This is a genomic window from Mesorhizobium sp. C089B, assembly GCF_030323125.1.
GTDB lineage: Bacteria > Pseudomonadota > Alphaproteobacteria > Rhizobiales > Rhizobiaceae > Mesorhizobium.
This window is the reverse complement of sequence record NZ_CP100469.1, coordinates 446,450-558,830: the sequence shown is the minus strand read 5'-3', so window position 1 is coordinate 558,830 and position 112,381 is coordinate 446,450. Positions and strand designations below refer to the sequence as shown.

Below are 112,381 nucleotides of genomic sequence, written 5' to 3'. Positions count from 1 at the left end.
CTGGAGGACGATCATGGTGGCCGGAGAGCCCAATGACGTTCGCGTGGAACGTGTCGACCGCCGCCAATGGGCGGTGCTGGTTGCCGAGAATGGCACGGTGACCCAGCATCTGTTCATGGCCCAGGAAGCGGCCGAGGAGTTTGCCGACGGCGAGCGGACAAGGCTCGGCCTTCCCGCCAGGCCGCCGGCGGCGGATCCGCTGGCCTGAACAGTCCTTCAACCGGCTGCAGGATACAAAACGCAGCCTTCGACAGGCCGTCTAGCGACTGGTCATTAGCTGGCTCTTATGGAATCATTCCAATCCAACTCGGGGGAGAGCGGGATGGACAAACCAGCCATGGCATCACTGTTCAGGATGCGGCATGCGCCAGCCACTGTTTCGGGCGTTCGCAGCGTCGGCCAGGGCCAGGCCGATCCGGTCGTCGGCAGAAGGCCGCTCGGCGACGCGATCCGCTTCGTCATCGACGCCCACCCCCATTACGACATCAGCGGCGTTTCGATCGCCTATGGCGACGGCGCCGCCCCGCGCCTCGGCAGCCGGGAGGTCAAGGCGCTGTGGGCCGAATATGGCCGCCGCTGGATGGAAGAGTAGCGCAGGCCATCGGCCGACGCCTATCGCTTGCATCCGCGTCCGGATCGTAACAGCGGCTCATGCGTTGAGCGTGAGCCAAATGGGAGCAACAGCAATGAACGTCGCCAATCTGCAACTCGAAGGCCTGCTGATGGCCGTCGCTTCGATCAATCAGGTGCTGGTGCGCAAGGGCCTGCTCACGGTCGAGGATATCGACATCGCGCTGCGCAAGGCCGAGGCCATCGAAACCGGCGAGGAGCGGTCCGACGGCATGTCGGAGTCCAACCGCGACGCCGTCAACTTTCCGATCCGACTGCTTGAACTGGCCAATCAATGCCAACCGGAGGCGGACATGCCGTCCTTCTCGAAACTGGCCCGCATGGTCGGCCAGATGAAGGAACCCTACAACGACCAGATGTGAGGCGGTCTGCCGACGCGGGGCCTCACCCTCGGCCGAGCTTCGAAGCCAGCACGCTGCCCGGTCCATGGACGGCGGCGAACAACAAGCCGGCGGCGAACGGGAAATGGGATATGAAGGCGCCGACCTCGGCCTGGTTGCCGGTCCAGTGCGACGGACCGTGGAAGGCAAAGCCGAGGAAGACCACATAGACGGCGGCGACCAGGGCAGCCGGCGTGAAGAATGCTCCGGTCAGCAAGGCGATCACCAGCAGCGTTTCGAGGATCGCGGCGCACCAGGCCAGAAACAGCGGGAACGGAAAGCCGGCGGCGGCGATGTAGCCGGCGGTCAAGCCCATATCCATGAACTTGAGGCCGGCGCCCATCGCGAACAGGGCGGCCAGGGTCAGGCGGGCGATGAGAATGGCCGCGGTCTGCCATGGCGATTGAACGGCTTCCATGATGTCCTCCAAGGGTTGCAACGGGTTTCGCCCCAAGGACGGGCGCCACGCCGCCGATCCTACACCAGCCCGCGAAATTCTTTCGCGGCAAAGCCGAACCTCGCAAAGGAGGCGCTTGCAATCCTCTTGCCGCGAGTGGCCGCTCAGAGCTTCGCCATCAGCTCCCGCCCCAGCCGCTTCGGCGGCTCGGCCCGAAGCACCACATTGGTCGTCACCGCGCCGTAGCGGCCGATGGCGTCGACGATGCTTTCGAGGTCGGGCGGCGACGGCACGACCACCTTGACCAGAAAACAATCCTCGCCGGTCACCCGCAGCACCTCGACCACTTCCGGCATGGCCGCGAATTTCTTCAGGCAGGTCTGGATGTGCTCATGCGTGGTGCGCAGGCGGATCATGGCCATGGTGCCGAGACCGAGGGCGGTGGGATCGATCGCGGCCCGGTAGCCGGCGATGATGCCGCGCTCCTCCAGCCGCTTCACCCGCTCCGACGTCGCCGGCTGGGACAGGCCGACGCGGCGGCCGAGTTCGGAAATGCCGATGCGGCCATCCTCCTGCATGATCTCGATGATTGCCATGTCGGTGGGGTCGAGCCGTGGCCGGTAATCGCCGTTTGCCATGAACACCTTCAATCCATCGGAATTCTTCGTCGCTTTCCGATGATCTCTCATTCCGCGAACAAGGAGAAGCCCTAGGATTGGGACATCATCTGCGGCGAAGAAACAGGATTTTCCATGACCGACTTCATCATTCTGCCGGGCAGCGGCGGATCGGGCGAGGCCCACTGGCAGACACGCTGGCAACAGGCCGACCCGGCGATGCGCCGCTTCAGCCCGGCAAGCTGGGAGCTGCCGGATTTCGACGACTGGGTGGCGGCGCTGGAAGTCGCGGTGTCACAGGCAAAGACCCCGCCGGTGCTCGTCGCCCACAGTCTCAGCTGCCTGCTGGTCGCGCATTGGCAGGCGGTGTCGAGCCGTCGGATCGGCGGGGCGTTTCTGGTTGCGGTTCCCGACCCGGCCTCGCCGGTCTATCCCGCTTACGGAATTCCCTTCGTCGATACGCCGCGCGGGCCGCTTCGCTTCCCCTCGCTGATCGTGGCCAGCACCGACGATCCCTATGATCCGAACGGTTATGCCCGTGAGAAAGCCGCACAATGGGGCAGCGAACTGCACATCGCCGGGCCGCTTGGTCACATCAACAGCAATAGCGGGCTGGGCGACTGGCCGGCGGGAATGGAGTTGCTGACGGCCTTCGTGAGAGAGAGACAGGCCGACCACGCAATCGCACCATAGACGCCCGAACCGTGCGCCGCGGGCTTGCCCCAGCTTGTCCCGCCAGCTATCTCTCGGGAGGGGCCTTTGTGAGGGAGCCTGCGAATGGTGTCCGTCCGATATCTGGTCCGCGATGTCGATCTGTCCATCGCGTTTTATACAAGCCATCTGGGCTTCGCGCTGAAGCAGCAATTCGGTCCGGCGATGGCCATCCTGACGCGCGGCGACCTCTCGCTCTGGCTCGCCGGCCCCATGGCGTCGGCAGCCAGGCCGATGCCGGACGGCCGGACACCCGAGCCGGGCGGATGGAACCGGTTCGTGCTCGAAGTCGAGCAATTGCCGTCAATCGTGACTGAGATGCGCGAGGCCGGCGTGCGGTTCCGCAACCAGATCGTCGAAGGTCCGGGCGGGCGACAGATTCTTTGTGAAGACCCGTCCGGCAACGTGATCGAGCTGTTCGAGCCCAGCTAGGCTTCGGCCGTCGCCTGGGCTTCGGCGCCGAGCTTTGCCGGGTCTTCCCAAGGCCGCTCGGCGTCTGCTTTGCGCTTCGGACAATCCTCGTAGTCATGCTCTCGCGAACCGCAATAGGAGCAGCATTTTGCCGGCGTGTCGGTTCGAAGCATTGTGGCCATGCACAAGAATGCACGAAAATTCATCCGGTTGCAGCAGCGTCTGCGACGCCGCTGCTGGGATGCGTGACCGCCAGCCTGGCGCCGCCCTCAATAGCCGCCGCCGAGGATCGGCAGAATCTCGGCGGCAGACATTGCGCGCGGCGCGTATTCGTCCGGCCTATATCAAAGTTAAATGCGGATGCTGGGCGTGAGGTGGTAGGTGATCGCGATGGGGGGACTCTCAACGCGCTCGAGGTGTCCCATGGACGTTCGAAATCTGATTGCCAAATTGTCAGCCGCGGTATTGCACCGCCGCGCCGCGTCTTCGCCGATACTGTTCAGGCCGATCCGCAACTCGCTCGCCGACATCCCGTTGAAGCCGGCGCCGCGGCCGCCTTATCGTCCGCATCGGCCGATCTGGCCGGCAAGCAACATGTAGCTCGCCGGGCTGCAACCAGTTTGTGATTTCCTCGTTTATGGCGATCCCGTTTTCAAGGAGGCAAGTGATGAGATCGATCCGGGCGAGACGCGAATGGTTTGGATGGTGAGCGCATGAGCCGTTTTCTGCCCCTGACGATCAGATTCGTGGACGGAAGCGCGATGACGGTGTCGTCGATCGCCGACGCCAGGAGGGCGCTAGGCGGAACATGGAAGAACAAGCAGACGGCGGCCTACAAGGCGGCCGACAGGCTGGTGGACGACGCGTTGAACGGCATTTGCCGCCCGGACATCGCCTTTGCCGCTTTCCAGAATGCCGCCGCCCAACAGGGCTTGCTGAAGCCGGCCAAGCCAAGTGCCGCCCTTGCCATGCTCGACGAATTGGCGTCGCTGGATGGGCATCGTTGAAAGACCGGCTGACGGATTGCCTGCGATGTCATGGCGAACGCCGGATAGCCTATCTCGGCTCGCGGTTCATGCTGAGATAAGTCGGGTCGAACTCGGCGATTTCCACCAGCTGCTGCCAGTCCAGAATGGTCACCATGTAATTTGCCCAGCCGATCACACCGATCTTGCGCAGCGCGCCGATGACCCGGTTCATGTGGACGACCGAAAGCCCAAGCACATCGGCCAGTTCCGCCTGCGACAGGGGAAGCCGGAAACTCATGCCGTTGGTCTGCTTGACGACCTGGAGCCGCACGAACAGCTCGCACACAAGATGCGCCAGGTGCGAAGTCTTGGACCGCCGGCCCATGGCCACGATCCATTCCCGATGGATGGCGCCATCGACGAGCGTGTCCAGCCAAAGCAAGCGGCTGAGATGAGGCGCCTGTTCGGTGATCGTCCTTAGCCGACTGTGGTCGGCGGCGATCACCCGGCATGGCGACAAAGCGATAATGCCATGGTCCATTGTCTTGAGCAGGAAGGCGTGCAAATCGACAAAATCGCCTGGCACCTGCAACGAGGTGAACTGGCGGCCGCCATCCTCCAGCACTTTGTAGCGCGCCGCCAGACCCTCGATGATGAGCGTGCTGTAGCCTGGCCTCGATCCCTCGGAAACGATGTCCTGACCGGTGGCAAAATCCATCTCGATGGTCATGGCGGCGGCCAGCAGCCCCTTTTCCTGCTCGGACAAAGCGTCATGCTGGCCAAGGTTGAGATAAAGCGGTTCTAGCATCGAGGATCCAGTTCGAGATTTCGTGGACATTGGTGGCCTAGCCAAACGCCGGAGATCGGGTGCGGTTGCAATCGGCCGGCACGGCGACGGCTCCTGGCAGTAAATCTGCTCAGGACACAGTCGCATGGAACCATGGGTGCGGGTTGGGATTTAATCCATGTCGCTCAAAAATGGCCCCGATTTTGAGACAACGACATGCATAAAAACACAGACCTGAAGCGCGTCGCCTGCGCCCTTTCAACCGCGACGCGCTTTAGCGTTCTCCAGCAGGGATGCTTGCACACATGGAACGGTTCTACTTCGACTTGTACAACGCCGAGACCCAGATTGACGAAGAGGGGCAGTTTTTTCCCAGCCGGGAGCGTGCGGGAGCCGAAGCGCTGCGCATATTGCACGATGTGGCGCGCGACGAGATTCCGGAGGGCGACCACCGGCGGATCACCGTCAAGATGCTGAACGAGAACAGGGAGCAGATATTCGAAGCGTCGCTGACCATGGCGTCGCTGTGGAGTTGAACTCGTCGACCCTGTCGAGGACTGTATGGAACCTCTTGCCCTCCCCTCTGTTTCCTAAGGAGGGGCCAGCGGCAGAAGCTGCCCGGCTGATTGACTGGAGGCATCTATGTCCTTGCAAAAGCTTCATCCCGAGCAGGTCGACGACACACGCAGGCTTGCCTATTCGACCTTTGCCCCGGCGCTGCTCGGTTCGCTCACCAAGCGTCTGGCGCGGTGTCAGGGCGTCAAGGAACTGGGCGCCCTCGAAAAGTCGCTCATCCGCCTGATCGAAGACTCTGATGTCGATGGGCCGCAAGCCGAGGCGATGAAAGAGTTCGCCATCGAGCTGGTGGTGTCGACGATATCGGAAGCCCGCGCTCACCCCGACACCAAGAGCGATGTGGAAGCCGTTGGCGAGCGCCGCGCCGAAGGCCGCTCCGAGAACCCGCAGACGCTCGAGGAGCAGTTGCAATCAGGGCTCGAAGATAGTTTTCCGGCCAGCGATCCGCCCGCCGTCGTCTCGACCGCCATTTCCGGCGCCTCGAAGGACCTTGTCGGCACCGACGAGGTGTTGCGCCGCAAGAAGGAGGCGGCGCAGCGAAAGCAGGAAAAGGCCGACGCCGGTTAGCCGGACAAGTCGCGCGAGCCCGAGGCGATGAGAAGCCGTCAGCCGAAGCGCTTTTCCGGCGACTGTCCGCTGGCCGGTGACTGTTCGCCGGCCCGCGCGACGATCGCCTCTAGCGGCTCCGGCCGGTGAAGCAGAAAACCCTGGCCATAGGCCACGCCCATGCCGCGCAAAATGTCGAGCGCTTCCTGCTGTTCGATCTTTTCGGCCACCACCGCGCAGCCGAGACTTTTGGCGATGCCCGCTATGGCCGAGACGATCTCGCGGTCGAAACGGCTTTCCGCGATATTCTCGATGAACGAGCCGTCGATCTTGATCTGATCGACCGGAAAGCGCCGCAAATATTCGAACGAGCTCATGCCGGCGCCGAAATCGTCGAGGCTGACGCGGCATTGCCGCTCGCGCGCCTTGCGCACGAACTGCTCGGCGGCGTCGAAATTGGTGACGGCCGCGGTCTCGGTGATCTCGAAGCCGATGCCGGAATGCGGCGCCCCGGTCTCGGCGATGACGGCGTCGACGAAATCCCACAGCAGCGGATCGCTCAGCGTCTGCGCCGACAGATTGAAGCCGAGCATGATGGCGCCTGACCGCATCGCCTTGCCATGCTGCGAAAGCGCTGTCCTGATGATCCAGCGGTCCAGCCGCGAGGCAATGCCGAAGCGCTCGGCGACCGGAATGAATTCGTTGGGCGGGATCAGCTTGCCATTGCGCCCGGCAAGCCGCGCCAGCACCTCGACATGGCGGCTCTCCTGCCAGGGCTGGCCGAGCAGATGGATTTCCTGGCCGAACAGTTTCAGCCGCCCGTCATCCATGGCGTCGACAGTGTCGGCGGCGACACGCGCAGCGTTGAGGCCGCCGGAGCCCGACGCCGCATCGGCCGAAAACACCGCGAAGCGATTGCGCCCGGCCGCCTTGGCCGCATAGCAGGCGTCGTCGGCGCAGGCCAACGCATCGGCAACCGTGGTGGTGGTGTCCTCGACGAAGGCGATGCCGATGCTGGCCGCGAGTTTTCGCGAGGTCACCGGCAGTCCGAGGTCGGCGTCACGGACCGCCGCAAGGATGGCGCCGGCCAGCGCCTCGGCCTTGGCCGGTTGGCAATTGGGCACCAGCAGCGCGAACTCGTCGCCACCGAGGCGCGCGGCACGCGCCGATGCCGGCAGGCAGCCCAGAATACCGGCGGCGACACCCTTCAGCGCCAGGTCGCCGGCGGCGTGGCCGGCGAAGTCGTTGAGCGCCTTGAAGTAGTCGAGATCGACGTAAAACACCGCCAGCGGCAAAGCCCGCTCGGTGGCGATGTGCACGGCCAGCAGCCGGTCGAAGGCGGCACGGTTCAAGAGGCCGGTCAGCGCATCGTGGTGAGCGGCGTAGGCGAGTTCCCGCTCGCGTTTCTTGTCCTCGGTGATATCGCGCACGGTGCCGAGAATCTGGCCCGCTGTCTCAGGCGCCGCGATGAAGCGCACCAGCGATTCGACATGGCGGATTTCGCCGTCGCGCCTGACGATGCGGTATTGCGCGGCGACGACGCCGTCGGTCGAAAGCGGCGCCAGATGGGCGCGCTCTGCGGCATCCTTGTCGTCGGGGTGCAGATAGGAATGCCAGAGGTCGGCGGCCACCTCGTCGGTGTCGGCGACCAGGCCGAATATCTCCCTGGTGCGGGCGTCCCAATAGCTCTTGTTGGCGTCGATATCGTGATGCCAGATGCCGGTGCCGCTGGCCGCCAGCGCCAGGCGAAAGCGCACATTGACCCGCTCCAGTTCGGCTTCCGCCTCTTTCTGCCGGCTGATGTCGGTCTGCACGCCCATCAGCCTGACCGGCTTGCCCGTCTCGTCACGCTCGACAATGCCGCCGCGGTCCAGCACCCAGATCCAGTGGCCGTCCTTGTGCTTGAGGCGCAGCTCGGTCTCGATCGAGGCGGTCAGGCCGGAAATGTGCCGCTCGCCGCTGGCCAGCGCCCGCTGGCGGTCGTCGGGATGCGTCAGCTTCAGCCAGAGGTCGTCGCTGTTGGCAAGCTCGCCATCCTCATAACCCAGCATGTGCGACCAGGTCGGCGAATAGAAACAGTCGCCGCTCAAAATATTCCAGTCCCATACGCCGAGATGAGCGCGTTCGAGCGCAAGCGCCCAGAATTCGCCGTTGCGTATTTTCTCTTCAGCCATGCCCTGGTTTCGCTCACTCCGTCGCCGCCACTATGCACGCAAGCAGAGAAGAAACCGTTACCGGGTGCGCCGCGCCCACAGTGCGGACAAGGCCTGCAATCGTGCCGGACCATGCCGTAAGGCGTCATCATGCGATTGGGGCTCGTCATGCCATTGGCGCCCTGATTGGAACCGCCCTGCCCGGGCCTGGCTCGACGATCCTTATCGCGCGGCGGCGCGCATTGTCCTCAAGGAGGCCGCGCAGTTCCTCGCGGCCGCGCGCGATGCGCGACATCAGCGTGCCGGCCGGCACGCCGAGCATCTCGGCGGCCTCGGCATAGGAGAAGCCCTCGATGGCGACCAAGGTCAGCGCAGCACGGCGGTCCGGGCTGATCGCCTGCAGCGCGTCGATGATCTCGCGCGCGGCGACGTTCTCCAGCTGGTCGGCGGGCGAGGCCTGCACCTCGCCGGCCTCCAGCGGCAGCATCGAGGCCTCGCCTCGCCGGTTCACCTTGCGCATCTGGTCAATGAACAGATGATGCATGATCGTGAACAGCCATTTTCGCGGGCTCTCTCCCGTCTGCCAGTTGTCCAGCCGCAGCAGCGCCCGCTCCAGGCAGTCCTGGACGAGATCGTCGGCGGAATCGCGGTCGCGCAGCAGCGAGCGCGCATAGCGGCGCAGGCGCGGGATTTCGTCGAGAATTGCTCTCTGCTTTTCGTCCATGACCTTTTGTCTTCGTTTCGGCATGCCGTTGCCGCAAAACCGCTGCGCCCCCGGGTGAGGACAGATTTGGCTGATCTGAAAAATTCCTCTGTTCATGCCTGTCGTCGGCTCCAAAAACGCTGGGCACTTTTGGGCGACAGGCATGACGCGCTCAGCGCGGCGCGGCGTCGATGGTGACCCGGTGTGGGTAGAAGGCGCCGTGGGCGCGAATCTCGGCCATCTCGTCGAAGGGCTGCTCATAGGCCCACATCGCGTCGTTGCCGGTTTCACCCGCCGGCAGCACGTTCCAGTAGCTGGAGTCGCCCTTGTAGGGGCACAGCGTCGACCGCTCCGTCTTCCTGAGCTTCCGGAAGTCGATGTCCTCGAACGGGATGTAGAAGGAGAAGGGATGGGGCGGCTCGGTCACCATTTTGGCTTTTGCCGAGGAAGCGATGATGGTGCCGTTTGCAAACACGACGACACGCCCGTTGAAGGGCTCGACGGTGATCACCTTGCCCGGATTGCGCCTGAAGCCGGGTGACGGGTTCGCATGCTGATCCATGACTGCTCTCCTTGTCCGCTGGTGGTTCGATGCCGGTCGACGGCGTCAGCTCTCACTGGTCACTGATGGGCCGGCGACAGCGGTCACACGCGACAGCTTCTGGCGCTTTTCGAGCTGTGGCTTTTCATAGGTCTACTTCATCGTTCTTCCTTTTCTGACGTCTGGCAGCCGGTCCGCGCGGCTGCCGGCCGTGGATCATGGCTCCAAGGGACAACAGGCGCATCTCCCGTCCGGCCGATGCGCCGCCGAAGAAATCCGGGCCAGCGTGGCAAGAACGATTCGCATGTGTTTCGCCGCGATCCGACGGCGGTGGATTTATCTCAGCCGGGACGGCCATGCTTGGGCCGGGCGGAACACGGTTTTGGCGAATGCGGCCCTGTCAGCACGACCGCAAGGCTTGGACAGGCGCGAACAGCTACCGGCGCGGCTATGGCGATGGCTGCTTGGCGCCGGTGCACGCCGCGAAATATCGATAATAAAGGACGACAGGTGAGACTCTACAAAATCAAGATGATTTGCCAGATATCTTCGCCTTTTCGGCACGAGAAGCAAAATAAATTTTCGACAGACGAACTTCCACTTCGGAAAAATGTCCATTTCATCTCTATTAACCAAATATTAACCAAAATTATCCGATACATACCGAAGTTATTCGCTGTCGTAATCCGAATCTAAGTTGTAATAATCATTGCACAGTTCGCTTCTGACATTACTGTATCGTTGATGTCTTGCGAAGCATGCAACGGAGGAGCTGTAGGAGTGAAATCCGGGTCAAGACTGTGTTGCGAGGAACGGTCTGCCCGACGGAGGAAACACGCATGAGATTGCTGAAATATGCGCTGCTGGCGGGAGCGTCGCTGCTTCCCATCCTGCCCGCGATCGCCGCGACCGCGACGGGCAGCATGAATGTCCGCATCACGATTACCGACGAATGCAAGGTGCAGACGGCGAGCGATCTCGATTTCGGCTCGCACGGTGTCATTGATGCGAATGTCGACCAGACCAGCACCATCAACGTGCAATGCACGACCGGCAAGTCCTACAATGTTGGTCTGAGCGCCGGAGCGGGCGCGGGCGCAACGGTTGCTGTTCGCAAGATGACCGGGCCGGCGTCGGCGACGATCGACTACACCATCTACAGGGAAAGCACCCGGACGCAGCTTTGGGGCACCACGATCCCCACCGACACGGTCGGCGGAACCGGCAACGGCGCCAATCAGCCGCTGACGGTCTACGGGCGTGTTCCACCGCAGACGACACCGGCGGCGGGCCTCTACACCGACACCGTTGCGATCACCATAACGTACTGACAATCGATACCAACACGAGGACGATCATGCGATCCATGCTTTCATGCATCGGAGCCACGGCTGTTCTGTTGCTGTGCACCGGTCTCTCACAAGCCGCTTCGCTCAGGGTGGCGCCGACAGGTCTCGAGCTGATCTCGCCCGACGCCTCGGCGGTTCTCAACCTCAGCAACGATGACCCCAAGCGGCCGATCAATGTGCAGATACGCGTCTTCGCCTGGAGCCAGGCTGGCGGGATCGAGACGCTGACGCCGACTACGGACGTCGTCGCCAGCCCGCCATCCACCAAACTCGGACCCAATGCCCAATACGTGGTTCGCGTCGTGCGCGTCAGCAAGGCGCCGGTGCGGGCCGAGGAAAGCTACCGCGTCATCGTCGACGAGTTACCCGACCCGTCGCGCAAGAAGGCCGGTACGGTGGCGCTCGCGCTGCGCTATTCGGTGCCGGTGTTTTTCCGCGACGCCGATGCGGCCGCGCCGGCAGTCGCCTGGAGTGTTTCGCGCAAGGGCGGCAGTCTTGTGCTGACAGCCAGCAATACCGGTGAAAGTCGTCTCCGCTTGTCCAACCTATCCCTGACCCAGAACGGCAAAAAGCTCGGCAACCGAAACGGGCTCGTCGGTTATGTCCTGGGCGGCGCGACCATGCAGTGGCCGATCGGCAGCGGCAAATCACTGTCAGCGGGCTCCGTGCTTTTGAAGGCACAGAGCGATCTTGGACCCTTCGATGCCAACGTTGCCGTCAAGGGCAAGTAGCGTCGCTGTCATCGTCGCGGTTGCGACTTTCACACCTTGCTTGGCGGTGCGTTCGCAGGAATTTCCGGCCGTGACGAACCTCGAACAGCCGGCTTCCGTTTTGCCAGCGGGCCGCAGCCTCTATCTCGAGGTGTTCATCAACGACGTTTCGACCAAGCTGGTCGGCAATTTTATCGAGATGCCGGATGGTGGGCTGGCGGCGGCGCCCCAAGAGCTGAAGGAGGTCGGCCTGAAACCGCCGGAGGACATAGCCGACGCCGGCGGCCTGGTCAGGCTCGACCAGTTGGCCGACGTTTCGTTTCGGATCGATGAGGTAGCCCAGCGCCTCTACGTCACCGCCGCCAATGACAGCCGCGAGGCGCGCATGGTGGATCTCGGCTTGCGCTTGCAGGACCGGCCGGCGCCGCAATCGGGCTTGGGCGCGGTTCTCAACTATTCGCTGTTTGCCAGCTCCAACACATTGTTCGACAAGGACGTCGAGCTGTTCCAAGGCGTTTCCGGCGGCTTCGATGCGCGCGTGTTCAGTCCCTATGGAACGCTCAGCCAATCCTTCATCGCCGGCTATTCCGACGGAAGGCTGGATGGCTTCACGCGGCTCAACACGACATGGAGCTATTCCGACCCCGACCGGCTGATGACCTACCGCGCCGGCGACTTCATCTCCGGTGGATTGTCGTGGACGCGTCCGGTCTATCTCGGCGGCATCCAGGCGCAACGCAACTTCCACCTGCGATCGGACCTGGTGACTCTACCCCTGCCCTCCTTCGGCGGCACGGCGGCGGTGCCGTCGACGCTCGAGGTCTATACGCAGAACGTGCGCACCTATTCCGGCGACATCCAGCCCGGGCCGTTCCAGGTCACCAATCTGCCGGTGTTCACGGGCGCCGGACAGGCGCAGGTGGTGCTGCGCGACAGCCTCGGCCGCGAGACCACGGCCACCTTGCCGTTCTATGCCTCCAGCATGCTGCTGCGCCAGGGACTGCTCGACTTTTCCGTGGAGGCAGGGATGGCGCGGCGCAATTTCGGCATCTCCTCCGACGATTATGACGGCCGCGTCATGGGGGTCGCCAGCGCGCGTTACGGCGTGACCGACCGGCTGACATTGGAAGCCCATGCCGAGGGCGGCGCCGATCTGATCAATGGCGGCATAGGTGCTGCCTTCCCGCTCGGGGCATATGGCGCGGCTTCGCTGGCGGTCGCCGGCAGCCATCATGACCGGCGCACCGGCTCGCTGGTCGATGCCAGTGTCGAATTCGGCTATGACGGCTGGGCGATCAACGCCCACATGCAGCGGGCCTTTGGCGGCTTTGAAGATATCGCTTCGGTGACGGCACAGCCGGTCATACTCGATCCCGATGATTTCACCCGTTTCAGCGCCGGCGTGCCGCGGGCGGTCGACCAGGTGACGCTCAGCGTGCCGATGCCGATCGACTTCTCCAGCCTCAACTTCTCCTATACCCACCTCAAGGATGCCGAAGGCGAGACCAGCCAGATCGTCGGCCTCTCCTATAGTCAGGCGATCTTCAAGCGCAGCACGCTCTATGCCACGGCCTTCGCCGATCTCGACGACGGCGACAGTTATGGCATCTTTGCGGGGATTTCGATCCCGTTCAATGACGACGTCATGGCGTCGACGGGTGTCGAGCATGGGCCTGACGGCCTCAATGTCGTGGCCGACCTCGCCAAATCGGAGCGGGCCGAGGACGGCAGCATCGGCTGGCGGCTGCGCACCTCCGAAGGCGAGGTTCCCAACCGTTCGGCAGCGGTGAGCTACCGCGCGTCGTTTGCGCGTTTCGAGGCCGGCGCCCAGCAATTCGACAAGGACTTTCGCGTGACCGGCCAGATGGACGGCGCCATTGCGGTCGCAGGCGGCGGGGTGTTCGCCACCAACCGCATCGACGATGCCTTTGCCGTCGTCGATGTCGGCACGCCTGATGTCGAGGTCTTGCATCAGAACCGGCCGGTAGGCAGGACCGACAGCAAAGGCCGCATCCTAGTCACCGGGCTCAACTCCTATGAGCTGAACACGGTCTCCATCGACCCGAAGAATCTACCAGTCGACGCGGATGTCCCGGCTACCAAGGAGACCGTCGTCCCAGCCGACCGCAACGGCGTCGTGCTGAAGTTCGGCGTGTCCGAGGCGGCGCAGGCCGCGCTGGTGACGCTGGTCGACTCGAGCGGAACGCCGCTCGAAGCCGGACTGTCGGGACGCGTCGATGGCGGCACCGAAGACTTCGTCGTCGGCTATGACGGGCAGGCCTACATCAAAGGTCTCGGCCGGCAGAATTCCGTGCAGGTCGAGCGCGCGGACGGCGGTTCATGCCGGGCAGAATTTCCCTTCGAGGCGGCGCGCGGCCGGCAGGTGGTGATCGGGGACGTGGTGTGCCAATGAGAGCTGAGGAAAAATGCTGCGCGCCGTAATCATCGCCCTGCTGCTTATGCTGCTGCCGTCGCTCGCCCGCGCGCAAAGCTGCAGTTACACCGTCACCAGTTTGAATTTCGGCCTCATCGACACGCTGTCGGGCACCGCGGCGACATCGACAGCCACCTTCACCGCGACTTGCAGCGGCAGTTTGCCATTGCTGCTGCCCGTCCTGGTGTGTCCGCATATTGCCGCCGGCACCGGCGGTGCAACCTCGGCGGCGGCCCGGCAGATGGCGAGCGGCGTCAACAGCCTCAACTATCAACTCTATTCGGACCCCGCAATGAGCGTTGTCTGGGGCACCCATAACTGGGCCTATGCCTCGCGCCCGCCACCGCTGCTGCTGAGCCCCAATCTCTTCGGCAACTCAACCGACACCCTGACGCTCTATGGGCGGGTTCCCGGCGGCCAGGCGACCGTCCCGCCGGGCACCTATCTGTCGACATTTTCGGGCGGGCAACTCGAGTTCCGCTCCCGGACAACCCTGTTGAGCAGCAGCTGCGACACCGGCGCGGGCAACTTGGGCACCAGTCCGACCTTCACCATCAACGCCACGGTCGCGGCAAACTGCCTGGTCGCCACCCAGAACATCGATTTCGGCTCCAAGGGCGTGCTCGACGCCAATGCCGATGCCACCGGCCAGGTTACGGTCACCTGCACCCCGTCGACCGCGTACACGGTTTCCCTCAATGGCGGCACGACAGGGGGCACACCGACCAATCGCAAGATGTCGAAGGGCGCCGAGAGGATCACCTACGGCCTCTACAAGGATCTGGCGCGCTCGCAGCCTTGGGGTGACGCCGGAACGCCGGGAAGCACGGTGGCCGGCACCGGAACCGGTACGGCCCAGGCGCTCACCGTCTATGGCCGCGTGCCGCCGCAGACGACGCCCTCGGCCGGCGTCTACACCGACACGGTGGTGGTGACCATCACCTATTGATCGCGGCCCGCCTCGCCGTTGGCCGGCGCCAACCAGCGCGCGTAAATCTCGCCGACGATGCCGCGGCGAAAGACCAGCACGCAGATCATGAAGATCAGGCCGGTGGCGATGGTCACCGGGAAGCCGGAGGTGGCGAGGGTGTTTTCCAGCCCGACTACCAGGCCGGCGCCGACTACAGGACCGACCATGGTGCCGATGCCGCCGAGCAGTGTCATCAGGATCACCTCGCCCGACATCTGCCAGGTGACGTCGGTCAGCGTCGCGAACTGGAAGACGATCGCCTTGGTGGCGCCGGCAAGCCCAGCAAGGGCTGCCGACATGACGAAGGCGGCGAGCTTGTAGCGGCCGACCGAATAGCCCAGCGAGATGGCGCGGTTCTCGTTCTCGCGGATCGAACGCAGGATCATGCCGAAGGGCGAGTTGACGATGCGCCAGACGGCGAAGACGCCGATGAGGAAGACGGCAAGCACGACGAAATACATGTTGAGCGTGACGTTGAGATCGACGATGCCGAACAGATGCCCGCGCGGCACGCCCTGTATGCCGTCCTCGCCTTCGGTGAACGGCGCCTGGACGCAGAAGAAATAAAACATCTGCGCCAGCGCCAGCGTGATCATCGAGAAATAGATGCCTTGCCGGCGGATGGCGAGGAAGCCCATGACCAGGCCGAGCACGGCCGCTCCGGCGGTGCCGAGCAGGATGCCGGCCTCGGGCGGCCAGCCCCATGCCTTGACGGCGTAGGCGCAGAAATAGGCGGCGGCGCCGTAGAAGGTGGCGTGGCCGAACGACAACAGCCCGGTGTAGCCGAGCAGCAGGTTGAAGGCGCAGGCAAACAGCGCGAAGCACAGCATCTTCATCAGGAAGATCGGATAGACGAAGAAGGGCGCGGCTATCAGCGCCAGTATGGCCAATGCCAGCAATACCCGCTCCAGCCGCACGGAGGCGGCGGTGCGCTGTTGGTGAAGGGTTGCCTCGCTCATCTCAGGCGTCCCTTCCGAACAGGCCGGCGGGGCGCAGGAGCAGCACGACCGCCATGATGACGAAGACGACGAGGTTCGACGCCTCGGGATAGAACACCTTGGTCAGGCCCTCGGCGAGGCCGAGCATGTAGCCGGTGACGATGGCCCCGAGGATCGAACCCATGCCGCCGACCACGACGACGGCAAAGACGACGATGATGATATCGGAGCCCATCAGCGGACTGACCTGGTAGACGGGCGCGGCGAGAATACCGGCAAGGCCGGCGAGCGCCGCGCCGAGCCCATAGGTGAGCGTCAGCAGCAGCGGCACGTTGACGCCGAAGGCCTGCACCAGCTCGGGATTTTCGGTCGCGGCGCGCAGATAGGAGCCGAGCCTGGTCTTTTCGATCAGGAGCCAGGTGCCGATGCAGATAATGAGCGAGGCCACCACCACCCAGCCGCGATAGTTGGGCAGGAACATGAAGCCGAGATTGGTGCCGCCGGCAAGCTGCGCCGGAACGGCATAAGGGTTGCCCGACACGCCGTAGTAGAAACGGAACACGCCTTCGATGACCAGCGCCAGTCCGAAGGTGAACAGCAGCCCGTAGAGCGGATCCAGGCGGTAGAGCCGCGACAGCGCCACGCGCTCGACCGCCATGCCGAAGACGCCGACGATGAGCGGAACCAGGAGCAGCGCCGGCCAGTAGCCGATGCCGAGATGGACGAGCAGCAGGTAACCGATGAAGGCGCCGAGCATATAGAGTGCGCCATGGGCGAAATTGATGATCCGCAGCAGGCCGAAGATGACGGCCAGGCCGAGGCTCAGCATGGCGTAGAAGGAGCCGTTGATCAGCCCGACCAGCATCTGGCCGAGCAAGGCCTGGACGGGGATGCCGAAGATCATGGTCATGGCGTCACCGATGGTGTTGCAAGGGGGATGCGTCTGTGCGCACGTACCCCACCCGGACCTTCGGTCCGACCTCCCCACAAGGGGGAGGTAGGGCGGTGGCCCTCCACCCTCCCCCTTATGGGGAGGGTCGCTGCGCAGCAGCGGGGTGGGGGTACTGCCGTGGGCTGTCGTCATCATACCCCCAACACCTCGTGCAGCTGTTGCGTGTGAGCGGCAAGCTCGCTTACGGCAAAACCCTCCACCACCTTGCCGTGCTCCATCAGGTAGAAGCGGTCGGCGATGCGGGCGGCGAAGCGGAAATTCTGCTCGACGAGCAGGATGGTCATGCCGCGCTTTTTCAAGGTCGCCAGCAGTTCGCCGATGCGCTGGACGATGACCGGCGCCAGGCCCTCGGTCGGCTCGTCGAGCAGCAGCATCTGCACGCCCGTCCGCAGGATGCGGGCGATGGCCAGCATCTGCTGTTCGCCGCCGGAGAGTTTGGTGCCGGGGCTGTTGCGGCGCTCCTTGAGGTTGGGAAAGAGATCGAAGATCTCGTCGACGCTCATGCCGCCCTTGGCCACCACCGGCGGCAGGATCAGGTTCTCGTCGACGGTGAGCGTGGCGAAGATGCCGCGTTCCTCCGGCACGAAGCCGATGCCGCGATGGGCAACACGATGCAGCGGCAGGCGCATCAGGTCGCTGCCGTCGAAGGCGACGCTGCCGCTGCGCTTGCGGACCAGCCCCATGATGGCGCGCAGCGTTGTGGTCTTGCCGACGCCGTTGCGGCCGAGCAGCGTCACGGTCTCACCGCGAAAAACGTCGAGGTTGACGCCATGCAGCGCATGGCCCTCGCCATACCAGGCATGGAGATCGCGCACGGCAAGCAGCGGCTCACTCATGCTCGGTCCCCCTGCTCGGTCCCCATGTAAGCGATCCTGACGCGCTCGTCCTTGCTCACCGTCGCGTAGTCGCCGGCGGCGAGCACCTGGCCGCGCTGCATGACGGTGATCCAGTCGCAGAGGTCGGCGACGACGGTGAGATTGTGCTCGACCATCAGCACGGCGCGGTCCGTTGCCAGCGAGCGGATGATGCCGGAAATGACGCCGACATCCTCGTGCCCCATGCCGGCCATCGGCTCGTCGAGCAGCAGCACTTTCGGGTCGAGCGCCAGCGTGGTGGCGATCTCGAGCACGCGCTTTCGGCCATAGGAGAGATCGCCGGCCGGACGATGCGCGACATCGTCGAGACCGACGACGGCAAGCAGTTCGCGCGCCCGTGGAGTCAGTTGGTCAAGCGCGGCCAGCGAGCGCCAGAACTGGAAGCCGAGCCCGCTCGGCCGCTGCAAGGCGACGCGGACATTGTCGAGCACGCTCAGATGCGGAAAGATCGCCGATATCTGGAACGAGCGGACGAGACCCATGCGCGCCACCCTGGCCGGCGCGGTGCGGGTGATGTCGTTGCCCAACAGTTCGATCCTGCCGCTGCTCGGCTGCAGGAACTTGGTCAAGAGGTTGAAGATCGTCGTCTTGCCGGCGCCGTTCGGCCCGATCAGTGCATGGATCTGGCCGTGATGGACGTCGAGGTCGACATTGTTGACGGCGACGAAACCGGCAAAATCGCGCCGCAGGCCGCGGGCGGAGAGCACCACCCGCGGCTTGATTTCGGCACCGTCCGGCTGGACGGCCACGGCTTGCGCCAGCGTCACTTGGTGACGAGCGGGCAGCCGCTGTCTTCAGCCTTGATGAAGGCCTTGTCGCCCGGAATGGTCGCAAGGTAGGTGTAGTAGTCCCAGTCCTTCTTCGACTCCTCGGGCTTTTTGACCTGATAGAGATACATGTCGTGCACCATCGAGCCGTCGGCCTGTACCTTGCCGTTGGCGTTGATGATGTCGTCGACGGGCATTTCATGGAGTTGCTTGGCGACCGCCTCGGTTTCGTCGGTGCCGGCCTTGTCGATGGCCTTGAGATATTGCAGCACCGCCGAATAGGTGCCGGCCTGGATCATGTTGGGCATGCGGTTGGTGCGCTTGAAGAAGCGCCCGGCGAAGTCGCGGCTCTTGTCGTCGCGGTCCCAGTAAAACCCTTCGGTGAGCACCACGCCCTGCGCCGCCTGCAGGCCGAGGCCGTGCACCTCGGCAAGCGTGAACAGAAGTGCTGCCAGCCGCTGGCCGCCGGCGACGATGCCGAACTCGGCCGCCTGCTTGATGGTATTGGAGGTGTCGAGGCCGGCATTGGCAAGGCCGATAACCTTGGCGCCGGAGGACTGCGCCTGCAGCAGGAAGGAGGAATAATCCGTCGATCCCAAGGGGTAACGCACCTCGCCCAGCACTTTGCCGCCGCTTGCCTCAACAACCTTTGAGGTCTGCTCCTTCAGCGAATAGCCGAAGGCATAGTCGACGGTGATGAAATACCAGCTGTCGCCGCCCTGCTGCACCAGCGCGCCGCCGGTGCCGACCGCCTGCGAGTGGGTATCGTAAGCCCAGTGGAAACCGTAGGGCGAGCATTGCTTGCCGGTCAGGTCGGCCGATGCCGCTCCGGTGACGATGTCGATCTTCTTCTTTTCCTTGGACAACCCCTGGACGGCGAGCGCCACCGAGGATGTCGTCAGTTCCATGATCGCGTCGACCTGCTCGGTGTCGTACCACTGGCGCGCAATGTTGGAGGCAATGTCGGGCTTGTTCTGGTGATCGGCGTTGACGATCTCGATTGGCGCGCCCTGCACCTTGCCGCCAAAATCCTCGACCGCCATCCTGGCGGCCTCGACCGACCATTTGCCGCCGAAATCGGCATAGACGCCCGACTGGTCGTTGAGGATGCCGATCTTGACCTTGCCGTCGGAAATTTCGCCGGCCGCCGCCGGCATCGCAGTCGCCGCAAGCAGCGCGGCTGAGACGAGATAGGATGCTTTCACAGGTGGTTCCTCCCTTGTGGCCGACGCTGGAAAACGCGGCGGCCTTGCAATGGTTCAACAGCTCCGTCCGGTACTCGCTGAAATCCGGGCCAGCGCCCGCCACTTCTCCTCTTGGCAACCCCTCCGCCCTGGGTGCGCCGGGAACCGTAGCATCACATTTCGCAAGGGGAGAATGCTATTTTCGTAGCATGGCGTGTGGGCGCTACCAGTCCGGCTCAATTGGAAGGTCTTCGGAAAAGCCGCTCGGGCCAGGAAGGGACAGCGTTGCGGCCGCGGCGTCTCGCAATGCCGCCGGAGGCCTTTTGAGATGTTCGCTGTCCAGCGGAAGGGCAAGATAGGCGGTGGCAATGCGTGCAGCCGCTTCCGCCTGTTCACGATCTCTCATTGCCTTGACCGCAGACCGATCAGGCAGCGTGGCCAGCCAAGCCTTGTGCAGAGCGAACATTCGAGGGTCGACCGTCGGCATGCTTACGGGATAGCCACGCTCATCGATCGCCACAGCCTCCACCTTCGGGGCGTTGATGAGCCATTGCAGCCCCTCCATGGGTGCGCTGTCGAGATCGTCGGCATGCTGTGTAATCGAGGTAGTGGCGTTGTCCTTGAGGACATGTCTTGCCTGCGGACGGATCAGGTCGACCAGATAGCCATCACGGTTCGCTGCCCTGAAGGCCCGGGGCTGGAGCGGCTTGAAGGACCTGTCCACTTTACGCAACACGCCTATCAGGCCGGACTGGCTTACCCTCTCGCCGGTCACGAAGCTGATGCGACGTCGCGAATCGAAGAGCAGGTCGATGTCGCCGGTTGCCGTGAGACCGCTGGTGATCTGGACGCCCGCCAGAGCCTCGTAAGCGAACAGCGCATTCGTGCCGACAACCAGCAACTGCTTGCCCAGCAGGTCTGTTTCGGCGCACCGCCGCAATATCCGTGCGGCGATGGCCGGTACCCTGCCCAACCCCATTGCCACATTGACTTTCGCCAGGCCGTTCAGGCGATCGGCCAGACCTGCCAGCAGATCCTTGTTCTGCACCCTGCCCTCGGAAAACGCAGCGAACGCCTTCTCCGTCTGGCTGCTTTTCGGCCCGAGTGAATTCTCGACCTGCCGGACCTTCCGCAGCAGGTATTCAGCACCGCTGCGCTCAACCCAGCGCATGCTGCCTGCAAAGCGCCTTTGGCGCTGGTCATCAGCACGCTGCCAGGCCTCGTAGACCTGTTGCGTATCTATGAGTTGGCGCCGCTGCTCGCCGGTCAACTCTCTCAGCATCGTTTTCCACTCTTAAGCCAAGATCAAGTTAACATAGTGGAAAACTCTTAATTAACAATATGTTGCTATGTTTTTTCCACTATCGCAGCTATCACCCACACGTCAAGTGGAAAATACCCTAAAAACAATAGGTTATGTCCAAGAAAGGGAGGCCAGAACCTCACACGCGGGTTTTTAGCTGCGCGCACCATGGCAGCCGCTTGCCGTCGCCTCACCGCTTCTGCGGATAGATCGTCTCGCCGCGCTTCAGCATCTCGACAAAAGCCTCGATCTTCTTCCTGCGCCCCGCCTCCGTCTTCATGTTGTGCGTTCGAAACGCCAGCGCGAACCGGTTCTGGGCGGAAAGCTTTGCCAGCATCTCCTTCGCCTTCGGCTCGGCATCGATGGCGGCCTGCAGATCGTCAGGGATCTTCATGTCCTTGCCTGAGGCATAGGCGCGGTCCCAGCGGCCGTCGGCCTTGGCCGCCTCGACCTGTTTCAGCCCGTGTTCGGTCATGCGGCCCTCCTCGACCAGGCGGGCGACATTGTCGATGTTGATCTTGCTCCAGATGCTCTTCTTGCCGCGCGGCGTGTAGCGCTGCAGAAAGCTCTTGTCGTCGAGCGGCTTGCGTATGGCGTCGATCCAGCCGAAGCACAGCGCCACGTCGATGGCCTGCTTCGGCGTGATCGAGGCGAGGCCCGAGCCGACCTTGTGGACCTTGATCCAGACCTCGCTCTCGCCGGCATGATTTTCGCGCAGCCAGGCGTAAAAACTGTCGGGATCGGGGAATTCATGAACCTTGTCGGGATCGACCTTGAACGGCGCCATCATCACCTCGTTGTTGCCGGGCCGGCTGTATCGGCTGTCGATGCCAGTTTCCGTCAGCGGCGTCGATACCCCCTAGCCTATTGCGAGCCGGCTTGCGCCGCAGCCGACGCCCGTGGCAGTTTCCTGCTGGTCAGCCGGGCAAGGCAGACTGCAATTCGGGGGAAATGCCATGCGAGCGATGTTACTCGGCCTCATCCTTCTGCTGCCGACCTCGGCACTGGCCGAACCGATCGAAACCCAGAAAATCATCACCGCGCTGACCGGCGACTTCAATGGCGACGGCGCCGCCGATCTGGCGATGATCGTCGAGACCGAGCCCGAAGACGATACCATGGACATGCATTTCTTCCTGAGGGACAAAAAGTACAATTTTCTGAAACCCGCCGGCGTCGTGCATGAGCAGGTCTACGGCGAATGGAACGACTACGACCAGCCGCATTATGAGGGCTCCGGCATCGAACCGGAGTTGACCTTGCTGCCCAACGGCTCGATCAAGATCTATCTGCCGGGGCTGATCGGCCCCGGCGAGCGGACCGACATGACGCTGACCATCGCCTGGCGCAACGAGGCCTTCGTCGTCGCCGGCGTTGCCTATGACCATTACAAATACCAGTCCGTTGTCGTCTACAGCAGCTGCGACTACGACGTGCTGACCGGCAAGGGCAAAAGTATGCAGACGCAGGATGATGATAGCAAGGTGAACAGTATCGTGTCTGTCGAAGGCCAGGTCGTGCCCTTCGCGGAGTGGGACACGGGGACGCCTTTTAGGGTGTGCGGGGATTGAGGGGGCAGCCAATCTCCCCCCTTGTGGGGGAGATGGCCGGCAGGGGGGCCGCTGTCCCGCCAACGCACCGGCTAGTGTCAGCCACGTTTATCCCGCGATTCTTGTCAGAAAATAGATCGAGAGGTCGCGATCCTTCGCGCCCCCCTCTGCCCTGCCGGGCATCTCCCCCACTTGGGGGGAGATTGGCTTCACTGCAGATGCGGTTTCTTCAAAAAGCTGTTTCGGTCGGCGGATTTCACTCGCAGCCAAGTCTCACGACCGTCACGCACGACCCTGAGAGGAATCTCCGAACCCGCCGGATTCTGCCATAGCTTGCGGTAGAAATCGGCGAGACCGTCGACCTCGCCATCGCGCACGTCGGAGATGATGTCGCCCTGGCGCAGGCCGGCCTTGGCGGCGGGGCCGCCTTCGGCGACGCTCATCACCACGACCGCACCGTTCGACTCGGCCGAGAAGGCGCCGAGCCATGGGCGCGGCGGCTTCGCCACCTGGCCGCGCGTCAGGAGATCGTCGAGGATCGGGGTCAGAAGGTTGATCGGCACGACCATGTTGATGTCGGCGACCTCGCCGTTGCGGCTCATCTGCAAAAGCAGCGAACCGATGCCGAGCAGGCTGCCATCCTGGCCGATGAGCGCCGCGCCGCCCCAGGACGGATGCGCCGGGGCAATGAAGATCGCCTCGTCGAGCAGATATTCCCAATAGCCGGCGAATTCCTGCTTGGTGACGATGTGTGCCTTGACCGAGCGGCCGGTGCCGTCGGCAAACACCACGGGGTCGCCGATCTTCGCCTTCGAGGCGTCACCCAGCGCCACCGCCGGCAGGCCGAGCGGCGCCAGCGCCTGCACCAGGCCGAAGCCTGTCTCCTGGTCATAGGCCAGCGCATGCGCCGGCACGACGCGGCCGTCCTGGTCGGTCAGCCAGACCTCCTCGGCCTCGGTGATGAGATAGCCGATGGTGAGCACCAGCCCGTCGCCGCGGATGACGACGCCGCTGCCTTCCCGGCGCGTGCCCAGGGCATTGGCCGTGAAGGCATCGTCGGGAACCATGGCGCGCACGCCAACGACGGAGCGCAAGAGCGGGGAAACGGGATCGATCGGCATGCGGTCATCCTGGCAGATATGCGTGGGCAGTATCCTCTATAGGTATGCCGCGCTGCACAGGGCGCAAGGGCTTAGGCAACAAGGCAATCATTTCAGAGGCTGGCGCTGCCCCTCATCCGCCTGCCGGTGTCCAGCCGATAGATGGGTAACACTTTGAACCGGATACATAGGTGACACTTCTCTCCCCCTATGCGTCCGCCGCAGCGCCAAGCGGATTGGTTGGCGCGGCGCTGCGGCGGACAAGCTTCATGTGCCGTGTGTCGATGATGCCGAGCGGGTGGGCATGGAATGAGAGTGTCCATTGTCCGTCTTCGGTCTCCAACGCAGCGACCGGTTCGCCCGCCAGCGCTTGCGAGACATATATGAAGCCGCCATTCCATCGGATCTCGCCATTGTGGCGCACGCGGCGGACCGAGGCCTCGGCCGGATAGACGGGCTCGGGTGGTGTCCTGGGCATGGCGCGCTGTGAGGACCGGTAGTGCTGGGCGGGCGTATCCATGCCCAGCGCCTCATGGGGACGTTCCTCATTGTAGCTGTGGCGGAAGGTCTCGAAGGCCTGGCCCTGTGCCGTTCGGTCGGCTTCCGGTGCCTCGGCCATCGGCAGCATGGTCAGGTGAAAGCGCTCGTGACGTCCGTTCTGCTGTGGCCTGCCGGGTGCGATCCGCTCCAAGGTGATGCCGAGCTTGATGAAGCGCACGACAAGCGGCGTCAGCCCGGTGACGCCGGCCGATGCGAAGGGCGGGCCATTGTCGCTTCTGAAGCGATCCGGCAGGCCATGCTCTTCAAACAGCCGTTCGAACACCGGCCAGGCTTCGCTATCGGCCGTCGACCCCGTCGCTTCGAGCGCCAGGAGGTAGCGGCTCGACGCATCCATCACCGTCAAGGGTTCGCAACGCCACCCGTCACGGGTCCGAAACCAGCCCTTGTGATCGCCAGTCCACACCGCGTTCGGTTCTTGCGGCTGTGGCCAGGGTCCATTGCCGCAGGCCCGCAGGCGGGGTCGCTTGCGGGCGCGGACAAGCCCATGCCGCGCAAGGATCGCGCCGACCGTCGAGGCTGAAGGCCACATGAACTCGGGAGCCGTGCGCCTGAGCCGTGCCACGATCTTCTTTGGACCCCAGAGCGGATGCAGCTCCTTGGCCGCCACAATCCGCTCAACCAGATCCTGAGCTGTCGCCCGGCCATGATTGAGCGGGGCTCGCGGCAGGTCGTGCAAACCCTCAGGCCCAAACGTCCGATAGCGTCCTAGCCATTGTAGCCGTTCTTGCGTGAGATCCCGTAGGCCGCACAAAGCGCAACCATCGTCTCATCCCCAGAAAGACACTCCACAACAAACCGTAGCCGCTCGTCCATGATGCCAGTCTCTCGCCAAACCATCGCCGGTCCTCCGGCGGACAAGAAAACTGTCACCCATGCTATCGGTCCATTCTGTTACCTATCTATCCGGTTCGGACAGGGGCGCCACCTCTCCCCGTATAGTGACGGGGAGAAGGGAGATGGCCGCAACATCGGCGCTCTTGGCAACGCTGGCAATTGGGGAAATCAGTAGGCGACAGCGTCCTTCTCCCCGTCACTATACGGGGAGAAGTGCCCGGCAGGGCGATGAGGGGCGGCGCCGACATCGATAATAGTTCAACACAAGTTGAACCTTTCTGAATTGCACCTATGTGTTCCCGTATCTAGGTTCCGCCGACTTTTCCGCCATCAGTCTCGCGCCGTCGCGCAAGTCGTTTCGCCCGCCAAACCAAGGAATTTCCCGCATGACCGAATACACCCCACCGAAAGTCTGGAGCTGGAAGAAAGCCAATGGCGGTACGTTCGCCAGCATCAACCGGCCTATTGCCGGTCCGACGCATGACAAGGTGCTGCCGGTCGGCAAGCATCCGCTGCAGCTCTATTCGCTGGCGACGCCGAATGGGGTCAAAGTGACTGTCATGCTGGAGGAGCTTCTGGCGCTCGGCCACAAGGGCGCCGAATACGACGCCTGGCTGATCCGCATCAACGATGGCGACCAGTTCGGCTCGGGCTTTGTCGAGGTCAACCCCAACTCCAAGATCCCGGCGCTGCTCGACCGCAGCGGCAAGACGCCTGTCCGCGTCTTCGAGTCCGGCTCGATCCTGCTTTATCTCGCGGAAAAGTTCGGCGAGTTCCTGCCGACCGAACAGCCGGCGCGCGCGGAAACCTTGTCCTGGCTGTTCTGGCAGATGGGCTCGGCGCCCTATCTCGGCGGCGGCTTCGGCCATTTCTACGCCTATGCGCCGGAAAAGTTCGAATACGCCATCGACCGCTTCGCCATGGAGACCAAGCGCCAGCTCGACGTGCTCGACCGGCGGCTGGCGGAGACCGAATATCTCGGCGGCGCCTTCTATTCGATCGCCGACATGGCGGTATGGCCCTGGTATGGCGGCCTGGCGCTCGGCCGCATGTACAATGATTCCGCCGAGTTCCTGTCGGTGCAGGACTACGAGCACGTACAACGCTGGGCCAGGGCGATCGACGCCCGCCCGACCGTGCAACGCGGCCGCATGGTCAACCGCGCCTTCGGCGACCCCGCCATGCAACTGCACGAGCGCCACGACGCCAGCGATTTCGAGACGAAGACGCAGGATAAATTGGTGGTGGCGGAGTGAGCTAATCTCCCCCCTTGAGGGGGAGATGGCCGGCAGGCCAGAGGGGGTCGGCTCGACTGGGCGCGACCTCCTGCGACTGATGAAGGTTAGCGCTCCACGCGCGGCGACCCCCTCCGCCTTCGGCGACATCTCCCCCTCGAGGGGGAGATTAGCCCATCAATTTCGCCAGCCTCGGCACGCCTTCACCCACGGCGCGTTCATCTGCGAGCGTAAAGCTCATCCGCATCGTGTTGCGGCCCGAACCGTCGGCGTAGAATGCGTTGCCCGGCACGAAGGCGACGCGGGCTTCCTTGACCGAGCGGGCGAGCAGCGCGGTGGCATCCGAACCTTCAGGCAATGTCAGCCAGACGAACATGCCGCCTTCCGGTCGGCTCCAGCTGACGCCATCCGGCATTTCCGCTTCGAGTGCCGCAAGCAAGCCGTCGCGGCGCTGGCGATAGGCGCCGATCAGCTTTTCCACCTGGCCGTCGTACACGGCCTCGGAGACGCGGTGCATGACCAGCTGGTTGATCGACGGGCTGTGCAGGTCCGACGCCTGCTTCATCAGCACCAGCCGCTCGACGACGCGGCGCGGCGCGCAGACCCAGCCGACGCGCATGCCCGGTGACAGGATTTTCGAGAACGAGCCGCAATAGAGCGTGCGGGCATTGTCGATGCCGCCTGAGCGTTCGCAGTCGAGCGCCAGCATCGGCGGCTGGCCCTCGCCGTCATAGCGCAGCGCGCGATAGGCGGCGTCCTCGATGATGGCAATGTCGAGCTCGCCGGCGAGGTCGAGCACCGCCTCGCGCTGCTGGCGATTCAGCGTCTCGCCGGTCGGGTTGGCGAAATCCGGAACGAGATAAGCGAATTTCACCTTGCCGCCTGCAGCGGCAGCAGCGGCCTGGTAGGCGGCAGGCGTCATGTTGCCGCCGTCCGGCGTCAGCCGGTCGTAGCGCGGTTCGTAGGCGTTGAAGGCCTGCAGCGCGCCGAGATAGGTCGGCCATGTTACCAGTGCTGTGTCGCCCGGCGACAGGAAAAGCTTGCCGAGATAGTCCAGCGCCTGCTGCGAGCCGGAGGTGATGAAGATGTTGTGCTCGTCGCAGGCGATGCCAAGCTTGCCCATCTGGCCGGCCAGCCATTTTCTGAGCGGCAGATAGCCTTCGGAGACCTGATACTGAAGTGCTGCGCTCGCCTCCGCACCGCCCAGCACCGAGGCATAGGCATCGGCGATCGCCTGGGCCGGAAACAAGGCCGGATCGGGGATGCCGCCGGCAAAGGAGATGATGTCGGGCTGGTCGAGCAGTTTGAGCAGCTCGCGGATTTCCGACGCCTTCATGCGCGAGGCGCGCGACGCCAACAGGTCCATCAAACTCACGAGCCCACCTCCCGGGATACGGCATCTGGTCCAGCATGACCGTTCCGGCCCATGCGATTAGGTCAATCTGACTGACCTATTATCAGGCTCCCTCACCCGCTGGAATAGCCAGACCCTCATTCCGCGTGGCCCAGACGAAAAAGCAAACACATTTCTGCCCTGGACAGGGAAAATTGTTGCGCGCCGAGGGGCGCGGATGCAACCTCATTCCGAGCGGACCGACATAAAAAGAAAAGCGGCCTCAACAAGGGAGGTTAAAATGACGCTTGAGCTCATCGGGGCCGGATTCGGCCGCACCGGCACATGGTCGACCTTTGCCGCGCTGAACAGGCTGGGCCTTCCCAGCTACCATATGCAGGAAGTCATCCTCAACAAGGCCAACAAGGGCCATCTCGACTTCTGGCGCAAGGTGGCCAACAGCCCGCCCGGCAGCCAGCACGACTGGACCAGAGTCTTTGCCAATTACAAGGCGACGGTCGACAATCCGGGATGCTGCGTGTGGCGCGAATTGATGGCCGCCTATCCCGACGCCAAGGTGCTGCTCACCCTGCATCCGCGCGGCGCCGAGGCCTGGTACGACAGCACCATCGACACCATCCACTTCACCGAGACATTGTGGCAGTTCAAGGTGCTGGAATGGCTGACGCCGTTCGGCCGCAAATTCGGCGACATGTCGCACAGACTGATCTGGGGCCGCACGCTTGCCGGCGTGATGGACGACCGCGCCAAGGCGGTGGCGCGCTACAACGCCTATACCGAGGAGGTGATAGCGGCCGTGCCGCCGGAGAAGCTTCTGGTGTTCAAGGTCAGCGACGGCTGGGCGCCGCTCTGCGGCTTCCTCGGCGTGGCGCTGCCCAACGAGCCCTTCCCCAACCTCAACGACCGCGAAAGCGTGAAGAAGATCATCCGCGACATCATCAAGGGCAGCTACATCATGCTGGGGCTGTCGGTGGCGGCGGTGCTTGCGGCGATCGCGGCGCTGTGGTGGTGGCTGGGGTAGCCGCCGGACCGTCAGGATATTGCTACTTGCGCGTGATCCAGCCGAGCAGATCCGGCTCGACGTCTTCGTGGTCGGTCAGGTCGCGAACCAGGGAAGCGGCGAGCGCGCGCCAGCGCTTTTCCGGGACATTGTCTTCCATCACCGATTTGATGAAGGCGGCGCGCAGGATGGCGCAATCGAAGGCGGATACATCGAAAAGCAGTTCTGCCATTTCGGTTTTCCCCGTTCACATCGGGCGCGCGAGCCTGTCGAAGCCTCAGGCGCCAGCGCCCCATATACATGGTCGACGACAGCAGATTCATACTCTTGCCGAACCAAGGTTCAACACAATTCGATTGTACGGTTTTTACCAAGCCATTGCGGTTCGTTGCCCGCTTTTGCGCCGATGATAGATTTGCCGGGCGGCCTCTCCCCAGATGGCCGCAAATGGCCGGCGCGGCTCTGGCAACATGCTTTCACCGGCATTCGCGTCGGCCATTTCCAGCCCGTGCCAGGCTCAGCCCAGCAGGCGTTCGTATTCGGCCTCGGCCTGGCCGTAGAAGCCGTCGGCAACGGCGATCAGGCCATCCCGGTCGCGAATGACGATCTCGCCGCGCCTGGACCGGATCAGGCCGCGCCCTTCCAGGATCTGCAGGCCGATGGTGACGCCTGGACGCCTGACGCCGAGCATGACGGACAGGAACTCATGCGTGATCTGGATCTGATGGCCGACCACCCTGTCGTCACACATCAGGAGCCATCGGGCCAGCCGATCCTCGAGCTTGGCGCGGGCATTGCTCAGCGCCGTGGATTTGGTCTGGCCGTGCAGATAATGGGCATAGCGCAGCAGGAAGGCGCGAAGCGTCGGGCTTTTCTGCAGCGCTGCCTTGAACGGCTCGGAATCGATGCACACCGCCTCGCCCGGCATCTGCATGTAGCAATCATGGGGCGCCCAGTCGGCGCCCATCACCAAAGCGGAGCCCGACATGCCTTCGTGGCCGATGATGCCGACCTCGGTGTCGAGCCCCGGCCGGTTCCTCGCCACCACCGAGGCCAGGCCGCTTTCCAGGAAGCAGACCGAGGCGACCGGCTCGCCCGCCATTTCGAGCGGGGCTTTGAGATCGAGCACACGATGGTGCAAATGCGGCGCAAGCAGTGCGAAGTCGGCCGGGTTCATGCGGCGCAAGAGGCCGCTTTTCTCCTTGCTGACCGACTGGTCCATCGCTCTCTCCCGTCAAGGGCAAGAGCACATGTCATCTCCCAGCCGTCGGCGCCCTGCCCAAATGCAAACGGTCATTGGACGATAGCTGACTCGGATTCAGCCATCGTACTTCGTACAAAACCGACAAATCAGGGGCGACGCCCCATGGATCAATCCAGCAGCTTTTTCCTGGATCAGCGCTTCGGGCGGTCAGCCGCAACCATGCGCGCTTCGCGCACGATGGACGAGCGATCGTTGCCGATCAGCGATGCGATCTCTTGTATCTGCTGCTCGGAGGCCCCGGTTTCCCGCGCCAGGGCCGCGAGCGTCTCGGCGCTCAGACCGGACTGTCTCGGTTGCTCCGCCATGGCTCCAATGCCTCCTGTCGGGGCAGGAGTGCGATGGTCGCTCCCAAGCGTCAGCGCCCATTGATGTGGCCGACGATGCTGCACTGTACGCTTCCGAACAATCGATGGCGAGCGATATATTAGCGACGCTGGATGCGGCCCTAGAACGGCAGCCTTATCTCATCGATCGACCTCGACTCCGTCCAGCCAATGTCCTTCTGGATCTCCGTCGGCAGCGCATTCAGTGCGCGCACGGTCTTCCTGTGCTTGCTGGCGCGCGCCAGGGCAGCGCGAATTCTGCTGAGACTTTCAAACATCGGTTACCTCCATGCAGCAGCAGAGCGCTGCCTTAGGCCCGCTCTTGCGCCGCCTCTGTAACCTATCGATTGCGCGGCAACGGTGAAGCGGTTCACAAACCGATGCCGCCCAGAAACATTTGTATACAAATCAATTCAGGGAACGGGAGAGTCGCTAAGGAGGCCGCGCCAGACTGCCCGCGTCCAAAAGGCCGATATCCGCGTCGAGCTTGCGGGACGCTGGACCAAGGGCATGACGGTCTGCAATTTCGAGAAAATGGGCGCGATGCACCATTTCGGCGGCACGGCCAGCGAGCAGACCGACTTCCGCCACAGCGTGGCGATGAAGCTCGACCACCCGAAGTTCTGTGATCTGATCGTGGATGCGCTGGAGCGGCTGGTGAAGGCCAAAGGGTGAGTCCCTCTTCCCGGGCAATCGCATGGGATTGCGCCAGCTCCATATGCGATTGCCCTGCCCTCCTCCGCACCATTGCCCGCATCCTCGTCCGCCCGCTCGGCTATGGACGAATCCCATCATGCGCAATAAGGATGGGGTCTGCCGTGGCGCTTTCGCGCCGGGGCAGGCGACGTTCGATCAATTACGCTGCGCCGGGCGCCTTTGACGCCGCCCCGCAAACGTGTCGATACCGGGGGATCTGGTCATGACCGACAACAAGCCGACCGTAGACGTTACAAAGGACTGGCAGGCAACGCAGGGCCAGAAGTCCGGCGCCACGCGGCTGCGCCTGTTCGCCGTGCTGTCGTGGGTCATCGCCATTGGCGGCGAGATCGCCGGGATCGTCTTGCTCTACAAGCACAAGTTCGACCAGGGCAACCTGCCGCTGCTGATCGGCATCCTGGTCGGGATCGCGATTTTCGCCATCGCCGGCAGCCTGCTCTGGAAGGCGGCCAACAGGAAGGACCCGGCCCGCGAATCCGACACGTTCCGGTTCTTCGTCCAGAACCAGCTCGGCGCGATCATCACGCTGATTGCCTTCCTGCCGCTGGTTATCCTGATCCTCAACGACAAGAACATGGACCCGAAGAGCAAGAAGGTGGCCGGCGGCATCGGCGCCGTGCTGGCCGTGCTGGCGACGCTGATCGGCGTCAGCTACCAGCCGCCATCGGTCGAGCAGTACACGCAGGACATGAACACCTGCGCGGAACAGATCAAGGCGGGGCAGCCGACCACGGCCTGTTCGCCCGAGGTCGCCGCCCAGGCGCAGGCGATCGCCACCGACTCCACCACGGTGGCCGCGGCGACGAAGGACGCGGCACACCCCAATGGCCAGGATATCGTCTACTGGATCGCGCCGGAAAACGGCGCCGCCAAGTCCGACACCGAGCATGTCTTCCACCTCTGCGCAGCGGTCAGCCCCCTGAAGGACAAGACCGTCAACAGCGGCTCGGTAACGGAAGCCTACGCCCAGAACGCCATCCGCATCACGAAGCAGATCGAGATGGAACAGAAGCAGTGCGGGTTTACGGCTGCGGCGGCAGCGCCCGTGGCACCCGCGCCGGCGCCCGCTCCGGCGCAATAAATCCGACGGCGTTTAGGCGCGCCCGGCCGGGTTCGGCGCCAATCCGGTCCAACTCGTGGTTGTCGTAGCATTGTCGTAGGGCGCCCCAAATGCGAAGACCTACTTGGCGGAGCTGAACGCAAGGTAAGTGGCTATCGGCTGGCTAGACTCTGGCAGGAGCGCGATCATGTGGCTCCGATTCTGCACCGCCTCAATATCCGGCCGACTGCACGAGAGTGGTAAGAGTTCACGAGCGATGCTGGCCAGAACACCGGAAAGCTCAGCCTCACTCTTGTCAGGCCGCCCACATTCTCACTTATTCCTCGCTGTCAGGTCGATCCCAATGACGGTCACATCCTCAACGTTAGGGAACGATGCCGATATTTCCACCCACCGCTGTGCCAGGGCTTTCACCAGACCATCAAAATCCACACGGTTTCCTGTGCCCGGAATATCCCAGCCCTGTCGGTGACCCCGATATATGAGTACAAACAAGCCCCGGTTAGAAAGGTTATCGCGTAGATAGTCTCCGCAAAGCTGGTTCTCCAGCCGCTCCAGTAATTCTGGCCCGGTCCACTTATCGGCGAGTTTTAGCTCGCCCGGTACAGGTCCATCGAATCCTATGCCATGAAAGCGGATATCCATCCTCTTGTCGTCAGCAAGTTGTTCCTCTTGAGTCACCGTGTATCTGCTCAGCGCCTTGCTTCTTAGATCGTTGCCCAGAAATTTCCGCATGTCCGTTTCCAGGGAGACTGGGCGCAAAATACTCGCAACACTGCTGTCGCCGTTTTCAAGATCGTCCTTAAGATCGAGCAAGCGGAGGATGGCGAGCTCAGCCAATTCGCGGTGATTGCGGGGAGTCCTTTCCAGTTTGTCGCCAAAATCCCGAACCTGCTGCGCCGTCCACGGGAGCATGTCTCCATCCTGCTCAGCCTTGACCTTGGCAAGATGCGCCATCCACGGCCGCGATGACTCCTCAGGATGAGCTTGCGAGAGTTCAAGGAGGGCAAGATAGGCCTCTTTGCCAGGTATCTTATTCAACGCCTCGAAGATGCCATTGCGGGAATCTTGCGCATCGTCCCGAAGGCCCGGTGAGTAGACACCCTTTCCTGCCCGCTCGATGTCTTCCATCCGCCTGATATGCTCATGTAAGAGTAAATATAGCGTCTTGAGATATGCTGGTGTTTTGAACGCCTGTCGCACACCAGTGCCATCCGTTCGCCGACCGCCCCAAAGATGCGACGCATAAAGCATCGCGAAGTCAGTTCTTTTCTTCTTAAGTTTCATTTTGGCAAAATGTGCAGTCAGCGCAGCGATGGCGTGGGCAGGCGCGACCCCGGTCCACACGGCAAACCAACGCGCCAGATGCTTTGGATTGCGCAAACTACTGCATTTGCGCTTTGCCAAAGCAACGAGATATTCACCGTCAAGATTTGAGCCCTGAAGTATCTTCAAAAGCCGATCAAGATTTGACAGGTTTTTTGGTTCCGACTTCGAGAGCATCATGCTGAGTTTGGGCGCCAGAGCATCCCATGCCCAGCTTCCACTCCAACCAAGATCACTGAGAATGTAGTTTGTGTCTGTGACTTCTTCGTCCCTCGATAAGTCGAAACGAATCTCCTGCAAGAGGAAGTTGGAGACTGTCTCAGGGTGCGCTTGAAAAAGGTGCGGGAACCAGACAGGAAACCCGTTCAGCTCGAAAGACGCATATCGGCAGGCATTCTCGACTTCGGTATTAGACAGATGCGTCGCCCACCCTTCCATCTCGGTCGCCTCGATCTCAAGCCCAGTAAGCCCGATAATCACGGCGTGCGGCGTCGAATTGTCGGGCGCACCTTCGGAGCGGATCTTCGGCACATAGTGGCGCCAAAAGTTCACTGTGCCGTCGCGGAAAAACTGGGCGACCTCCTGCCCGTAGTTGAGGATAAGGTCTTTCCAATTGTAGTTTGTCCACCTGCCTGATCGCGCCTCGTTTTTTCTCGTTTGATCGAGGAGGTAAAGCAGTGCGTTTGTTAGCTGGCCGGGTTTTGTATCAAGCGCCGTCTGCTCCTCAGCCAGCTTTCCTACGAGATGCGACTTCCAGTCTGCGTGATAGGTATCATTCTTCAATTTTTGCTTCGCATCTCGCTTCTTCCAGTGGCCATTTGTCCGTTTCCAGCGGCGCGTCTCCGCCTTTTGCGCCGGCGGCTTGAGATAGGTTCTGAGTTTTGCTGTGAGTACAGCGTCCGCGGCTGCGGCACCCTTAAGTGCAGCACGCCACGCAGCGGGGCGGCCCGCCTTAACATAGATGGAGAATGCCAGGGACAGGACCAGCAGCCTGTCGTCGACCAGGGCGCGCTTATTGATCTGTTCAACCACGTAGCCAAAGTCGGCATCGCCAAAAGATGTGAAAGTTCCGAAAATCGAAACACGCCAGTGGTCAGTAAGTGTCTCACCGGCCTGTAGCCGTTCACGGTGGCCAAGGACTTCGCGCCAGAATAGCGCGCGATTGAGTTCGGGCCAGCCGGATACGAGTTGTGCGAAGTCCTCCTTTATCTCGCGAATATCGTCGAAACCGTATCCTCGCGCCGTCGCGATCTTGTGGAGAAGGTCCAACGTGTCGTCGGCCAACGCAGCGGAATCCCTATTTTCGATCAGCCGCTCTGCGCCCTTGGCGGCTGGCACCATCAACCATTTATGTACTTCGGATATTTCGCAATGGCGGCGCTCCACGAATGGGGCGCGGCCCAAAAGCTCGTTCAGTGCGGAGATCAGTCGGCTCAGTTGGGGGATGGATGCATCGGTCACAAATTCAGTGACGCGTTCCGTAAGATGATCGACCGAGTAACGCTCTTTTGTCTCAACTTTGCCGAGCGCGGCGATAAGCCAACTGGTCGCCTCGGCAGTTGGCTCTACTCCCTCAAGCAACTCGGCGAACCATTCTCGGTTGAGCACCGCGCCCTCGGCGAGAAAACTATCCCTCACCTGGCGTCTATCATCATCAGACCCTGACACTCTCAGAGCACGAAACGCGTTGGTTCTCACATAGTGATCCCCTCCAGGGGTCAGGGCGATCTGAAGCACCTCGGGCAATGCTTCTTTCAATTGCCCTAGCCAGACCATGCGAAGCAAGAATGCGGTCAGATCAGCATTGTCTGCGTACTTACCTAAAAGGTCGCGAACCTCTTGCGTGAGATCAACGTTGGCAAAGCGCTCAACGGCGGAATAGTCCCGTATTGATCGGCCAATATCGCCGGCGGCCATCTGCTCGCATACTTCCTGCAAGATGTAGCGGCGGAGTTCCAGCGGCAAATGGCTTGGGTCGCCACCTTCAAAGATGATCTCAGGGGCGACCTTGCGAACGCGTGCTCGGACTCTCTCATCGAGAAGAGTTAACCAAGGCAGAATCGGTCGGAGCGCTGGCACGACGATATCAAGGCCGTACTGGCTTCTAAAAAACAGGCCCTCAATATTTCTCCTGGATGTCTCGCGTCCAAGTAGGCCTGCGAACCATTCAGCCGTCAGGTACTCTCGCACCGAGCGATGATGAAAGCGTACCGTTCCGTAGATTGCTTCATCAAATATTGGGCGAGACAGCAGGATCGTGTGCTCCTTCTCGTCCCAGCCAGGCAGCACTGACTGGATTGGAATACCAGCCGCGCTGGGGACCGCGTCGGGGACGCGGATGACCTGATTTTGCAAAAGGGTCGCCGCGACGGCGAGCAGGCGCGCTCCTTCAAGCGCACGATTCAGCGTCATCGGACGTTGTTCTGCACGGTTTGGGTCGCGCTCGACCAATCGACGATCAATGCTGCTGCGGATCACCTCAAGTCGGCTGCCGATGCGCTGGTTCTCGACCCAAAACCCTGTCAGTTCCTCCAGGTCCTGCGGACGCGCCGTAAACGACCACGCATCGGCACGCGCTACGGCGTCCAGGAACGCTTTGCTGTCTGCGATGCCGCGGGCTTGCGCGAAGGCTTCGATCTGCCCCGAACTCAGATCGGCAAGGGCGAAAGCCTTGAAGACCGGCGGTGGCTTCTTCTGTGTTTTGGTGCTGGCTGCTGTCGCCGCGTCGCTTGCACCGAGAAAGCTTTCCTCTTCACTTTGAACGGAGACTTCACTGGTCGTCGGAGGAGTATATGAGAGGTGCGTTGAACAGATTGCCAGATCGGTTTTGGGTCGCCATGCCGCAATTCTACCGGTGATTAAAACGTGTGTCCGCGCCTTTGCTGCGTCGAGCACTCGGCCCAGCTTGCGGATGGCCAGATCAAAATCGTTCGGGCTGCGAAGCCGTGCTTCATCAACCGAGTCCAAAAACAACCAGCCTTCGGTATTCGACCCGCGCCAGGTCTCAAACTCGGCATAAGTGCCTACTTCGAACGCATCTTCAAAGTTTGTGACGACATGCTCGAGACGAAGGAAGAATCCCGGCTTTCCGCTCGTTCGAATTTTCTTGGCAGCACTGCGGATTTCAGCGGTTTTGCCCGAGCCGGCTTCGGACAAAAGCACGACGCGGTATTCTCTAAGCAAGTCCGTCCATGTCAGCTCTCGAGCCACATGAAATACGCTGGAGACGTCCAAATCGTCGCTCTCGGCAACGTAGTCCGAGAACGCATTGAACGTGCGTCCGAGCTCGATAAAATCGTAGCCGGCCTCAGCGTCTGCTTCCGGCATTGGGGCTGTTTCCATGGCTGCAACGCTAGCACATGGCAAGTGTAGAACAAGTGGGGAACACACCTTAGCCAATAGCTTGGCAGATGGTTTAGGAAAAATTGCTCCAGTTGCCCTTGCTGGGTTCGCTCAAGGCAGGCAAGAAGCGATCCACATAGCGTGCTCTGACCCAATGAAGAGCTCCTATACGTTCGCTTCTGGGATGCGAGTGAGCGGCTATCCGTATTGGACAAGTCGTGAAGCGGCCATTCAACGTCACCGGAGAATGCAACCATGTGCCTTGCGCTAAACAAACAAGGCCCCTCCCGGGGCCTTGCTTTCAACCTCAGTGCTGAGCGTCGCCCCCTCACTTCCCCATCAGCTGCTTGGCATTCTCGGCCGTGATCGCGGTGGTTTCCACCGTCACCGTCTTGTCCACCTCGGTGGCGCAATCGAGCAGGATCTTTTTCGACATTTCGATCGCTTCCTTGGCGCCCGTCGGGTAGGTGAAGGTTGCGACCCAGTCGCCCTTGGCGACGGCCTCAATGCCGCCGGCCGGGCCCGGCAGGCCATCGGTGCCGATGATCTTGACGTCCTTGCCCGCGCCCTTGGCGGCGAGCAGCGCGCCGGCGGCCATCATGTCGTTGGAGGCGTAGAGCACCTTGATGTCGGGGTGCGCCTGCAGCATGGCGGCGAAGGCGACCTGCGCTTTGTCCGGCACCCAGTCGGCGGCCTGCTCGGCGACGATCTGGACCTTCGGGTTGCCCTTCACGCCTTCCTTGAAGCCGTTGAGGCGCTCGACGGCCGGCGTCGAGCTCGGCAGGCCTTGCAGCACCGCCGCCTCGCCGCCATCGGGCAGCAGCGTCTTGGCGGTGTATTTGCCGGCTTCCTCGGCGATCTTGAAATTGTCGCCGCCGATGAAGGCGGTGTAGTCCTTGCCGGGGTCGCCGACCGTCTTGCGGTCGAGCTCGATGACCGGGATGCCGGCATCCATGGCGCGCTTCACCGCCGGCGTCAGCGGTGCGGCCTCGAAGGGCGAGATCAGGAGGATGTCGACCTTCTGGGTGATGAAATTGTCGACCTGCGAGGTCTGCGTGTTGACGTTGCCGGCGCCGTCGGCGATCTGCAGCGTGAAACCAGGCACTTCCTTGGCGGCCGCCTCCAGCTCGTCATTGACGTGCTGGCGGTAGGGCTCGGCATTGTTGGCCTGCGAAAAACCGATGACGAACTGGCCGTCCTTGGCGCAGGCTTTCACCAGCGGCTCGGCGGCGTAAGCGGAGCCTGCAATGCACAGGCCGGCGCCGGCCAGCAGCACGGCCTTGAGGGTCGATCCTCTTAGTGTCGTTTTCATAACTCACTCTCCTCCTCGTCCGGCCGGGGGCCAGACCTTGGTTTGACGTTCACGTGTTGCCGTCTCCTCCTTGTTTGTTTGTGCATGTCGTCATCGCAAAACCGATGTCACTTTTGCGCGACATGCACTAACGACCCAACCCCTCGCGGCGGCGAACGAGGGATTGAAGCACTGCCGCCAAAACGATGATCGCGGCGGTCGCGAGCAGCTGCATGGCGGGGGTGATGTTGTTGAGCTGCAGGATGTTGGCGAGTGCGCCCAGCATGATGGTTCCGGCAACGGTGCCGACCATCGAGCCGGCGCCGCCGAACAGGCTGGTACCGCCGATGACCACGGCGGCGATGGCCGTCAGCTCATAGCCCATGCCGTCATTGGCGCTGCCGAAATTGAACTGGCCGGCATGGACGATGCCTGCGAGTGCAGCGGCAAAGCCGGTGATGGCATAGACCGATATCTTCACCATCGAGACCGGCACGCCGGATATGCGCGCGGCGCGCTCATTGCCGCCGACGGCAAAAACATAGCGGCCGAAGCGCGTGGTGTTGAGCACGATGGTGGCGATCGCGGCAAAGACGACGAACACAAGCGTTGCCACCGGCACGGTGTTGTTGAACAGCCGCTCGCCCAGCACGGCGAACACCGGCGGCGCCAGGCCCGGCCCTTCGCCGTAGGAAATGTTGATGTACTGGTTGCCGGAGACGACCAGCGCCAGCCCGCGCGCGGCCTGCAGGCCAGCCAGCGTGACGATGAACGGCTCCAGCCGGAAGCGCGTCGAGATGGTGCCCTGGATGGCGCCGAAGACGATGCCCAAAGCGAGCACGGCGAGGATGGTGGGGATCAGGCCGAAGCCGCCGGAGATCATCATCGATGCGGTGACGACGCTGGACAGGCCAAGCACCGCGCCGACCGACAGGTCGATGCCGGCGGTGATGATGACGAAGGTCATGCCGATGGCGATGATGCCGGTCTCCGACACGGCGCGCACGATGTTGGCGATGTTGTCGGGGTTGAGGAACAGGATCTCGCCATGGCGGCGCGGCGAGAAGATGATGCCGCCGATCGCCACCAGCACCAGGCCGATCAGGCTCTGGAAGCGCACGATGAGCGCCAGCGGGTCGCGATGCTTTTGAGGCGCCGCCATCACCGGGCTCGCTGCCACTGGGTTGTTGTCCTGAGACATCAGGCCTCCCTGCCGTTAGCCGCGGCCAGCACCGTGTGCTCGTCGACGCCGCCCATGAATTCCGCCACATTGCGCCCCTGGCGCAGCACCACGATGCGGTCGCACAGACCGATCAGTTCAGGCATCTCGCTTGACGCCACCAGAATGCCCAGCCCTTGCGCGGCGAGTGCCCTGAGCCGCTGGTAGATCTCGCCCTTGGCACCGACATCGACGCCGCGTGTCGGCTCGTCGAGCAGCAACAGGCGCGGATTGCCGAGGATCTCCTTGGCCAGCACCACCTTCTGCTGGTTGCCGCCAGACAGCGCGCCGACGGCGATATTGGGGTTCTTCGGCCGGATATCGAACTGACCGAAGGATTCCTTCACCGCCTCGGCCTGGCGGCGCGGCGAGACCAGCCAGTTCGGCGATATCCTTGAGATGACCGACATCACCAGGTTGAGGCCGACGGCCATGCGCAGCATCAGGCCCGAGCCCCTGCGGTCGTCGGTCACGAAGGCGATGCCGGCGTGGCGGGCAGCGCTGATCGAATCCAGTTTTACCGGCTTGCCCGATATGGCGACCTCGCCCTCCCAGCGGCCGGACAGGCCGGTGCCGTAGAGCGCGGACAGCAGCTCGGTGCGCCCTGCCCCCATGATGCCGGCAAGACCGACGATCTCGCCTTCATGGACATCGAGCGAAACGCCTTGCGGCGCCTGCCAGCCGGCGCTGTCGCGGGCGAGCTTGAAGCTGGCGTTCCTCAGGCTGAGCAGCGGCTTGCCCGCCGCTTTGGCGCGTTGCGGATAAAGCTCATCCAGCGGACGTCCGACCAGCAGGCGCACCAGCTCGGCCTGCGGCGCGTGCGGCTCGGTGATGCCGGCGACGCGACCGTCGCGCATCACCGTCACCCGGTCGGCAATGCCGGGCACTTCCTCCAGCCGATGCGAGATATAGACGATGCCGACGCCGGTGGCTGCGAGTTTTCTCATGATGTCGAACAGCCGCTCGACTTCGCCCACGGTAAGTGCGGCCGTCGGCTCGTCCATGATCAGCACGCGCGAGGCGTAAGACAGCGCCTTGACGATCGCGACCACCTGGCGCTGGCCGATCGACAGGTCGGCGACCATGGCAGCCGGATCGATGGCGATCTCGATCGCCTCCAGCCGCTTCTTCGCCTCGCGGCGCATTGCCGGCACGTCGAGGAAGCCGCCCGGACGCATCAATTCGCGGCCGAGGAACAGGTTGGCCGCGACATCCAGCGACGGCACCAGGTCGAGCTCCTGGAAGATGGTGGCGATGCCTGCCGCTTGCGCCTCGCGCGGGTTGTTGAAGCGCACCGGTTTGCCGTCGATCTCGATCGTGCCTTCGTCCGGCGTGTAGACGCCCGACAGAAGGTTCATCAGCGTCGACTTGCCGGCGCCGTTTTCGCCGAGCAGCGCGTGGATTTCGCCCGCCTTGAGGTCGAAGTCGACGCCGCGCAGCGCCTGCACGCCGCCGAAGCGTTTGACGGCGCCGGTCATTATCAGCAGCGGCGCGCTCATGTTAGCCTCGTGTGGGCCGGCCTTCCGCAGGAGGCGCGCGCCCGCAGCGTCGCCTGCAGCCGCACCGAACGCGGCGCTGAAGCGGTCGCGGCTATACGGGCACTGAGCAGCGCTGCCGCCTGGCGGCCGATCTCGGTGCAGGGCTGCGCCACCAGCGTCAGGCGCGGCTCGAAACAATCGGCCCATTCGAAATCGTCGAAGCCGGCCAGCGACAGATCGCCCGGAATGGTGAGGCCTTTTTCGCGGATGGCGCGGACGGCTCCGATCGTCGTCATGTTGTTGCCGGTGACCAATGCGGTTGGTGGCGACGGCAGCGACAGGATGGCGTGGGTGGATGCGGTCGCCGCCGCCGTGTCGACATTCTCGGCCGAGAGATAGCGCGTCATGCACTCAAGTCCATTGGCGGCGAGCGAAGCCTGGAACGCCTCGATGCGCTCGCGCGTCGTCGTCAGGCCGGGCTGTCCGGCGATATAGCCGATGCGCTTGTGGCCGAAGGAGGCGACATGGTCGATCAGCGCGCGCATCGACGTTTCGTTCTCGACGCCGATCTGGTCGAAGCGCTCGTCGGCGAAACGGTCGATCAGAACGCATGGCATCTTCTTGTCGGCGAGGTAATCGATGGCGCGCTGCGGCGAGCCCGACGGGGCCAGGATGACGCCGTCGACGCGGCGCTGATGGAAAGCGCGCACCACCTGCAGTTCGCGGTCGGGATCCTCCTGGGTATCCGACAGAAACACCATCAGCCCAAGCCGTGCGCATTCGGCCTCGACCGCGCAGATGATGTCGGTGAAATAAGGGTTGGAGATTGCCGAGATCGCCAGGCCGACGCTGTTGGTGGTTGAGGCCTTCAGCGAGCGCGCCAGCTCGTTGGGCTGGTAGCCCATGGCGGCAATGGCGTCGTTGATCAGCCTCGCCTTTTCCAGCGAAACGAAGCGCGTGTTGTTGACGACATGCGAGACGGTCGACACCGACACGCCGGCGCGCCGCGCCACTTCAGCCATTGTCGGCAAGACATATCAGCGCCTGCAAGCGCTCCTCCCTTATGCGTTTCCCGTCCGCTCTGATGGCGGATTTCAAGGGAGCTTAGGCTGATCGAAACGTTTGCGCAATCGATTCGATGGATATTTTAAGCGGGGCTTATCTCCCCCCTCGAGGGGGAGATGTCGCCGAAGGCGGCAGAGGGGGTCGCCGCGCGTGGAGCGCCAACCTTCCATCTGCAGCAAGGACGTCGAGCCCAGTCGCACCGACCCCCTCTGGCCTGCTGGCCATCTCCCCCTCAAGGGGGGAGATTCGCGGTTTCCCCGAACTCCGCCACCAGCCCCTCATACGCCTCAAAGGCCGGCAGCGCCTCGTAACTGTGCACCGCAGGCGTCGTCGCCCAGGGCAGTTTCTCGCTGGTCCATGTCTCGATGAACGGCGTGAACCAGCCGGGCTCGTCAAGCATGGTGGGGCGCAGATTGACGAACCAGTCGAGCCCTTCGGGGCGCGTGAACATCCAGCTCATGCAATAAGGGCAGAAGTAATGACGCGAGGCGCCGTGCAGCCCGCCGATCACCGGCTCGCCTTGCATGATTTCGAAGCCGTCCGAGGGAATGGCGGCGCTCAGTGAATAGGCGCTGGCCGACATGCGCTGGCAGCCGGTGCAATGGCAAGCCATGGTCAAAAGCGGTTTTGCGGAAATCTTGAGCCGCACACGTCCGCAGCGACACCCGCCTTCGGCCGGCAATTTCAGGGTTGGCACGGAAGTCTCCCAGTATTCGAAGCGCCGGCGCTTCAGTCGCCGGTCAGCGCGTTCGTCGTCACCAGCGTGACGCCGGCATCGGTGAAATCAGCATTGTACCGGGCGATGATCTCGGTCGCGGTTTCGCCTTCAGTGTCCAGCGTGGAATGGGCATCGGAAACGACGGTAACGCCGAGGCCCTCGGCCAGGGCGCCCTTGACGGTGCCGGCGATGCAGAAATCGGTCTGCGCTCCGGCGAGCACGACTTCGCCGGCCCCCTGCCCGGCCACCCAGGCGCCAAGCTCGGCATTCGAGAAGGCGTTACGGACGGTCTTGGAGAATGTCGGCTCGTCCTTGGCCTGGCCGAGTTCCGGCCATACCGGCCAACCCGGCTCGCCCGGCGCCAGCGGATCGCCGGCCGGCCCGTCATGCCGCACGAACGCTATCCGGCGCCCCTCGCGCCGCGCCCAGCCGATCAGCGAGCGGGTACGCTCGGCTATGCCCGGCGCATCATGGATCGGCGGCTCGACGCGGCCGTCGAACATGTTGGTCTGGAGGTCGATGACGATGAGGGGAGCGAGGTTTGGCATGGCGCGAAGATAGCGCGGGCGATGGGAGGGTCAAGACGGCGAAGCTGCTGATCTCCCCCTTGGGGAGATTACCTGTACCCTCACCCGATTCCACCCGCGACCACGTAAGCACCAGCCGTGCGTCCATCCTCCAGCCGCATGACGGCCGTAACGATCGAGCCGTAAGCGCCTCGCCGCACACTGTGCATTCTTTCATGCTCGCCGGCCGGCACCAGGATGCGACCGTGAAAGCTTGTGCCGCTGCGCCGCAGAGCGACCGGTTCGCCATTGACGTGAACCTTGAGGTCAGCGGTCTCGGCATCGAGTTCAACCGTCACGGCGATCTCGGCCTGGTCTCCTCGCCGCATCGTTTCAGCGGCAAGCCTGAGTGCCGGCGGCAGCGCATCGCCGACCCGCAAATCACCGCGTTCCGCAAAGACATCGTCCGGCAATTCCGGCGTGCGCGGCGGGCTGGTGCGGCGCTGGGTGGCGCGCTCGTAGTCGCCGGCGAGGCGCAGCAACTCCGCATCATCATAGGCCTTGCCCGCAAAGGTCAGCCCGACCGGCATGCCGATATCGGCCATCGTTCCCATCGGCACGGTGACGGTCGGGATGCCAAGATGACGCCACACCAGATTGCCATTGGCAACCCAGGTGCCGTTGCGCCAGGCGATTGCTGCAGAGGTCTCGTTGACGTCGGCATCGGCCGGGCCGACATCGGCGACCGCCGGCAGCACGACGGCGTCGAGCCTGTGCTCGTCCAGCCAGTCCTCGAAGTCGATGCGCCGCGTCGCCTCCAATCCCCTCAGACCTTCCGCCAGCGCTGGAATGTCCAGCAATGGCATCACGCCCTGCTTGGCGCTCGTGACGTAGTCGGCCAGATCGAAACCGTCGTCGCCATAGCGGTCCGGCAGCGCGCCCGGCGGCTGCGGGAAAATCTTTGGGCCGTCGACCGCAGCCAGATCGGGGATCGCCGGATCGGCATTGGCGCGCAGGAAATCGTCCCAGCCCCACATGCAGAGATCCCAGATTTCGCGCTCGGCGAAGGCTTCCGGCACCAGCCCGCGTTCGACCATGGTTTTTGTGCCCGGACGGTCGCGCTCATAGTTCGAGACGACGGGGAAATCGACCTCGACCACCTCCGCGCCGAGCTTTTCCAGGTCACGCGCCGCCTGCCGCCAGAGGTCGAGCACCGAGGCGCGGGTCTCGATGGGTTTGGGCGCGCCGCCGTCGCGGCCGATATACATTTTCGGCACGCCGAGGCGTTTGCCTTTCAACGAGCCCTCCAAGGCGAGTGTAGTGTAGCTTGGCGGCCTGAGAGCAGCGCTTTTCGCGATCGACACCCAGGGCTGCGCGCGCCAGAAATCGCCGCGCGTCTCGGTATCGTCGGCGACGATCACGTCGAGCAGCTCCAGCATGTCGGCAATGCCGCGCGTGTGCGGCACCACCACATCCATGGTCGGCACCAGCGGCCAGTTGCCCCTGACCGAAATGACGCCGCGCGACGGCGTGTAGGCGACAAGTGCATTGTTGGACGCCGGCGCGCGGCCGGAAGACCATGTTTCCTCGCCCAGCCCGAAGGCGGCGAAGCTGGCGGCGGTGGCCGTGCCCGAGCCGTTGGACGAGCCGGAAGCGAAGGCGGCGGTCAAATAGTCGGCATTGTAGGGGCTCTCGGCGCGGCCATAGACGCCACGCTGCATGCCGCCATTGGCCATTGGCGGCATGTTGGTCAGCCCGATCAGCACAGCACCACCGGCCCTCAGCCTGGCAATGGTGAAAGCGTCCTCGTTGGCGACGAGATGCTCGAAGGCGGGCGAGCCGGCGGCCACCGTCAGGCCCTTCACCTTATAGCTGTCCTTGGCGGTGTAGGGGATGCCGTCGAGCGGCCCGAGCGCAGCACCATTGCGGCGGCGCAGGTCGGACGCCGCCGCCTCCTCGAACATTGCCGGGTTAAGCACCGGCACGGCATTGAGCGCAATGCCATGGCGGTCGTAGTGCGCGATGCGCCTGAAATACGCGCCGGCCAGCTCGACGCTGGTGACGGTACCGTCTTCCAACGCGCGCCGCAGATCGGCAATCGAGGCTTCGACGATGTGGAGGGGCATGGGATTCTCGAGATGCAGCGGCAAATGAGTCTTCGCATCGTGCGATACGAGTGTCACGCCTCAAACGGAAGGCGTGACGGCGACGCTTATGCACTCGGCTCACAGCATCTTGCTGTCGAGCTGGCCGTTTTCCTTCATCAGGTCGAGATAGGTCTTGGCGCCGGAACTGCCGTGGCCTGCCGCCTTGAAGAACCATTTGGCGGCTTCCTTGTAGTTTGGTTTCCCATCGACGCCGCGGTAGTAGAGCGAGCCCAGACTGAACTCGGCATCGACGCTGCCGGCCTTTGCGGCTTCCAGCCACCAGGACTCGGCAGCCTTGTCGTCTCTGGCAATGCCCACGCCGTTGGCCGAGGCATACGCTAAGGCTAGCTGGGCATCGACATTTCCCTGCCGCGCCGCCTTGAGCCACCAGCCCGCCGCATCCGCACTGCTTTGCGCAACGCCAACACCCTCGGAATAGGCTGTGCCGAGCGCTTTCTGCGCGAATGCATTGCTCTGGTCGGCGGCTTTGCGCCAGAGCCTTGCCGCCTGAACGGGGTCCTTCGTTACTCCTAGACCATCCCAATACAGTCCACCGAGAGCGAACTGCGCAAGGTCATTGTCCTTGTCGGCAGCCTTGCTCAGCCACTCGAATGCCTGCCTTTCATCCTTCCCGACGCCCTGCCCGTCCCGATACACGACCCCGACATTATACTGCGCTACCACATGGCCTTGGACAGCAGCCTTCATCCACCATCGGAAGGCCAGATCATTGTCTTGCGCAACGCCGCGGCCCTGGCTGTAGAGGATACCAAGCATATATTGAGCGTCGGCGTTTCGCCCGTCGGACGCCTTTTGCGCCCAAGTCGCGGCCAACGCATCGTCCCGTCCCACGCCTTCGCCCAGCGAATACGCCCGGGCCAGATTGGCACCGGCTTCGGCATTCCCCGCTTCCGCGGCCTTGCGCCACCAATAGACCGCCTGCCCGGCGCTCTTCTCGACGCCTTGGCCCATCGAATAATATCCGCCCAGATTCGACTGGGCGAACACAAAGCCCTGATTGGCGGCTTTGCTCATCCACGCAAACGCCTGGCCGTCGTCCCTAGGGGTACCTTTTCCCTGGCCATAAGCGGCCGCCACCGCGTATTGCGCTTCTGTCAGACCGGTGGTTGCGGCCTTCATCCACCACCCGAACGCAAGGCGGTCATCCTGCTCAACGCCGTGGCCCCGCGAGTACAAAGTGCCCAGCAAAGCCTGGGCATTCGGCTCACCCAGATCGGCTGCCTTTTTCACCCACACTATGGCGGCCTGATCATCCTTCTTGACGCCTTGGTTAAGATAGTAGGCGCGTCCGAGACAGAAAGCGGCCTCCAGGCTTCCTTGGTCAGCCGCCTTGCGCCACCATGAGGCAGCCTGCTCGAAGCTTTGCGCAACACCCCGACCCTGCGCATACAGGACGCCGAGGGCGTACTGAGCGTTCGCATTGCCCTTGTCGGCTGACTGCCTGGAAAACTTCAACGCCAGTTGATCGTTTCTTTCGACCCCTTGGCCATTTAAATAGACTTGGCCGAGAGAATATTCAGCCTCCCCGCTCCCCTGATCGGCCGCCTTGCGCCACCAATAGAGCGCCTGCTCATAACTTTGCGCGACCCCTTGGCCCTGCCAGTACAACACGCCGAGCTGGTACTGCCCATTCATGTTGTCTTTATCGGCGGCCTTTCGTGAGAAACTCTCGGCAAGCCGACTGTCCTTTTCAACGCCCCTGCCCATAAGGTAGGCCTGACCCAGTGCTGCTATGGCTTCCGCATTGCCGCCATCGGCGGATTTCTTCCACCAATACACCGCCTGGCTGTCGTTCTGAGCCACGCCCTCCCCGCGCCAGTACAGCGCACCAACCTGGCCTTTTGCGTCAACATTGCCAGCGTCCGCCATGATCTTCATTTGACGGAATACCTCGGCATAATCCTTTGCCTGGAGAGCCGCTGCACCCTTTTGTGCCGCTGACCACTGCACATAGTAATTTCGGCCAGGACCGAGCAGCACAAAAGCCGCCAGCAACACCAGAACGACGGTAAGGACCCCTCGGCGACGCGACGTGGGCGGGCTGTAGACAGGTGTATCCACTTTGGGCGCCCAGTCGTTGTTGCTCACCGTCCCCAATCCATTTGCAGCCACCAGTAATCCATAGCGCAAGCCAGGCTGTTCTGGAATATCCAAAGCATTTGATGTCGCTACTGCGGTGCGCCGGCGAACAGGATTTCGCCATCGCCGCCAGCCGCCGGCCAATCCCTGATGGTCCGATCGTCGCCGCCGGTGAGCAGCGTGCCGTCGGTGGCGAAGACAACGGCGTAGATAGGGCCGGTGCGGCTGTCGAACATGGCGATCTGGCCGCCGGTGCCGACATCCCACAGCCGCGCCGTGCCGTCGAGCGAGCCGGAGGCCAGGCGCTTGCCGTCGGCCGACAGCGCCAGCGTATAGACGGTGCCTTCGTGACCCTCGAAGCGGCGCAATTCCCTAAACGTGTCGAGGTCCCAGAGCTTGATCGTGTAGTCGCCGCTGCCGGTGACGACATGATGGCCGTCGGCGGTGAAGACAGCGCCGTAAGTGCCCTGCTCGTGGCCGTGCCAGCTTCGCAATTGCTTGCCGCTTTCGACGTCCCAGAATTTCAGCGTGCCGTCGATGGAGCCGCTGAGCGCGCGCGTGCCGTCGGGCGAGATTGCGACCGTGCTGATCGGCCAGTCATGTCCGGTCATCACATGCAGCGCCGATTTGTTGACGAGATCCCAGACGATGACGTTGCCGGTGTCGTGGCCACTGACGGCGCGCTTGCCGTCCGGGCTGATCGCCAGCTTGCGCACGCCGCCATTCGCGCCCGACGAGAAGACATGCAGCACCGCGCCGTCGGCAAGCTTTCGCAGCACGATCTCGCCATCGTCGCCGGCGGTCAGCGCGGTTGCGCCGTCGGGCATGAACAGCGCCGTGCGCGCCATGTCCTTGTGTTCACCAAGGTTGCGGATCAGCCGCTGCCGGCGATGTCCCAGAGCTTGATCATATGGTCGGTGCTGGCGCTCATGATTTCGCGGCCATCGGCCGAGACGGCGAGCCAGACGACGGCGTCGCGATGGCCGTCGGGCTCGGTCGGCAGCGCCGGCGGAGGCGGCGGCAACGGCGCGACGGTTTGCGGTGGCGGTGTCGCCGGAGCGAGTGCGACTTGTGGCGGCCGAGGGGGAGCAGTTGGAGGCGTAGGCTGCGCCGGTTCCGGCGGTTTGGCAGCCTGCTCAGGCGGGGTTGGCTCGGGAGGCGTGGCGAGCGGCGGCGAACTCGGTGGAACCGCCGGCGTCGCCAGGTCCGGTGGGACGCCGGCGATATCCTGGCCCTTCGGCTCGGCTTTGGGCTCTCTCGGGGCGACGACCTCAGCGCCCGGGCCGGCGTCACGCGCCCAAGGGAAGTGGTCGGCCAGCAGCGCCAACACGGCGAGCACCGGCAACATGAGGAAGGCGCGCCGCCAGCCCGGGCGACCCTTGGATTCCATCTCAGCGTCGCGGCCAAAAAGCGGCGTTCCAGCAGGCTGGCTTCGCCGACCCGGCAGCAGTCCGGCCCAGAACAACAGGGCGCCAAGCAGGCAAAGCCCGCCGACGGTCAGGAACACCACCGGTCGCAGCGTGGCTGGGCCGTGCAGCATGTGGTCGATCCCGCTCCAGCTGAAATCTCTGTCGCCGAGCAGCAGATACGCCCGCACCAGACAAGCCAAAGCGGCCGCCAGCAGCGGAAGCGCAAACAGCCTTTCGGCCAACCTGTCCATCGGACTCCCCCTCCGGTGCCGCACCTTGCTCATCATGCGGCCGCCGCAGCGAAACAAATAGCGCAAAACTGCGCCCACGAAAGTGGGCGCGATCACGCAGCCAAATTCACTTCAATTCGACCCATACCGGCGCGTGGTCGCTGGCGCCGTCCTCACCTCTGACATCGCGGTCGATGCCGGCAGCGGTGAGGCGGCGCGCCAGTTTCTTCGACAGCAAGATGTGGTCGAGCCGCAGCCCGGCATCGCGCGGCCAGCGGTTGCGGCGATAATCCCAGAATGTGTAGAGCGTTTCCTTCGGATGCTTCTTGCGGAGCGCATCGGTCCAGCCCTGCTCGAGCAGACGCTGGAACGACGCCCGGCTTTCCGGCTGCACCAGCGCGTTGTCGTCATAGGAGCGGGTGGCGTAGATGTCGCGCGGCTCGGGCACGATGTTGTAGTCGCCGACCAGCGCCACCGGCAGGCCAGTGTCGAACAGTTCTGCGGCATGCGCCTCCAGCCTTTCATGCCAGGCCAGCTTGTACTGGAATTTCGGCCCCGGCTGCGGGTTGCCGTTGGGCGCGTAGACACAGGCGATGACGATGCCGTTCACGGCCGCCTCGATGTAGCGGCTCTGCTTGTCGGCGGTATCGCCGGGCAGGACGTCACAGGTCAGCACCGGCTCGGACCCGCGCGCGAGTATCGCGACGCCATTCCAGGTCGGTTCGCCCTTCCACACCGCGCCATAGCCGGCCGCCGCAAGCGCCGTGCGCGGAAACTGCAGGTCGCGCGCCTTCAGCTCCTGCAGGCAGACGACATCGGGCTTGGCTGCCGCCAGCCACGCCAGCAGGTTTTGCAGCCGGCTGTTGACGTTGTTGATATTGAAGGTGGCGATTTTCATTTGGCGATCAGGAAACGATCCGCCCTGTCCACGCCTTCACCGTCCCGGCCAGCGTCTTCAAATGATCGGCGGTCGAAAACCCCGACACGCTCTTGCGCGGCTTCAGGTCGTGGTCGCCATCCTCCAGCCAGATCACCTCGATGGCTTTGGAAAGGCCGTAGGTCGCGACCTCTTCTTTCGTGCCGAATTCGTCGCGCGTGCCCTGGAAGATCAGTGTCGGTGTCTTGAGGTCGGCGAGGTGTTTTGTCCTGAGCTGCTCTGGCTTGGCCGGCGGATGAAAGGGATAGCCGAGGCAAACGAGGCCGGAAATCTCGCCCTTGGCGAGCATTTCGTCCGCAATCATCGAGGCGACGCGCCCGCCCATCGACTTGCCGCCGATGATGAGCGGCCCGGTGACGCCCATGGCTCTCAGATCGGCGATGGCCTTGATGTATTCCGGGTTGACCGTCTCGGCGCGCGGCGGCGGCTTGCGCTGGCCGTAGCGGCGCGCCGCCATATAGTGAAATTCGAAGCGCGCGACCTGGAAGCCGGCGGTGGCGAGCGCCTTGGCGGTGTCGGTCATCGAGGGGGAATCCATAGACGCGCCGGCGCCGTGGGCCAACACGATGGTGACCGGGGCTGTGTCAAAGCCGTCGAAGAGGAAGCTAGTGGGCATCAGGCTGCGGGACCCCGATATAGTGGTAGGTGGTTTTGGAACCGTGAACTTCCTTACGCCACTGCTCCGGATGCAGGGTAACATGGGTGAAAATGGCTGCAAAAAACCCCACGAGCACGATGAAGAATGGCCGGCCGAAGCAAACGCGCTGCTTGTTCGACATACGGTCCTCGGGGCGCTGGGGAAATGGCCAAGTTCTGCGGTTGTAATATGTGGCCCAATTGATTTTGCTGTCTTCGAAAAAATTCCAGCCATTGCTCCAGTAGAAGAGCAGCTCGCGGGCCTCCTGCACCGCCAAAACGATGAAGCACGCGGTTAATCCCATACTCGAAATCTGAACAAGATTATCCACGGCAGCCTCACCCCGCCGTCCGCGCCAGCTGCAGATCGACGAACTGTATCCCCTTTTGCGCAGTGCGCGCCCATTCGCTGTCAGCATCGAGTTCGAGATAGCGCACCCAGTGGCGGCGGGCTTCGGTCAGATTGCCGGCGTCGAACTCCAGCCGGGCAAGGTTGAACACCGGATCGGCGTAGCTCTTGTCGAGCGCGATGGCCTTGACCAGATGCCGGCGCGCCGAGGCGATCTTGCCTTCGTCGCTCATCAGCCCGGCGAGGTTGAACCAGGCCTCGACGAACGCCGGATCGAGCTTGATCGCTCTTGCATAGTCATGCGCCGCGTCGGCCACGCGACCGGCGCCACGCAAGCAGTTGGCGCGGTTGAACGCGGCGATGGCGTCGCTCGGATCGATGCTGAGGCAGCGTTGGTAGAGCGCCGCCGCCTGCTCGTGGTCGCCCTGCTCCTCCGCGCTTTCAGCCTCGGCGAACAAATCTTCCAGCGTATCGTCGCCGTCTGCACTCGCGCTGCCGAGATCGAACAGCAGCTGGCCGTCAAGTTCGCTCTGGCCATCCTCGAGATAGATCTGATCGGGCCGGCCATGCTGCGAGCCGACATTGAGCGATTTGGCGGTGAGCGAAGCGACCGGACCGGAGCGATGCACGGAGCGCGCGATCGCGCCCCAGGATGCACCGCCGGCGACCAGCCCGGCATATTTGCGGGCAAGGATCAGATCGCGGAACGAGTAGGGTTCACAATCGTGCTCGAAGGCGTCGAACAGGCTGAGCAGGTCGAGGTCGGCACCGGACAGTCTGGACTGGTCGACGAGAGACTGCCTGGACAGCGAAGACGCCTCCGGCGCCTTCATCAGACCAAGCAGGCGCAGGAAGCCATTTTCGCTAAGGAGTGTTCGGCCAGCGGAGCCCTCGGCTGCAACTCGGCGCTCGATCTCGGCATCGCCGCCCTTCGCCGTGCCGGCCTTGGCGATCAGCGTTCGGCCGAACACAACATGGCTGGTGCGCCTGGTGACGCCGCGCCGCAACTGGCCGTGCTGACGCTCCACCTCACGGGCCGCGAGCCGCAGCGGAAATGCCGCCAGCGCGCCGATGGCGCCGAAGACGGCGCCCGGGATTATACCGGTCGGCGCCGTCACCCCTTGCTCTTGCCGACGGCCTTGAGCAGATTGGCCTTCAACGGGTTTTCCTTGGCCGCACCCGCCTTACCCTTGGCGGCAGGTTTTTCAGCGTCGTCGGCCTTGCTCTTCGACTTGGCCGGCGGCTTGGCTGATTGCGACAGGCTCGCCTTCAACGCGTCCATGAGGTTGATGACATTGCCACGCTCGGGCGCCGCCGCAATGATGGGCTTATGGCCCTTCAGTTTCTCGCGGATCATCGTCATCAGCGCGATCTCGTAGCGGTCCTCATAATTCTTCGGATCGAAGGTGGTTTCCTTCTGCTTGATCAGCGCTTCGGCCAATTGAAGCATTTCGGGATCCGGCTTGCCAGCCGGGATGTTGCCGAAATATTCAGCCGTGCCGCGCACTTCGTTCGGGTTCCTCAACGTACACACGAACATGCCGTTCTCGCGCGCGCCGATCGTCACCACGCGCTCGCGGCTGGACAGGACAAGGCGGGCAATGGCCAGCTTGCCGGATTTGCGCATTGCCTCGCGCAGCACGGCGAAGGTTTCTTCCGCCATGGCGCCATCCGGCGCCATATAGTACGGCGCATCTTGATAGATGACGTCAACCTCGTCTTCGTCGACGAAGGCCTCGATGTTCATCGTGTGATTGGATTCGATGCGCACTGCTTCGAGGTCGGCCTCATCGATGATGATGTACTGCTTGTCCTCGTATTCGTAACCCTTGACCAGGTCCGCGCGCTCGACGAGGCCGAGTTCAGGGTCGACCGGCTTCATGTTGATGCGGTTGTGGGTCTTCTTGTGCAATTGGTTGAACGATATGCGCTCGCTGGTCGTCGTTGCCGGATAGAGCCGGACCGGACAGCTGACGAGGCTGAGCTTGAGGTAACCTTTCCAACTTGCCCTGGGCGCCATGATACTCTCCTACGCGGCCACACACTGACATTTCAGACTGAGCATGATCTTACCGACAACCGGTTGCCACTTTTCGGGATCATGCTTACTGCAGCGCTTCGTCCAAAGGACGAATGGTGCTGCGGAAATCCTACACCGACCGGGCACGATACAGGCAAATCCCTAGCGAAATCTTCCAGTCGCCCTGAAGGTCCAAGGCCGAGAATAATTCAAATTGTCCGAAGCGTCGATGGACTTGGGTTCCTCGCCCCCATGAAATGGGGAGAAAAACCTTATTTGAAGGCCGGCAAATCCCTCGCGAAATCCTCCATGTCCGCCCAGGGGTCGCCCGAGGTCGCCAACAACCCCGGCAGCGAGGAATAGTTCAGATCCTGCGGCGCATCGATCGTCTCAAGGTCGCTCCAGCTCACCGGCGTCGACGCCGGCAGGTTGGTGCGGGCGCGCAGCGAATAAGGCGCCGCGGAGGTGTGGCCGCGCGCGTTGCGGTGATAGTCGATGAAGATGCGGCGCTTGCGGTTTTCCTTGCCCATTGTGGTGGTGAAAGTGTCGGGCGCGGTGGCCGCTAGGTGCGTGGAGATGGCGCTGGTCGCCTGGTGCAGCTTCTTCCAGTTCTGCTTTTGCGTCACCGGCACGGTTATGTGGATGCCGCTGCCGCCGGATGTCTTGGCGAACGGCACCAGGCCGAGCCGTTCCAATTCGCCCTTGATGTGGACGGCGGCCTCGACCACCTCGCGCCAGGCGATGCCCTCACCCGGATCGAGATCGAAAACGATCTGGTCGGGCTTGTCGAGGCTCAAGCGATGCGTGCCCCAGGTGTGGAACTCGACGACGCCGAACTGCGCCAGCGCCAGATAGCCTTTTGCTCCCTCGACCGACAGATAGGATTTGGTTTCACCTTCGGAGTTGGTGGCGTCAAAAGTGACCACCGACGGCGGCATGCCGGTGAAGGCGTGGCGCTGGAAGAAACAGTCCTTCGGCAGGCCCGTCGGGCAGCGCACCAGCGACACCGGGCGGCCCATAATGTGCGGCAGCATGAAATCGCCGACCAGCGCGTAATAGACGGCGATGTCGAGTTTGGTCGGTCCGGTCTTGCCGAACAGCCGCCGCTCCGGATTGGTCACCCAGATGGTTGCGAGATCGGCTTCGGCGATCAGCCGCTTGCGCTTCGGCGACACCGGCGTCGACAGGCCGACATCCCTGAGGCCGCGAAACACACCGTGGCGCAGCGAATTGTCGGCCGTGCGGTTGGCGTAGTGGATGCGGGCCGACAGCATCGGCCGCACCCATTTCATCTCGCGCATGATCTCGCGCGGCACACCCTCGGGTGCTGTCGCGCCGTCGCGCAGCGGCTGCAGCCGGGCCAGCAAGTCGCCCGCCGTCGCGGCATCGAAGCCGGTGCCAACCTTGCCGCGATAGTGCAGTTCACCATCCGCGAATTCAGCCATGCCGATTGCCGCCAGTCCTTCGGCCGCGTCGGAAACGGTGTAGCCGGCGATGATGAAATCGCCGGTCTCAAGCGCTTTGACCTTGGTCCAGCTCTTCGTGCGGCCGCTCTGGTAGATGGCGTTGGCGCGCTTGGAGACGACGCCTTCCAGCCCAAGGATCGAGGCCTGATCGTAAAGCCCCTGTCCGTCGCCTTCGACATGGTCGCTCAGTTGGATGGCGGAGTTAGCGCCCTGCCCGGCTAGCAGTTCGGCGAGCAGGGCCTTGCGCTTTGCGAGCGGCGCCTTGCGGAGGTCCCAGCCGTCGAGATGCAGCAGGTCGAAGGCATAGAAATGGAGCTTGCTGCCCGCACCCGCCGACAGCGCATCCTGCAGCAGCGCGAAACGCGAGATGCCCTTCTCGTCCAGCACCATGATCTCGCCGTCGATGATCGCCTGGCTGAGGGGCAGCCGGGCGAATGCCTGCGGCAGGTCGCCGTAACGCCTCGTCCAGTCGATGCCGCCGCGGGTGATCAGCCTGACCTCGCCATCGGCGATATGCGCCATGGTACGGTAGCCGTCGAATTTTATTTCGTGCAACCAGAGTTCACCTGTGTCTTCCACTGGCCCACCCGGTGGCTTCGGCACCTGCGTGGCGAGCTGCGGCTCGATGCGCGACGGCGGATCGCCCCTGACAGCGCCGGGCAGCGCGCCGGGTTTCAGCGCGCCGGGTTTGGGCGGCAGGCGGGCCGGCTTCTTCGGCGGCGCCACCAGCTCCTCGATCCGCTTGCCGGACTTCACGCTTTCCGGCCGCGCTTCCAGGATGTCGAGGCCGGCATCGGCGGCGAGATCGCGCTCCTTGAACAGCAGCCAGTTTTTCTTCTCGCTGTCTTCGCCGGGCTTGGGCTTCAGACGGGTCAGCATCCAGCCGCCATTCAACTTGGCGCCGGCCAGCCGGAACTTGAAGGCGCCGGTGCGCAGGCTCTTGTCGACATCGTCCATCGGTGCCCAGGTGCCGGTGTCCCAGACGATCATCGGCCCGCCGCCATATTCGCCTTCGGGAATGACGCCCTCGAAGTCGATATATTCGAGCGGATGGTCCTCGGTCTCGACTGCGAGCCGCTTGTCGGCCGGGTTGAGCGAGGGCCCGCGCGGCACCGCCCAGCTTTTCAGCACGCCGCCGACCTGCAGGCGCAAATCGTAATGGTCGGCGGTGGCGTGATGCTTGTGGACGACGAAGCGGTTGCCGTCGCCTGAAATGACCCCGCCCGCCGGTTCCGGCGTCTTCGTAAATTCGCGCTTGGCGCGATAGGCCTTGAGTGTTGGCGGGGTTGGCATGGGTCAGGCGGGAGCGGCGGCGGCGGACGAACCTTCCCTGCGCAGCGTTCCTGCACAGTGCTGTCCCGCCAACATTTCAAATTTCCCAGCGCGGTGCGAAGGAACGGCGTTCACACTCAATCGTCGGTGGCCGGCGTCAGGTCTAGCTCGGCCGGGGACAGCCCTTGCTGGAGCTGGCTCAGCCGGAACTCGTCGACCCAGTAGGCCTCGCCGTCGACCAGCACGCGGGCCGAGTAGACGCCGCCGGAAAAGCTTTGCGCGGTGACGTAGACCTTGTGGCGGTCGAGCGCCTTGCGCACCGCGGCGCGCTTGGAATTCTGGCTGGTGACGGAACTGGCCATGGCTCACTCATACACACGACCGCAAGACATGGCGGCGGCATAAGGATGCTGGAGATCGGCTGCTCTGTCAATTTTGACCGCCTGCTTCTGGCAGCGCTACGATCCGGCGGCAGCAAAAAACCGCTGCGCCTCGGCAGTGGGCTTTGCAATGACGACGACAATATTCGGTTAGTGGTCCGAAGGAATTATGAGCGCGGTGACGCGCGAGAGCTGCTGACGCCGGTTCCGCGTCGGCTTCTCGTAGATCTTCTTCATTGGTATCCCCATGGCCCCCAATGGCCGCCAGCAAAGGCGCTTGCGGCTGGGTTTTGTCAAGGGAAGCGCTGTTCTTCCGCCGAACAGCTATGGAAACTGGAGGAGCGGCCGCTATAGTTTTCTCAGCCCCAAGGAGAACGGCAATGACCCTCAGCACCCGCAAACTCGGCAGCCAGGGGCTGCAGGTCTCGGTGATCGGCCTCGGCTGCATGGGCATGAGCCAGTCCTACGGCCCTGCCGACGAGGCGGAATCGATCGCCACCCTGCACCGAGCCATCGAACTCGGCTGTACCTTCCTCGACACGGCGGAAGTCTACGGCGCCTATGCCAATGAAGAACTGCTCGGGCGGGCGCTGAAGGGCCGGCGCGATGAGGTGACCCTTGCCACCAAATTCGGCTTCCGCATCGAAAACGGCAGACAGGTCGGCACGGAGCGTGACAGCCGGCCCGACCATATCCGCGAGGCGCTGGAGGGCTCGCTGAAGCGGCTCGGCACCGACCATATCGACCTTTACTACCAGCATCGCGTCGATCCGGCGGTGCCGATGGAAGACGTCGCCGGCACGGTCGGCCGGCTGGTTGCCGATGGCAAGGTGCGCTTCTTCGGCCTGTCGGAAGCGGGCGCGGCGAATATCGGCCGTGCGCATGCCGTGCACCCTGTCTCGGCGCTGCAGAGCGAGTATTCGCTTTGGGAGCGCAATCTGGAGCCGGAGATCATCCCGCTGCTCAAAAAGCTCGGCATCGGCCTGGTGCCGTTCGCGCCGCTCGGCCGCGGTTTCCTCGCCGGCGACGTCAAGCGCGCCGAGGATTATCCGGAAGGCGATTTCCGCCGCGGCGACCCCCGCTACCAGGGCGCCAACTACGACGCTAATGTCGCGGCTGCGGCTGCGGTGCAGGAGGTGGCCGCGGCCAAAGGGGCAAAGCCCGCACAGATCGCGCTGGCCTGGGTGCTCGGCAAGGGCGACGGTTTCGGCATTGACATCGTGCCGATCCCGGGGACAAAGCGGCGCAAGTATCTCGAAGAAAATGTTGCTGCGGCCGCGATCCAGCTCGACCCGGCCGAGACTGCTGCGCTCGACGCAGCCCTTGCGCCCGGCAAGGTCTCAGGGCCGCGCTACAATGAGCGGGTGATGACGACGATCGATCGGTAGAGGCGTCTAAGCTGCCAATCTCCCCCCTCGTGGGGGAGATGCCTGGCAAGGCAGAGGGGGGCGCGAAGGATCGCCCGCATCAAGTATTCTGCGTAGAGGTTAGCTCAAAGATGTAAGTGAAATTGGCCAATGTCGGCAGGACAGCGCCCCCCTCTGTCCTGCCGGACATCTCCCCCACAAGGGGGAGATTAGCAGTTTCAGCCCCTCGCCTCACCTTGCGTAATCGATTTTCCTTGGCTAGCATCCTCCGGTCGGCGCCGTGCGGAGGAGAACGTTGCGGCGGACCGGCTGGAGCGCCTCGCGTCCCCTCGGGGCGTTCACAGGACACTCCATTTTTGAATTGACGCAAGGACCGTCCCGAGCCGCTCCCGGTTTCGGGCTCCTGCGTTCATGTGGAGGATATCTGATGAACAGACGCGAATTCCTGTTGTCGACCGTGGCGACCGGCGCCATGGCGCTGGCCGCGCCCATGGCCTTTGCCGCCGACAAATTGACCATATTGGGCTCGGTGCCCAATCTCGGCTTTCCGTTCTTTGTGCACATGCTGAACGAGATCAAGGCGGAGGCGCAGGCGCAAGGCGTCAATCTGACCGAGAGCGACGGCCAGAACTCGGCGCCGAAGCAGACCGCCGACATCGAGGCCGCACTTGTGCAGAAGGTCAACGCCATCGTGATTTCGCCGCTTGACGTCAACGCGCTGGCGCCGGCGATCGAGGAAGCGGTCAAGGCCGGCGTTCCGGTGGTGACGATCGACCGCCGCGTCGACGGCGTCGAGGGCATTCTCGCCCATGTCGGCGCTGACAATGTCAAGGGTGGCGAAGCCGAGGCGCAGGCCATGGTGGCGGCGTTCCCGAACGGCGCCAAGCTGTTCCATTTGCAGGGCCAGCCGGGTGCCGGGCCCGCGATCGACCGCAACAAAGGCGTCCACAATGTGCTCGATCCGCTCAAGGACAAGTACCAGATCATCTTCGAGCAGACCGCCAACTTCGCCCGCGCCGAAGCGCTGTCGGTGACCGAGGCCGGGCTTGCCGCCAACGGCAAGCCGGACGCCATCATCTGCGCCAATGACGACATGGCGCTCGGCGCGCTCGAAGCCTGTGCCGCGCGCAACTTCACCGACGTCAAGATCTACGGCTTCGACGCGCTGCCGGAAGCGCTGGTCGCCGTGCGCGACGGCAAGCTCGCCGGCACGGTCGAGCAGTTCCCCGGCGAACAGTCGCGCAAGGCGGTGCAGATAGCGGTCGCCTTCGCCAGGGACAAGACCCAGCCGAAGGAGAAGCTGGTGCTGTTGACGCCGATCGTCATCGGCAAGGACAATCTCGACAAGGCGGAGAGGTTGAACGAGACGAAGTGAGAGTAGGGCCCATGACGGGTGGAGGTCGCGCTCTGTCGCGCCCCCCTCTGTCCTGCCGGACACCGCCCCCACTTGGGGGGAGATTGGCCGTCACGTCTGCTTTCGCCAATCGCCAACGTTATAGAAATAGTGCTGCCGGCAAAACTGCTGATCTCCCCCCGTGTGGGGGAGATGTCCGGCAGGACAGAGGGGGGCGCTGTCCCGCTGCCTATCGCAATCCGGGAGCAATGCTTGTCCGCCGTTGAACCCACCGCATCATCGCCACCGCTCCTTTCCGTCGAAGGCGTGACCAAGCATTTTTCCGGCGTCACCGCGCTCATCGACGTTTCGCTCGAGGTGCGGCCCAGTGAGATCCTTGGCCTGCTCGGCGAGAACGGCGCCGGCAAGTCGACGCTGTTGAAAATCCTGTCCGGCGTGATGCCGCCGTCAAGCGGCCGCATCGTCTTCGACGGCGCCGACTACGCGCCGTCCAGTCCGCAGGATGCGAAGCGGCATGGCATCGTCACCATCTATCAGGAACTGAGCCTGATCCCGACGCTGACGGTTGCGGAAAACATTTTCATCGGCCGCGCGCCGCTCGGGCCGCTCGGGCTGGTCAGCTGGCGCAGGATGGAGGACGCCTCGCGCGCGATCATCGCCCGCGTCGGTCTCGACATCGATCCGGCGACGCCGGTGTCCTCGCTGTCGGTAGCCGAACAGCAGCTGGTCGAAATCGCCCGCGCTCTGTCGCTGGAAAGCCGCCTGATCATCATGGACGAGCCGACCTCGGCGCTGACCGAGACCGAGGTGCAGAAACTGATGTCGATCATGGACAGGCTGCGCAAGGACGGTGTCGCCATCATGTTCGTCACCCACCGGCTGGAGGAAGCGTCCGCCATTTGCGACCGCATGACCGTGCTGCGGGATGGCAGGCTGGCCGGTCATCTCGACCGTGACGGCCAGCCGATCCAGATCCCGAAGATCATCGAGAAGATGGTCGGCCGCGCCGCCTCCGAGCTCTACGCGCGGCCGACGCAGCGCGATGTCGCCGGCGAGGTCAGGCTCTCGGTGCGCGGGCTGCGGACGGTACGCGACCCGTTGGCGCCGCATGCCATCGTACTCGAAGGCGTCAACCTCGATCTGAAGGCCGGCGAAATCCTCGGCGTTGCCGGCCTCGTCGGTTCCGGCCGCACCGAGCTTGCCCGCGCCATTTTCGGCGCCGACCGCATCGCCGCCGGCACGATTGCGCTCGACGGTAAGCCGATCGCCCCGGCCTCCCCCGCAGACGCCATCAAACTCGGCATCGGGCTGGTGCCGGAAGACCGCAAGCACCAGGCGATCTTTGCAGCACTGGGCATTCTCAACAATTTCTCGATCGCCTCGCTCGGCCGCTACAGCAATGGGGCCGGCTTCATGGCCGAACGGCGCGAGCGCGAGGCGCTGGCCGGCTATCGCAAGGCACTGTCGATCCGCATGGCCTCGCCCGAGCAGGCGATCGAGGGCCTGTCCGGCGGCAATCAGCAAAAGGTGATCCTGGCCCGCTGGCTGGCGCGCGACCCGAAAGTACTGATCGTCGACGAGCCGACGCGCGGCGTCGATGTCGGCGCCAAGGCCGAAGTGCACCAGATCCTGGTCCAGTTGGCTGCGCGCGGCATCGCCATCATGATGATCTCGTCGGAACTGCCGGAGGTGCTGGCAGTGTCGGATCGCATCGTTACGATGCGGCGCGGCCGTATCACTGGCGAAATGCCGGGCATCGAAGCGACCGAGGAAAAACTGATGGAACTGATGGCGCTCGACCGCAAGCAGGACGCAACGCAATGACCAGCACCACCGAACAGACCCAGCGCAGCGGCATCAACATCGCGCGGCTTCTGATGAGTTTTGGGCCGCTGATGTTCCTGGCGGTGTTGATCGTCATCTTCACCGTGCTGAAGCCGAGCTTCATCGATCCAATCAACCTGTTCAACATTTTGAGGCAGATCTCGATCACCGGGCTGATCGCGCTCGGCATGACCTTCGTCATCCTCACTGCCGGCATCGACCTGTCGGTCGGCTCACTGCTCGCCTTCTGCGGCATGGTGGCCGCGGTGGTGGCCAAGGGCGGCACCGCCAACACGCTGTCGCTGTCGACCACGGGCACGCAAGGCTATGGCTGGTTCGCCGCCTTGCTTGCCGCCGTCACTGTCGGGGCGCTGGCCGGCGGCGTCCAGGGCTTTGCCATCACCCGGCTGAAAGTGCCGCCCTTCGTCGTCACGCTGGGTGGGCTCACCGTGTTTCGCGGCCTGACGCTGACCATCTCCAATGGCGGACCGATCTCCGGTTTCGACGCCTCGATGCGCTGGTTCGGCACCGGGCTCATCGGACCGGTGCCGGTGCCGGCGATCATCTTCGCGGCGGCGGCCATCCTGTGCCACATCGTGCTGCGCTATACGCGCTATGGCCGCGCCGTCTATGCCGTCGGCGGCAATGCCGAGGCCGCACGCCTGTCGGGCCTGCGCGTCGACCGCATTCTGATCTCGGTCTATGTCATCGTCGGCTTCTTCGCCGGGCTGGCGGCCTTCGTTTTGTCAGCACGGCTCAACTCCTCCGAAGCCGTAGCCGGGATCGGTTACGAACTTACGGTGATTTCCGCCGTCGTCATCGGCGGCACCTCGCTATTCGGTGGCATCGGCTCGGTCGGCGGCACGGTGGTGGGCGCTGCACTGATCGGCGTGCTGCAGAACGGGCTGCAGTTCAACAATGTCTCGTCCTACACGCAAAGCATCGTCATTGGCCTGATCCTGATCCTGGCCGTGGCCTTCGATCGTTGGCTGAAGTCGCGGGTGAGGCGGTAAGGATTTCGGCACACCGAGATAATGTCGTCCATGACATTCACTTGACATTATATAAGGTGAAAGCTATCTTTAATGACATGGATTGTGGAATTCGATGATGACTTCAGAACGGAATTCTCCAAGCTGAAGGACGACGTAAAGGTCGAAATCCGTGCTTTGGCAAATGTTCTGAAGCAGCTGGGTCCGTCTTATGGCAGGCCGAGGGTCGATACGCTGAACGACTCAAGGCACGCGAACATGAAGGAATTGCGGTTCGATGCTGCTGATGGCGTGTGGAGAGTGGCGTTCGCGTTCGATCCTGAGAGAAAGGCCATTTTCCTTGTTGCGGGAGATAAATCGGGCGTCAACGAGAAGCGCTTCTACAAGAAGCTGATCGAGATCGCCGATAAGAGGTTCGACGTCCATTTAAAGCGCGTGAAAGAGGGGCAGAAAACTGCCAAGGAAGGGCACAAGAAGGAGAAGAAGTGATGGCCATTTCCGCCGATGACGTATTTGCCGAAACGATGTCTCCCGAACTGATCAAGGCGTCCGACCTCCGTACCAGGGAGCTGCTTGAGGAGTTTGAAACCCTTCAGCAGCTTCGCAAGGCTCGGGCACTCACACAGGAGCATGTCGGCCGCAAGTTGGGCAAGAAACAGGTCTCCGTTGCCCAGCTCGAAAAGCGGTCGGATTTTCTTCTGTCGACCTTGCGCGGCTACGTTAAGGCTCTCGGGGGCGAACTCGACCTTGTCGTCAGATTCAAGGACCATGCTCCGGTGGTGTTGGCAGGATTGGGTGATGTACGTCTCGCAGAAACGTCGCGCAGCCCAGATCGCACCAAGACGACGAAGAAGCAGATCGCGCGTCGTGTAGCTTGATTGCCGGCGCGAGCTTGGCATGATGGCACAGCCATGACCGAGATCAGAACCATGACCGCAAAGGACGTGCCGTCGGTGTCGCGGCTGCTGGGAGACTCCTGGCGGCGCACCTATTCGCCGATCCTGGGACCCGAGACCACGGCACGCCTCTCGGACGACAAGCATGCGCCCGAGCGGCTGGCAGCCGAACTTCTGGACGACAACAAGATGTCGTTCGTGGCCGAACGGCCGGACGGTTCGATCGCCGGCTACGCGATGGCGGCGATGGACGATCGTGGCGATGTCCTGCTCGACCGGCTGCACATCGACAAGTCAGAGTTCGGCAGCGGGCTCGCCACCGACCTGCTGCACGCGGTGCTTGTCGCGCATGCCGGCATCCCCAGCATTGCGCTGGAAGTGATCGAGGGCAACGACCGGGCGATCGCCTTCTATCGCAAGCACGGTTTCGAGGTGGTCGAACACCGCCCGGCCGCGCACGGCGTCGCCGGCCATGCCTCGCTGATCATGCGCCGGCTGCTGTCGAGGGCGTGAAGTGAATGGGAAACCGCAGTAGTCAGGGCCCTACTGCCCTAACCCCTGCGCCGCCACCGCCTGTGGACCGTCCTCGTCGTCCGGCATATCGAGGAGTTCGATCAGCCGCGCCACCTTCGTTCCCGGCAAGGGGCGGCCCTCGTTGACCAGCGCCTCGTCGGCACCGAGCCAGGCGAACGCCTCGCGCAGTTCTTGAAGGGTGGCGCCGGTCAGCGCGATGTCGGCTATGACCGCCTCGTCTACCGGCCCCAACACCGAAATGATGTCGTCGCGTGTCATGGTCACCTCCATGCTAAGTGCCGGCCGGTCGTCGAGTTGACGCCGGGATCCGGCCATCCAGTCAACGGATTGCAAGCGAAAGCCGCCGACAAAGCAGAATCTGGGTCTTCTTTTCGACTAAGCAAGGTGAACGCGCCTTTTGCCTTCAAGCAGCCGAATGCCGATCGATGCTGTAGAGATGCACGGGATAGCCGGGACCGATGGCGTCGCGTACCCGGCCCGTCCAGGCACGAACCGCCGGATAAGCCGCCAGCGCAAAGCCGCAATCTTCGGCACGGTGGCCGTAGGCATAGACAGCAATGTCGGCGATGGTGAGCATGTCGCCGACAAGGAACGGCGTGTCGTTCAGGCTCCGCTCCAGCGCTGCCAGCGTGCGGGCGCCGGCTTCGCGCTTGGCCGGAAGCGTCGCCTGGTTGCGCTCCAGCCTTCCGGCCAGCGTCCAGAAGCGCAGGGAGCCGATGACCGGCTCGACATGGTACTGTTCGAAGAACAGCCATTGCATAACTTTCGCGCTGACATAGCGATCCGCCGGCAGCAAGGGCGTGCCTTCGGCGAGATAAATGAGGATCGCATTCGATTCGGCGATCGCACGGCCATCCTCGAGTTCGAGCACAGGAACGGCGCCGGCCGGGTTGAGCTTCAGGAAGGCGTCGGTGTGGCTCTCGCCCTCGAAAATCGACACCAGGCGGCTTTCATAGGGAATGTTGAGCAGGCCGAGCACGACCCTCGCCTTCCAACCGTTTTGCGACGGCAAATAATCATGAAGCGTGAGCATGGCTGTCCTTTCGCTGCGGTCGACGCCTGATTTGCACGGTGCCACGATCCCAGCCACCCGAATCCTGCAATGTGTACGCGCGGAAACAGATAAACTATACGCATGTAGAGTTTTATTGACTTCGCTGTATGTGCGATTTACCCGATAAACATTTGCGTCGGATAACTGCGCGGGCAAGCAATCAGTTTGCGTGTGAGAGGAATCGCAAGCATGAGCCTTTCGCGCCGAAGCGAGATCGCCGCCGAGGCCGTGGGGCCAACGATTGTCGCCGGCGAAATCCTGGTCGAGATCATGGCGACGGAACTGGGTTTCGGCTTCCTCGAGCCGCAATCGCTTGTCGGGCCATTCCCCAGCGGTGCGCCGGCGATCTTCATCGATCAGGTCGCCCGGCTGGGAGGCGGCGCCGGCATTATCGGCTGCGTCGGCCGCGACGATTTCGGCACGCTCAACCTGGACAGGCTGGAGCTCGACGGCGTCGACGTCTCAGCCGTCGATATTAGCGACCGCTTCCCGACGGGATGCGCCTTCGTGCGCTACCGGCCCGATGGTATCAGGGACTTCGTCTACAACATCGCCGAATCCGCCGCCGGGCAGATCCACCTGACCACTGCTGCGCGCCTGCTGGCGGACAGGGCCGGCCATCTGCATATCATGGGATCGACGCTGTCGGTGGCAGGGCTGAAGGAGATCGTCAGCTACGCAGTGCAGGCGGTTCGTGCCCGCGGCGGCTCGACCTCATTCGACCCGAATGTGCGCAAGGAGCTGATCGACGGCTCCGACGGCGCACTGTTTTCCGCCCTCATCGACGATGCCGACCTGCTGCTGCCGTCCGGCGACGAATTGCTCGCTACGGCGGGCGTCGATGACGAGCATCAGGCGGTGGCGGCGCTGTTTGCCAGGGGCGTCGGCGAGATCGTGCTGAAGCGCGGTGCTGACGGCTCTTCCTGGTTCGGCGCCGACGGCGCCAGGATCGACTGCGCCGGTTTCCAAGTCGAGGAAGTCGACCCGACGGGCGCCGGCGACTGCTTTGGCGCCACCTACCTGACTTGCCGCCGCCAGGGGATGGAGCCCGGCAAGGCGCTGCTTTATGCCAATGCCGCCGGCGCCCGCAACATCACCCGGCGCGGCCCGATGGAAGGCACCGCCGGCTTCGATGCGCTTGACCAATTCATCAAGGGAACAGCGAGACGGACATGAGCGCCAACCCGCTTGCAGGCCTCGCCAGCGCGCGCAAAAACGGCTCGCCCTACGGCATCACCTCGATCTGCTCCGCGCATCCGCTGGTGATCCAGACGGCGATCAGGCGCGCCGTTGCCGACAGGGAGAAAAACCTGCTGATTGAGGCAACCTGCAATCAGGTCAACCAGTTCGGCGGCTATACCGGAATGACCCCGGCGCTGTTCGTCGCCTTCGTGCTGGAGATCGCCTGTCGCGAGGGGCTGGAAGCCTCGCGCATCATCTTCGGCGGCGACCATCTGGGACCGAACCCGTGGCGCGCAGAGCCGGCGGCGCAGGCGATGGACAAGGCCGAGGCCATGGTCGGCGCCTATATCGCGGCCGGCTTCACCAAGATCCATCTCGACGCATCGATGGGCTGCGCCGGCGAGCCGGCGGCGCTTGACGACGAGACCATCGCCACCCGGGCCGCGCGACTGGCAAAGGCGGCCGAAACGGGCGCGCACGCCGCAGGCAGCACCTTGCCGGTCTACATCATCGGCACCGAAGTCCCCGCCCCGGCGGCGTCGACCACGCGATCAGCGAGTTGAAGCCGACCGAGGCGGCGGCGGCGCGGCGCACGATCGAGGTTCACCGGGAGATCTTTGCCCGTGAGGGGCTGACGGAGGCCTTCGGCCGCGTCATGGCCGTGGTGGTGCAGCCGGGCGTGGAATTCGGCAGCCAGAACGTCGTCGCCTACGCGCCCGAGAAATCCAAGGGCCTGACCGGCTTGCTCGATGAGCAGCCGTCGCTCGTCTACGAGGCGCATTCGACCGACTACCAGAGCCGTGCGGCTTTGACCGAGCTGGTCGCAAACGGCTTTCCCATCCTCAAGGTCGGCCCCAGCCTGACCTTCGCCTTGCGCGAGGCGCTTTACGGGCTCGACCTGATCGCCTCCGAAATGGCCAGGGACTATGGCGACCGGTCGCTCGCCCGGACCATGGAAAGCGCGATGCTGGCAGCCCCCGGCCATTGGCACAGCCACTATCATGGCAATGAAGCAGAGCTCTATGTGCAGCGGCATTACAGCTACAGCGACCGCATCCGCTATTATTGGAGCAACCCCACCGCTGTCGCGGCCGTCGAGCGCCTGCGCAAGGCGCTGGACGACGTTGCCATTCCCGAAACGCTGATGCGGCAATTCCTGCCGGCGCTGCCGGCCGAACTCGGGCCGGTGGGCAATCCCGAGGCTATCCTTCTCGAAGCTGTCGATCAGGTGCTGGCCGACTATGACGCGGCCTGCCGTGGGACCTGAGTGCATTGCGCCGGGTTGATCTTTGCCTCAGCCCAGTGTCTCTGACGTCTCCATGAAACCAGCCATGTTCTTTCTCCTGTTCGCGGCCTCTCTGCTGGCGTCGCCGGCACGCGCCGACTGGAAGCCGGTCGAAAAGGTCGAGACCTACGCCATCGCAGGGCGGACCGGCCCGGAACTCTATGCCGCGATCGGTGAAGCCGGCCCCTTGCTCGGCAAGGGCCGGGTCATCGCGCACACCAATTTCAAGCTGACCTGGACCAGGGACTACAGGCCGCAAGGCGACGCCTGCGTGCTCAAATCGGCGCGCCCGAAACTGATCATCACCTACACCTTGCCGAAGCCGGCCGAACCGTTGCCGGCTTCCGTCCAGAAGAACTGGACGGTGTTCATCGCCGGGCTCGCCTCCCACGAGAGAGTGCATGGCGCAGCCATCGCCGAGATGGTGCGCAAGATCGAGGCGGTGAGCGTCGGCCTGACCGTTACTGATGACCCCGCCTGCAGCAAGATCAGAACCGAGCTGACGAGGCAACTCGCCCAGATCTCGCTGGCTCAGCGGCAGGCGAGCCGCGACTTCGACCGGGTCGAATTCGGCCCCGGCGGAAACCTGCAGAAGCTGGTGCTGGCTTTTGTGAATGGGGGGTAGTTTGCCGGCGAACCGGTCATTGCGCCGGTGTTCCGAACGACAAGAGCACCGGCCGCATGGCCGCTTTACAGGCAGGCTTGGTAGCGCTACCGTCTGATCGTCACGCGACCTGTTGGGGAATGGGAGACGGTCGCGAGGCGGGAGAGGAGCGGTTTCCTTCGGGGCGTCGCAAGAAGCATTCGGGAGGAGATCGATGGCGTCTGTCGCGATCGGCGATGTTTACAAATCGTTCGGGACCGTCGAGGTCCTGCATGGCGTCAGTGTGGATATCGACGACGGCGAATTCGTCACGCTGGTCGGCCCGTCGGGTTGCGGAAAATCGACCCTTCTCAGGATGATCGCCGGCCTGGAAAAGATTTCTCGGGGCGAGATCGCGATCGGGGATCGGGTCGTCAACAACGTTGCGCCGAAAGAGCGCGACGTTGCCATGGTGTTCCAGAACTACGCGCTCTACCCGCACATGACGGTCGCCGAGAACATGGCGTTCTCGCTCATGCTCAAAGGTGTTTCGAAGGCCGATTGCGCTACCAGCATTCAGCGCGCCGCCGAAATCCTCGGGCTGGTGCCATTGCTGACGCGATATCCGCGCCAGCTTTCCGGCGGCCAGCGCCAGCGCGTCGCCATGGGCCGGGCGATCGTGCGCGATCCACAGGTTTTCCTGTTCGACGAACCGCTCTCCAATCTCGACGCCAAGCTCAGGGTGCAGATGCGCGCCGAGATCAAGGAACTGCACCAGCGGCTCAAGACGACCACAGTCTATGTCACCCACGACCAGATCGAGGCCATGACCATGGCCGACAAGATCGTCGTCATGCATGACGGCATCGTCGAACAGATCGGACCGCCGCTGGAGCTCTACGACAGGCCAAACAATCTCTTCGTCGCCAGTTTCATCGGCTCGCCCGCCATGAACCTGATCAAGGGCGAGATCGTCACCGACGGGTCTCCGTCCTTTCGCGGCGCCGGGGGAATTTCCGTGCCGCTGGCCGGCGCGCCGGCCGTTGGCAACGGTCATCCGGTGGTGCTGGGAATACGGCCCGAGCATTTGCGGCTATCGTCAGACCAAGGCATTCCAGTCACCGTCGCGGTGGTCGAGCCGACCGGGTCGGAAGTGCAGATCATTGGCCGCACCGCCGGCGGCGACGAGATCGTCGCCAATTTCCGCGAACGCCATGCCTTCACACCGGGCGAATCCATACGGCTCTCTGCCGCGCCTGGCCTGATTCATCTCTTTGACGGCAAGACCGGAACACGATTTGAAACGCGTAACGGATGGTAAGGACCGCATAGCAAGGAAGATAAACCGGAGGAGACGACCATGAAATTCACGAGACGCGATGTAATCCGCACGACCGCAGGTGCCGCGGCGGGAGCTCTGGGAAGCCGGTTCGTCGGCTCGCCGGCTTTTGCCCAGGAGGGCTTGAAATACAAGCCCGAGGAAGGCGCAAAGCTGCGGCTGCTGCGCTGGTCGCCCTTCGTCAAGGGCGATGAGGATCAATGGCTGTCCAACACCAAGCGCTTCACCGAGGCGACAGGTGTCGAGGTTCGTGTCGACAAGGAAAGCTGGGAGGACATTCGCCCCAAGGCAGCGGTCGCCGCCAATGTCGGTTCCGGCCCGGACCTCATGTTCGTCTGGTTCGACGACCCGCATCAATATCCCGACAAGCTGCACGACGTGACCGAGCTCGGCGAGTATCTGGGCTCGAAATATGGCGGATGGCACGACGGACCGAAGCAATATGCGACGCGGGACGGCAAGTTCGTCGGCCTGCCGCTGGCCACGATCGGCAATGCCATCGTCTATCGCGAAAGCTGGGTGAAGGAGGCCGGCTTCTCCGAATTTCCGAAGGACACGGCAGGCTTCCTCGAGCTTTGCAAGGCGTTGCAGGCGAAGGGACATCCGGCCGGCTTCACGCACGGCCACGGCGTCGGCGACGGCAACAATTACGCGCACTGGCTGCTGTGGAGCCATGGCGGCCAGATGGTCGACGAGAGCGGCAAGGTGGCGATCAACAGCCCCGAGACGCTAAAGGCGATCGGATACGCGCAGGAACTCTACAAGACCTTCATTCCCGGGACCGAAAGCTGGCTCGACGTCAATAACAACCGCGCCTTCCTGGCCGGCGAACTCGGCGTCATCGCCAACGGCATTTCCGCCTACAATACGGCCAAGATCAACAAGGACAACGATCCGAAGCTGGCTGAGATCGCCAAGGACATCCGCACCACCAACCTGCCGATCGGTCCCGTCGGGAAATCGGTCGAACTGTTCCAGGTGACCACCGCCGTCATCTTCAACTACACGCCCTACCCCAATGCGGCCAAGGCCTATCTGCAGTTCATGTTCGAGGATCCGCAGATGACCGACTGGATCACCTCCTCGGCGGGCTATTGCTGCCAGACGCTGAAGGCCTTCGACAACAATCCAGTGTGGACGGCCGACCCGAACAATGCCGCCTATGCCAAGGCCTCGGCGACGCTGCGCCCCAACGGCTATGCCGGGCCGCTCGGCTATGCCTCGGCGGCGACCATGGCCGACTATGTCCTGGTCGACATGTTCGCCAAGGCGGTGACCGGCCAGGCGACGCCGCAGGAGGCGATGGAGGAGGCGGAGAAGCGCGCCAACCGCTACTACCGCGTTTGATCACGGCACCGCCGGGCAGCGTCTAGTGCGCTGCCCGGCCCGTCGCACAATCCCATGGCGGCCGTTGACGCCGTGACCTGATTCCCCGATGAGGAGCCCTTCATGGCCGTGCCGTCCGTTGCCGCCCAGCCGCGTCCGTCGATGCTTTCGCGGATCTCCGAAAGCCGCAACGCGCTGGGCTTCGGCTTCATGCTGCCGGCGGCGGCGCTGCTGCTGGTCTTCCTGACCTATCCGCTCGGGCTGGGCGTCTGGCTCGGCTTCACCGATGCCCGTATCGGCCGCCCCGGCATCTTCATTGGCACCGAGAACTATCAGTATCTGTGGAGTGACGCCGTCTTCTGGCTGTCCGTCTTCAACACCTTGCTCTACACGGTCAGCGCCTCGATCCTGAAGTTCGTGCTCGGCCTGTGGCTGGCGCTCATTCTCAATGAAAACCTGCCGTTCAAATCGTTCTTCCGCGCGATAGTCCTGCTGCCTTGGGTGGTGCCCACCGTACTGTCAGCCATCGCCTTCTGGTGGATCTACGATTCGCAGTTCTCCATCCTGTCCTGGGCGCTGCAGCAAATGGGCCTGATCGACCACCGCATCAATTTCCTCGGCGATCCGGAGAATGCGCGCGCTTCGGTTATCGCCGCCAACGTCTGGCGCGGCATTCCTTTCGTCGCCATCACGCTGCTCGCCGGCCTGCAGACCATTCCGCAGTCGCTCTACGAGGCGGCCACGCTCGACGGCGCCAGTCGCTGGCAGTTGTTTCGTTATGTGACTCTGCCGCTGCTGACGCCGATCATCGCCATCACCATGACCTTCTCGGTGCTGTTCACTTTCACCGATTTCCAGCTGATCTACGTGCTGACCCGGGGCGGACCGGTGAATGCCACGCATCTGATGGCGACATTGTCTTTCCAGCGCGGCATTTCCGGCGGCCAGCTTGGCGAGGGCGCGGCCATCGCGGTGGCCATGATCCCGTTCCTGCTGGCGGCGATCCTGTTCAGCTATTTCGGCCTGCAACGCCGCAAATGGCAACAAGGCGGCGGAGACTGACATGGTCAAGACGGCCGCGACAAGGAAGGCGAAACGTGGGGATATCGACGAAGGCGGCATGGGCTACCTGCAGAGCCTGCCGCGCCGCGTGGTGACGGTCTATCTGCCGCTGCTGGTGTTCGTCTTCGTGCTGTTGTTTCCGTTTTACTGGATGACGATCACGGCGGTTAAGCCCAATCTCGAGATGACCGACTATGCGCAGTTCAATCCGTTCTGGGTGGTGCATCCGACATTGGAGCATATCCGCTATCTCCTGTTCGAGACCTCCTATCCGGGCTGGCTGCTCAACACGATCATCATCTCGACCGCCGCTACTTTCCTGTCGCTGCTGGCGTCGGTGTTCGCCGCCTATGCGATCGAGCGGCTGCGGTTTTCCGGGGCGCGGCAGGTCGGCCTCGGCATCTTCCTCGCCTATCTGGTGCCGCCCTCGATCCTGTTCATTCCGCTGTCGGTAATGGTTTTCAACCTCGGGCTCTACGACACGCCCTTCGCGCTCATCCTTACCTATCCAACCTTCCTGGTGCCGTTCTGCACGTGGCTGTTGATGGGTTACTTCCGCTCCATCCCGTTCGAACTGGAAGAATGCGCGCTGATAGACGGAGCGAGCCGGTGGCAGATCCTCACCAAAATCGTGCTGCCGCTCTCGGTGCCGGGCCTGATCTCCGCCGGCATATTCGCCTTCACCCTGTCATGGAACGAGTTCATCTACGCGCTGACATTCATCCAGTCCTCGGAAAACAAGACCGTGCCGGTGGGTGTGCTGACCGAGTTGGTGCGCTCCGACGTCTACGAATGGGGGGCGCTGATGGCGGGAGCGCTGATCGGCTCGCTGCCGGTGGTGGTGCTCTATTCGTTCTTCGTCGAGCACTATGTCTCGTCGATGACCGGCGCGGTGAAGGAGTGACGCGCCGGCTCACGCAAGGCGACCGGCGCGGTCAGATCGCGCCGATGATGCCGCCGTCGACGCGGATGTTCTGGCCGGTGATGTAGCCCGCACCTTCGGAAGCGAGGAAGGCGATGGTCGCGGCGATCTCCTCCGACGTACCGTAGCGCTGCATCGGCACGCTGTCGCGGCGCTCCTCGGTGGCCGGCAGGCTGTCGATCCAGCCGGGCAGCACATTGTTCATGCGCACATTGTCGGCGGCGTAGGTGTTGGCGAAGATCTTGGTGTAGGCGGCAAGCCCGGCGCGGAACACGGCGGATGTCGGGAACATCGGGCTCGGCTCGACCACCCAGGCGGTCGAGATGTTGATGATGGCGCCAGCCCTCTGCTTGACCATCTGCGGCGCCACGATGCGCACCGGCCGGATGACGTTCATCAGATAGACGTCGAGACCGGTGTGCCACTGCTCGTCCGAGATCTCGAGGATCGGCGCGCGTGGCCCGTGGCCGCCGCTGTTGACCAGCACGTCGATGCGGCCGTAGCGCTCGAGCGTCAGATCGGCGAGCCGCTGCAGATCGTCATTCGACTGGTTGGAGCCGGTGACGCCGAGGCCACCAAGCTCTTTCGCCAAGGCCTCGCCCTTACCGGAGGACGACAGGATCGCGACCTTGAACCCGTCCGCCGCCAGCCGCTTGGCCGCCGCCGCGCCCATACCGCTGCCACCGGCGACGACGACTGCTACTTTTTCTACACTCATCTCGATTTTCCTTCGCACGGGTTGGCGGGACTCTGAAGCCCATGTTTCCGACCTTCGAGCAATGCTATAAACGGTTTTGCCATCTGGTTCGAACCAGAAAGCCTGAAATCAAGCTGTAGAAAAACTCCTGCATGCCTGAAGCCTTCCTGAGCCTGCCACCATTGAATGCGCTGCGTGCCTTCGAAGCCGCCGCGCGTCATCTCAACTTCCGCATCGCCGCCGAAGAGCTGAACGTGACGCAAGGGGCGGTGGCGCAGCATATACGCGGGCTGGAGGCCGATCTCGGCACAAAACTCTTCGACCGGCTGCCGCGCGGCCTGGCGCTGACCGATGAGGGCCGCGCCTATATGCCCAACATCCGCCGCGCCTTCGAGCTGATCTCGGAGGCCACCTTGCTGCTGCGGCCCGAACCGGCGCGGCTGACGATCAGCGTCACGCCGAGCTTTGCCACCAAATGGCTGATCCCCAAACTGCCGGAGTTCGTCGCGCACAACCCGCTGGTCGATTTGCGAATCCTGGCCAGCGAAAGCCTGTCGAGTTTTCAGGCCGATGGCGTCGACATTGCGGTCAGGCAAGGCCGCCTGCCCTCCGGCGCCGGCCTGATGGTGGATCTTTTGTTTCCACAGCAGATCATCGCCATCTGCAGCCCTGCCCTGCTGCCGACCGGCGCGAACGAGATCGCGGCGGCCGATATCCAGCATCACGTCCTGTTGCACGACGCGCACAATCTGTGGCCGGAATTCATGGAGAGAGCGCTCGGGCTGAAGATGGCCACCGAGGCCAAACGCATGCGCTTCAACCAGACAGGCCTCGCGATCGACGCCGCCATTGCCGGCCAGGGCATCGCGCTGGCCAGCCGGTTTCTCGTCGCTGCCGACATTGCCGCCGGCCGGCTGGTGCAGCCGATCAACGCAGAGATGCGTGGGACGCACGATTTCTATGTCGTGATGCCGCGCAAGCAACGGCACCCAGAACCGACGCAAGCCGTGCGGCAATGGCTGCTGGATGAGGGCGATGCGGCGCGGCTGTGATGGATAGCCGATCTCCCCGCAAGGCGGGAGATCCGCAGCTTGGCCGACGCCGCCCCTTTCAGCCTCGCCGAGCAATGTCGGCCGCCACTGCCTTCGCCTCGCGTCCAATTTCCCTGAGCAGACCGGTGACCGGATTGTAGAAGCCGACGAGGTAGAGGCCGAGTTGCGAGGCGCGGGCGTTGACGCCACTGCGCTCCGGCTGCAATTCCACGGGCAGAAACTTTTCGTAGCCCGGGCGATAGCCGGTGGCGAGGATGACGGCGTCGAACGCTTGCTGCTTGCCGTCGATGAACGTAGCGCCGCGCTCGGTGAAGCCCACTATGTCGGGCGCGATCTTGATGGCGCCTTTGGTGATGGCGTCGACCGTGCCGACGTCGATGACCGGGATGCGGCCGACTTCGTCGATCTGTTGCAGGATGCCCTGCTTCGGCCTGACGATGCCGTATTTCTCGAGCTTGCCCAGCGCGAAATCGAGGATGATCGGAAACATCCAGTCGTTCAGCGCCTGCGGCATTGGCCGGCTGGCGATGCCGACCATCTGGATCGGCAGGCCAAACAGCTGGCGCGGCACGATGTGGACGCCCTTGCGCACCGAAATGGTCGGACGCGCGCCACTTTCCGCCAAGTCGAGCGCGATCTCGGCGCCGGTGTTGCCCATGCCGACGATCAGCACCGAGCGGCCGGCAAAGGGCGCCGCTTGCGTATAGTCGGCGCTGTGCAGCACCTCGCCCTTGAAAGCCTCGATGGCAGGGAGCCGGGGGATGATCGGCTCGGCATTGTTACCGCTGGCGATAACGACATGGCGCGCCTTGAGGTTGTCCGATCCTGTCTCGACCAGAAAACCGCCGTCCCCGAGGCGAATGGCTTTCACCGTCACACCGAAGCGCGGGCGCAGATCGAATTTTTCCGCGTAGTCGTCGAGATAGCGGACCACCATTTCGCGCGGCACGTAGCGCGGATAATTTTTGGGAAAGGGCAGGAACGGCAGCGACGAGAACGACTTGACCGTATGCAGATGCAGCCGCCGATAGTGCCGCCGCCAGGCGGGCGCGATCTCCTGCGATTTTTCGAGCAGGATGAAATCCACTCCTGCCCGCTTCAGGCAGGCACCGACCGCAAGGCCGGCGGGCCCGGCGCCGACAATAACGACAGTGGTGTCCAAGCGATTCTCCTCCCGCTAGCTCCTTAGGCTACGTGTAGAAGCGCAGGCGGGACAAGGCGCGCCTCACCTTCTCCCCTTGTTGGAGAAGGTGGATCGGCGCGCTAGCGCCGAGACGCCTTCGCATCGCGGCGCGCACGCTGCGCATCCTGTCCGGTCTCGGCTCACCCCCGGTGACGAATGTCTATCCCGGCAATCGCCCATGCTGTCGGACGGGCTGCCTGTCGCCGGCCGCACCGCGGTCGAAGAGCTCTACGTGCATGGCGGCATGGGGCCCAATCGGCATGCATGCCGCCCCCCCCACCGCGCTGGCTGGAAGAGGCCGTGGTTCGGGCGATGGCAATCCGAAGCAGACATGGCTCCGGCCACAGCGATTTGCGGGATGGGAAGGGTGAGGCTGCGCGACGTCGTGTCGATCTAGCCCGCCATCGGCCCCAAGGGAGGGCTGGCCTTGCTCGCTAGCCGATATGCTCGGCGCGCAGCTTCTTCTTTATCTGCTCCATGCCCGCCTCGCCGCCCGCGGCCAGTTCGTCGGCGATCCTTGCCAGCTCGTCATCGGCGTTGCGGTACTTGCTGCCCCAGGCGCCGAGCGTCGCCAGCACCGGCAACAGGTCGATGCCCGCCTCGGTCAGCTTATAGATCGCCTTGAGCTTGTGCGTGGGGTCGTCGCTTCTTGTGACGATGCCCTCATCCTGCAAGGTCTGCAGCCGCTCGGCCAGGGTGCGCGACGAGATGCCTTCGCCTGATAGCAGGAACTCCCGGAAGTGCCTTTTTTCCGCGAAAATCATGTCGCGGATGATCAGCAGCGTCCAGCGGTCACCGAGCAATTCGAGCGACAGGCTGATGGGACAGCCGGATCTTTCCCTGGTCGACATTTAAATGCTTCCATTTTTAAATCACTTTACAATGACATCATTTTTCACTCATGTCAATGGTTCCGAAAGTAAAGCAATAACCAACGCCGCCTGACCTGGCGCTGGTGACACCAGAGCTCAATCAGGAGAACGACGATGAGAAAACTGATCCTGCAGATGCAGATATCGGTCGACGGTTTTGTCGGCGCGGCCGGCGATGAGCACTGGCAGCTCTGGGAATGGGGCGCCAACTGCCCGTGGGACGACGACTTGAAGCAGGATTTCAACGCGGTGTTCGCCGGCATCGACACCATTCTGCTCAGCCGCAAGATGGCCGAAGAAGGCTATCTAACCCATTGGGGCAATGCGGCAAAAAACTATCCGCGCGATCCCTTCTACGCCTTTGCGCAGCGCATCGTCGAGGCGCGCAAGGTGGTGCTGAGCGACAAGCTCGCGGCATCGCGGTGGGAGCGCACGACGCTTGCCAGCGGCGACCTGCCGCGCGAGGTCAAGGCGCTGAAAGCTGAAGGTGAAGGCGACATGGCGGTGTTCGGCGGCGCCGGCTTTGCCTCGGCGCTGATTGCAGCGGGACTGGTCGATGAGTTCCAGCTGTTCATCAATCCGGCCGCGCTGGGCGACGGCGAGCGGATTTTCGACCGTGGCGGCTTCCGGAAATTGCGCCTGCTCGGCTCTAAAGCCTATGCCTGCGGAATGGTGGTGAACCGCTACGCGCCGCCAATGTGAAGCAGTTCAGCGATTGAATCCGTGGACCGCTTCAACTCTTTGTTTTTACGAGAACTCCGGACGGATCACCGCAACCCACTCCTCGTGAACCTGCGCTAGAAATTGATCTCGACCGAAGCGGCACTTCGCTTTGCCGGCCCGTGAAACACCGCCTCGATGTTGTTGCCGTCGGGGTCGAGCAGGAAGGCGGCGTAATAGCCGGGGTGGTAGGGCCGCTCACCCGGCGCGCCATTGTCGGCCCCGCCGGCATCGAGGCCGGCCCTGTAGAAGGCATCGACCATGGCGTTATCCCTGGCCTGGAAGGCCAGATGATGGCGCCCGGTCAGTTGTCCCCTCGCCGCCCGGCTGTCGAGGCTTGAGATGAACAGCTCGTCGGCCCAGAAATAGTCCTCGGCCTCGCCGCCGATCGGAATGCCGAGCATCTTGAAGACGGCTTCATAGAAGCGCCGGCTCGCCGCGAGGTCCCTGACCACCAGCTGGACGTGGTCGATGAGGCGGCCGCGATGCAGTTCCATGAGCGATATCTCCCGTCGCGAGACCACAAAGCTAGTGCCGCGGAGCGGCTCGTCAATTCGGCAGTCTATCTTGTCGGCGCGCTTGGCAGCCTTACACCCCTGCTTTTGTCATATCCGGATGGACTTCCACGCAGACCGGATAAAAAATGCAACCGGATTGTCGGATTCGAAATCCCGCCAACGTCCTTCGGACGCAAGCGGCGCAACGGAGCTGGAGCGAGTGGCGCTGCATCGAAACCGATCTCGGGAGAAGAGCATGAACAGTTCCTACCGTTGGGTGATCGTCGCGTGCGGCGCGCTGATGACCTGTGTGGCGCTCGGCGCGATGTTTTCGCTGGCGATCTTTCTCGAGCCGATGGCGCTCGAAACCAACTGGTCGCGAACCGGCATTTCCAGCGCCATGACGCTGAATTTCTTGGTGATGGGGGCCGGCGGTTTTGCCTGGGGCGCCATCTATGACCGTGTCGGCGCCCGCCCGGTGGTTTTTGCCGGCGCGGTGCTGCTCGGCCTGTCGCTGGTGGTGGCGAGCCGAGCCCAATCGCTGCTGGTCTTCCAGCTGAGCTATGGCGTCATCGTCGGGATGGCGGCCAGCGCCTTCTTCGCGCCGATGATCGCGCTGACCACCGCCTGGTTCGAGACCCATCGCAGCCTGGCCGTGTCGCTGGTCTCGGCCGGCATGGGCGTGGCGCCGATGACCATTTCGCCCTTCGCGCGCTGGCTGATCACGGCCTATGACTGGCGTACCGCCATGTTCGACATCGGGATCATGGCTTGGGTGCTGTTGCTGCCTGCCGTCTTCCTGGTGCGCCAGCCGTCGGCGGCGGTCGCGGCAGCGGATGGCAGCGCGCCCGCACCTGCCGCGGCCCCCGGCATGTCAGTCGGCCAGGCGTTGCGCTCGCCGCAATTCCTGGTGCTGGGCATGACCTTCTTCGCCTGTTGCGCGGCGCATTCGGGGCCGATCTTCCACATGGTGAGCTATGCCATGTCGTGCGGCGTGGCGCCGATGGCAGCCGTGTCGATCTACAGCGTCGAGGGCCTTGCCGGCCTTGGCGGGCGCGTGCTCTACGGCGTGCTCGGCGACAGGCTGGGCGCCAAGCCGGTGCTGATCGTGGGCCTCGCCATCCAGGCGGTGGTGATCGCCGCCTATCTCGCCGTCGGCAATCTCGAGCAGTTCTATCTCCTGGCGATCATCTTCGGCGCCACCTATGGCGGCGTCATGCCGCTCTATGCGGTTCTGGCGCGCGACTATTTCGGGCCGCGCATCATCGGCACGATACTTGGCGCCGCGACCCTGTTGTCCAGCCTCGGCATGTCGTTCGGCCCGCTCGCCGGCGGCATGATCTTCGACGCCTATGCCAGCTATTCCTGGCTGTTCATCGGCTCGGCGCTGATCGGCCTCGGTGCTGCCGGCATCGCCATCGCCTTCCCGCCGCAGCCCGGCCGAGAGAGGCTGCAGGCGGCATGAGCGAAATTTCCCCTCGAGGGGAAATACTCATCACCCTGTCCCCGTTCCCGAGCGCAGCTCTTCCCTGCCCTCGTCGTCGCGGCTGAGCCTGGCGTCCGAGATCAGCACCACCGGGCATTGGCAGCGCTGCAGCACGCCGGTGGTCGTCTCGCCGAAGAAGAGTTCCTCGCCAGGGCGCCGCGCCACGCCCATGACGATCAGCGCCGCCCCCTGCCGGCCTGGCGGGCAATGGCATCGGCGGCGGCGGCCCGGCTGCGGATGGCCGTCTCGATCTCGACGCCATAGCGGTCGGCTAGTGCGACGGTATCCTTCAGCACCGCCTCCCTGCGGCGATGCGAGACAGTGTCGCGCGGTTCGTCGCGGCCGACGCGCGCGACATAAAGTATCTTGACCCGCGCACCCGTGACCGCTGCAATCGCCAGTGCCATTTCGGCACCCCGGCGGGCGATCGCGGTGCCGTTGACCGGAACCAGAATCTTCCCGCCTTCAGGTCCTAGCCTTGGCATCTGGCGGCCGGCGCCGGTCGCCTTCAGCACCAGGCATAGCGGGCCCTCGAAGGCGCCGGCGATCTCGTTGATGCGGCGGGCAAACCCACCTTTAGACGTGACCGCGCGGCCGAGCCCGATCAGCAGCAGCCCATAGCCTTTGCGCGCCTCCTTGGCAACCGTTTCGGCCGAAAGCTCGGCCTCGTGGCGCCGCGTGACAGGCGCCGCGCGGGCCAGCTCCTCGTCCGAACTCCTGGCGGCCTCGCGGCTGTCCTCGGCACCCTTTTCGATCGGCTCGAGCTTCGCATCCGTGCCGGGCTCGGCCTCCTCCCCCTCGCCTCGGGCATGCAGCACCGTCGTCGGCCTGCCGGCGCCCACGACTCCGGCGAGGTAAGCAGCAAAGCGGCCGACAACGCCCTCATCGGTCACCACCAGCAGTCGTTCCAGATTGGCGATGAAGCCGCGTTGGTCGATCTCCTCGCGCTCCAGACGCTTCTTCTCGTTCTCGCCCATCGGCAAGCGGCCGAGTGCCCAACGCAAGGTCGGCGGCATGGCGAGCGTGGTGATGACGGCCATGGTCACGATCATGGTGAAAAGATTGTGCGACAGAACGCCGATCGACAGGCCAATCGAGGCGACGATGACTTCGGTCGAGCCGCGCGCGTTCATGCCGCAACCGACGGCGATGCCTTCCTTGCGGCTCATGCCGGCAAGCTCGGCGCCGATGAAGGCGCCGGCGAATTTGCCGAAGCTGGCGATCAGCACCAAAGCGGCCGTGAGTAGCGCAAGCTCGTGGTCGACAAGCACGGTGAGATCCGCCGAAAGGCCGGCGACGCCGAAGAAAACCGGCATGAACAGCGCCATGATGACGCCGCGCAATTGCCCTTCGATATGACGCGACAGGATCGGCGATTCCCCAACCAGTATGCCCGCGACGAAGGCGCCGAGCACGGTGTGGACGCCGATCAGATCGGTGATCAGCGCCATTGCGCCCATGATGGCGAGAATGACGGTGACGACGGCGTATTCGCTGCGGAACGTATCGTTGGTCCAGCGGATGGCGTCGAAGACGATGCGGCGGCCAATCGTGAAGGAAAACCCCATGAAGGCGGCGACGCCGACAATGGTGAAGGCAAGGCTGCCGAGCTCGATGCGCCCCTTGGTGGCGATGCCGATGGTGATGGCGATGATCACCCAGCCGATCGTGTCCTCGATGATGGCCGACGAGACGATGGTCTGACCGAGATCGCGGCGCATGAAGTTCATCTCGCGCACCACCATGGCGACGATCTTGACCGAGGAGATCGACAGCGCCGTGCCGAGGAAGAGACCGGCGACAATGCGCTCGGTTCCGTCGGCCAGCAGCGAGGCCGGCATGAACTGCGCGGCGGTGAAGCCGAGCGCGAAAGGCACGGCGACGCCCGCGGCGGAGATGGAAAAGCACGCACGGCCGACCCTGCGCACCAGCCGCAGATCCGTCTCCATCCCGGTGAGCAACAGAAGCATCAACACGCCGAGCTGGGCGATGGCGCTGATCATGCTCTTTTGGGTGGCGTCGCCTGAAAAGATCACGCGTTCTGCTTCCGGCAATAGCCAGCCGAGCAGCGATGGCCCGAGCAGGATGCCGCCGATGAGCTGACCCATCACCGCCGGCTGGCCGAGACGCTCCAGCAACTCGCCGATGCCGCGGCCGACGAGAAGCAAAAGGAGGATTTCGAGAACGAAAATGCCCTCGCTGGACATGCCGGTCTTTTCGGCTGCCAACGATGCGGCCGGCATGAATGCGAAAGCTGCCGCGGCAAGCGCGACCGACCGGCGCCGGTTGACCACGAAGGACATGCACCCCCTCATTGTGTGCCCGGTATAACGTTTTGAGGGCGAGATCGGTTGCACGCCACGCTCCCTTGGCGCGCCGCAGGTTCCTCCTTACCTGAATCGCATAACGGGCCTATCTGACTGCGGATAAACCGCCGAGACCCGGGCCGGCGACGGAACATTTTCAACCGATTGCGCGTTGCGCGGATGGGGATGACCGGCGTCGTTTCGGCCGGCCATGGCGTTGGGAGGCGCGTGGCAAGGGATGTCCCAGGTCAAGACCGTGAAAACCGACGAAGCGGCTGCAGCGCCGCGGGCCTCTGATGCGTTCGCGCTGAAGCTCACCTCATCGGAATTCGTGGCCACCATGTCGCATTTCCACCGCGCCGAAATCGCCCGCATGGCCGGCTGGCGCGACCGGCTGGACCGTACCAGCAACTGGGCGATTACTGTCGTCGCCGCCATGCTCTCAGTCTCACTCTCGACGCCCAGCGCCCATCACGGGGTGCTGCTCTTTGCCATGCTGCTGACCACGCTGCTGCTATGGATCGAGGCGCGGCGCTATCGTTTCTTCGACGTCTACCGGGCCAGGGTGCGCCAGTTCGAGCGCTATTATTTCGCGCAGATCTTCTCGCCGCAGCCCGACTACGCCTCCAACTGGCTGGCCATCGTCGGCGAAGGCCTGCGTTCGCCGCGCTTCCTGATCTCGCAACGCGCGGCGTTGGTGCGCCGGCTGCGCCGCAACTACATTTTCATGTACACGATCCTGATGCTGGCGTGGGTGCTGAAGATCACGACGCCCAGTCTGCAGCGCGAAAGGTCGCCGATAGGCTTGGGCGCGTCATTTCTCGACGCCGCGCGCGTGGCGCAGCTCGGCCCGGTTCCAGGCATCTATGTCGTGTGCATGGTCGGGCTGTTCTATGTCGGCCTACTCGCAGCCGCTTTCCTCATCTCAAGCGACGAGGGCGAGCTTTCGCATGGCACCGTGCATGTCTGAGAGCGGCCTCGAAAAGCGCAATCTGCCGCGGTGATCTTCAGCAGACATTGTCGACCATCAGAGCGGTCGCTTCCGACCGGCTTGCGGCTTCCTCAACCGGAAGCCGTGCGCGATGGCGCTTGTAGGCGGTGAGCGCGATGACCAGCACGCAGCATACGGCGTTCAGCCAGTTGATCGCCGCCAGAGCGGGATCGTTCAGATTGATGTGGGCGTAGAGTCCCGTCGTGGCGTTGGCGCCTGTCCACAACAGCCAGGTCGCGTAGGAAATCGCCGACGCCCCGTGCCTGTCCCGGGCCACCCGCACGATCTGCGGCAGGTAGGACACCACGCGCAAGCCATTGAAAATAGTGAAGAGATAAAAAGACAGATCTGCAAGTGTCATCCGAAACCCCTGTCATGGCCGGACGTCCCATAGCGTTCCTTGCAGTGGCGGCATGTGAGCCCGTTCACATGCCGGCTTCGATTTTCCTGTTGCGGCCCGGCACCCGGATTCTTTCGCCATGTGGGCGTTCGCCGTGAGCCAGCCCGACGAGGTCGACATGAACCAGATCCTGTTTCGGCCGACGGCGCGGGAGTACTAAACAGATCTCGTGCTTGGGCAAAGTTCGGGTTGACCGCTGCCAAGAGCGCGGCGACTATCCCTGCAACGTGCAGGAGGACATGAGAATGGACGAACCCGATCGCTGGCGGCACATGGCGAGCGCGCCCAAGGACGGCAGCCGCATCCTGGTCACGGTCAGGCCATCGGAACAGGGGCCGGCCGAGGTCGACCTCGCTTACTGGTCGCGCGCCGACCAGTTCGGCACGGAGGGCTGGCGCTCTTCCGATTCGTCGCCAGGACGGGTGATCGAATACCCCGAACCGGAGTTGAAATGCTGGATGCCGCTGCCGACGGCCAATCTGAGCCGGGCTTCAATGCCAAGTCCGTGGCAAGGCGAAGACGTCCCGCTGCTCGACGGCTCCGGGATATGATCTCGGCGGGACGTTTCGCACCATAAAGCGAACGCCGCCGGCCGCGGCCTTATACGCTGCCGGCCGATCTGGGCCGGCGCACCGATCGCACCACGCCGCCGGGGCCGCTGCCGCAGAAGAAGCGGTCGCCGCCGTCGGATTCGAGCCCGGAAACGCCCACCCCTGCCGGCATGTCGAGCCGTTCCAGCACCTTTCCGCTTTGCGGATCGACGCGCCGGACATCGCTCTGGTCGCCTTCCCAGGTGCCGTGCCAGAGCTCGCCATCGACCCAGGTCACTCCGGTGACGAAGCGGTTCGAGTCGATGGTCCGCAGGATTTTCCCGGTCTCGGGATCGATCTGGTGGATCTTGCGCTCCCGGTTCTGCCCCACCCAGAGCGTGCCCTCGGCCCAGGTCATGCCGGAATCGCGGCCGCCGCCGGGCGCCGGGATGGTGGAGAGCACCTTGCCGGTATCCGGGTCGATCTTCTGGATGCGGTCACCGGCGAGCTGAAACAGATGCCGGCCGTCATAGGCGGTGCCGGCATGGGCGGCGACATCGATCGAGCGCAGCGTCTCACCGCTTGCCGGATCGAAGGCGGTCAGCCGCTCGCCCGTCGCAAACCAGACATTCTGTCCGTCGAAGCTCACGCCGTGCACGGTGTCGACATCAGGAAAGGGCCCGTATTCGCGCAGGATTTCCGCTGCTGAATGTTTCATGTCCTGGTCCTCGATCATGGTCACCTTTCCTAGCCGTTCGGCAGCGGCGACGGGAGTAACAAGGTGGTCGTGAAACCAGCGACCGGTGGCGTCATCCAGCGCCGCGCCCGGCCGTGGCCGAAGGACTGCACTTTGCCGGTCTCGGCCAACTGCTCGAGCGCCCGCTGTACGCTGCGCTGTCCGGCGCCCAGCGCCAGCGCCAACGCCGAGCTGGCCCAGGATTCACCATCGGCCAGGAAGGCCAGCACCGCGGCGTGCCGCTCCTCGATCGGCCGCGCCAGCACCGCCACGGAGCCTGCTTCGCGCGGCTTTAGCGCAAAGCCCTGGCTGGTCGCGCCGATGCCCGCCAGCGGCCGCAATTCGGCGCGCAGCCGGCCGATCTCGACCCGCAGCCTGGCGCGATGCGATTCATCGGCATGCCGGCCGCCAAAGGCGCGGGCAATCAGCGTCGCCCTCGGCACATCCGCCGGCCAGGCTACGGCAAGCGCGCGCGCCAGCGCAAACAGCACCGGCCGCGTTGCTAGCGAGATCGTTGTTTCCTGCTTGTGCACGATATAGCGGAACGTATCGACGACCAGCGCGCGCGACGCCTGCAGCGCCTCGACCTCTTCGAGCAACAGCGGATGCTCCTCGCCGCCTGCGATCAGCCGCGCCGCCGGCGTCTCCAGCGCCAGGAAGGCGCTGTCGACCTCCGCCATGAGACCCGGAATGCCGGCCCGGCGGGCGGCATGGCGCGCCCACTCAAGGGCTGCGCGCGCGGCCTTCGTCTTCAGGCGCCGCATGGCGATGCCGGCAACCGCGAGTTCATGCGCGGCGCGTGAGGCCGGCGGAAGCGGCGACGGATCGAGCCCAGCCAGCACGTCTTCAGCCTCGTCGAGGCGGCCGATCAGCAGCAGGCGGCGCACTTTGAGATGCCCGGCATGCGCCGCGTTCAGCCGGTCGCCATGCTTTTCCAATGTCGACCGCGCCGCGTCGAGCGCCTTGGACGGCCAGCCGAGATCACGCGAAACAAGCGCGATCTCGGCTTCGGCGACAACGCACCTGGCGCGCGCCACCGCCTCCTTTGGACCGAAGGCACGGCCGGCCCTACGCAACAGTACTTTGGCGCGATCGAAATCGCCGAGCTGCGCCATGGCAATGCCGCGCAACGCCAGCGCCGGGGCATCCTCGCGCAAGGCGACGCGGTCGAGTGCCGCCAGCGGATTGCCCGCCGCCAGCGCCAGCCCTGCCGCGGTGATCAGCGAGTCCATGCAAATCCCGTCACATTTGTAACTCCCACCGCTCCCCTTACCGGCCCTAACTTAAGTCACCACCGCCAAGCAGCAAGCCGCGGACGGCGACCTAGCCATCTGGACTGGTTGAAGACGCCTAGGCCTGCGTTGACGGCAATATTCGCATTCGCTAGCCTGAGCATCTCAGACAGTCGTATTAAGCTTCTCAATAGGGAAAATCCGACCATGCCTGCTTCCGAGGACTTCGAGCCCACCGTGCGGCCTCGCCACCCCTGCTGCGGTGGCCCGCCTGCAAATGCCGTCACATTTGTAACTCCGCCCTCGCCGCCTCGCGGCCCTAGCCTGCCTCACGATCAACAGTCAACGACAAGCCACAACGGCTCAACAACTGGCAAAGGAAACAAAGCAATGACCAAGCACGTGGCAATGAAGACCCCACCGGTCGTTTCAAGGCAGGAATGGGAAGCCGAGCGCGAAAAGATGCTGGTGAAGGAAAAGGCAACGATGCGCGCCAGGGACGCGCTGTCGGCCGAGCGCCGGCGCATGCCATGGATGGAAGTAGACAAGGCCTATGTGTTTGAAGGTCCCAACGGCAAAGCGAGCCTGCTCGATTTGTTCGAGGGCCGGCGGCAGTTGATCGTCTACCGCGCCTTCTACGAACCCGGCGTCCACGGCTGGCCCGAGCATGCCTGCCGCGGCTGTTCGCTCGGCGCCGACCAGGTCGGCCATCTCGCCCATCTCAACGCCCGCAACACCACGCTTGCCTATGCCTCCCGCGCGCCGCAGGCCGACATTGCCAGCTTGAAGCAGCGGATGGGTTGGGAGATGCCCTGGTACACAATCACCGACAGTTTCGACAAGGATTTCGGCGTCGACGAATGGCACGGCCACAACGTGTTCATCCAGGACGGCAAGAAAGTGTATCGCACGTACTTCATCAACAACCGCGGCGACGAGCAGATGGGCACGGTCTGGAGCTACCTCGACGCAACGCCGCTCGGCCGCCAGGAAATCTGGGAGGATTCGCCCGAAGGCTATCCGCAGACCGAGCTCTACAGCTGGTGGAACTGGCACGACAATTACGACGCCGCACCCGACAAGACGTGGGAGGAAGTGTCGGCGGCCGGCGAAGCCGCGTTCCGCAACAAGGACGGCAAGTAAGGACCTGGAGCGGCGCCCATCCAGCTTGGTTTCCTGTCCCTCACGGGACAGGAAACCCGGGCATTGATCATCAAGGGATTACGACCATGAGCGATATCGGCACAGGCACCGGCAGTGAGGTCCCTCAACGCTCCGATGCAGTTTCTCTCCGCACCGCCGACTGGCTGTGCCTCGCCGCGGCCCCTGTTTTCGCCGTGATGGCGCTGCTTACCTGCATTCACGCTGGCGACGGCGTCATGTCGTGCCTGGGGGCCGATGCCTCCCCGCTCACCGGCATGCCGCTGATGTATCTCTTGATGAGCGCCGTCCATCTGGCGCCTTGGCTGCGCGTGATTTCCGGCCGGCCGGTCCGGCGATAGGCTGGACCGCCGCCGCCATTCTACCGCTCTTTACGTCGGAGAGAGACAATGAAGCTGGTCAGGCTGAGAGCGCCGGGCGGGTTGGACAAGCTCGACCTGGTCGAGGAGGATCAGCCCCGGCCTGGGCCGGGCGAAATGCTGGTCAGGATTCGCGCCTGCGCGCTGAACATGCGCGACGATTTCGCCGTACAAGGCAAGGTGCCGCTCGCTGACGGCCGCGTGCCGCTGTCGGATGGTGCCGGCGAGGTGATCGCCATCGGCGATGGCGTCGACACGTTCAAGCCAGGCGACAGCGTCGTCAGTGTTTTCTACCCCTGGTGGCTGGCCGGCGACATGAGATCCGATATAAGCCGCGACATTCCCGGAGACAGTTTCGACGGCTTCGCCAGCGAGTATGTGTGCATGCCGGCGCAGGCCTTCACCAGGGCGCCGGCGGGCTATACGCATCTCGAGGCGGCAACGCTGACCTGCACGGGCGTCACGGCCTGGCGCGGCCTGGTGACATGCGGCAAGGTAAAGCCCGGCGACACCGTGCTGATCCTTGGCACCGGCAGCGTGTCATTGTTTGCGCTGCAATTTGCCAAGGCCGCCGGCGCAAGGGTCATCGCCACGTCGTCCGATGAAGAGAAGCTGGAGAAGCTCAGACGGCTCGGGGCCGACAGCGTCATCAACTACAAGGCGGTGCCGGAGTGGGGCGGCAAGGCCAGGGAACTGACGGACGGACTCGGCGTCGACCATGTGATCGAGGTCGGTGGACCGGCGACGCTGGCGCAGTCGATAGCGGCCTGCCGGACAGGTGGGCATATCGCACTCATCGGCGTCCTGACCGGCTTTGCAGCAGAAGTGTCAGTCCCGGCGCTGTTTTCAAACCAGATCCGCATCAGCGGGATTTCCATCGGCAGCAAAGCCGACCAGCAGGACATGATCCGTGCCATAGAGGTCAACCGCCTGAAGCCCGTCATCGACAGCAGCTTTCCACTGCAGGACATCGCCGCCGCCTTCAGGCATTACGAAGCGCAAAGGCATTTCGGCAAGATCTGCCTCGAGCTTTAGACCCTGCGATCGGCATTCCTACCCAGCGGCCGGCGCGAGCGTGCCGCTTGCCATCAGGCCCCACAGCTGATCGGCCGTCAGCTGTCTGGCCGAGCCGTCGTAGGCCACCCGGCCGAGGCTGAGCACCACGATCCTGTCGGCCAGCGCCCGCACTGTGGACAGGTCGTGCGTGACCAGGATGACGCCGGTGCCGCTGACGGCGATCGAACGGATCAGCTTGACGACCTGCGCGGTCTGCTTGACGCCGAGCGCGGCGGTAGGCTCGTCGAGGCAGATCAGCTTGACGTGATCGGCAAGCGCGCGGGCAATGGCGATGGACTGCCGCTGGCCGCCCGACAGCGAGCGCACCAGAACGTTTTCGTCGCGAAGCGTGACGCCCAGCGCGGCAAGCCGGGCACGACACTGCTCGGCGGCCTTTCGGTCGTCGCGAACCGGGAAGACACCGAGCCAACGCCGCGTTTCCTCACGCCCCAGGATCATGTTGTGGGCGACGCTGAGGTTCGGGCAGAGCGCCAAATCCTGATAGACGGTCTCCAGGCCGGCGCCGCGTGCATCCTGCGGGCTCCTGAAGGAAATCGGCTGGCCCTCGAGGGTCATCGCGCCGGCATCGGGCCGGATGGCGCCCGAAATAATCTTCACCAGCGTCGACTTGCCGGCGCCATTGTCGCCGAGCAGACAGACGATCTCGCCTTTGCCGACCGTGAAACTCGCCTCTTCCAATGCCGTCAGCGCGCCGTAGGATTTGCGGGCGCCGGCAATCGAGAATGCCGGACCTTGCGGGGCTTCTGCATTGCCCGCCGTCACGGCAGGGCCGGCTGAGGCGACGGCACCATTGTCCGCCACCGTGAAGTTGGTCGCGGCCGCCCGAGCTCGCCGGCCGCGAAAACCGATCGCAGCCTGATCGGCCACCAACGCCAGCAACAGCATGCTTCCCACCGAAATGGATTGCCACCATGATTGCAGGCCGACGAAGATCAATCCTGCATTGAGGATGCCGATGGTGGCAACACCGATGGCGATGCCGAGCGGCCTGCCGGAGCCGCCGGAAAACGCAACGCCGCCGAGAATTGCAGCGGTGAGCACGTCGAGCTCGAAGCGAACGCCGATGGTCGGCGTGATGCTGCCGAGACGGCCGGCGATCAGCACCGAGACCAGGCCGATCAGCAAGCCATTGGCGGCGTAGAGGCCAACCACCGTGCGCCCCACCGGAATGCCGCAGAGTTCGGCCGCGCGCGGGTCGCCGCCTATGGCGTAGAGCCTCAAGCCGGTGACCGTGCTGGTCAAAACAAAGGCTCCGATCACAAAGACCAGCGCGGCGATGATCACGGTGTACTGGATGCCGAAGATCTTGCCCCGCCCCAATTCGAGCAGAGCCTCGGGAAAACCATAGACCGCGGTGCTGGAGACAACGAAGGCAAGGCCGCCATAGAGCGCCAGCATCGCCAGCGTGACGATCAACGGCGAGATGCTCAGCCTGCGCACCAGCAGACCGTTGAGCAGACCGAGTAAAAGGCCCAGACCCAGGCCGACGCAGATTGCCAGCAGCGCGCTCTGCGTCGCCACCGCAACCTTGGCAGTGATGATGCCGATCAAGGCGACCATGCTGCCGATGGAGAGGTCGACATAGCCGGCGATCAGCAGCGCGGAGGTGCCGAGCACGGCGATCAGGATCGAGGTCGAGTTGACGCCGATGACGACGAAATTGTCGAGGCTGAAGAACGATTTGTTCAACAGCGAGAAGGCGATGATCAAGCCCAGCGCGACCAGCGCCAGCCCGATGCGGCCAGACGCTTCGCCCGGCGCCTTGACGCCCGGCAGCAAGGATGAAAACCGGCCCGTTTGCAGCGGTGTCGTCCCCGTTCGAAGGCTGTCTGTGCTCATGCTTGCCTCTGACTGAAGCGGGCGGTTTCAGGTCAGGCTGACCCGCCCGTATCGCGCGGGAAAAACAGGCGCTACTTTGCCTCGGATGACCAGGGGAAATTCACATACTGGTCGCGCGTATCGTAGCAAATGTTGCCGTACATCCTGAGATAGATGTCGCGGCGCTTCGGGTCCTTGTAGACCGCGGCCGGATCGGCCACGTCGGCCTCGTATTGGGCCATGTAGTCGCTGGTCAGCGCCACGGGGAGGATATCCATCGCCTGCGGGATGCTCTTGCCCTCCAGCCAGTCGGCGGCGTGCTGCCCCATGGCATAAGCGAAGACCGGCGACGCCAGGCTGATGCTTGCCTTGTAGGGACCGCCGCCTTTCTTGATCGCGGCGACCGCCTCCGGCTCGCCGTCGATGCCGCCAAGGAACTGGTCCGGCCGCGCCTTGCCCGCCGCTTCCAGCGCAGCCAGCGCGCCGAGCACGACGGTGTCGGCGCCGAGCACGACATCGACGTCGGGATGGGCCTGGAGAATAGTGCTCATCGTGGCAAAGCCGCCTTCCTTGTTGACGGGATTGGGCGAGATGTCGGCGACGATGGTGACGCCTGGCATAGCCTTGAAGATCTCGCGCATGGCGGCAAAGCGCGGCGCCAGGAATTCCATGCTGTCATGCGACAGGATGACGACATTGGCCTTGCCGCCGAGCTTGTCCTTTATGTAGGCCGCGGCCGCTTCGGCCAGCACCTTGCCGGTCTCGTATTGCGGCGCGTTGAGCAGCGACGTCGCCGGCGGCGGCACGATGGTGCCGACATAGGCGCCCGACCAGATAAGCTCCTGCAGGCTGCGGCTCATCGAGGCCGGGTCCACGGGGGCTGCGACCAGACCGCCGATCTTGGAGGCGAGAAACAATTGCACCTGCTCGACCCCCTTGGCGGCGTCATTGTTGGCAAGCGCGCGGCGATATTCCAGGCCGCGATCCTTGGCGGCGGCGGCCAGGCCGCGGTCGACGCCCTGCATGAATTCACGCTCGTTGTCCTGCGCGAAGGCCAGCACCTTGCTCAGGCCGGGCGGTGGGCTGCAGGCCGGCGCCTTCGGGTCGAACGGCGCAAATACCGCCGGCTTGGTGAGCCCGGCCGGGCCGTCCTGCGCGCTTGCCAGGACGGTACCGCCCGCGAGCACAGCGGCAACGCCGAGCAGCGTCGCCAGCATCATGTTCCTGTCAGATCGCATTTTACTTCCTCCCTGTCGTTGATTGTTGCCGCGCTTCGTAAGCCTCGCGGTCGCTACTCTTCCCAGTCTCCCCAGATACCCACCTTCCCGCTTGCAAGTCAAAAGTTTTTCCAGTGGAATTAATTAATCAGAGATAGTCGGGTGGCTCGCCCACGCGATCACGCCTTGGCGATCAGCGGCTGGACGGCTTTGGCCAATTCCGTGCCGAGCACGCGATGCGCGTCGCTGTCGAGGTGAATGCCGTCTACCGCGCTCGATTCGACGACGTCGCCGGCGTTGAAGAACGCGGCGCCGGCGCGCCGGGCCGCATCGCGGAACAGGCCGGCAAAGTGCATCGACTTTGCGGCGCCGCCCAGGAACATCTGGCCGAACCAGTCGACCTCCAGCATCGGCGGCGGCGCTACTATCAGGACCGCGGGCGCCACGCCCGCGGGGCCAGCTTCGCTGCGCAGGACAATTCTGGCCAAGATCTCAATAGACCCAGCGACGTCGTTCGGCGTTACCGAGAACCTATGCTTGAGATCGTTGGTGCCGAGCATCAGGATGACGAGGTCGAGCGGCATATGCGTTTCCAGGCACACCGGGAGCGATTTGAGCCCGTTCTTGTGGAGACCTTCGATCGGATCGTCGTGCACGGTGGTGCGCCCGCCCTGCCCTTCTTCGATCACATCCCATCCGCTGCCGAGCTGGCGGCGCATGATGCCCGGCCAGCGCCGGTCGGGCGTGAAGCGGTGCCGTCCGACCCGGGCCAGGGTGGGAATGGCGCCATAGGTATTGGAATCGCCAAAGCACATGATGGTCCGGGTCTGCGTCACGGCATTGCTCCTCCAGGCCTGCATACTTTGAACGACAGCAGGCCGGCCGGCGTCAACTACATTTTTCCATCGGGTGGATTTAAGTGTTGCCTTGCCATGCCCGCATTGCTACGTCAGCGCTTTGATCGGCTCGCCTTGCGGCCAAACTCCTTGCGCAGGGGAAAGCGTGACCGGAACCAGCTTCTTCAGTCTCGAAAAGATCGCCGAGGGCCGCAGCGGCGGAACCACGCAGGCCGAGAGCCGCATCTACAACGAACGCCTGATCGTCTCGCTCATCCGCCGGCACGGGCAGCTGGCCAAGACCGATTTGACGCGGCTGACCGGGCTGGCCGCGCAAACCATCACCACCATCGTCAACCGCGCCGCCGACAACAAGCTGCTGCTGCGCCTGGAGCCTTTGCGCGGACGGCTGGGGCAACCCTCGGTTCCCTATGCGTTGAACCCGAAAGCCGCGTACGCCTTCGGCCTCAAGGTCGACCATCGCAGCGCCGATGTCGCCCTGGTCAATTTCGTCGGCGACGTGATGGCGTTCGAACGCACACTGTTCGACTACCCGACGCCCGTCGAGGTGATGAAATTCGCCAAGGGCGCCATCGCGCGCATGTGCCGCAAGCACAGATCGATAGAGCAAGACCGCATCGCGGGTCTTGGCATCGCCTCGCCATTCCATCAGTGGAACCTGAGCGAAGAGGGCGCGGTGCCGGCGAGCAGGCTGGATGCCTGGAGGGAAATCGACATTCGCGCCGAACTGGACCGGGCGTTCGACTGGCCGGTGTTCCTCTACAACGACGCCACGGTGTCGGCCGCGGCCGAACTGATGTTTGGCGCCGGCGGATCGCGCGCCGACTTTCTCTATGCCTATGTCGGGCACTTCATCGGCGGCGGCCTGGTGCTCGATCATCACTTGTTCCCCGGCCGCAACAAGCTGGCCGGGGCGCTGGGCGACATGCCGGTGCCCGCGCCGGGGCGCAAGGGCGACCGGATGACCCCGTTGCTGCGCGTCGCTTCGCTGCATTCGCTGGCCGGCAAGCTCAACGACCAGGACAATGGGGACGAGGGCGCCGGCCGCATCTGGTCGTCGCCCGACGATTGGGGCGACCTTGGAGAGCCGCTCACCGCGTGGATCGATGAGGTTTCGGACGGGCTTGCCTATGCCGCCCGCAGTGCCGTTGCCTTGCTCGACATCGACAATGTGGTGATCGATGGCGCCATACCGAATGGCGTGCGCAAGGAGATCGCCAAGGCCATGCGCAGAAAGCTGGCACGGATCCTTGCCGATCGTCCCGAGCCGTTCTCGGTCATCGAAGGGACGTTTGGCCATCTCGGTCCCGTCATCGGCGGCGCCAGCATTCCGCTGCTGGTCAAATATTCGAACGACAAGGACCTGCTCTTCAAGGAGTAGGGTTGCGGCTGGCCGCCCGGGCGGATCACCAAAACAGCGATCTGTGAGACTTGTCACATACCCGATCTCGAAGCGCGTGCTACTGCCACCCTACGGTCAACCAGCGCTGAAAGAAATCGGCTGCCATGGTCTGGCGGTGACGGGGCTTTCACTTTATCCTGTGGCAGGTTGCATACTCTTAACGGACCTCATGCCGCAGAATGCCTTCGTCGGCGTCAGGCGGCAGTTGCCAGGAGTTTTGCCATGCTCCGACTTTGTGGATTCATCGCGGTCTTCATCCTCGCCGGCCTCACGACGTTCGAAGCCTGCGCCGATCGAAGGGTCGCGCTTGTTATCGGCAATTCCGAATACCGCAACATTCCGGCGCTGAAGAACCCGGCCAAGGATGCCCAGGATGTATCGGCCACATTCCGGCTGGCGGGGTTCGAGGTTTTCGTCGCCGAGAATCTCACCAAGCAGCAGTTCGAAGGCCAGTTCCGGGACTATCTGGCCGCCGCCGACGGCGCCGATCTCGCCGTCGTCTACTATTCCGGGCACGGCTTTCAGATCGGCGGCGAGAATTTCCTGATACCCGTCGACGCCTCGTTGAAGAAGGCGGCCGATATCGAGGTCCAGGCCATCAAGCTCAACGACGTGCTGGAGCAGTTGCGCTCGAAGTCGAAGATCCAGGTGATCATCCTCGATGCCTGCCGCAACAACCCCTTCCCGCGCAACAATTACTGGCTGCGCGACCAGCTTGTCACCGCCGGCAATACCGGGCTGGCGCAGGTGCGAAGCTCGCTCAACACGCTGATTGCCTTCGCCACCGAACCAGGTGCGGTCGCCTATGACGGCAGCGGCGACCTCAGCCCGTTTTCGTCGGCGTTTTCGCGGCGCGCGCTGGCGCCGAACCAGGAGATCCGCACGGTCATGTCGGCGGTGCGCCGCGATGTCGTGCAGGCCACCAACGGCATGCAGGTGCCCTGGGAAAATTCCTCGCTGATCGATGACGTGGTGCTGGTGCGCCGCAACAACCGGCCTTCGCTGCCGCCAGTGCTGGAGAAGGTAGTGCTCTCGGGGATCGGTCCTGTCGCTCTCGGCCTGCCGGAGCCGGTCGATGTCGATGGCGGCGCTATCAGCGTCAGCATCGAACGTCCGCCAGCAATGGGCCGTCTGGTGCTGGACGGCAAAGACGTCGCGGTGGGCGAACCGATCGCCGGCAAGGACCTGCCGCGCCTGCAGATGGATATCCCCAAAGGAGCCGCCACGCAGGACGAGGTGGATATGCTGGCCTACGCCACGCATGACAATTGGGGCGGCGGAAGCCAGGGCATATTGGTGTTCCGCGTCAAGAGCGGCGAAGGTGCGGCGGGTCAGCAGATCATGGCTTCGCTCGAGGCCGAGCAGAAGCAGCAGGTGCTGGAGCGCGGCATTCACATCACCGGCGCCGCCGAAGCGATCGAGAACCGCAAGCTTGATATTCCCGTCGGCGTCGGCCCGGTCGCGCTCAATCTGGATTTCCCGACCGACGATCCGGCGGTCAGCCTGAAGGTCTCGGGGTATCCGGCAACGGGAACGCTGTCATTGCCTGATCGAACCTTGTCGCCGCAATCCAGCCTTCTGGCCGGTGAAGTCGACCATCTCCGTTACGAGCCGCAGATCGGCGCCGGCGCGCCGGTCGAGGTCGGCTTCGAAATCCGCGCCGACAGCAGCTCGGCCAAGCCCGCGACTATGAAGCTGTCGCCGACGGTCGATGCCTGCGATACCGCCGCCGGCGAGCCTCTCGACCTGCAAGGTGTGGTGCCCGGCCTGCTGCCGAACGAGATCGGCGCCGGTGCGGTGGCGGCCTGCGAGGCCGCGGTGAAAACCTATCCCGATGTCGCCCGCTTCCGCTACGAGCTCGGCCGCGCCCTGCTTGCGGCAGGCCAGGTTAGAGAGGCCAGGACAGCCATCGAGGACGCCGCCAAGAAAGGCCATGTGCGCGCCGTCTTCGAACTCGGCTATCTCAACGCAACCGGAACCGGGACGGCCATCGACCGCACCCAGGCCAACGCTCTCTACAAGGCTGCCGCCGACAAGGGCGATCCTTACGGCATGACCTCGTGGGGACGCGCGCTGTTCAATGGCTATGGCGTCAACCGCGATACGGCCAAGGGCCTCGACCTGCTGCTCAAGGCGGCGGCCATGGGGCACACCTATGCCATGAACGATCTTGCCGCCATCTTCACCGAGGGCCGCAATGGCGTGCCTGCCGATCCGGCCCGCGCCGTCGCCTTCCTGCAAGCGGGGGTGCAGCGCCAGGACATGTATTCGATGAACCTGCTCGGCCGCAATTACCTCGCCGGCCAGGGCATCGACAAGAATCCGAAGACGGCGCAGGCGCTGTTCCAGCAGGCCACCGATCTTGGCCAGCCCTACGCTCCGGGCAGCCTCGCCCGCATGTACAGGGACGGCGTCGGCGTGCGCCAGGACCCGGCGGAAGCGCAAAGGCTGTTCGAACTGGCGACCACGCGCGGCGATCCGTCGAGCGCCTATGATCGCGCGGCGCTCGAAATGGCGAAAGGCGACAAGGCCGATCAGGCTGTCGCGGTGCGCTTCCTGGCATTCGCCGTCGCGCTCGATCTGCGCAAGGAGCTGCCGGACGCCAAAAAGGGCCTGGCGCAGTTCGGCACCAAGCCGAAAACGGCAGCTTTGGACGCCCTGCGTCGAGAGCTCAAGTCGAAGATCCCCCGTCCGGTTCGCTGGACACGCAACTGGTCAATGCGGCCCGGGGGTCTGGGAAGAAGCCAATCCGCGTCGGGATTTGTTCTGAACAATAAGGAGGCCATGGTGGGCAAGGCATTCAAGCAGACATTCATCGGGCAGGCATTCATCGGGATAATTCTATCCGGCGTTCTGGCCGGGCTCATGGGCTGCACCTCGGTGTCGCCGATGTTTGAGCCGGCACCGCCGGTGAAACATCGCAAGGTGGTTCGCGTAGCACCTCAGCCAAAGGTGGTCAGATACAAGAAGGCGACCACCGGCAAAGTGGTCAAGCCGGCCGAGGAGATCCCGCAAAAACCGCCCGTGATTCCTTCTCTCGGCGGCAGCGGAGGCGGCGGTGGGGCTGGCGGCGGCGGCTGGGGATGAGATCGTCGACCAAGGGCGCTGCACTCAGCGGCCCCAAAGGGTCTTGCTAAGATCCGCATGAGCCTTGGACAACGTCAAGCCGAAATCGTCCATCCCTGTCGCGGCATCGGTTGGCCAGCGGACAATTCGGCGCAGCGCTGCACGGAAAAGGCAGCGGACGAACGCTGCCAGTGCAGAGGCCACGACCGCCGCCGGATCGAGTCTGCGAGCCGCCAATGCCCGATGGGCCTGTTGTGTTTCGAGATAGCGGGCCAGCGCAATATCGTGACGCGATGGTGCGCCAAGCTCCTGCCGGTCGCGCCCGGGGTCGTCATGCCAGATGGGCCACTCGGTCGGGCCAGGGTGATCCACGGTATCCTCCTGCGAAAAGAGATCCAGTGCGAACAATCTCCTCAAGCGCCGTGAGCAACGCGTGGGAACCTGCGTGATGGAATCGTGAAAAGCGCCTCGGCGGCGGAATAAGTGTTGAAATGGAGTGAGCTTGAGCGGATCGTCGTCGCGCTGTGACCGTGGCGGATCCGATGACCGGACCTTATCTTCACCTGCTGGGTGGTTTCGACTTTGCCGGCGTCGGGGCCACGGTTCCAGCCATCAGCCGCAAGGCGCGTGCGATGGTCGCCTATCTCGCGCTGCAGTCGGGGCATTCGCAGTCGCGCGAGAAGCTGGCGACCCTGCTCTGGGGCATCAACAGCGAGGCGCAGGCGCGAATGAGCCTGCGGCAAGCGGTATCGTCTGTCAGGAAGGCCATGCAGACGTGCGGCGGCGGCCGCTTCCTCACCGATGGCAACAGCGTCGCTCTGCATCTCGACGGCCTTGATTTCGACGTCGCGCGGTTCGAGGCGCTGGTCGCCAGCCCGGCACCCGAAGACCTCGAACTGGCGCTCAATGTCTACCGCGGCGACCTGCTCGACGGCTTCGGCCTGAAGGAGGAGCCATTCGAGGACTGGCTGAGGATCGAACGCGAGCGGCTGCGGGCACTGGCCGTCGCGGCGCTCGACAGGCTCGTCGCGCATTATGCAGCGACGAACGATCCTGCCGCATGCGTGCGCGCGGCGGCGCGCCTGCTGGCCATGGACCCGTTGAGGGAGGATGTCCACCGTGCCCTGATGCGCGCCTATGCGGCGCAAGGCAGGACCAATCTCGCGCTGAAGCAATATGAGCACTGCCGCACCGCGCTTCTACGCGATCTCAACCTGCAGCCGGAGCCGGAGACGCGGCAATTGTTCGAGACGCTGCGCACACGCCGCACAATGGCGCCGGCACGGCCACCCACGACTGATGCGGATGACGCTACCGGCTTCAGCCACGAACTCGCAGCCCCCCCGACCCACTATGTCAAATCGGCCGGGATCAACATCGCGTATCAGGTGACCGGCGACGGTCCGGTCGACCTGATCCATGTGCCGGGATGGGTCTCCAACCTCGACCACGCCTGGGGCTCGCCGCGGCTTTCGCATGTGCACCGGCGGCTCGGCACTTTCTCGCGCCTAATCCGCATGGACAAGCGCGGCACCGGGCTCTCGGACCGCAATGTCGGTCTGCCGACCCTGGAAGAGCGGATGGAAGATGTGCGGGCAGTGCTGGATGCGGTTGGCTCGAAGCGCACGGTGCTTTTCGGCAGCTCCGAGGGCGGCCCGATGTGCATGCTGTTCGCGGCGACCTATCCCGAGCGCACAGCGGCACTCGTGCTCAATGGGGCCTACGCCCGCGGCAGGTGGTCACAAGACTATCCGTGGGCGAAGACAAGCGAGCAGGTGGAAGAGGATCTGGCGATCGTCGAGAAAGAATGGGGAGCGGCGGCGGATATGAGCAACGCGGCGCCCAGTCTGATGAGCGACACGTTCGAGACAGAATGGTTCGCCGCCTATCTCAGGAATTCTGCCTCGCCCGCCGACGCGATCGCCCTGTGGCGCTGGGGAGCCGAAATCGATGTTCGCGACATTCTGCCTGCTGTCCATGTTCCGACACTGATCATGCAGACGACTGGCGACGGCTGGGTGAAGCGGGAAGAAGGACGTTACCTGGCGACGCACATCGAGGGCGCCCGATACATTGAGTTCGCAGGCCGCGACCACGTCATCTGGGGCGAGAATTCCGATCGGATCGTCGACGAGATCCAGGCTTTCGTCACCGGCGCCTTGCCGGCGGCCCCAGGCGAACGGCTGCTTGTGTCGGTGCTGTCCCTCGATATGACGGGCTCGCCTTTCGGCATCGACCCGGCCGAGCGGCACGCCGAAGCGCTCCGTGGCGAACTCCTCGCGGCCGAAGGCAGAGAGATCAGCCGATCGGACGGCAAGGTGCTCGCGGTGTTCCAGCGGCCAACGCGGTCGATCCAGTGCGCGATCGCCATCCGCGATCGCTTGCGGCAATCCGGTGTCGAGGTCCGCTCGGCGGTGCATATCGGCGAGTGCGAGCAGCGGGGCCATCAATTTTCAGGCGCGGCGATCGAACTGTCATCGCGTCTGCTTGACCATGCGCGGCCGGGCGAAATCATCGCATCAAGGACGGTGCGCGATCTCGTGGTCGGCTCCGGCCTGCGGTTCGAGGAGCGTGGCGAAATGGCGGCAAGCGGGCTGCCCGGCGCGTTTCCGTTCTATGCGGTCGATGGTTCGGCTTGAGCCGCTAGGTCACCTCTTCCCTGCCCCGAACCGCAGCCCGTCCATCAGCAGCTTGACCAGCCGGCGCGAGCGGTCGCGCCAGTCCTTGGTGTCGGGGGCCGAGTAGATGCCGCCGAGTGCGTGCAGCACATCGGAGGCGTCGACGTCGCTGCGGATCGAGCCTTCCGCCACTGCCGCCTCGACCAGTTGCCGCAAGGCCAGCGACACCCGGCCCGACATGTCGGAGAACACGGCGGAATTCGTGTTGAACAGGATGCGCAGGCTGGCCGCCAGGCCGCGCTTGGTGGCGATGTAGTCGACGAAGCGCTGCATCCATTGCTCCAGCGCCACATCGGCCGAATGGTGGCTGGCGAGGTCATCGGCAGCCGCGCAGAGCGCCTCGACTTCACGCCGATAGACCACTTCGACCAGATGCTCGCGGGTTGGAAAATGCCGGTAGAGCGTGCCGATACCGACGCCCGCCTGGCGCGCGATCTCCTCCAGCGAGGCATCGACGCCGTGCTCGGCAAAGGCCGCTGCCGCGACCTCGACCAGCCGGTCGCGGTTGCGCTGCGCATCGGCGCGCAGCGGCCTTGGCGCTGCGGCTTCGCGCTTCTCGTCGGCAATTGCTTGCGACTGCTCGGTCAATTTTCTCTCCACTGTCGATATATGGGGCTTGAACCCAAAGGGGTAAGCCCCCAACTAGATAAACGGAGGCGCCTCCGTTTTAGTGGAGCAGTCTTATCATATAATCAGGAGAGCCGGTATGTCACGTGTTGAGATTGTGAAGACTGAAGCATCCCCTGCCGGCTGGAGAGTCGGGGCGGCAGAGCTGCCAATCTTCCCCCTCGTGGGGGAGATGTCCGGCAGGACAGAGGGGGGCGCTCTCCCGCCAGCCTATCAAGGCCTGACCAACACCCGCTTGGAAAAGGTCTATTTCGACGCATGTAAATCGGGAACGTCGCATTCCTTCGCGCCCCCTCTGCCCTGCCGGGCATCTCCCCCACAAGGGGGAAATTAGGCGCGCCGTCGCCTCTTCCCTTGTCCTCTCCCACTCGAGCCCATTTCAATCCCCTAGCGTCAAGCAACTGGAGCCAGACGCCTCATGACCGACCAAACCAAATCCACCACTATCCCAATCCGTCTCACCATCAACGGACACAGTCACGAACTGCAGGTCGAGCCGCGCGTCACGCTGCTTGACGCCTTGCGTGATCGCCTCGACCTGACCGGCACCAAGAAGGGTTGCGACCAGGGCCAGTGCGGCGCCTGCACGGTGCATGTCGAGGGACAGCGCGTGCTGGCCTGCCTGACGCTTGCAGCACAAGCCGAAGGCCGCGAGATCACCACCATCGAAGGATTGGCCGGCGACGACGGCACGCTTAACGCGGTTCAGGCTGCTTTCCTCGACCAGGATGCTTTCCAGTGCGGTTACTGCACGCCCGGACAGATCATGTCGGCGGTGGCCTGCATCCGCGAGGGCCATGCCGGCTCGGATGACGAAATCCGCGAATACATGGCAGGCAATCTCTGCCGCTGCGGCGCTTATCCGCACATCGTCGCCGCCGTGCGCCAGGCGGCACTGGAGGTCGCGTCATGAGGGATTTTTCGTACATTCGCGCCGATACACTCGACGCCGCACGCCAGGCAGCCGCCGTGCCCGGCGCCATGCTGCTTGCCGGCGGCACGACGCTGGTCGATCTCGCCAAATGCGGCGTGGCCGAACCCGAGAGCCTGGTCGACATAACCCATCTCAAAGGGCTCGACGCCATCAAGGTCGACGCTGACAGTGCCATGATCGGCGCGCTGGCCAAGATGAGCCTCGTCGCCGACAATGCCGAGATCAAGAGCCGCTTTCCCGCGGTCTCCGAAGCGCTGTGGCAGGCGGCTTCCGCGCAGCTGCGCAACATGGCGACCATCGGCGGCAATCTGATGCAGCGCACGCGCTGCCCCTATTTCCGCGATCCCGCGAATTTTTCCGCCTGCAACAAGCGCTCGCCCGGCAGCGGCTGCTCGGCGATCGGTGGCGTCACCCGCGGCCATGCCGTGCTCGGCACCAGCGACGCCTGCATCGCCATGTATCCCGGCGATCTCGCCACCGCGCTGGTCGCCTTCGACGCCGTGGTTCATCTTGGCGAACGCCAGGTTGCCGTCGACGACTTCTTTCCCCTGCCCGGCGCCACGCCCGACAGGGAACATGCCATCCAACCGGGCGAGATGATCACGGCCATCAGCATCCCGGCTTCAGCCGCCGCCCGGCGGTCGACCTATCTCAAGGTTCGCGACCGGCAGTCCTATGAGTTCGCCGCTGCAAGCGCCGCAGTCGGCATCGACTTCGAAGCCGATGGCCGCACCATTCGCGACCTGCGCGTCGCGCTGGGCGGCGTCGCGACGAAGCCGTGGCGGGCGCACGCCGTCGAAGCGGCGCTGAAGGGCAAGGTGCTCAGCGAAGACAGGGTGCGGGCGGCCAGCTTGCTCGCCGTGGAAGGGGCCATCGACCACGGCGCCAACCACTACAAGATCGAACTGGCGCCGCGCGTCGTCGCCCGCGCCATCCTCAAGACGGGAGCCATGGCATGACCATTCACGACCCCAGGACACGGCACGGCGATGCTTCGGACGGCACTGCCGATCAGGTTGGCGGGCGGCTGTCGCGCGTCGACGGCCCGGCCAAGATTACCGGTGCGGCAAAATACGCCGTCGAGCAGCAGCTCGACGGGCTAACCTACGGCGTCCTGGTCGAAAGCACGATCGCGTCAGGCAAGGTGCGCTCGATCGACACGTCAGCCGCCGAGGCGGCACCTGGTGTGTTCAAGGTGCTGACGCCGGACACCATCATGCCGCTGAAGACTGCATCGGACTGGTTCGGCACGCCGCCGCCGGACAAACCCTACTGCCCGCTGGCGCGCGACATCACCTTTTCGGGCCAGCATGTCGCCGCGGTCATCGCGGAGACTTTCGAGCAGGCCGTCGCGGCAGCGGCGATGGTCAAGGTCAGCTATGACCAGACGCCGGCCATCGTCGACCTCAGCGACGCCAAGGCCGGCGACGGCATTCCGATCGCCGCCATGACCCAGGAATGGGGCGATGCGCAGGCCGCTTTCGCCGCTGCCCCGGTGCGCGTCTGCGGCGCCTATAACACGCCGCGCGAATACCAGGCGCCGATGGAGCCGCATGGCCTCATCGCGCGCTGGGAGGGCGATCGGCTGACCGTGTGGGAACCGAGCCAGTGGCTCGACGGCATGGCCCGCACCTATGCCGAATGGTTCGACGTGCCGTTCGAAAATGTACGGCTGGTCTCGCCCTATATCGGTGGCGGCTTCGGCTCCAAGGCATTGGCGCTCGGCCATGGCGCGGTGGCGGCTGCCGCAGCAAAAATGCTGGGACGGCCCGCGAGGGTGGTGATGACGCGGCCGCAGACTTTTACCGGCTATGGCGGCCGCGCCGCGACCCGCCAGACGGTGACGATCGGCTCCGACCGTGACGGAAAGATCCAGTCGATCGTGCATCGCGGCGTCAACGAAACATCCATAGACGGAATGTGGGTCGAGCCGTTGGGCGTCGTCACCTCGATCATGTATGCGACGCCCAACTTCTCCTCGAAGCAGAATGTCGTGCGGGTGAATTCGGTGGTGCCCGGCGCCATGCGCGCGCCGGGCGAAAACCCTAGCGCCTTCGGCATCGAAAGCGCCATTGACGAGCTCGCCTACGAGGTCGGCATCGATCCGCAGGAGATCCGGCTGAGGAATTACGCCGAGCAGGATCCGCACGCAAAAAAGGCTTGGTCGACGCGGCAGTTGCGCGAGGCTTTCGCGGCTGGCGCCGAACGCTTCGGCTGGGCCCAGCGCACGTCCAAACCGCGTTCGATGCGCGACGGCAACCAGCTGATCGGCTGGGGCGTCGCCGCCGGCACCTATCCGGTGCGGCGCGCTTATGGCGAGGCCATCGTGCGTATCCTTGCCAACGGCTCGGTCGAGGTCGAAAGCTCCTCGATCGACATGGGCCAAGGCACGTACACGATCCTGGCGCAGACGGCGGCCGAAACGGTCGGCGTGGCGGCCGACCATGTCGTCGTGAAGCTCGGCGATTCCCGGTATCCCCGCGCCGGAGTGGCCGGCGGGTCGCGGCTGGCCGGCGTGATGACGGGCGCGGTCTACAAGGCGGCGACATCGGCGCTCGATCAGCTTGTCGGACTGGCGATCAGCGATCCGCGCTCGCCCTTCCACGCGCTGCAGGCCAACACGCTGGTCATCGCCAATGGCCGCATCAGGTCGCCGCGCGGCGACGGTCCCGATGTCTCGATTGCCGAACTGCTGGCCAGCGTCGGCCGCGACCGCATCGAGGCCACCGGCGACACCATGCCGGCGAACTCGACCGCCGAGGATCGCTACAAGAACTACACCACCATCGCGGCGGCGCTGCCGCACACCGAGGGCGATTACTCGCGCCACTCCTGGTGCGCGCATTTCATCGAGGTGCGCGTCGACGAGGATTTCGGCACGGTGCGCGTGTCGCGCGTGGTATCGGCGCTGGATTCGGGCCGGCTCTACAACCCCAAGCTGGCCGAAAGCCAGTGGAAGGGCGGCATCATCATGGGCATCGGCCAGGCGCTGCTGGAAGAAGGCATTGTCGACCGCAGGCATGGCCGCATCGTCAACAACAATCTCGGCGACTATCTGGTGCCGACCAATGCCGACATCCCCGATATCGAGGTCATCTCGGTCGGCATTCCCGACCTGCACTCTTCGGTGCTCGGCGGCAAGGGTGTCGGCGAACTGGCCATCGTCGGCGTAGCGCCGGCGATCGCCAATGCGGTGTTCCATGCGACGGGAAAAAGAGTGCGGGATTTGCCGATCACGCTGGAGAAGTTGATCTAGGAAGCGGCGTGCGTAATCTCGCCCCTTGAGGGGGAGATGTCGCCGAAGGCGACAGAGGGGGTCGCCTCTCGTAGAGCGCCAACCTCCTTCCGCTGCAGTAGGTCGAGCCCGGTCGGACCGACCCCCTCTGCCCTGCCGGGCATCTCCCCCTCAAGGGGGGAGATTGGCAGCTCGCGCGCCTCGGTTACCAGTCGAGCTTGAACGCAAGCTTGCCGAAATGCTGCCCGCCTGCCGCCATGTGCGCGTAGGCTTCGGCCGCCTGCTCCTGGCTGAACACCTTGTCGACGACCGGGTCGATGCGGGCGGCGGCGATGGCGCGGACGGCGGCGCGAAGGTCAGATACCGACCCGGTGTTGTTGCCGATCACCTTCAGTGCCTTGATGATGATCGGCAGCAGGTCGACCGTGGCCTCGGCGCCGGTGACGAAACCGATGGTGAACAGCGTGCCGCCAGGCGCGGTGGCGTTGACGGCGCGGGCGAAGGTGGCGGTGCCGGCGGTCTCGACGACGAGGTCGGCGCCGAGGCCGCCGGTCAGTTCCAGCACCTTGCCGTCCCAGTCGGGCGTCGCGCGGTAGTTGATGAGATGATCGGCGCCGAGTGCCTTCGCCCGCCCCAGCTTCTCGTCCGACGAAGAAGTGATGATGACGGTGGCGCCGGCGGCTTTCGCCAGCTGCAGGGTGAAGATGGAGACGCCGCCGGTGCCGAGCAGCACGACGACCGAGCCCGGCCCGACATCGGCGGCGCAGACCGCGTTCCAGGCGGTGGTCGCGGCGATCGGCAGGGTCGACGCCGCCTCGAAAGAGAGACGAGCCGGTACCGGCACGAGCGAGTTGGCCGGCAGCGCGACATATTCGGCGAGCGACCCCGGCAGCGAAATTCCGCGCATCTGCGTCATCTCGTTAGGCCGGGGCGGACCGCCGATCCAGCGCGGCTTGGCATGGGCAACGACGCGATCGCCGACGGCGAAATCCGTAACGCCCTCCCCAGCGCGACGATCTCGCCGGCGCCGTCGGCGACGGGAATGAGCGGAAAGTCGGGCACGCGATAATTGCCGCTGGCCACCGCCACATCGACGAAATTCAGGCTCGCGGCGCGCTGGCGGATCAGCACTTCGCCGCGCTGCGGTTCAGGCGTGGCAATGGTGGTGGCGCGAAAGGCGTCCAGCTTGGCGGCGGTCAGTTCGATGGCTTTCATGGCTCACGCATTCCTGTTGAAAGGGTCGATCGTCGGGATTGAGTGAAGCTATCTGCTGCGCTACAAGCAGATAATCCGGAATTTTTACATTTGAGTCCTGTGCTTTATGCAGCAATCACACGACCCCGCCAGCCTTGCCGAAATGGCCGCCTTTGCGGCCATCACCGAAGCGCGCTCCTTCACCAAGGCAGCGTTGCGCGTCGGGCGCGACTCGACGGTTCTGTCACGCCGCCTGCAATCGCTGGAGCAGCGGCTCGGCGTGCGGCTGCTGCACCGGACCACCCGAAGCGTATCGTTGACGGAGGCGGGAGCGGAGTTCCTGGTACGCGTCCGCGCCATCCTGGCCTCGGTAGACGAAGCCGAGGCTGCTGCTTCCGCGCATGCCAGCGGGACGCCGCGCGGCTTGCTGCGGCTGGCGCTGCCGGGAACCTTTGGGCGTATGTGGATCGGGCCGCTGTTGCCGCACTTTCTAGCGACGTTCCCGGATGTCCGCATCGAGGCCGAGTTCTCCAACCGGTTCGTCGATCTCGTTGCAGAGAACTTCGATGTCGCCGTCCGTCTCGGCGCGCTGGAGGACTCGCGCCTGGTGGCGCGCAAGATCGCGACACGGCGGCGGTTGCTGTGCGCTGCTCCCTCCTACCTCGCCCGCAGGGGCGCGCCGGAAGCGCCGGAAGCGCTGACCGAACACGCCTGCCTCGGCTTCTCCGGCTTCCAGACCTTTCCCACCTGGGAGATGACCGACAGTTCGGGCCGCCGCGTCAACGTCGACGTCTCGGGGCCGATGGTGTGCGACGATGCAGAGGTGCTGGTCGAAGCCGCGGTGCAGGGCCTCGGCCTGATGATGAGCACCGACTGGCTGGTCGGACGCGAACTCGCCGACGGACGGCTGGTGCCGGTGCTGGCGGACTGGACGCTGGCCGACGAAGGCGCGGTCTATGTCGTCATGCCCTCGGCCAAGGGACAAGCCGCCAAGACACGCGCCTTCGCCGAGTGGATCGGCAAGCGCTTCGCGCCGGAGCCGCCCTGGACGTCGAGGCCGGTCTCAAAGGCTTGATCAATGGGGCGCGCCGGGGGCTAAGACGGCATATGCCGCTGTCACCAGGCCTTTTGTCCTGTATGATCTCGTTGAAGGAAGCTTGGGAGGGGATCATGCAAAGTGCATTGGCGAAGTTCATCATGGCAGGTTCCGTTCTTGCCGCGCTGCAAGCCGCGCAGCCGGCTTTTGCCGCGTCCTGCAGTTGGAGCGCCAAGATGGAAGAAGACGAAGGCGGCAGCGTGCTGACGGCTTCGGTGTGCGGCGGACCGAAGGCCGATGCGCATCTGATGCTCGTCTGTTTCGACAAGCCGGTGCTGAGCTACGATCTGGGTGCGGCCGGCCAGCAGCTGGAGCCCGGCATCAGCGCTTCCTTCACCTTCAAGGGCGGTGACAAGAGCGTGACCAAAAAGCTCGACCTCGAGGCCATGTATAATTACTTCACGGCTGAGCTGAGCAAAGACGATCCACTGCTCGGCCTGTTGCGCGGCAAGGGCGACGTCACGGTTACGGCCGACAAATATGGCGAGAACAGCTTTCCGCTGACCGGCTCGAGCGCGGCCATCGGCAAGGTGCTGACGCAGTGCGGCAAAGGTTCGGCCGGCGACGCGGACTGAAGCTCCCTACTTTCGACCACGCAGCTTGGTCCCGCGCCTCCGTCAGGGCAAAGCCAAGCAGGTTCTCGCCGCGCCCGGTTTGCCGTTTCGCTCATCGACGGGGGCACGGGTTTTGGAGGCGCAACATGCGGCCTGAGTTTTCAACGCGAGCTGCGCTCTCCCTCCGGTGTCGCCACCAGCAAGGCGGCGGCGGCATTGGCGGTGGCAATCGCCGCTTCTGTCGGATGGCCACGCGCAAGGCCTGCCGCGAAGGCGCCGACGAATTCGTCGCCGGCGCCATGGGTGCTGACGACTTTTACCGGAATGGCGCCCAGCGCGAAGGCCGCGCCCGTCCGGTCGCAATAGGCGACCCCCTCACCGCCGGCGGTGACAATCGCCGAGGGGTAGGTATCGATCAGCCGCCGCGCGGCTTCGGTTGCGCCGGCGAGCGTATCGACGACCGGAACGCCGGCCAAAAATTCCGCTTCGATGGCGTTGACGATGACGATGTCTATCAGCGCGGTCAATTCGGCCGACAGTGTTCGCGCCGGTGCGGCGTTGAGCACGACGCGGCCACCGGATGCCTTCACCGCGCGCGCGGCAGCGATGTTTGCGGCGTCGGGCACTTCGTTTTGCAGCAACAGCACTGCCGTCTGTACCACCACCTCCCTTGCTGCCACGACGTCATCATCGTCCAGGGTGAGATTGCTGCCGGAGACGATCACCGCACCATAGTCGCCATCGCTGTCGAAGATCGCCACGCTCATGCCGGAGCCTGCGCCTGCCGCCACGCGCACGAAGCGGCGATCGAGGCCAGCGCGATCGAGATTGGCCAGCAGCGCCGTGCCGAAATCGTCGTCGCCGACGGCGCCGATCATCGCCGCACGCACGCCGGCGCGTGCCGCCGAGACCGCCTGGTTGCCGCCCTTGCCGCCGCATTTCGGCTGCCAGGCATGGCCGGTCACAGTCTCGCCCTTGCGCGGACGGTCGGGCGCGTCGACCATGATGTCGTAGTGCAGGCTGCCGAAGACGGTGACCAGCGGAACCGTCATGTGCCCCGGTCTTTTCGTTTCGAGGTGACCGCCGACATGGTGCGGCCGAGATTGCGCTCCGCCGCCTGGTAGTCGCGCTGCGCCACCGCCACGAACAGCGCGTCGAGGATGTTGAGCTGCGCGATGCGCGCCGCTGCGTTTTCGCCCATCAGCGGCGATCCCTGCGCCGTCGAGCACAGCACGATGTCGGCAATCCGGGCCAGCGGCGAGTTGTCGTAGTTGGTGATGGCCAGTGTGCGGGCGCCGCTCTTGCGGGCAAGATGGATGGCGTCGATGACGGCCGACGTGTTGCCGGAATGCGAGAAGCCGACGGCGATGTCGTCGGCGCCGAGCAGCGAGGCCGACATCAGCATCATGTGCGAGTCATCATAGACAGACGCGCGGATGCCGATGCGCAGGAATTTGTGCGAGACGTCGCGGGCGATCTGGGCGGAGCCGCCGACGCCATAAAAATCGCGGTTCCTGGCGCGGTAGAGCAGATCGGCGGCACGGTCGAAATCGTCCATGTCGAGGATCGCGAGCGTCTCCTCCAGCGCCTGGATCGAGGTGCGGAACACTTTCTGCACGATCTCGGCCGAGCTGTCGTCGACCGACAGTTCCTGGTGCATCTCGGCGGTCGGGAGGCGGCTGTATTCATAGACGGCGGTGCGGAAGTCGCGGTAGCCGGAGAAGCCGAGTTTCTTGGCGATCTTGACCACCATCGCCTCCGACACGCTGGCCTCCTCGGCGATCTGCTTGAGCGGAATGGTCTCGTCGAAACCGCGCCGGCCGAAGACGGTTTCCACCACCTTGGCCTCAAGCGGAGTGAGATGCGGCATCATCATGCGGATGCGCGGCCCCACGGCTTTCAGATCGAGATTGCTCAACGTCATCCACGTCCCCTCGTCTCCGGCCCGAGCATGGCTTCCTGGACGATAGCCTGCGACGTCACGGCGTCCTGACTGTCCATGGCGGCGGACAGGCGGTTATCCTTCTCCAGCCGGTCGACAACGCGCAGCAGGCGCTTGACGGTGGCGATGTTGACTTCGCATTCGCGCACCGGATCGAGCCCGGTCATGTCGGGGAAGGTGTCGAAGTAGATGGCGCCGGCATAGCCGTCGCGGCGGATCTGGCGCAGCAGTTCGATGGTCTGCAGCGTGTGCACCGCGCCGACCATCAGGCCGTCGTCGCGCTTGGCATAGCCATCGTTGAGATGGACGCCGAGCAGCTTGCTGTGGCGAGCGATCAGCGCCGCGGCGAAGGCCGGCTGTTCGTCGGCATAGAGCACATGGGCGAAATCGAGCGTGACGCCGAGATTGGGTAGGCCGACCTCGCGGATCGCCAGCAAGGTGGTCGCCGCATCCGGCATCAGCGAGTAGGAGCGCGGTTCGTTAGGCTTGTACTCCAGGCTGATCTGGCAGCCGGGATCATGCGCGGCAACTTCACGAATCCCCTCGATTTCGTGCTGCCAGAGCGTCGCATAGTCAGTTTGAAATGCATAGTCGAAGCCATCCTGGCCCAGCCACAGCGTCATCAGACTGGCGCCGGCCGCGCGCACCGCATCGATACCGGCCTTGGTCAAGTCGATGGCTTCGCGGCGCACCGCCGGGTCCGGATTGGTGAAGGCGCCGAGCTTGAAGGCCGGATTGGAGTAGTAACGCATGGCAAAGCCATTGATGGAAAGCCCGAAATCGCCGAGCTTTCGGGCGATTTCAGCCGGCTTTTCACTGACATGATCGGGGAAATTAAGATCAAGATCGGTCAACCCGTCGACCTTGGCCGCGCGAGTGGCCATCTGCAGCATGGACGGCTTGCCGGTGAGATCAGGCCATTCGGCTTGCGGCCGCGAGGCGAAGGAATTCAGGCGGGTGGCGAAGCGACTGTTTGTCATGATCGACCTTTCAGTGATTTACTTCACATAAATATGAGTATTTGTAAAGTTATCATTTGCGAGGCGGTTTGTAGCGCGCAACATCCTGCTTGGCCGAGATCTTCGGCTGCGCCTCTGCATCCATGCCGGGAGTTTCGAGTCCCGCAACGGTGCGGATGCTGGTGCGAGCCCTTGCGCCCTGCCTGCCGATTGACCAATCTGGCCGACACTGTCATGAGCCGCGGTTGGGGGATCGCACATGCCAACGCTTTATCAACTGAAACCGGCCTTTCAGGCCAGGCTGCGGCCGTTGGCCGACCGGCTGGCCGATGCCGGCGTCACCGCCAACCAGATCACGCTTCTCGCCGCAGCACTGTCCATCGCCACAGGCCTGGTGGTCACTGCCTTTGCCTTCCGTCCCCTGGTGTTCCTGTTGATGCCGGTGGTGCTGTTTGTGCGCATGGCGCTCAACGCCGTTGACGGGATGCTGGCCAGGGAACATGGACAAGCATCAAAACTCGGCATGTATCTCAACGAACTCTGCGACGTCGTCTCGGACCTGGCGCTGATCCTGGCCTTTGCCACCTTGTTCCCGGCCTGGGGTGTCGTCGCCTTCGCTATTACCGCCATGCTGGTCGAGTTCGCCGGCGTGCTTGGCGTTGCCGCAGGCAGCGGGCGCAACTATGCCGGGCCGTTCGGCAAGAGCGACCGGGCCCTGGCGCTCGGCGTCATCGCCTTCCTCATCGCCTGCGGCCTGTGGTTCCAAGCGATTGTGCCCTTTGTGTTTCCGGTCATGGCTACACTGTCAGTCGTAACCGCCATCAACCGGATACGCGGCGGCCTTAGAGCGGGCGGCGCATGATGCCAAAGCGTCAGGCGCCCGACCGCCAGAGGGAAACCATGATCCACCAGACCATTGCAGCCGGAGCACCGGCAAGCCTCGAGCGCATCGCGCTGGAGCGCACGTTCAAGAGCCATGACGGCACCGAGATCTTCTACCGCTACTGGCCGGCCGCCGGGTCGACGCCAAAGGGTGCGATCCTTCTGTTCCATCGCGGCCACGAGCATGGCGGCCGCATGGCGCATCTGGTCGACGAACTCGCCATGCCCGACCATGCCTTCTACGCCTGGGACGCGCGCGGCAATGGCCGCTCGGCCGGCGAGCGCGGCTATGCGCCATCCTTTGCCGCCCTGGTTCGTGACATCGACTGCCTGGTGCGGGAGATCGGCCGGGATGGTTTTGGCCAGCGCGACATCGCGCTGATCGCGCAGTCCTTCGGCGCCGTGCTGGCCGCTGCCTGGGTGCATGACTATGCGCCCGACATCCGCGCGCTGGTGGTGGCTTCACCGGCCTTTTCGGTCAAGCTCTACGTGCCCTTCGCCAAGGAGGGCATTGCGCTGTGGCAGAAGCTCAAGGGCCGCTTCTTCGTCAATTCCTACGTCAAGGCGAAGTTCCTGACGCATGATGCCGAGCGCATCGCTTCCTTCGACGCCGATCCGCTGATCACGCGACCGATCGCCTCCAACATCCTGGTCGAGCTTTACGACCACGCTGCCCGCATCGTCTCGGACGCGCGCGCCATCACCGTGCCGACGCAGCTCTTGATCTCTGGCAGCGATTGGGTGGTGCGGCATGGACCGCAGCACGAGTTCTTCGTCAATCTCGGCAGCAGCGCCAAGGAGCGGCATGTGCTGCCCGGCTTCTTCCACGACACGCTGGGCGAGCGCGATCGCAAGCAGGCGCTGGACCTGATCCGGCCATTCCTCGAAAAGCAATTTGCCACGCCGGAGAAAACCATCGACTTGCTTCAGGCCGACCGCGCCGGCTACACCCGCGACGAGGCCGAGAGGCTGGCCTCGCCGCTGGCGCTGCTGTCGCCAAAGGGTATCTACTGGGCGATAAGCCGCGCCTCGATCGGCATCGGCGCCTGGCTGTCTTCGGGCATGAAGATTGGCATCGCCACCGGCTTCGATTCCGGCTCGACGCTCGACTATGTCTACGAGAACGACGCGCGCGGCATCGGCTTCATCGGCCGCATGATCGACCGCACCTTCCTCGACGCCATCGGCTGGCGCGGCATCCGCCAGCGCAAGCTGCATCTGGAAGAGCTGATCGGCAACGCCGCCGCCAGCCTGAAGGCAGCCGGCCGTCCCGTCCACATGCTCGACATCGCCGCCGGTCACGGCCGCTATGTGCTCGATGCCGTCGCCAAATGCACTGAACCACCAGCAAGCGTGCGGCTGCAGGATTATTCCGAGCTCAATGTCGGGTTGGGTTCGAAGCTGATCGCCGAGCGGCGTCTGCCGACCAGCGTCAGCTTCCACCAGGCCGACGCCTTCGATGCCGACATGCTGGCCGGGCAAAAGCCGGCGCCGGACCTCGCCATCGTCTCCGGGCTTTACGAATTGTTCGCCGACAACACGATGATTTCCCGCTCGCTCGGCGGGCTGGCCAGCGCCATGCAGTCCGGCAGCCTGCTCGTCTACACCAACCAGCCATGGCATCCGCAGCTGGAGATGATCGCGCGCAGCCTGACCTCGCATCGCGGCGGCCAGGCCTGGGTGATGCGGCGGCGCACGCAGGGCGAGATGGACCAGTTGGTGACGGCTGCCGGTTTCGAAAAGATCGACCAGCGCATCGACCAATGGGGCATCTTCACCGTCTCGGTCGCACGGCGCGTCTGAGACCATGGTCCTGCCTGTCACTGACCCTGCCCCGGCGCGGGAACCCTATTTGGGCATCGTGCTGAGGGCCGCCCTTTGGCTGGCGCTGCTGGCGCCGTTCTTCTATTCGACCTATGGCTTTGCCAACTGGCTGGCGTCGCGGCGCGACCATGTCGGCAGCATCATGTTTGCCTGGGAACACGCCATCCCTTTCGTCGCCTGGACGATCGTGCCCTATTGGTCGATCAATCTGTTCTACGGCCTATCGCTGCTGCTCAACACGACCAGGCGCGGTGTCAACCGGCTCGCCGGCCGTTATCTCTCGGCGCAGATCATTGCCGTCGCCTGCTTCATCGCGTTCCCGCTGACGGCGACATTCGTGCGGCCGGAAACCACCGGCCTGCCGGGTTTCCTGTTTGCAGTGCTCGGTGGTTTCGACAAGCCGTTCAACCAGGCGCCATCCCTGCACATCGCACTCCTGGTGATCATCTGGGACCATTGGCGTCACGTTCTGGCACGTCACCGTCTCGGCGGCATTCTCCGCCCGGTCTGGCACGTCTGGTGTTTTCTCATCGGCGCCTCGGTGCTGACGACCTGGCAGCATCATTTCATCGACATTCCGACCGGCGCCCTGCTCGGCCTGTTTGCGCTGTGGCTGTTTCCGTCCAAGGGCGAGCTGCCATTCTGGGGTTTTCGGTTGACCGCCGACCCAAGGGCGCGGCGGCTGGCGGGTTATTACGGGCTGGGGGCGGCCCTTGCCCTGGCCGGCGCTGCCGAGGGCGCGTTGGTCTCCGCCGATTTTCTCATCCTGTTGTGGCCGGCATTGGCGCTGGCCATCGTCGCCTTCGGCTATGCTGGGGCCGGCGCCAAAGTGTTCCAGAAGGCAGCCGATGGTAGCGTCTCACTGGCCAACCGTATCCTGCTCCTGCCCTACCGGCTTGGCGCCCGGATCAATGTGTGGGTATGGACCCGCCAACTGGCGCCGCAAGCGGAGATCACCGACGGTGTTTTCCTCGGCCGGTTTCCGAGTGCCGACGAGGCCAACCGCTTCGGCACAGTGATCGACCTTGCCGGCGAGATGGAACGGCCGCGCGGCGTGACCTGCCGCTGGATCAGCTACGCGATGCTCGACCTCGTGGCGCCGCCTCACGACAGGCTGGAGCGAGCGGTGGCGGCGATCGAGCTGGCGCGCCGGCGCGGCACCGTCCTGGTCTGCTGCGCGCTCGGCTTCCAGCGCAGTGCAGCCGTCGTCGCCGACTGGCTGGTTGTGACCGGACGCTCGCACACTGCCGCGCAGGCGCGCAGGAAACTCGCCGCATTGAGCCGGC

The 112,381-nt window shown here is 63.9% G+C and carries 109 protein-coding genes and 3 pseudogenes (1 of these 112 only partly in view); 52 read left to right on the top strand and 60 right to left on the bottom strand.

Annotated features, from left to right (window positions below):
• The first annotated feature begins 13 nt into the window (after window positions 1-13).
• From NLY44_RS02790 to NLY44_RS02780, 3 genes are all read left to right on the top strand, one after another.
• Complete coding sequence (locus NLY44_RS02790; protein ID WP_023689866.1) at window positions 14-208, top strand: hypothetical protein; 195 nt, start codon at window positions 14-16, stop codon at window positions 206-208.
• A gap of 114 nt (window positions 209-322) precedes the next feature.
• Window positions 323-592 carry a hypothetical protein gene (locus NLY44_RS02785; protein ID WP_023804969.1) on the top strand — a complete coding sequence of 90 codons (270 nt, stop codon included), beginning with the start codon at window positions 323-325 and terminating at the stop codon, window positions 590-592.
• A 94-nt stretch (window positions 593-686) separates the two neighbouring features.
• The gene (locus NLY44_RS02780; protein ID WP_023671444.1) at window positions 687-992 is read left to right on the top strand and encodes a hypothetical protein; all 306 of its coding nucleotides are present in this window, start codon (window positions 687-689) and stop codon (window positions 990-992) included.
• A gap of 22 nt (window positions 993-1,014) precedes the next feature.
• Here NLY44_RS02780 and NLY44_RS02775 read toward each other — a convergent pair whose 3' ends face one another.
• Both NLY44_RS02775 and NLY44_RS02770 read right to left on the bottom strand, forming a co-directional pair.
• Window positions 1,015-1,428: a DoxX family protein gene (locus tag NLY44_RS02775; RefSeq protein ID WP_023804968.1), complete on the bottom strand. Its 414-nt coding sequence runs from the start codon at window positions 1,426-1,428 to the stop codon at window positions 1,015-1,017.
• Window positions 1,429-1,571: 143 nt separating this feature from the next.
• Entirely contained in the window at window positions 1,572-2,045 is a 474-nt protein-coding gene (locus tag NLY44_RS02770; RefSeq protein WP_023693744.1) for an Lrp/AsnC family transcriptional regulator, read from the bottom strand.
• Window positions 2,046-2,159: 114 nt separating this feature from the next.
• Here NLY44_RS02770 and NLY44_RS02765 point away from each other — a divergent pair, with 114 nt between their 5' ends.
• Together NLY44_RS02765 and NLY44_RS02760 are read left to right on the top strand one after the other, a co-directional pair.
• The gene (locus NLY44_RS02765) at window positions 2,160-2,717 is read left to right on the top strand and encodes an RBBP9/YdeN family alpha/beta hydrolase (RefSeq protein ID WP_023804967.1); all 558 of its coding nucleotides are present in this window, start codon (window positions 2,160-2,162) and stop codon (window positions 2,715-2,717) included.
• Between the two features lie 84 nt (window positions 2,718-2,801).
• Window positions 2,802-3,167, top strand: a complete 366-nt coding sequence (locus NLY44_RS02760; protein ID WP_023804966.1) for a VOC family protein — start codon at window positions 2,802-2,804, stop codon at window positions 3,165-3,167.
• Here NLY44_RS02760 and NLY44_RS02755 read toward each other — a convergent pair.
• Window positions 3,164-3,328: a hypothetical protein gene (locus tag NLY44_RS02755; protein ID WP_023804965.1), complete on the bottom strand. Its 165-nt coding sequence runs from the start codon at window positions 3,326-3,328 to the stop codon at window positions 3,164-3,166. The genes NLY44_RS02760 and NLY44_RS02755 overlap by 4 nt on opposite strands.
• 241 nt (window positions 3,329-3,569) lie before the next feature.
• Between NLY44_RS02755 and NLY44_RS02750 the strand changes: the two genes are divergently transcribed.
• Together NLY44_RS02750 and NLY44_RS02745 are read left to right on the top strand one after the other, a co-directional pair.
• On the top strand, window positions 3,570-3,746 hold the full coding sequence (locus NLY44_RS02750; RefSeq protein ID WP_023671438.1) for a hypothetical protein: 177 nt from the start codon (window positions 3,570-3,572) through the stop codon (window positions 3,744-3,746).
• Window positions 3,747-3,859: 113 nt separating this feature from the next.
• Complete coding sequence (locus NLY44_RS02745) at window positions 3,860-4,153, top strand: DUF982 domain-containing protein (RefSeq protein WP_023685943.1); 294 nt, start codon at window positions 3,860-3,862, stop codon at window positions 4,151-4,153.
• Between the two features lie 49 nt (window positions 4,154-4,202).
• On the opposite strand, the gene NLY44_RS02740 is transcribed toward NLY44_RS02745, so the two are convergent.
• Entirely contained in the window at window positions 4,203-4,922 is a 720-nt protein-coding gene (locus NLY44_RS02740; protein WP_023671436.1) for a Crp/Fnr family transcriptional regulator, read from the bottom strand.
• Window positions 4,923-5,206: 284 nt separating this feature from the next.
• Between NLY44_RS02740 and NLY44_RS02735 the strand changes: the two genes are divergently transcribed.
• Window positions 5,207-5,437 (top strand): DUF6894 family protein, encoded by a 231-nt coding sequence (locus NLY44_RS02735; protein ID WP_023804964.1) that lies wholly within the window; start codon window positions 5,207-5,209, stop codon window positions 5,435-5,437.
• 106 nt (window positions 5,438-5,543) lie between these two features.
• Window positions 5,544-6,044: a hypothetical protein gene (locus tag NLY44_RS02730; protein ID WP_023689858.1), complete on the top strand. Its 501-nt coding sequence runs from the start codon at window positions 5,544-5,546 to the stop codon at window positions 6,042-6,044.
• 38 nt (window positions 6,045-6,082) lie between these two features.
• Here the strand turns inward: NLY44_RS02730 and NLY44_RS02725 are convergent, their stop codons facing one another.
• The 3 genes from NLY44_RS02725 to NLY44_RS02715 all read right to left on the bottom strand — a co-directional run bounded on the left by NLY44_RS02725 (window position 6,083) and on the right by NLY44_RS02715 (window position 9,441).
• Window positions 6,083-8,197: an EAL domain-containing protein gene (locus tag NLY44_RS02725; RefSeq protein WP_023804963.1), complete on the bottom strand. Its 2,115-nt coding sequence runs from the start codon at window positions 8,195-8,197 to the stop codon at window positions 6,083-6,085.
• A 145-nt stretch (window positions 8,198-8,342) separates the two neighbouring features.
• Complete coding sequence (locus NLY44_RS02720) at window positions 8,343-8,900, bottom strand: RNA polymerase sigma factor (protein ID WP_023804962.1); 558 nt, start codon at window positions 8,898-8,900, stop codon at window positions 8,343-8,345.
• 151 nt (window positions 8,901-9,051) lie between these two features.
• Window positions 9,052-9,441, bottom strand: a complete 390-nt coding sequence (locus NLY44_RS02715) for a DUF427 domain-containing protein (protein WP_023804961.1) — start codon at window positions 9,439-9,441, stop codon at window positions 9,052-9,054.
• 818 nt (window positions 9,442-10,259) lie between these two features.
• Between NLY44_RS02715 and NLY44_RS02710 the strand changes: the two genes are divergently transcribed.
• The 4 genes from NLY44_RS02710 to NLY44_RS02695 are packed head-to-tail and all read left to right on the top strand — an operon-like array spanning window position 10,260 to window position 14,862.
• Window positions 10,260-10,751, top strand: a complete 492-nt coding sequence (locus NLY44_RS02710) for a Csu type fimbrial protein (protein WP_023804960.1) — start codon at window positions 10,260-10,262, stop codon at window positions 10,749-10,751.
• A gap of 26 nt (window positions 10,752-10,777) precedes the next feature.
• On the top strand, window positions 10,778-11,500 hold the full coding sequence (locus NLY44_RS02705; RefSeq protein ID WP_023804959.1) for a fimbrial biogenesis chaperone: 723 nt from the start codon (window positions 10,778-10,780) through the stop codon (window positions 11,498-11,500).
• A complete protein-coding gene (locus NLY44_RS02700; protein ID WP_023804958.1) occupies window positions 11,472-13,892 on the top strand; it encodes a fimbria/pilus outer membrane usher protein in 2,421 nt (806 codons plus the stop codon). Before NLY44_RS02705 ends, NLY44_RS02700 begins: the two co-directional genes overlap by 29 nt.
• 13 nt (window positions 13,893-13,905) lie before the next feature.
• Window positions 13,906-14,862 (top strand): Csu type fimbrial protein, encoded by a 957-nt coding sequence (locus NLY44_RS02695; protein ID WP_023804957.1) that lies wholly within the window; start codon window positions 13,906-13,908, stop codon window positions 14,860-14,862.
• Here the strand turns inward: NLY44_RS02695 and NLY44_RS02690 are convergent.
• From NLY44_RS02690 to NLY44_RS02660, 7 genes are all read right to left on the bottom strand, one after another.
• Window positions 14,856-15,842, bottom strand: coding sequence for a branched-chain amino acid ABC transporter permease (locus NLY44_RS02690; RefSeq protein WP_023747796.1), 987 nt, complete (start codon window positions 15,840-15,842; stop codon window positions 14,856-14,858). The two genes, NLY44_RS02695 and NLY44_RS02690, sit on opposite strands and share 7 nt — an antisense overlap.
• A 1-nt stretch (window position 15,843) precedes the next feature.
• Window positions 15,844-16,731, bottom strand: coding sequence for a branched-chain amino acid ABC transporter permease (locus NLY44_RS02685; RefSeq protein WP_023671423.1), 888 nt, complete (start codon window positions 16,729-16,731; stop codon window positions 15,844-15,846).
• Window positions 16,732-16,904: 173 nt separating this feature from the next.
• Window positions 16,905-17,609, bottom strand: coding sequence for an ABC transporter ATP-binding protein (locus tag NLY44_RS02680; protein ID WP_023671422.1), 705 nt, complete (start codon window positions 17,607-17,609; stop codon window positions 16,905-16,907).
• Window positions 17,606-18,397: an ABC transporter ATP-binding protein gene (locus NLY44_RS02675; RefSeq protein ID WP_286456597.1), complete on the bottom strand. Its 792-nt coding sequence runs from the start codon at window positions 18,395-18,397 to the stop codon at window positions 17,606-17,608. Before NLY44_RS02675 ends, NLY44_RS02680 begins: the two co-directional genes overlap by 4 nt.
• 14 nt (window positions 18,398-18,411) lie before the next feature.
• Complete coding sequence (locus tag NLY44_RS02670; protein WP_023689847.1) at window positions 18,412-19,620, bottom strand: ABC transporter substrate-binding protein; 1,209 nt, start codon at window positions 19,618-19,620, stop codon at window positions 18,412-18,414.
• Between the two features lie 202 nt (window positions 19,621-19,822).
• Window positions 19,823-20,881, bottom strand: coding sequence for a GSU2403 family nucleotidyltransferase fold protein (locus tag NLY44_RS02665; protein ID WP_023689846.1), 1,059 nt, complete (start codon window positions 20,879-20,881; stop codon window positions 19,823-19,825).
• A 211-nt stretch (window positions 20,882-21,092) separates the two neighbouring features.
• Window positions 21,093-21,689, bottom strand: coding sequence for a YdeI/OmpD-associated family protein (locus NLY44_RS02660; RefSeq protein ID WP_023693762.1), 597 nt, complete (start codon window positions 21,687-21,689; stop codon window positions 21,093-21,095).
• A 169-nt stretch (window positions 21,690-21,858) separates the two neighbouring features.
• Between NLY44_RS02660 and NLY44_RS02655 the strand changes: the two genes are divergently transcribed.
• A complete protein-coding gene (locus NLY44_RS02655) occupies window positions 21,859-22,473 on the top strand; it encodes a hypothetical protein (RefSeq protein ID WP_023693763.1) in 615 nt (204 codons plus the stop codon).
• Between the two features lie 188 nt (window positions 22,474-22,661).
• Here NLY44_RS02655 and NLY44_RS02650 read toward each other — a convergent pair whose 3' ends face one another.
• Both NLY44_RS02650 and NLY44_RS02645 read right to left on the bottom strand, forming a co-directional pair.
• Window positions 22,662-23,573 carry a S1C family serine protease gene (locus NLY44_RS02650; protein ID WP_023671416.1) on the bottom strand — a complete coding sequence of 304 codons (912 nt, stop codon included), beginning with the start codon at window positions 23,571-23,573 and terminating at the stop codon, window positions 22,662-22,664.
• A 187-nt stretch (window positions 23,574-23,760) separates the two neighbouring features.
• Window positions 23,761-24,950: pseudogene (locus NLY44_RS02645) on the bottom strand (integrase core domain-containing protein).
• A 383-nt stretch (window positions 24,951-25,333) separates the two neighbouring features.
• Here NLY44_RS02645 and yghU point away from each other — a divergent pair.
• Window positions 25,334-26,203, top strand: a complete 870-nt coding sequence (gene yghU / locus NLY44_RS02640; RefSeq protein ID WP_023671415.1) for a glutathione-dependent disulfide-bond oxidoreductase — start codon at window positions 25,334-25,336, stop codon at window positions 26,201-26,203.
• Window positions 26,204-26,351: 148 nt separating this feature from the next.
• Here the strand turns inward: yghU and NLY44_RS02635 are convergent, their stop codons facing one another.
• Window positions 26,352-27,548 carry an aminotransferase-like domain-containing protein gene (locus NLY44_RS02635; RefSeq protein WP_031201932.1) on the bottom strand — a complete coding sequence of 399 codons (1,197 nt, stop codon included), beginning with the start codon at window positions 27,546-27,548 and terminating at the stop codon, window positions 26,352-26,354.
• A 268-nt stretch (window positions 27,549-27,816) separates the two neighbouring features.
• On the opposite strand from NLY44_RS02635, the gene NLY44_RS02630 reads away from it, so the two are divergent.
• Window positions 27,817-28,557 carry a sulfotransferase family protein gene (locus NLY44_RS02630; RefSeq protein ID WP_023693766.1) on the top strand — a complete coding sequence of 247 codons (741 nt, stop codon included), beginning with the start codon at window positions 27,817-27,819 and terminating at the stop codon, window positions 28,555-28,557.
• 22 nt (window positions 28,558-28,579) lie between these two features.
• Here the strand turns inward: NLY44_RS02630 and NLY44_RS02625 are convergent, their stop codons facing one another.
• The 4 genes from NLY44_RS02625 to NLY44_RS02610 form a co-directional block, all read right to left on the bottom strand.
• Window positions 28,580-28,768: a hypothetical protein gene (locus NLY44_RS02625; RefSeq protein WP_023671412.1), complete on the bottom strand. Its 189-nt coding sequence runs from the start codon at window positions 28,766-28,768 to the stop codon at window positions 28,580-28,582.
• Window positions 28,769-29,053: 285 nt separating this feature from the next.
• The gene (locus tag NLY44_RS02620) at window positions 29,054-29,758 is read right to left on the bottom strand and encodes a Crp/Fnr family transcriptional regulator (protein WP_023685922.1); all 705 of its coding nucleotides are present in this window, start codon (window positions 29,756-29,758) and stop codon (window positions 29,054-29,056) included.
• A gap of 173 nt (window positions 29,759-29,931) precedes the next feature.
• Window positions 29,932-30,105: a hypothetical protein gene (locus NLY44_RS02615; protein WP_023671410.1), complete on the bottom strand. Its 174-nt coding sequence runs from the start codon at window positions 30,103-30,105 to the stop codon at window positions 29,932-29,934.
• A 140-nt stretch (window positions 30,106-30,245) separates the two neighbouring features.
• A complete protein-coding gene (locus NLY44_RS02610) occupies window positions 30,246-30,401 on the bottom strand; it encodes a DUF1127 domain-containing protein (protein WP_023671409.1) in 156 nt (51 codons plus the stop codon).
• A gap of 232 nt (window positions 30,402-30,633) precedes the next feature.
• On the opposite strand from NLY44_RS02610, the gene NLY44_RS02605 reads away from it, so the two are divergent.
• Together NLY44_RS02605 and NLY44_RS02600 are read left to right on the top strand one after the other, a co-directional pair.
• A complete protein-coding gene (locus NLY44_RS02605; RefSeq protein WP_023805549.1) occupies window positions 30,634-30,798 on the top strand; it encodes a hypothetical protein in 165 nt (54 codons plus the stop codon).
• A gap of 244 nt (window positions 30,799-31,042) precedes the next feature.
• Complete coding sequence (locus NLY44_RS02600) at window positions 31,043-31,921, top strand: SLC5/6 family protein (RefSeq protein ID WP_023805550.1); 879 nt, start codon at window positions 31,043-31,045, stop codon at window positions 31,919-31,921.
• A 291-nt stretch (window positions 31,922-32,212) separates the two neighbouring features.
• On the opposite strand, the gene hyoA is transcribed toward NLY44_RS02600, so the two are convergent.
• From hyoA to NLY44_RS02510, 18 genes are all read right to left on the bottom strand, one after another.
• Window positions 32,213-36,553: an NACHT domain-containing antiphage protein HyoA gene (gene hyoA, locus NLY44_RS02595; protein ID WP_023805551.1), complete on the bottom strand. Its 4,341-nt coding sequence runs from the start codon at window positions 36,551-36,553 to the stop codon at window positions 32,213-32,215.
• 343 nt (window positions 36,554-36,896) lie between these two features.
• Window positions 36,897-37,880 (bottom strand): substrate-binding domain-containing protein, encoded by a 984-nt coding sequence (locus tag NLY44_RS02590; RefSeq protein ID WP_023689831.1) that lies wholly within the window; start codon window positions 37,878-37,880, stop codon window positions 36,897-36,899.
• A 127-nt stretch (window positions 37,881-38,007) separates the two neighbouring features.
• Window positions 38,008-39,060 (bottom strand): ABC transporter permease, encoded by a 1,053-nt coding sequence (locus NLY44_RS02585; protein ID WP_023705098.1) that lies wholly within the window; start codon window positions 39,058-39,060, stop codon window positions 38,008-38,010.
• On the bottom strand, window positions 39,060-40,577 hold the full coding sequence (locus NLY44_RS02580; protein ID WP_023805552.1) for a sugar ABC transporter ATP-binding protein: 1,518 nt from the start codon (window positions 40,575-40,577) through the stop codon (window positions 39,060-39,062). Before NLY44_RS02580 ends, NLY44_RS02585 begins: the two co-directional genes overlap by 1 nt.
• The gene (locus NLY44_RS02575; protein WP_023805553.1) at window positions 40,574-41,587 is read right to left on the bottom strand and encodes a LacI family DNA-binding transcriptional regulator; all 1,014 of its coding nucleotides are present in this window, start codon (window positions 41,585-41,587) and stop codon (window positions 40,574-40,576) included. Before NLY44_RS02575 ends, NLY44_RS02580 begins: the two co-directional genes overlap by 4 nt.
• Window positions 41,588-41,853: 266 nt before the next feature.
• Entirely contained in the window at window positions 41,854-42,318 is a 465-nt protein-coding gene (locus tag NLY44_RS02570; RefSeq protein WP_023805554.1) for a GFA family protein, read from the bottom strand.
• Window positions 42,319-42,350: 32 nt separating this feature from the next.
• On the bottom strand, window positions 42,351-42,887 hold the full coding sequence (locus NLY44_RS02565) for an isochorismatase family protein (RefSeq protein ID WP_023805555.1): 537 nt from the start codon (window positions 42,885-42,887) through the stop codon (window positions 42,351-42,353).
• 80 nt (window positions 42,888-42,967) lie between these two features.
• On the bottom strand, window positions 42,968-44,971 hold the full coding sequence (locus tag NLY44_RS02560) for an amidase (RefSeq protein ID WP_031201941.1): 2,004 nt from the start codon (window positions 44,969-44,971) through the stop codon (window positions 42,968-42,970).
• 99 nt (window positions 44,972-45,070) lie between these two features.
• On the bottom strand, window positions 45,071-47,101 hold the full coding sequence (locus NLY44_RS02555; RefSeq protein WP_156941014.1) for an SEL1-like repeat protein: 2,031 nt from the start codon (window positions 47,099-47,101) through the stop codon (window positions 45,071-45,073).
• A gap of 80 nt (window positions 47,102-47,181) precedes the next feature.
• The gene (locus tag NLY44_RS02550) at window positions 47,182-47,940 is read right to left on the bottom strand and encodes a WD40 repeat domain-containing protein (RefSeq protein WP_245263811.1); all 759 of its coding nucleotides are present in this window, start codon (window positions 47,938-47,940) and stop codon (window positions 47,182-47,184) included.
• A 26-nt stretch (window positions 47,941-47,966) separates the two neighbouring features.
• Window positions 47,967-48,752 (bottom strand): WD40 repeat domain-containing protein, encoded by a 786-nt coding sequence (locus tag NLY44_RS02545; RefSeq protein WP_156941015.1) that lies wholly within the window; start codon window positions 48,750-48,752, stop codon window positions 47,967-47,969.
• 106 nt (window positions 48,753-48,858) lie between these two features.
• Window positions 48,859-49,629, bottom strand: a complete 771-nt coding sequence (locus NLY44_RS02540; RefSeq protein WP_023805558.1) for an exodeoxyribonuclease III — start codon at window positions 49,627-49,629, stop codon at window positions 48,859-48,861.
• 7 nt (window positions 49,630-49,636) lie between these two features.
• Window positions 49,637-50,284, bottom strand: coding sequence for an alpha/beta hydrolase family protein (locus tag NLY44_RS02535; protein ID WP_023805559.1), 648 nt, complete (start codon window positions 50,282-50,284; stop codon window positions 49,637-49,639).
• Window positions 50,274-50,636: a hypothetical protein gene (locus NLY44_RS02530; protein ID WP_155923794.1), complete on the bottom strand. Its 363-nt coding sequence runs from the start codon at window positions 50,634-50,636 to the stop codon at window positions 50,274-50,276. The genes NLY44_RS02535 and NLY44_RS02530 overlap by 11 nt, the downstream gene beginning before the upstream one ends.
• A 7-nt stretch (window positions 50,637-50,643) precedes the next feature.
• Entirely contained in the window at window positions 50,644-51,771 is a 1,128-nt protein-coding gene (locus tag NLY44_RS02525; protein ID WP_023805560.1) for a tetratricopeptide repeat protein, read from the bottom strand.
• Window positions 51,768-52,673 carry a non-homologous end joining protein Ku gene (ku, locus tag NLY44_RS02520; RefSeq protein ID WP_023685883.1) on the bottom strand — a complete coding sequence of 302 codons (906 nt, stop codon included), beginning with the start codon at window positions 52,671-52,673 and terminating at the stop codon, window positions 51,768-51,770. The genes NLY44_RS02525 and ku overlap by 4 nt, the downstream gene beginning before the upstream one ends.
• Window positions 52,674-52,945: 272 nt before the next feature.
• Window positions 52,946-55,432, bottom strand: coding sequence for a DNA ligase D (gene ligD / locus NLY44_RS02515; protein ID WP_023805561.1), 2,487 nt, complete (start codon window positions 55,430-55,432; stop codon window positions 52,946-52,948).
• Window positions 55,433-55,548: 116 nt separating this feature from the next.
• The gene (locus tag NLY44_RS02510; protein WP_023699154.1) at window positions 55,549-55,773 is read right to left on the bottom strand and encodes a hypothetical protein; all 225 of its coding nucleotides are present in this window, start codon (window positions 55,771-55,773) and stop codon (window positions 55,549-55,551) included.
• 45 nt (window positions 55,774-55,818) lie between these two features.
• Between NLY44_RS02510 and NLY44_RS02505 the strand changes: the two genes are divergently transcribed.
• The 8 genes from NLY44_RS02505 to NLY44_RS02470 all read left to right on the top strand — a co-directional run bounded on the left by NLY44_RS02505 (window position 55,819) and on the right by NLY44_RS02470 (window position 62,737).
• Window positions 55,819-56,145 carry a hypothetical protein gene (locus tag NLY44_RS02505; protein ID WP_156935570.1) on the top strand — a complete coding sequence of 109 codons (327 nt, stop codon included), beginning with the start codon at window positions 55,819-55,821 and terminating at the stop codon, window positions 56,143-56,145.
• Window positions 56,146-56,171: 26 nt separating this feature from the next.
• Window positions 56,172-57,179, top strand: coding sequence for an aldo/keto reductase (locus tag NLY44_RS02500; RefSeq protein WP_023693784.1), 1,008 nt, complete (start codon window positions 56,172-56,174; stop codon window positions 57,177-57,179).
• 406 nt (window positions 57,180-57,585) lie between these two features.
• The gene (locus NLY44_RS02495; RefSeq protein WP_023693785.1) at window positions 57,586-58,533 is read left to right on the top strand and encodes a substrate-binding domain-containing protein; all 948 of its coding nucleotides are present in this window, start codon (window positions 57,586-57,588) and stop codon (window positions 58,531-58,533) included.
• A gap of 171 nt (window positions 58,534-58,704) precedes the next feature.
• Window positions 58,705-60,336: a sugar ABC transporter ATP-binding protein gene (locus tag NLY44_RS02490; RefSeq protein ID WP_460221708.1), complete on the top strand. Its 1,632-nt coding sequence runs from the start codon at window positions 58,705-58,707 to the stop codon at window positions 60,334-60,336.
• Window positions 60,333-61,349 (top strand): ABC transporter permease, encoded by a 1,017-nt coding sequence (locus tag NLY44_RS02485; protein ID WP_023693787.1) that lies wholly within the window; start codon window positions 60,333-60,335, stop codon window positions 61,347-61,349. Before NLY44_RS02490 ends, NLY44_RS02485 begins: the two co-directional genes overlap by 4 nt.
• A gap of 84 nt (window positions 61,350-61,433) precedes the next feature.
• Window positions 61,434-61,817, top strand: coding sequence for a type II toxin-antitoxin system RelE/ParE family toxin (locus NLY44_RS02480; protein WP_460221707.1), 384 nt, complete (start codon window positions 61,434-61,436; stop codon window positions 61,815-61,817).
• Window positions 61,817-62,206 (top strand): helix-turn-helix domain-containing protein, encoded by a 390-nt coding sequence (locus tag NLY44_RS02475; protein WP_023805562.1) that lies wholly within the window; start codon window positions 61,817-61,819, stop codon window positions 62,204-62,206. Before NLY44_RS02480 ends, NLY44_RS02475 begins: the two co-directional genes overlap by 1 nt.
• A gap of 33 nt (window positions 62,207-62,239) precedes the next feature.
• Entirely contained in the window at window positions 62,240-62,737 is a 498-nt protein-coding gene (locus NLY44_RS02470) for a GNAT family N-acetyltransferase (RefSeq protein WP_023693790.1), read from the top strand.
• Window positions 62,738-62,767: 30 nt separating this feature from the next.
• On the opposite strand, the gene NLY44_RS02465 is transcribed toward NLY44_RS02470, so the two are convergent.
• Together NLY44_RS02465 and NLY44_RS02460 are read right to left on the bottom strand one after the other, a co-directional pair.
• Complete coding sequence (locus tag NLY44_RS02465; protein ID WP_031201948.1) at window positions 62,768-63,016, bottom strand: hypothetical protein; 249 nt, start codon at window positions 63,014-63,016, stop codon at window positions 62,768-62,770.
• 145 nt (window positions 63,017-63,161) lie between these two features.
• Entirely contained in the window at window positions 63,162-63,791 is a 630-nt protein-coding gene (locus NLY44_RS02460; protein WP_023703088.1) for a glutathione S-transferase family protein, read from the bottom strand.
• Window positions 63,792-64,001: 210 nt separating this feature from the next.
• Here NLY44_RS02460 and NLY44_RS02455 point away from each other — a divergent pair, with 210 nt between their 5' ends.
• The 7 genes and pseudogenes from NLY44_RS02455 (at window position 64,002) to NLY44_RS02425 (ending at window position 71,493) form a co-directional block, all read left to right on the top strand.
• The gene (locus tag NLY44_RS02455; RefSeq protein WP_023712530.1) at window positions 64,002-64,988 is read left to right on the top strand and encodes a tagatose kinase; all 987 of its coding nucleotides are present in this window, start codon (window positions 64,002-64,004) and stop codon (window positions 64,986-64,988) included.
• Window positions 64,985-66,261: pseudogene (locus tag NLY44_RS02450) on the top strand (D-tagatose-bisphosphate aldolase, class II, non-catalytic subunit). The gene NLY44_RS02455 and the pseudogene NLY44_RS02450 overlap by 4 nt, the downstream one beginning before the upstream one ends.
• Window positions 66,262-66,313: 52 nt before the next feature.
• Window positions 66,314-66,904, top strand: coding sequence for a DUF922 domain-containing Zn-dependent protease (locus NLY44_RS02445; protein WP_023805565.1), 591 nt, complete (start codon window positions 66,314-66,316; stop codon window positions 66,902-66,904).
• A gap of 193 nt (window positions 66,905-67,097) precedes the next feature.
• Window positions 67,098-68,183 carry an ABC transporter ATP-binding protein gene (locus NLY44_RS02440; RefSeq protein ID WP_023689809.1) on the top strand — a complete coding sequence of 362 codons (1,086 nt, stop codon included), beginning with the start codon at window positions 67,098-67,100 and terminating at the stop codon, window positions 68,181-68,183.
• 39 nt (window positions 68,184-68,222) lie between these two features.
• Window positions 68,223-69,548, top strand: coding sequence for an ABC transporter substrate-binding protein (locus tag NLY44_RS02435; RefSeq protein WP_023805566.1), 1,326 nt, complete (start codon window positions 68,223-68,225; stop codon window positions 69,546-69,548).
• 141 nt (window positions 69,549-69,689) lie between these two features.
• On the top strand, window positions 69,690-70,589 hold the full coding sequence (locus NLY44_RS02430) for a carbohydrate ABC transporter permease (protein ID WP_444849008.1): 900 nt from the start codon (window positions 69,690-69,692) through the stop codon (window positions 70,587-70,589).
• 1 nt (window position 70,590) lies between these two features.
• Entirely contained in the window at window positions 70,591-71,493 is a 903-nt protein-coding gene (locus NLY44_RS02425) for a carbohydrate ABC transporter permease (protein WP_023673469.1), read from the top strand.
• 31 nt (window positions 71,494-71,524) lie between these two features.
• Here NLY44_RS02425 and NLY44_RS02420 read toward each other — a convergent pair whose 3' ends face one another.
• Window positions 71,525-72,229 (bottom strand): SDR family oxidoreductase, encoded by a 705-nt coding sequence (locus tag NLY44_RS02420; RefSeq protein ID WP_023805567.1) that lies wholly within the window; start codon window positions 72,227-72,229, stop codon window positions 71,525-71,527.
• Window positions 72,230-72,360: 131 nt separating this feature from the next.
• On the opposite strand from NLY44_RS02420, the gene gcvA reads away from it, so the two are divergent.
• Window positions 72,361-73,260 carry a transcriptional regulator GcvA gene (gene gcvA / locus NLY44_RS02415; RefSeq protein ID WP_023805568.1) on the top strand — a complete coding sequence of 300 codons (900 nt, stop codon included), beginning with the start codon at window positions 72,361-72,363 and terminating at the stop codon, window positions 73,258-73,260.
• A 58-nt stretch (window positions 73,261-73,318) separates the two neighbouring features.
• On the opposite strand, the gene NLY44_RS02410 is transcribed toward gcvA, so the two are convergent.
• Window positions 73,319-74,422, bottom strand: a complete 1,104-nt coding sequence (locus tag NLY44_RS02410) for a flavin-containing monooxygenase (protein WP_023805569.1) — start codon at window positions 74,420-74,422, stop codon at window positions 73,319-73,321.
• Between the two features lie 455 nt (window positions 74,423-74,877).
• Window positions 74,878-75,294 carry a winged helix-turn-helix transcriptional regulator gene (locus NLY44_RS02405; protein WP_023712523.1) on the bottom strand — a complete coding sequence of 139 codons (417 nt, stop codon included), beginning with the start codon at window positions 75,292-75,294 and terminating at the stop codon, window positions 74,878-74,880.
• A gap of 135 nt (window positions 75,295-75,429) precedes the next feature.
• On the opposite strand from NLY44_RS02405, the gene NLY44_RS02400 reads away from it, so the two are divergent.
• A complete protein-coding gene (locus tag NLY44_RS02400; protein WP_023699142.1) occupies window positions 75,430-76,017 on the top strand; it encodes a dihydrofolate reductase family protein in 588 nt (195 codons plus the stop codon).
• A 95-nt stretch (window positions 76,018-76,112) separates the two neighbouring features.
• Here the strand turns inward: NLY44_RS02400 and NLY44_RS02395 are convergent, their stop codons facing one another.
• Window positions 76,113-76,541: a VOC family protein gene (locus NLY44_RS02395; RefSeq protein ID WP_155923302.1), complete on the bottom strand. Its 429-nt coding sequence runs from the start codon at window positions 76,539-76,541 to the stop codon at window positions 76,113-76,115.
• 247 nt (window positions 76,542-76,788) lie between these two features.
• Here NLY44_RS02395 and NLY44_RS02390 point away from each other — a divergent pair, with 247 nt between their 5' ends.
• The gene (locus tag NLY44_RS02390) at window positions 76,789-77,997 is read left to right on the top strand and encodes an MFS transporter (protein ID WP_023712522.1); all 1,209 of its coding nucleotides are present in this window, start codon (window positions 76,789-76,791) and stop codon (window positions 77,995-77,997) included.
• A gap of 30 nt (window positions 77,998-78,027) precedes the next feature.
• Here the strand turns inward: NLY44_RS02390 and NLY44_RS02385 are convergent, their stop codons facing one another.
• Both NLY44_RS02385 and NLY44_RS02380 read right to left on the bottom strand, forming a co-directional pair.
• Window positions 78,028-78,189, bottom strand: coding sequence for a putative universal stress family protein (locus NLY44_RS02385; protein ID WP_286456582.1), 162 nt, complete (start codon window positions 78,187-78,189; stop codon window positions 78,028-78,030).
• A gap of 5 nt (window positions 78,190-78,194) precedes the next feature.
• Window positions 78,195-80,321 (bottom strand): cation:proton antiporter domain-containing protein, encoded by a 2,127-nt coding sequence (locus NLY44_RS02380; RefSeq protein WP_286456581.1) that lies wholly within the window; start codon window positions 80,319-80,321, stop codon window positions 78,195-78,197.
• 241 nt (window positions 80,322-80,562) lie between these two features.
• Here NLY44_RS02380 and NLY44_RS02375 point away from each other — a divergent pair, with 241 nt between their 5' ends.
• Window positions 80,563-81,294 (top strand): DUF2270 domain-containing protein, encoded by a 732-nt coding sequence (locus NLY44_RS02375; RefSeq protein ID WP_023805573.1) that lies wholly within the window; start codon window positions 80,563-80,565, stop codon window positions 81,292-81,294.
• Window positions 81,295-81,331: 37 nt separating this feature from the next.
• Here the strand turns inward: NLY44_RS02375 and NLY44_RS02370 are convergent, their stop codons facing one another.
• A complete protein-coding gene (locus NLY44_RS02370) occupies window positions 81,332-81,676 on the bottom strand; it encodes a PQ-loop domain-containing transporter (RefSeq protein WP_023673886.1) in 345 nt (114 codons plus the stop codon).
• 284 nt (window positions 81,677-81,960) lie between these two features.
• On the opposite strand from NLY44_RS02370, the gene NLY44_RS02360 reads away from it, so the two are divergent.
• Entirely contained in the window at window positions 81,961-82,266 is a 306-nt protein-coding gene (locus NLY44_RS02360; RefSeq protein ID WP_023689804.1) for a hypothetical protein, read from the top strand.
• Window positions 82,267-82,315: 49 nt separating this feature from the next.
• Here the strand turns inward: NLY44_RS02360 and NLY44_RS02355 are convergent, their stop codons facing one another.
• On the bottom strand, window positions 82,316-82,963 hold the full coding sequence (locus NLY44_RS02355; protein ID WP_023805574.1) for a Vgb family protein: 648 nt from the start codon (window positions 82,961-82,963) through the stop codon (window positions 82,316-82,318).
• Between the two features lie 29 nt (window positions 82,964-82,992).
• On the bottom strand, window positions 82,993-84,213 hold the full coding sequence (locus tag NLY44_RS02350; RefSeq protein WP_023805575.1) for a hypothetical protein: 1,221 nt from the start codon (window positions 84,211-84,213) through the stop codon (window positions 82,993-82,995).
• Between the two features lie 390 nt (window positions 84,214-84,603).
• Here NLY44_RS02350 and NLY44_RS02345 point away from each other — a divergent pair, with 390 nt between their 5' ends.
• The 3 genes from NLY44_RS02345 to NLY44_RS02335 all read left to right on the top strand — a co-directional run bounded on the left by NLY44_RS02345 (window position 84,604) and on the right by NLY44_RS02335 (window position 86,768).
• Window positions 84,604-85,356, top strand: a complete 753-nt coding sequence (locus tag NLY44_RS02345) for a DUF899 domain-containing protein (RefSeq protein ID WP_023695474.1) — start codon at window positions 84,604-84,606, stop codon at window positions 85,354-85,356.
• 86 nt (window positions 85,357-85,442) lie between these two features.
• Window positions 85,443-85,715 carry a hypothetical protein gene (locus tag NLY44_RS02340; protein WP_023685488.1) on the top strand — a complete coding sequence of 91 codons (273 nt, stop codon included), beginning with the start codon at window positions 85,443-85,445 and terminating at the stop codon, window positions 85,713-85,715.
• A 48-nt stretch (window positions 85,716-85,763) separates the two neighbouring features.
• The gene (locus NLY44_RS02335) at window positions 85,764-86,768 is read left to right on the top strand and encodes a zinc-dependent alcohol dehydrogenase family protein (RefSeq protein WP_023805576.1); all 1,005 of its coding nucleotides are present in this window, start codon (window positions 85,764-85,766) and stop codon (window positions 86,766-86,768) included.
• A gap of 18 nt (window positions 86,769-86,786) precedes the next feature.
• Here NLY44_RS02335 and NLY44_RS02330 read toward each other — a convergent pair whose 3' ends face one another.
• From NLY44_RS02330 to NLY44_RS02320, 3 genes are all read right to left on the bottom strand, one after another.
• Window positions 86,787-88,649 carry an ATP-binding cassette domain-containing protein gene (locus NLY44_RS02330; protein WP_084013007.1) on the bottom strand — a complete coding sequence of 621 codons (1,863 nt, stop codon included), beginning with the start codon at window positions 88,647-88,649 and terminating at the stop codon, window positions 86,787-86,789.
• Window positions 88,650-88,720: 71 nt separating this feature from the next.
• Window positions 88,721-89,866, bottom strand: a complete 1,146-nt coding sequence (locus tag NLY44_RS02325; protein ID WP_032905142.1) for a sugar ABC transporter substrate-binding protein — start codon at window positions 89,864-89,866, stop codon at window positions 88,721-88,723.
• A 158-nt stretch (window positions 89,867-90,024) separates the two neighbouring features.
• On the bottom strand, window positions 90,025-90,681 hold the full coding sequence (locus NLY44_RS02320) for an SGNH/GDSL hydrolase family protein (protein WP_023805579.1): 657 nt from the start codon (window positions 90,679-90,681) through the stop codon (window positions 90,025-90,027).
• Between the two features lie 166 nt (window positions 90,682-90,847).
• On the opposite strand from NLY44_RS02320, the gene NLY44_RS02315 reads away from it, so the two are divergent.
• Together NLY44_RS02315 and NLY44_RS02310 are read left to right on the top strand one after the other, a co-directional pair.
• Window positions 90,848-92,083, top strand: coding sequence for an ROK family protein (locus NLY44_RS02315; RefSeq protein ID WP_023805580.1), 1,236 nt, complete (start codon window positions 90,848-90,850; stop codon window positions 92,081-92,083).
• A gap of 243 nt (window positions 92,084-92,326) precedes the next feature.
• Entirely contained in the window at window positions 92,327-95,191 is a 2,865-nt protein-coding gene (locus NLY44_RS02310) for a caspase family protein (RefSeq protein ID WP_286456577.1), read from the top strand.
• A 24-nt stretch (window positions 95,192-95,215) separates the two neighbouring features.
• On the opposite strand, the gene NLY44_RS02305 is transcribed toward NLY44_RS02310, so the two are convergent.
• A complete protein-coding gene (locus NLY44_RS02305; protein WP_023747832.1) occupies window positions 95,216-95,578 on the bottom strand; it encodes a hypothetical protein in 363 nt (120 codons plus the stop codon).
• 134 nt (window positions 95,579-95,712) lie between these two features.
• On the opposite strand from NLY44_RS02305, the gene NLY44_RS02300 reads away from it, so the two are divergent.
• A complete protein-coding gene (locus NLY44_RS02300) occupies window positions 95,713-97,809 on the top strand; it encodes an alpha/beta fold hydrolase (RefSeq protein WP_031201953.1) in 2,097 nt (698 codons plus the stop codon).
• A 9-nt stretch (window positions 97,810-97,818) separates the two neighbouring features.
• On the opposite strand, the gene NLY44_RS02295 is transcribed toward NLY44_RS02300, so the two are convergent.
• The gene (locus tag NLY44_RS02295) at window positions 97,819-98,448 is read right to left on the bottom strand and encodes a TetR/AcrR family transcriptional regulator (RefSeq protein WP_023805582.1); all 630 of its coding nucleotides are present in this window, start codon (window positions 98,446-98,448) and stop codon (window positions 97,819-97,821) included.
• 445 nt (window positions 98,449-98,893) lie between these two features.
• Here NLY44_RS02295 and NLY44_RS02290 point away from each other — a divergent pair, with 445 nt between their 5' ends.
• The 3 genes from NLY44_RS02290 to NLY44_RS02280 are packed head-to-tail and all read left to right on the top strand — an operon-like array spanning window position 98,894 to window position 102,665.
• Complete coding sequence (locus NLY44_RS02290; RefSeq protein WP_023805584.1) at window positions 98,894-99,388, top strand: (2Fe-2S)-binding protein; 495 nt, start codon at window positions 98,894-98,896, stop codon at window positions 99,386-99,388.
• Window positions 99,385-100,368, top strand: a complete 984-nt coding sequence (locus NLY44_RS02285) for an FAD binding domain-containing protein (protein WP_023805585.1) — start codon at window positions 99,385-99,387, stop codon at window positions 100,366-100,368. The genes NLY44_RS02290 and NLY44_RS02285 overlap by 4 nt, the downstream gene beginning before the upstream one ends.
• Entirely contained in the window at window positions 100,365-102,665 is a 2,301-nt protein-coding gene (locus NLY44_RS02280; protein ID WP_023805586.1) for a xanthine dehydrogenase family protein molybdopterin-binding subunit, read from the top strand. Before NLY44_RS02285 ends, NLY44_RS02280 begins: the two co-directional genes overlap by 4 nt.
• 184 nt (window positions 102,666-102,849) lie before the next feature.
• Here NLY44_RS02280 and NLY44_RS02275 read toward each other — a convergent pair whose 3' ends face one another.
• Both NLY44_RS02275 and NLY44_RS02270 read right to left on the bottom strand, forming a co-directional pair.
• The gene (locus NLY44_RS02275; protein ID WP_286456573.1) at window positions 102,850-103,551 is read right to left on the bottom strand and encodes a zinc-dependent alcohol dehydrogenase family protein; all 702 of its coding nucleotides are present in this window, start codon (window positions 103,549-103,551) and stop codon (window positions 102,850-102,852) included.
• Window positions 103,537-103,859 (bottom strand): annotated as a pseudogene (locus NLY44_RS02270) (alcohol dehydrogenase catalytic domain-containing protein); the annotation flags it as partial. The gene NLY44_RS02275 and the pseudogene NLY44_RS02270, both read right to left, overlap by 15 nt.
• A 106-nt stretch (window positions 103,860-103,965) precedes the next feature.
• On the opposite strand from NLY44_RS02270, the gene NLY44_RS02265 reads away from it, so the two are divergent.
• A complete protein-coding gene (locus NLY44_RS02265; protein WP_023805587.1) occupies window positions 103,966-104,913 on the top strand; it encodes a LysR family transcriptional regulator in 948 nt (315 codons plus the stop codon).
• Between the two features lie 95 nt (window positions 104,914-105,008).
• A complete protein-coding gene (locus tag NLY44_RS02260; protein ID WP_245263813.1) occupies window positions 105,009-105,509 on the top strand; it encodes a hypothetical protein in 501 nt (166 codons plus the stop codon).
• 140 nt (window positions 105,510-105,649) lie between these two features.
• Here the strand turns inward: NLY44_RS02260 and NLY44_RS02255 are convergent, their stop codons facing one another.
• The 3 genes from NLY44_RS02255 to NLY44_RS02245 are packed head-to-tail and all read right to left on the bottom strand — an operon-like array spanning window position 105,650 to window position 108,410.
• Window positions 105,650-106,540, bottom strand: a complete 891-nt coding sequence (locus NLY44_RS02255; protein ID WP_023805588.1) for a ribokinase — start codon at window positions 106,538-106,540, stop codon at window positions 105,650-105,652.
• Complete coding sequence (locus tag NLY44_RS02250; RefSeq protein WP_023805589.1) at window positions 106,537-107,412, bottom strand: MurR/RpiR family transcriptional regulator; 876 nt, start codon at window positions 107,410-107,412, stop codon at window positions 106,537-106,539. The genes NLY44_RS02255 and NLY44_RS02250 overlap by 4 nt, the downstream gene beginning before the upstream one ends.
• Window positions 107,409-108,410, bottom strand: coding sequence for a sugar phosphate isomerase/epimerase family protein (locus NLY44_RS02245; RefSeq protein ID WP_023805590.1), 1,002 nt, complete (start codon window positions 108,408-108,410; stop codon window positions 107,409-107,411). The genes NLY44_RS02250 and NLY44_RS02245 overlap by 4 nt, the downstream gene beginning before the upstream one ends.
• Before the next feature lie 238 nt (window positions 108,411-108,648).
• On the opposite strand from NLY44_RS02245, the gene NLY44_RS02240 reads away from it, so the two are divergent.
• The 3 genes in view from NLY44_RS02240 to NLY44_RS02230 are tightly spaced (at most 41 nt apart) and all read left to right on the top strand, a layout consistent with a single transcriptional unit that may run on beyond the window.
• On the top strand, window positions 108,649-109,251 hold the full coding sequence (locus NLY44_RS02240) for a CDP-alcohol phosphatidyltransferase family protein (RefSeq protein WP_023672508.1): 603 nt from the start codon (window positions 108,649-108,651) through the stop codon (window positions 109,249-109,251).
• A 41-nt stretch (window positions 109,252-109,292) separates the two neighbouring features.
• The gene (locus NLY44_RS02235; RefSeq protein WP_031201955.1) at window positions 109,293-111,074 is read left to right on the top strand and encodes a bifunctional alpha/beta hydrolase/class I SAM-dependent methyltransferase; all 1,782 of its coding nucleotides are present in this window, start codon (window positions 109,293-109,295) and stop codon (window positions 111,072-111,074) included.
• 4 nt (window positions 111,075-111,078) lie between these two features.
• Window positions 111,079-112,381, top strand: partial view of a phosphatase PAP2/dual specificity phosphatase family protein gene (locus NLY44_RS02230; protein WP_023805592.1) — the 5' portion only. It continues 38 nt past the right edge of the window; the window shows 1,303 of its 1,341 coding nt (coding positions 1-1,303); the start codon lies at window positions 111,079-111,081; the stop codon falls past the right edge of the window.

Coding starts and splice junctions, on each gene's coding strand:
- NLY44_RS02420 (WP_023805567.1), bottom strand. CDS start 72,229: ATGAGTGTAGAAAAAGTAGCAGTCGTCGTCGCCGGTGGCAGCGGTATG.
- NLY44_RS02535 (WP_023805559.1), bottom strand. CDS start 50,284: ATGCCCACTAGCTTCCTCTTCGACGGCTTTGACACAGCCCCGGTCACC.
- NLY44_RS02630 (WP_023693766.1), top strand. CDS start 27,817: ATGACGCTTGAGCTCATCGGGGCCGGATTCGGCCGCACCGGCACATGG.
- NLY44_RS02780 (WP_023671444.1), top strand. CDS start 687: ATGAACGTCGCCAATCTGCAACTCGAAGGCCTGCTGATGGCCGTCGCT.
- ligD (WP_023805561.1), bottom strand. CDS start 55,432: ATGCCAACCCCGCCAACACTCAAGGCCTATCGCGCCAAGCGCGAATTT.
- NLY44_RS02715 (WP_023804961.1), bottom strand. CDS start 9,441: ATGGATCAGCATGCGAACCCGTCACCCGGCTTCAGGCGCAATCCGGGC.
- NLY44_RS02700 (WP_023804958.1), top strand. CDS start 11,472: ATGCCAACGTTGCCGTCAAGGGCAAGTAGCGTCGCTGTCATCGTCGCG.
- NLY44_RS02735 (WP_023804964.1), top strand. CDS start 5,207: ATGGAACGGTTCTACTTCGACTTGTACAACGCCGAGACCCAGATTGAC.
- NLY44_RS02460 (WP_023703088.1), bottom strand. CDS start 63,791: ATGCTCACGCTTCATGATTATTTGCCGTCGCAAAACGGTTGGAAGGCG.
- NLY44_RS02445 (WP_023805565.1), top strand. CDS start 66,314: ATGAAACCAGCCATGTTCTTTCTCCTGTTCGCGGCCTCTCTGCTGGCG.
- NLY44_RS02605 (WP_023805549.1), top strand. CDS start 30,634: ATGACGGTCTGCAATTTCGAGAAAATGGGCGCGATGCACCATTTCGGC.
- NLY44_RS02660 (WP_023693762.1), bottom strand. CDS start 21,689: ATGGCGCCGTTCAAGGTCGATCCCGACAAGGTTCATGAATTCCCCGAT.
- NLY44_RS02255 (WP_023805588.1), bottom strand. CDS start 106,540: ATGACGGTTCCGCTGGTCACCGTCTTCGGCAGCCTGCACTACGACATC.
- NLY44_RS02610 (WP_023671409.1), bottom strand. CDS start 30,401: ATGTTTGAAAGTCTCAGCAGAATTCGCGCTGCCCTGGCGCGCGCCAGC.
- NLY44_RS02465 (WP_031201948.1), bottom strand. CDS start 63,016: ATGACACGCGACGACATCATTTCGGTGTTGGGGCCGGTAGACGAGGCG.
- NLY44_RS02770 (WP_023693744.1), bottom strand. CDS start 2,045: ATGGCAAACGGCGATTACCGGCCACGGCTCGACCCCACCGACATGGCA.
- NLY44_RS02325 (WP_032905142.1), bottom strand. CDS start 89,866: ATGCGATCTGACAGGAACATGATGCTGGCGACGCTGCTCGGCGTTGCC.
- NLY44_RS02560 (WP_031201941.1), bottom strand. CDS start 44,971: ATGCCCCTCCACATCGTCGAAGCCTCGATTGCCGATCTGCGGCGCGCG.
- NLY44_RS02430 (WP_444849008.1), top strand. CDS start 69,690: ATGCTTTCGCGGATCTCCGAAAGCCGCAACGCGCTGGGCTTCGGCTTC.
- NLY44_RS02635 (WP_031201932.1), bottom strand. CDS start 27,548: ATGGACCTGTTGGCGTCGCGCGCCTCGCGCATGAAGGCGTCGGAAATC.
- NLY44_RS02350 (WP_023805575.1), bottom strand. CDS start 84,213: ATGGACTCGCTGATCACCGCGGCAGGGCTGGCGCTGGCGGCGGGCAAT.
- NLY44_RS02400 (WP_023699142.1), top strand. CDS start 75,430: ATGAGAAAACTGATCCTGCAGATGCAGATATCGGTCGACGGTTTTGTC.
- NLY44_RS02695 (WP_023804957.1), top strand. CDS start 13,906: ATGCTGCGCGCCGTAATCATCGCCCTGCTGCTTATGCTGCTGCCGTCG.
- NLY44_RS02705 (WP_023804959.1), top strand. CDS start 10,778: ATGCGATCCATGCTTTCATGCATCGGAGCCACGGCTGTTCTGTTGCTG.
- NLY44_RS02375 (WP_023805573.1), top strand. CDS start 80,563: ATGTCCCAGGTCAAGACCGTGAAAACCGACGAAGCGGCTGCAGCGCCG.
- NLY44_RS02275 (WP_286456573.1), bottom strand. CDS start 103,551: ATGCGCGGAATTTCGCTGCCGGGGTCGCTCGCCGAATATGTCGCGCTG.
- NLY44_RS02550 (WP_245263811.1), bottom strand. CDS start 47,940: ATGGCGCGCACGGCGCTGTTCATGCCCGACGGCGCAACCGCGCTGACC.
- NLY44_RS02590 (WP_023689831.1), bottom strand. CDS start 37,880: ATGAAAACGACACTAAGAGGATCGACCCTCAAGGCCGTGCTGCTGGCC.
- NLY44_RS02335 (WP_023805576.1), top strand. CDS start 85,764: ATGAAGCTGGTCAGGCTGAGAGCGCCGGGCGGGTTGGACAAGCTCGAC.
- NLY44_RS02505 (WP_156935570.1), top strand. CDS start 55,819: ATGCTGGAGATCGGCTGCTCTGTCAATTTTGACCGCCTGCTTCTGGCA.
- NLY44_RS02765 (WP_023804967.1), top strand. CDS start 2,160: ATGACCGACTTCATCATTCTGCCGGGCAGCGGCGGATCGGGCGAGGCC.
- NLY44_RS02265 (WP_023805587.1), top strand. CDS start 103,966: ATGCAGCAATCACACGACCCCGCCAGCCTTGCCGAAATGGCCGCCTTT.
- NLY44_RS02475 (WP_023805562.1), top strand. CDS start 61,817: ATGGCCATTTCCGCCGATGACGTATTTGCCGAAACGATGTCTCCCGAA.
- NLY44_RS02545 (WP_156941015.1), bottom strand. CDS start 48,752: ATGGACAGGTTGGCCGAAAGGCTGTTTGCGCTTCCGCTGCTGGCGGCC.
- hyoA (WP_023805551.1), bottom strand. CDS start 36,553: ATGCCGGAAGCAGACGCTGAGGCCGGCTACGATTTTATCGAGCTCGGA.
- NLY44_RS02785 (WP_023804969.1), top strand. CDS start 323: ATGGACAAACCAGCCATGGCATCACTGTTCAGGATGCGGCATGCGCCA.
- yghU (WP_023671415.1), top strand. CDS start 25,334: ATGACCGAATACACCCCACCGAAAGTCTGGAGCTGGAAGAAAGCCAAT.
- NLY44_RS02625 (WP_023671412.1), bottom strand. CDS start 28,768: ATGGCAGAACTGCTTTTCGATGTATCCGCCTTCGATTGCGCCATCCTG.
- NLY44_RS02650 (WP_023671416.1), bottom strand. CDS start 23,573: ATGCCGATCGATCCCGTTTCCCCGCTCTTGCGCTCCGTCGTTGGCGTG.
- NLY44_RS02760 (WP_023804966.1), top strand. CDS start 2,802: ATGGTGTCCGTCCGATATCTGGTCCGCGATGTCGATCTGTCCATCGCG.
- NLY44_RS02790 (WP_023689866.1), top strand. CDS start 14: ATGGTGGCCGGAGAGCCCAATGACGTTCGCGTGGAACGTGTCGACCGC.
- NLY44_RS02280 (WP_023805586.1), top strand. CDS start 100,365: ATGACCATTCACGACCCCAGGACACGGCACGGCGATGCTTCGGACGGC.
- NLY44_RS02685 (WP_023671423.1), bottom strand. CDS start 16,731: ATGACCATGATCTTCGGCATCCCCGTCCAGGCCTTGCTCGGCCAGATG.
- NLY44_RS02565 (WP_023805555.1), bottom strand. CDS start 42,887: ATGCCAAACCTCGCTCCCCTCATCGTCATCGACCTCCAGACCAACATG.
- NLY44_RS02345 (WP_023695474.1), top strand. CDS start 84,604: ATGACCAAGCACGTGGCAATGAAGACCCCACCGGTCGTTTCAAGGCAG.
- NLY44_RS02585 (WP_023705098.1), bottom strand. CDS start 39,060: ATGTCTCAGGACAACAACCCAGTGGCAGCGAGCCCGGTGATGGCGGCG.
- NLY44_RS02435 (WP_023805566.1), top strand. CDS start 68,223: ATGAAATTCACGAGACGCGATGTAATCCGCACGACCGCAGGTGCCGCG.
- NLY44_RS02615 (WP_023671410.1), bottom strand. CDS start 30,105: ATGGCGGAGCAACCGAGACAGTCCGGTCTGAGCGCCGAGACGCTCGCG.
- ku (WP_023685883.1), bottom strand. CDS start 52,673: ATGGCGCCCAGGGCAAGTTGGAAAGGTTACCTCAAGCTCAGCCTCGTC.
- NLY44_RS02755 (WP_023804965.1), bottom strand. CDS start 3,328: ATGGCCACAATGCTTCGAACCGACACGCCGGCAAAATGCTGCTCCTAT.
- NLY44_RS02690 (WP_023747796.1), bottom strand. CDS start 15,842: ATGAGCGAGGCAACCCTTCACCAACAGCGCACCGCCGCCTCCGTGCGG.
- NLY44_RS02745 (WP_023685943.1), top strand. CDS start 3,860: ATGAGCCGTTTTCTGCCCCTGACGATCAGATTCGTGGACGGAAGCGCG.
- NLY44_RS02250 (WP_023805589.1), bottom strand. CDS start 107,412: ATGACGTTGAGCAATCTCGATCTGAAAGCCGTGGGGCCGCGCATCCGC.
- NLY44_RS02655 (WP_023693763.1), top strand. CDS start 21,859: ATGCGAGCGATGTTACTCGGCCTCATCCTTCTGCTGCCGACCTCGGCA.
- NLY44_RS02500 (WP_023693784.1), top strand. CDS start 56,172: ATGACCCTCAGCACCCGCAAACTCGGCAGCCAGGGGCTGCAGGTCTCG.
- NLY44_RS02425 (WP_023673469.1), top strand. CDS start 70,591: ATGGTCAAGACGGCCGCGACAAGGAAGGCGAAACGTGGGGATATCGAC.
- NLY44_RS02740 (WP_023671436.1), bottom strand. CDS start 4,922: ATGCTAGAACCGCTTTATCTCAACCTTGGCCAGCATGACGCTTTGTCC.
- NLY44_RS02330 (WP_084013007.1), bottom strand. CDS start 88,649: ATGAGCACAGACAGCCTTCGAACGGGGACGACACCGCTGCAAACGGGC.
- NLY44_RS02485 (WP_023693787.1), top strand. CDS start 60,333: ATGACCAGCACCACCGAACAGACCCAGCGCAGCGGCATCAACATCGCG.
- NLY44_RS02260 (WP_245263813.1), top strand. CDS start 105,009: ATGCAAAGTGCATTGGCGAAGTTCATCATGGCAGGTTCCGTTCTTGCC.
- NLY44_RS02495 (WP_023693785.1), top strand. CDS start 57,586: ATGAACAGACGCGAATTCCTGTTGTCGACCGTGGCGACCGGCGCCATG.
- gcvA (WP_023805568.1), top strand. CDS start 72,361: ATGCCTGAAGCCTTCCTGAGCCTGCCACCATTGAATGCGCTGCGTGCC.
- NLY44_RS02720 (WP_023804962.1), bottom strand. CDS start 8,900: ATGGACGAAAAGCAGAGAGCAATTCTCGACGAAATCCCGCGCCTGCGC.
- NLY44_RS02600 (WP_023805550.1), top strand. CDS start 31,043: ATGACCGACAACAAGCCGACCGTAGACGTTACAAAGGACTGGCAGGCA.
- NLY44_RS02285 (WP_023805585.1), top strand. CDS start 99,385: ATGAGGGATTTTTCGTACATTCGCGCCGATACACTCGACGCCGCACGC.
- NLY44_RS02240 (WP_023672508.1), top strand. CDS start 108,649: ATGCCAACGCTTTATCAACTGAAACCGGCCTTTCAGGCCAGGCTGCGG.
- NLY44_RS02380 (WP_286456581.1), bottom strand. CDS start 80,321: ATGTCCTTCGTGGTCAACCGGCGCCGGTCGGTCGCGCTTGCCGCGGCA.
- NLY44_RS02390 (WP_023712522.1), top strand. CDS start 76,789: ATGAACAGTTCCTACCGTTGGGTGATCGTCGCGTGCGGCGCGCTGATG.
- NLY44_RS02620 (WP_023685922.1), bottom strand. CDS start 29,758: ATGGACCAGTCGGTCAGCAAGGAGAAAAGCGGCCTCTTGCGCCGCATG.
- NLY44_RS02730 (WP_023689858.1), top strand. CDS start 5,544: ATGTCCTTGCAAAAGCTTCATCCCGAGCAGGTCGACGACACACGCAGG.
- NLY44_RS02340 (WP_023685488.1), top strand. CDS start 85,443: ATGAGCGATATCGGCACAGGCACCGGCAGTGAGGTCCCTCAACGCTCC.
- NLY44_RS02455 (WP_023712530.1), top strand. CDS start 64,002: ATGAGCCTTTCGCGCCGAAGCGAGATCGCCGCCGAGGCCGTGGGGCCA.
- NLY44_RS02405 (WP_023712523.1), bottom strand. CDS start 75,294: ATGTCGACCAGGGAAAGATCCGGCTGTCCCATCAGCCTGTCGCTCGAA.
- NLY44_RS02510 (WP_023699154.1), bottom strand. CDS start 55,773: ATGGCCAGTTCCGTCACCAGCCAGAATTCCAAGCGCGCCGCGGTGCGC.
- NLY44_RS02750 (WP_023671438.1), top strand. CDS start 3,570: ATGGACGTTCGAAATCTGATTGCCAAATTGTCAGCCGCGGTATTGCAC.
- NLY44_RS02680 (WP_023671422.1), bottom strand. CDS start 17,609: ATGAGTGAGCCGCTGCTTGCCGTGCGCGATCTCCATGCCTGGTATGGC.
- NLY44_RS02355 (WP_023805574.1), bottom strand. CDS start 82,963: ATGAAACATTCAGCAGCGGAAATCCTGCGCGAATACGGGCCCTTTCCT.
- NLY44_RS02580 (WP_023805552.1), bottom strand. CDS start 40,577: ATGAGCGCGCCGCTGCTGATAATGACCGGCGCCGTCAAACGCTTCGGC.
- NLY44_RS02290 (WP_023805584.1), top strand. CDS start 98,894: ATGACCGACCAAACCAAATCCACCACTATCCCAATCCGTCTCACCATC.
- NLY44_RS02490 (WP_460221708.1), top strand. CDS start 58,705: ATGTCCGGCAGGACAGAGGGGGGCGCTGTCCCGCTGCCTATCGCAATC.
- NLY44_RS02775 (WP_023804968.1), bottom strand. CDS start 1,428: ATGGAAGCCGTTCAATCGCCATGGCAGACCGCGGCCATTCTCATCGCC.
- NLY44_RS02710 (WP_023804960.1), top strand. CDS start 10,260: ATGAGATTGCTGAAATATGCGCTGCTGGCGGGAGCGTCGCTGCTTCCC.
- NLY44_RS02540 (WP_023805558.1), bottom strand. CDS start 49,629: ATGAAAATCGCCACCTTCAATATCAACAACGTCAACAGCCGGCTGCAA.
- NLY44_RS02370 (WP_023673886.1), bottom strand. CDS start 81,676: ATGACACTTGCAGATCTGTCTTTTTATCTCTTCACTATTTTCAATGGC.
- NLY44_RS02245 (WP_023805590.1), bottom strand. CDS start 108,410: ATGACAAACAGTCGCTTCGCCACCCGCCTGAATTCCTTCGCCTCGCGG.
- NLY44_RS02310 (WP_286456577.1), top strand. CDS start 92,327: ATGCTCCGACTTTGTGGATTCATCGCGGTCTTCATCCTCGCCGGCCTC.
- NLY44_RS02725 (WP_023804963.1), bottom strand. CDS start 8,197: ATGGCTGAAGAGAAAATACGCAACGGCGAATTCTGGGCGCTTGCGCTC.
- NLY44_RS02300 (WP_031201953.1), top strand. CDS start 95,713: ATGACCGGACCTTATCTTCACCTGCTGGGTGGTTTCGACTTTGCCGGC.
- NLY44_RS02360 (WP_023689804.1), top strand. CDS start 81,961: ATGGACGAACCCGATCGCTGGCGGCACATGGCGAGCGCGCCCAAGGAC.
- NLY44_RS02440 (WP_023689809.1), top strand. CDS start 67,098: ATGGCGTCTGTCGCGATCGGCGATGTTTACAAATCGTTCGGGACCGTC.
- NLY44_RS02385 (WP_286456582.1), bottom strand. CDS start 78,189: ATGGGCGTGGCGCGGCGCCCTGGCGAGGAACTCTTCTTCGGCGAGACG.
- NLY44_RS02665 (WP_023689846.1), bottom strand. CDS start 20,881: ATGCTGAGAGAGTTGACCGGCGAGCAGCGGCGCCAACTCATAGATACG.
- NLY44_RS02470 (WP_023693790.1), top strand. CDS start 62,240: ATGACCGAGATCAGAACCATGACCGCAAAGGACGTGCCGTCGGTGTCG.